This window comes from Vreelandella lionensis (assembly GCF_044543515.1).
Lineage (GTDB): Bacteria > Pseudomonadota > Gammaproteobacteria > Pseudomonadales > Halomonadaceae > Vreelandella > Vreelandella lionensis.
In genome coordinates, this window is sequence record NZ_JBITWC010000016.1 from 1 (window position 1) to 98,396 (window position 98,396).

General features: G+C 57.6%; 85 protein-coding genes and 7 tRNA genes. 46 read left to right on the top strand and 46 right to left on the bottom strand.

The features are described 5' to 3' along the window. Window positions 1-192: 192 nt before the first annotated feature. The 3 genes from ACIGG6_RS11090 to uraH are packed head-to-tail and all read right to left on the bottom strand — an operon-like array spanning window position 193 to window position 2,498. Window positions 193-909, bottom strand: a complete 717-nt coding sequence (locus ACIGG6_RS11090; protein WP_399844481.1) for a GntR family transcriptional regulator — start codon at window positions 907-909, stop codon at window positions 193-195. Window positions 910-933: 24 nt separating this feature from the next. Further along, window positions 934-2,133, bottom strand: coding sequence for a urate hydroxylase PuuD (locus ACIGG6_RS11095; RefSeq protein WP_399844483.1), 1,200 nt, complete (start codon window positions 2,131-2,133; stop codon window positions 934-936). Between the two features lie 11 nt (window positions 2,134-2,144). After that, window positions 2,145-2,498 carry a hydroxyisourate hydrolase gene (uraH, locus tag ACIGG6_RS11100; RefSeq protein WP_253506731.1) on the bottom strand — a complete coding sequence of 118 codons (354 nt, stop codon included), beginning with the start codon at window positions 2,496-2,498 and terminating at the stop codon, window positions 2,145-2,147. Between the two features lie 115 nt (window positions 2,499-2,613). On the opposite strand from uraH, the gene uraD reads away from it, so the two are divergent. Beyond that, complete coding sequence (gene uraD / locus ACIGG6_RS11105; protein WP_253506728.1) at window positions 2,614-3,153, top strand: 2-oxo-4-hydroxy-4-carboxy-5-ureidoimidazoline decarboxylase; 540 nt, start codon at window positions 2,614-2,616, stop codon at window positions 3,151-3,153. Between the two features lie 147 nt (window positions 3,154-3,300). Then, window positions 3,301-4,671: a uracil-xanthine permease family protein gene (locus tag ACIGG6_RS11110; protein ID WP_399844485.1), complete on the top strand. Its 1,371-nt coding sequence runs from the start codon at window positions 3,301-3,303 to the stop codon at window positions 4,669-4,671. A gap of 79 nt (window positions 4,672-4,750) precedes the next feature. On the opposite strand, the gene ACIGG6_RS11115 is transcribed toward ACIGG6_RS11110, so the two are convergent. From ACIGG6_RS11115 to ACIGG6_RS11125, 3 genes are all read right to left on the bottom strand, one after another. After that, window positions 4,751-5,107, bottom strand: coding sequence for a phasin family protein (locus ACIGG6_RS11115; protein ID WP_399844486.1), 357 nt, complete (start codon window positions 5,105-5,107; stop codon window positions 4,751-4,753). A 175-nt stretch (window positions 5,108-5,282) separates the two neighbouring features. Beyond that, window positions 5,283-5,972 carry a glutathione binding-like protein gene (locus ACIGG6_RS11120; protein ID WP_253506707.1) on the bottom strand — a complete coding sequence of 230 codons (690 nt, stop codon included), beginning with the start codon at window positions 5,970-5,972 and terminating at the stop codon, window positions 5,283-5,285. A gap of 79 nt (window positions 5,973-6,051) precedes the next feature. After that, entirely contained in the window at window positions 6,052-6,744 is a 693-nt protein-coding gene (locus ACIGG6_RS11125; RefSeq protein WP_399844488.1) for a glutathione S-transferase N-terminal domain-containing protein, read from the bottom strand. A gap of 363 nt (window positions 6,745-7,107) precedes the next feature. On the opposite strand from ACIGG6_RS11125, the gene ACIGG6_RS11130 reads away from it, so the two are divergent. The 5 genes from ACIGG6_RS11130 (at window position 7,108) to ACIGG6_RS11150 (ending at window position 13,346) form a co-directional block, all read left to right on the top strand. Continuing rightward, on the top strand, window positions 7,108-8,799 hold the full coding sequence (locus ACIGG6_RS11130; RefSeq protein WP_399844489.1) for an L-lactate permease: 1,692 nt from the start codon (window positions 7,108-7,110) through the stop codon (window positions 8,797-8,799). Between the two features lie 199 nt (window positions 8,800-8,998). Next, entirely contained in the window at window positions 8,999-10,498 is a 1,500-nt protein-coding gene (glcD, locus tag ACIGG6_RS11135) for a glycolate oxidase subunit GlcD (protein ID WP_399844491.1), read from the top strand. Between the two features lie 17 nt (window positions 10,499-10,515). Then, the gene (gene glcE / locus ACIGG6_RS11140) at window positions 10,516-11,616 is read left to right on the top strand and encodes a glycolate oxidase subunit GlcE (protein WP_253506588.1); all 1,101 of its coding nucleotides are present in this window, start codon (window positions 10,516-10,518) and stop codon (window positions 11,614-11,616) included. Between the two features lie 14 nt (window positions 11,617-11,630). Beyond that, window positions 11,631-12,863: a glycolate oxidase subunit GlcF gene (gene glcF / locus ACIGG6_RS11145; protein ID WP_399844492.1), complete on the top strand. Its 1,233-nt coding sequence runs from the start codon at window positions 11,631-11,633 to the stop codon at window positions 12,861-12,863. Between the two features lie 81 nt (window positions 12,864-12,944). Next, window positions 12,945-13,346, top strand: coding sequence for a GlcG/HbpS family heme-binding protein (locus ACIGG6_RS11150; RefSeq protein WP_044628702.1), 402 nt, complete (start codon window positions 12,945-12,947; stop codon window positions 13,344-13,346). A gap of 181 nt (window positions 13,347-13,527) precedes the next feature. Here the strand turns inward: ACIGG6_RS11150 and ACIGG6_RS11155 are convergent. From ACIGG6_RS11155 to ACIGG6_RS11180, 6 genes are all read right to left on the bottom strand, one after another. Next, window positions 13,528-13,604: transfer RNA gene (locus ACIGG6_RS11155), tRNA-Asp, on the bottom strand. 70 nt (window positions 13,605-13,674) lie between these two features. Continuing rightward, window positions 13,675-13,750: transfer RNA gene (locus tag ACIGG6_RS11160), tRNA-Val, on the bottom strand. Window positions 13,751-13,801: 51 nt separating this feature from the next. Continuing rightward, window positions 13,802-13,878: transfer RNA gene (locus ACIGG6_RS11165), tRNA-Asp, on the bottom strand. Between the two features lie 37 nt (window positions 13,879-13,915). Beyond that, window positions 13,916-13,992, bottom strand: a tRNA-Asp gene (locus ACIGG6_RS11170). A 46-nt stretch (window positions 13,993-14,038) separates the two neighbouring features. Beyond that, a tRNA-Val gene (locus tag ACIGG6_RS11175) sits at window positions 14,039-14,114 on the bottom strand. 70 nt (window positions 14,115-14,184) lie between these two features. Next, window positions 14,185-14,940, bottom strand: a complete 756-nt coding sequence (locus tag ACIGG6_RS11180; RefSeq protein WP_399844494.1) for an alpha/beta fold hydrolase — start codon at window positions 14,938-14,940, stop codon at window positions 14,185-14,187. A 164-nt stretch (window positions 14,941-15,104) separates the two neighbouring features. Between ACIGG6_RS11180 and ccoN the strand changes: the two genes are divergently transcribed. The 11 genes from ccoN (at window position 15,105) to fnr (ending at window position 26,270) form a co-directional block, all read left to right on the top strand. Further along, window positions 15,105-16,529, top strand: a complete 1,425-nt coding sequence (ccoN, locus tag ACIGG6_RS11185) for a cytochrome-c oxidase, cbb3-type subunit I (RefSeq protein WP_253505058.1) — start codon at window positions 15,105-15,107, stop codon at window positions 16,527-16,529. A 19-nt stretch (window positions 16,530-16,548) separates the two neighbouring features. Next, window positions 16,549-17,157: a cytochrome-c oxidase, cbb3-type subunit II gene (gene ccoO / locus ACIGG6_RS11190; protein WP_399844496.1), complete on the top strand. Its 609-nt coding sequence runs from the start codon at window positions 16,549-16,551 to the stop codon at window positions 17,155-17,157. 3 nt (window positions 17,158-17,160) lie between these two features. Next, window positions 17,161-17,382 (top strand): cbb3-type cytochrome oxidase subunit 3, encoded by a 222-nt coding sequence (locus tag ACIGG6_RS11195; protein ID WP_253505064.1) that lies wholly within the window; start codon window positions 17,161-17,163, stop codon window positions 17,380-17,382. Beyond that, the gene (gene ccoP, locus ACIGG6_RS11200; protein WP_399844498.1) at window positions 17,379-18,308 is read left to right on the top strand and encodes a cytochrome-c oxidase, cbb3-type subunit III; all 930 of its coding nucleotides are present in this window, start codon (window positions 17,379-17,381) and stop codon (window positions 18,306-18,308) included. Before ACIGG6_RS11195 ends, ccoP begins: the two co-directional genes overlap by 4 nt. 225 nt (window positions 18,309-18,533) lie before the next feature. After that, complete coding sequence (ccoG, locus tag ACIGG6_RS11205) at window positions 18,534-19,970, top strand: cytochrome c oxidase accessory protein CcoG (protein WP_399844500.1); 1,437 nt, start codon at window positions 18,534-18,536, stop codon at window positions 19,968-19,970. A 7-nt stretch (window positions 19,971-19,977) separates the two neighbouring features. Beyond that, window positions 19,978-20,502, top strand: a complete 525-nt coding sequence (locus ACIGG6_RS11210; protein WP_399844501.1) for a FixH family protein — start codon at window positions 19,978-19,980, stop codon at window positions 20,500-20,502. Further along, a complete protein-coding gene (locus ACIGG6_RS11215) occupies window positions 20,499-22,949 on the top strand; it encodes a heavy metal translocating P-type ATPase (protein ID WP_399844503.1) in 2,451 nt (816 codons plus the stop codon). Before ACIGG6_RS11210 ends, ACIGG6_RS11215 begins: the two co-directional genes overlap by 4 nt. Further along, window positions 22,946-23,164, top strand: a complete 219-nt coding sequence (gene ccoS, locus ACIGG6_RS11220) for a cbb3-type cytochrome oxidase assembly protein CcoS (protein ID WP_172514835.1) — start codon at window positions 22,946-22,948, stop codon at window positions 23,162-23,164. The genes ACIGG6_RS11215 and ccoS overlap by 4 nt, the downstream gene beginning before the upstream one ends. Further along, window positions 23,161-23,856: a sulfite exporter TauE/SafE family protein gene (locus tag ACIGG6_RS11225; RefSeq protein ID WP_399844505.1), complete on the top strand. Its 696-nt coding sequence runs from the start codon at window positions 23,161-23,163 to the stop codon at window positions 23,854-23,856. The genes ccoS and ACIGG6_RS11225 overlap by 4 nt, the downstream gene beginning before the upstream one ends. A 176-nt stretch (window positions 23,857-24,032) precedes the next feature. Beyond that, window positions 24,033-25,460, top strand: a complete 1,428-nt coding sequence (hemN, locus tag ACIGG6_RS11230) for an oxygen-independent coproporphyrinogen III oxidase (protein WP_253505081.1) — start codon at window positions 24,033-24,035, stop codon at window positions 25,458-25,460. A gap of 57 nt (window positions 25,461-25,517) precedes the next feature. Then, on the top strand, window positions 25,518-26,270 hold the full coding sequence (gene fnr / locus ACIGG6_RS11235) for a fumarate/nitrate reduction transcriptional regulator Fnr (protein ID WP_399844507.1): 753 nt from the start codon (window positions 25,518-25,520) through the stop codon (window positions 26,268-26,270). Here fnr and ttcA read toward each other — a convergent pair. The 3 genes from ttcA to ACIGG6_RS11250 all read right to left on the bottom strand — a co-directional run bounded on the left by ttcA (window position 26,257) and on the right by ACIGG6_RS11250 (window position 29,717). Continuing rightward, a complete protein-coding gene (gene ttcA / locus ACIGG6_RS11240; protein WP_399844508.1) occupies window positions 26,257-27,168 on the bottom strand; it encodes a tRNA 2-thiocytidine(32) synthetase TtcA in 912 nt (303 codons plus the stop codon). The genes fnr and ttcA overlap by 14 nt on opposite strands. A 75-nt stretch (window positions 27,169-27,243) precedes the next feature. Beyond that, entirely contained in the window at window positions 27,244-27,894 is a 651-nt protein-coding gene (locus ACIGG6_RS11245; RefSeq protein WP_253505099.1) for a 3'-5' exonuclease family protein, read from the bottom strand. A 5-nt stretch (window positions 27,895-27,899) separates the two neighbouring features. Then, window positions 27,900-29,717, bottom strand: a complete 1,818-nt coding sequence (locus ACIGG6_RS11250; protein WP_399844510.1) for a putative nucleotidyltransferase substrate binding domain-containing protein — start codon at window positions 29,715-29,717, stop codon at window positions 27,900-27,902. A 606-nt stretch (window positions 29,718-30,323) separates the two neighbouring features. On the opposite strand from ACIGG6_RS11250, the gene ACIGG6_RS11255 reads away from it, so the two are divergent. The 4 genes from ACIGG6_RS11255 to ACIGG6_RS11270 all read left to right on the top strand — a co-directional run bounded on the left by ACIGG6_RS11255 (window position 30,324) and on the right by ACIGG6_RS11270 (window position 37,063). Beyond that, window positions 30,324-30,584, top strand: coding sequence for a DUF4212 domain-containing protein (locus tag ACIGG6_RS11255; protein ID WP_054641318.1), 261 nt, complete (start codon window positions 30,324-30,326; stop codon window positions 30,582-30,584). A gap of 6 nt (window positions 30,585-30,590) precedes the next feature. Then, window positions 30,591-32,372, top strand: coding sequence for a sodium:solute symporter family protein (locus ACIGG6_RS11260; protein WP_399844511.1), 1,782 nt, complete (start codon window positions 30,591-30,593; stop codon window positions 32,370-32,372). 104 nt (window positions 32,373-32,476) lie between these two features. After that, window positions 32,477-33,007, top strand: coding sequence for a hypothetical protein (locus ACIGG6_RS11265; RefSeq protein WP_399844512.1), 531 nt, complete (start codon window positions 32,477-32,479; stop codon window positions 33,005-33,007). A 114-nt stretch (window positions 33,008-33,121) separates the two neighbouring features. After that, complete coding sequence (locus ACIGG6_RS11270) at window positions 33,122-37,063, top strand: NahK/ErcS family hybrid sensor histidine kinase/response regulator (RefSeq protein WP_399844514.1); 3,942 nt, start codon at window positions 33,122-33,124, stop codon at window positions 37,061-37,063. 72 nt (window positions 37,064-37,135) lie between these two features. On the opposite strand, the gene ACIGG6_RS11275 is transcribed toward ACIGG6_RS11270, so the two are convergent. From ACIGG6_RS11275 to ACIGG6_RS11285, 3 genes are all read right to left on the bottom strand, one after another. Next, entirely contained in the window at window positions 37,136-37,798 is a 663-nt protein-coding gene (locus tag ACIGG6_RS11275; protein WP_016916171.1) for a LuxR C-terminal-related transcriptional regulator, read from the bottom strand. Between the two features lie 273 nt (window positions 37,799-38,071). Then, window positions 38,072-40,021 (bottom strand): acetate--CoA ligase, encoded by a 1,950-nt coding sequence (gene acs / locus ACIGG6_RS11280; protein ID WP_399844515.1) that lies wholly within the window; start codon window positions 40,019-40,021, stop codon window positions 38,072-38,074. Between the two features lie 169 nt (window positions 40,022-40,190). Next, window positions 40,191-40,697, bottom strand: a complete 507-nt coding sequence (locus ACIGG6_RS11285) for a SprT family zinc-dependent metalloprotease (protein WP_399844516.1) — start codon at window positions 40,695-40,697, stop codon at window positions 40,191-40,193. A gap of 129 nt (window positions 40,698-40,826) precedes the next feature. Here ACIGG6_RS11285 and ACIGG6_RS11290 point away from each other — a divergent pair, with 129 nt between their 5' ends. After that, entirely contained in the window at window positions 40,827-41,507 is a 681-nt protein-coding gene (locus ACIGG6_RS11290) for a YecA family protein (protein ID WP_399844517.1), read from the top strand. Between the two features lie 5 nt (window positions 41,508-41,512). On the opposite strand, the gene ACIGG6_RS11295 is transcribed toward ACIGG6_RS11290, so the two are convergent. The 7 genes from ACIGG6_RS11295 to ampD form a co-directional block, all read right to left on the bottom strand. Next, entirely contained in the window at window positions 41,513-42,634 is a 1,122-nt protein-coding gene (locus ACIGG6_RS11295; RefSeq protein WP_399844518.1) for a phosphatidylserine/phosphatidylglycerophosphate/cardiolipin synthase family protein, read from the bottom strand. Window positions 42,635-42,671: 37 nt separating this feature from the next. Continuing rightward, the gene (locus ACIGG6_RS11300) at window positions 42,672-43,382 is read right to left on the bottom strand and encodes a class I SAM-dependent methyltransferase (RefSeq protein WP_399844519.1); all 711 of its coding nucleotides are present in this window, start codon (window positions 43,380-43,382) and stop codon (window positions 42,672-42,674) included. Beyond that, window positions 43,379-44,080 carry a tRNA (adenosine(37)-N6)-threonylcarbamoyltransferase complex dimerization subunit type 1 TsaB gene (gene tsaB, locus ACIGG6_RS11305; protein WP_399844520.1) on the bottom strand — a complete coding sequence of 234 codons (702 nt, stop codon included), beginning with the start codon at window positions 44,078-44,080 and terminating at the stop codon, window positions 43,379-43,381. The genes ACIGG6_RS11300 and tsaB overlap by 4 nt, the downstream gene beginning before the upstream one ends. Window positions 44,081-44,192: 112 nt before the next feature. Then, window positions 44,193-44,846, bottom strand: a complete 654-nt coding sequence (gene adk / locus ACIGG6_RS11310; protein ID WP_253503514.1) for an adenylate kinase — start codon at window positions 44,844-44,846, stop codon at window positions 44,193-44,195. Window positions 44,847-45,111: 265 nt separating this feature from the next. Continuing rightward, window positions 45,112-47,121 carry a pyruvate dehydrogenase complex dihydrolipoyllysine-residue acetyltransferase gene (aceF, locus tag ACIGG6_RS11315; protein ID WP_399844523.1) on the bottom strand — a complete coding sequence of 670 codons (2,010 nt, stop codon included), beginning with the start codon at window positions 47,119-47,121 and terminating at the stop codon, window positions 45,112-45,114. A 58-nt stretch (window positions 47,122-47,179) separates the two neighbouring features. After that, a complete protein-coding gene (aceE, locus tag ACIGG6_RS11320; protein WP_399844524.1) occupies window positions 47,180-49,852 on the bottom strand; it encodes a pyruvate dehydrogenase (acetyl-transferring), homodimeric type in 2,673 nt (890 codons plus the stop codon). A gap of 365 nt (window positions 49,853-50,217) precedes the next feature. After that, a complete protein-coding gene (ampD, locus tag ACIGG6_RS11325; RefSeq protein WP_253503508.1) occupies window positions 50,218-50,832 on the bottom strand; it encodes a 1,6-anhydro-N-acetylmuramyl-L-alanine amidase AmpD in 615 nt (204 codons plus the stop codon). A gap of 81 nt (window positions 50,833-50,913) precedes the next feature. On the opposite strand from ampD, the gene nadC reads away from it, so the two are divergent. Continuing rightward, window positions 50,914-51,768, top strand: a complete 855-nt coding sequence (gene nadC / locus ACIGG6_RS11330) for a carboxylating nicotinate-nucleotide diphosphorylase (protein ID WP_253503505.1) — start codon at window positions 50,914-50,916, stop codon at window positions 51,766-51,768. 3 nt (window positions 51,769-51,771) lie between these two features. Here nadC and ACIGG6_RS11335 read toward each other — a convergent pair whose 3' ends face one another. Further along, complete coding sequence (locus ACIGG6_RS11335; RefSeq protein WP_253503500.1) at window positions 51,772-52,302, bottom strand: GNAT family N-acetyltransferase; 531 nt, start codon at window positions 52,300-52,302, stop codon at window positions 51,772-51,774. Between the two features lie 146 nt (window positions 52,303-52,448). On the opposite strand from ACIGG6_RS11335, the gene tsaA reads away from it, so the two are divergent. Continuing rightward, the gene (gene tsaA / locus ACIGG6_RS11340) at window positions 52,449-53,201 is read left to right on the top strand and encodes a tRNA (N6-threonylcarbamoyladenosine(37)-N6)-methyltransferase TrmO (protein WP_253503497.1); all 753 of its coding nucleotides are present in this window, start codon (window positions 52,449-52,451) and stop codon (window positions 53,199-53,201) included. Here tsaA and purC read toward each other — a convergent pair. The 3 genes from purC to dapA form a co-directional block, all read right to left on the bottom strand. After that, on the bottom strand, window positions 53,198-53,914 hold the full coding sequence (gene purC, locus ACIGG6_RS11345) for a phosphoribosylaminoimidazolesuccinocarboxamide synthase (RefSeq protein ID WP_044628734.1): 717 nt from the start codon (window positions 53,912-53,914) through the stop codon (window positions 53,198-53,200). The two genes, tsaA and purC, sit on opposite strands and share 4 nt — an antisense overlap. Window positions 53,915-53,946: 32 nt before the next feature. Further along, window positions 53,947-54,927, bottom strand: coding sequence for an outer membrane protein assembly factor BamC (locus ACIGG6_RS11350; protein ID WP_253503495.1), 981 nt, complete (start codon window positions 54,925-54,927; stop codon window positions 53,947-53,949). Window positions 54,928-55,008: 81 nt separating this feature from the next. After that, entirely contained in the window at window positions 55,009-55,893 is an 885-nt protein-coding gene (dapA, locus tag ACIGG6_RS11355) for a 4-hydroxy-tetrahydrodipicolinate synthase (RefSeq protein WP_044628736.1), read from the bottom strand. 259 nt (window positions 55,894-56,152) lie between these two features. On the opposite strand from dapA, the gene ACIGG6_RS11360 reads away from it, so the two are divergent. Then, on the top strand, window positions 56,153-56,626 hold the full coding sequence (locus tag ACIGG6_RS11360; RefSeq protein WP_253503493.1) for a peroxiredoxin: 474 nt from the start codon (window positions 56,153-56,155) through the stop codon (window positions 56,624-56,626). 47 nt (window positions 56,627-56,673) lie between these two features. Here the strand turns inward: ACIGG6_RS11360 and ACIGG6_RS11365 are convergent, their stop codons facing one another. Then, a complete protein-coding gene (locus ACIGG6_RS11365) occupies window positions 56,674-57,771 on the bottom strand; it encodes an AI-2E family transporter (protein ID WP_253503491.1) in 1,098 nt (365 codons plus the stop codon). Continuing rightward, on the bottom strand, window positions 57,768-58,046 hold the full coding sequence (locus ACIGG6_RS11370) for a sulfurtransferase TusA family protein (RefSeq protein WP_083024308.1): 279 nt from the start codon (window positions 58,044-58,046) through the stop codon (window positions 57,768-57,770). Before ACIGG6_RS11370 ends, ACIGG6_RS11365 begins: the two co-directional genes overlap by 4 nt. Before the next feature lie 186 nt (window positions 58,047-58,232). Between ACIGG6_RS11370 and ACIGG6_RS11375 the strand changes: the two genes are divergently transcribed. Further along, window positions 58,233-59,693 carry a M48 family metalloprotease gene (locus ACIGG6_RS11375; protein WP_399844527.1) on the top strand — a complete coding sequence of 487 codons (1,461 nt, stop codon included), beginning with the start codon at window positions 58,233-58,235 and terminating at the stop codon, window positions 59,691-59,693. Window positions 59,694-59,771: 78 nt separating this feature from the next. Here ACIGG6_RS11375 and nadA read toward each other — a convergent pair whose 3' ends face one another. The 8 genes from nadA to purL all read right to left on the bottom strand — a co-directional run bounded on the left by nadA (window position 59,772) and on the right by purL (window position 70,055). Then, the gene (gene nadA / locus ACIGG6_RS11380) at window positions 59,772-60,800 is read right to left on the bottom strand and encodes a quinolinate synthase NadA (protein ID WP_399844529.1); all 1,029 of its coding nucleotides are present in this window, start codon (window positions 60,798-60,800) and stop codon (window positions 59,772-59,774) included. A 394-nt stretch (window positions 60,801-61,194) separates the two neighbouring features. Beyond that, window positions 61,195-61,270: transfer RNA gene (locus ACIGG6_RS11385), tRNA-Lys, on the bottom strand. Window positions 61,271-61,387: 117 nt separating this feature from the next. Then, window positions 61,388-61,463, bottom strand: a tRNA-Lys gene (locus ACIGG6_RS11390). A 137-nt stretch (window positions 61,464-61,600) separates the two neighbouring features. Continuing rightward, on the bottom strand, window positions 61,601-62,476 hold the full coding sequence (gene rluB / locus ACIGG6_RS11395) for a 23S rRNA pseudouridine(2605) synthase RluB (RefSeq protein ID WP_062361996.1): 876 nt from the start codon (window positions 62,474-62,476) through the stop codon (window positions 61,601-61,603). After that, complete coding sequence (scpB, locus tag ACIGG6_RS11400) at window positions 62,469-63,263, bottom strand: SMC-Scp complex subunit ScpB (RefSeq protein ID WP_399844531.1); 795 nt, start codon at window positions 63,261-63,263, stop codon at window positions 62,469-62,471. Before scpB ends, rluB begins: the two co-directional genes overlap by 8 nt. After that, window positions 63,260-64,225 carry a segregation and condensation protein A gene (locus ACIGG6_RS11405; protein WP_399844533.1) on the bottom strand — a complete coding sequence of 322 codons (966 nt, stop codon included), beginning with the start codon at window positions 64,223-64,225 and terminating at the stop codon, window positions 63,260-63,262. The genes scpB and ACIGG6_RS11405 overlap by 4 nt, the downstream gene beginning before the upstream one ends. Window positions 64,226-64,290: 65 nt before the next feature. Next, window positions 64,291-66,099, bottom strand: a complete 1,809-nt coding sequence (locus ACIGG6_RS11410) for a DEAD/DEAH box helicase (protein WP_399844534.1) — start codon at window positions 66,097-66,099, stop codon at window positions 64,291-64,293. Between the two features lie 29 nt (window positions 66,100-66,128). Further along, window positions 66,129-70,055, bottom strand: coding sequence for a phosphoribosylformylglycinamidine synthase (gene purL, locus ACIGG6_RS11415; RefSeq protein WP_399844535.1), 3,927 nt, complete (start codon window positions 70,053-70,055; stop codon window positions 66,129-66,131). A 165-nt stretch (window positions 70,056-70,220) separates the two neighbouring features. On the opposite strand from purL, the gene mltF reads away from it, so the two are divergent. Then, window positions 70,221-71,687 carry a membrane-bound lytic murein transglycosylase MltF gene (gene mltF, locus ACIGG6_RS11420; protein ID WP_399844537.1) on the top strand — a complete coding sequence of 489 codons (1,467 nt, stop codon included), beginning with the start codon at window positions 70,221-70,223 and terminating at the stop codon, window positions 71,685-71,687. Between the two features lie 7 nt (window positions 71,688-71,694). Here mltF and tadA read toward each other — a convergent pair whose 3' ends face one another. Next, on the bottom strand, window positions 71,695-72,147 hold the full coding sequence (gene tadA, locus ACIGG6_RS11425; protein ID WP_399844560.1) for a tRNA adenosine(34) deaminase TadA: 453 nt from the start codon (window positions 72,145-72,147) through the stop codon (window positions 71,695-71,697). 111 nt (window positions 72,148-72,258) lie between these two features. Here tadA and ACIGG6_RS11430 point away from each other — a divergent pair, with 111 nt between their 5' ends. Beyond that, entirely contained in the window at window positions 72,259-73,080 is an 822-nt protein-coding gene (locus ACIGG6_RS11430) for an acyl-CoA thioesterase (protein ID WP_399844539.1), read from the top strand. Between the two features lie 227 nt (window positions 73,081-73,307). Here the strand turns inward: ACIGG6_RS11430 and ACIGG6_RS11435 are convergent, their stop codons facing one another. Both ACIGG6_RS11435 and rpmE read right to left on the bottom strand, forming a co-directional pair. Next, entirely contained in the window at window positions 73,308-74,579 is a 1,272-nt protein-coding gene (locus ACIGG6_RS11435; protein ID WP_399844541.1) for a malic enzyme-like NAD(P)-binding protein, read from the bottom strand. A gap of 491 nt (window positions 74,580-75,070) precedes the next feature. After that, on the bottom strand, window positions 75,071-75,286 hold the full coding sequence (gene rpmE, locus ACIGG6_RS11440) for a 50S ribosomal protein L31 (RefSeq protein WP_044630499.1): 216 nt from the start codon (window positions 75,284-75,286) through the stop codon (window positions 75,071-75,073). A gap of 19 nt (window positions 75,287-75,305) precedes the next feature. On the opposite strand from rpmE, the gene ACIGG6_RS11445 reads away from it, so the two are divergent. The 13 genes from ACIGG6_RS11445 (at window position 75,306) to tatC (ending at window position 87,904) form a co-directional block, all read left to right on the top strand. Further along, window positions 75,306-77,687 (top strand): primosomal protein N', encoded by a 2,382-nt coding sequence (locus tag ACIGG6_RS11445; RefSeq protein WP_399844543.1) that lies wholly within the window; start codon window positions 75,306-75,308, stop codon window positions 77,685-77,687. A gap of 144 nt (window positions 77,688-77,831) precedes the next feature. Further along, window positions 77,832-79,517, top strand: a complete 1,686-nt coding sequence (argS, locus tag ACIGG6_RS11450; RefSeq protein WP_399844544.1) for an arginine--tRNA ligase — start codon at window positions 77,832-77,834, stop codon at window positions 79,515-79,517. 3 nt (window positions 79,518-79,520) lie between these two features. After that, window positions 79,521-80,291, top strand: coding sequence for an SPOR domain-containing protein (locus ACIGG6_RS11455; protein WP_399844546.1), 771 nt, complete (start codon window positions 79,521-79,523; stop codon window positions 80,289-80,291). Between the two features lie 168 nt (window positions 80,292-80,459). After that, complete coding sequence (gene hslV / locus ACIGG6_RS11460) at window positions 80,460-80,993, top strand: ATP-dependent protease subunit HslV (protein ID WP_044630495.1); 534 nt, start codon at window positions 80,460-80,462, stop codon at window positions 80,991-80,993. A 10-nt stretch (window positions 80,994-81,003) separates the two neighbouring features. Beyond that, window positions 81,004-82,326: an ATP-dependent protease ATPase subunit HslU gene (hslU, locus tag ACIGG6_RS11465; protein ID WP_188638974.1), complete on the top strand. Its 1,323-nt coding sequence runs from the start codon at window positions 81,004-81,006 to the stop codon at window positions 82,324-82,326. An 87-nt stretch (window positions 82,327-82,413) separates the two neighbouring features. Beyond that, window positions 82,414-82,797 carry a gamma-butyrobetaine hydroxylase-like domain-containing protein gene (locus ACIGG6_RS11470; protein WP_253502031.1) on the top strand — a complete coding sequence of 128 codons (384 nt, stop codon included), beginning with the start codon at window positions 82,414-82,416 and terminating at the stop codon, window positions 82,795-82,797. Window positions 82,798-82,918: 121 nt separating this feature from the next. Further along, a complete protein-coding gene (gene ubiE / locus ACIGG6_RS11475; protein WP_399844549.1) occupies window positions 82,919-83,674 on the top strand; it encodes a bifunctional demethylmenaquinone methyltransferase/2-methoxy-6-polyprenyl-1,4-benzoquinol methylase UbiE in 756 nt (251 codons plus the stop codon). Between the two features lie 43 nt (window positions 83,675-83,717). After that, entirely contained in the window at window positions 83,718-84,380 is a 663-nt protein-coding gene (locus tag ACIGG6_RS11480) for a ubiquinone biosynthesis accessory factor UbiJ (RefSeq protein WP_253502037.1), read from the top strand. Then, window positions 84,377-85,999 carry a ubiquinone biosynthesis regulatory protein kinase UbiB gene (ubiB, locus tag ACIGG6_RS11485; RefSeq protein WP_399844551.1) on the top strand — a complete coding sequence of 541 codons (1,623 nt, stop codon included), beginning with the start codon at window positions 84,377-84,379 and terminating at the stop codon, window positions 85,997-85,999. Before ACIGG6_RS11480 ends, ubiB begins: the two co-directional genes overlap by 4 nt. Window positions 86,000-86,051: 52 nt before the next feature. After that, window positions 86,052-86,399 (top strand): phosphoribosyl-ATP diphosphatase, encoded by a 348-nt coding sequence (locus tag ACIGG6_RS11490; protein ID WP_253502043.1) that lies wholly within the window; start codon window positions 86,052-86,054, stop codon window positions 86,397-86,399. Window positions 86,400-86,429: 30 nt separating this feature from the next. Next, window positions 86,430-86,702 carry a Sec-independent protein translocase subunit TatA gene (gene tatA / locus ACIGG6_RS11495; RefSeq protein ID WP_044630489.1) on the top strand — a complete coding sequence of 91 codons (273 nt, stop codon included), beginning with the start codon at window positions 86,430-86,432 and terminating at the stop codon, window positions 86,700-86,702. A 3-nt stretch (window positions 86,703-86,705) separates the two neighbouring features. Continuing rightward, on the top strand, window positions 86,706-87,125 hold the full coding sequence (gene tatB, locus ACIGG6_RS11500; protein ID WP_235253442.1) for a Sec-independent protein translocase protein TatB: 420 nt from the start codon (window positions 86,706-86,708) through the stop codon (window positions 87,123-87,125). Further along, window positions 87,122-87,904, top strand: coding sequence for a twin-arginine translocase subunit TatC (gene tatC, locus ACIGG6_RS11505; protein ID WP_399844553.1), 783 nt, complete (start codon window positions 87,122-87,124; stop codon window positions 87,902-87,904). Before tatB ends, tatC begins: the two co-directional genes overlap by 4 nt. 78 nt (window positions 87,905-87,982) lie before the next feature. Here tatC and elbB read toward each other — a convergent pair whose 3' ends face one another. Next, on the bottom strand, window positions 87,983-88,642 hold the full coding sequence (elbB, locus tag ACIGG6_RS11510; protein WP_399844554.1) for an isoprenoid biosynthesis glyoxalase ElbB: 660 nt from the start codon (window positions 88,640-88,642) through the stop codon (window positions 87,983-87,985). A 160-nt stretch (window positions 88,643-88,802) separates the two neighbouring features. Between elbB and hemB the strand changes: the two genes are divergently transcribed. Both hemB and ppk1 read left to right on the top strand, forming a co-directional pair. Continuing rightward, entirely contained in the window at window positions 88,803-89,810 is a 1,008-nt protein-coding gene (gene hemB / locus ACIGG6_RS11515; RefSeq protein WP_399844562.1) for a porphobilinogen synthase, read from the top strand. Window positions 89,811-89,934: 124 nt separating this feature from the next. Further along, window positions 89,935-92,136 (top strand): polyphosphate kinase 1, encoded by a 2,202-nt coding sequence (gene ppk1 / locus ACIGG6_RS11520; RefSeq protein WP_074211509.1) that lies wholly within the window; start codon window positions 89,935-89,937, stop codon window positions 92,134-92,136. A 59-nt stretch (window positions 92,137-92,195) separates the two neighbouring features. Here ppk1 and metE read toward each other — a convergent pair whose 3' ends face one another. After that, window positions 92,196-94,493, bottom strand: a complete 2,298-nt coding sequence (gene metE, locus ACIGG6_RS11525) for a 5-methyltetrahydropteroyltriglutamate--homocysteine S-methyltransferase (protein ID WP_399844556.1) — start codon at window positions 94,491-94,493, stop codon at window positions 92,196-92,198. 99 nt (window positions 94,494-94,592) lie between these two features. On the opposite strand from metE, the gene ACIGG6_RS11530 reads away from it, so the two are divergent. Then, complete coding sequence (locus ACIGG6_RS11530) at window positions 94,593-95,531, top strand: LysR family transcriptional regulator (protein WP_054641532.1); 939 nt, start codon at window positions 94,593-94,595, stop codon at window positions 95,529-95,531. Here ACIGG6_RS11530 and ACIGG6_RS11535 read toward each other — a convergent pair. Together ACIGG6_RS11535 and ACIGG6_RS11540 are read right to left on the bottom strand one after the other, a co-directional pair. After that, window positions 95,494-97,116, bottom strand: a complete 1,623-nt coding sequence (locus tag ACIGG6_RS11535) for an ATP-binding protein (RefSeq protein ID WP_399844558.1) — start codon at window positions 97,114-97,116, stop codon at window positions 95,494-95,496. The two genes, ACIGG6_RS11530 and ACIGG6_RS11535, sit on opposite strands and share 38 nt — an antisense overlap. 17 nt (window positions 97,117-97,133) lie before the next feature. Beyond that, window positions 97,134-97,892, bottom strand: coding sequence for a winged helix-turn-helix domain-containing protein (locus tag ACIGG6_RS11540; protein WP_044630480.1), 759 nt, complete (start codon window positions 97,890-97,892; stop codon window positions 97,134-97,136). Between the two features lie 229 nt (window positions 97,893-98,121). On the opposite strand from ACIGG6_RS11540, the gene ACIGG6_RS11545 reads away from it, so the two are divergent. Beyond that, a complete protein-coding gene (locus ACIGG6_RS11545) occupies window positions 98,122-98,262 on the top strand; it encodes a hypothetical protein (protein ID WP_162835828.1) in 141 nt (46 codons plus the stop codon). Window positions 98,263-98,396: the final 134 nt, after the last annotated feature.

Below are 98,396 nucleotides of genomic sequence, written 5' to 3' on the forward strand. Positions count from 1 at the left end.
AGCCGTGCGATGAGGGTGGTGAGTCAGGCCGCGAGTGTACGCCTGCTCTAAACGCAACGAACCCACCAAAATAGGTGGGTTCGTCAGCAGTCTGAAGCGCCACCGGATGAGCTCCGGTGGCGCTTTTACGTTAGTGGAACGCCTCCAAAAAAACTGCCTAACCGCCATTACAGTTGAGCAGATGCGTCGTCGCTAAACACCAAAAATCTGCTGCAGATCCGGTACGTTCTCTTCCTCTTCAACCATGGAGAGCGAGGCTTCGATGGCTTTGAGGTGGCGGCTCATAAAGGCTTTGGCGCGTTCGCCGTTGCCGGTTTCAAGATAGCCAATCAGGTCGTCGTGGTCGTGGGATTCGCAGCCTAGGTGGCCGCGATGGCCGTAAACGGCGAGGATCAGCGATGAGCGGGAGCAGAGGCGTTCAACGAATTCCGCCAGGGTGGCGTTGCCGGAAAGCTGCGCGAGACGCACGTGAAAATCCGCCGAAAGACGAATCGCCACGCTCTGCTGGCCGCGGCGTAGAGCTTGGCGTTCCTCACGTGCCATGTCGCGAAGCTCCGCTGCCGCCGCGGCGTTCATTCGTCTGGCCACATCGGGCATTAGCCCGCACTCGATCAGCTGGCGGGCATCGAACACGTCTTTTGCTTCATCGGCAGTGGGACGCGTTACGCTGGCCCCACGACGCGGGGTCAAGGTAACGAGCTGCTCCAGCGCCAGCCGCTGGAGGATTTTACGAATCCCCGTGCGGCTAATACCGAATACGTCCGCTAGCGCATCTTCGCGCAGCCGAGCGCCGGGCTTAAGGCGCTGCTCCACAATGGCATCGCTCACTGACCGGTAAATCGCTTCGTGGCGCTCATCGCCCTCTTTGTCAGAAGGCCTCCGTTTTAACGCCGCCTGCGCATCACTCATAGTGTCTCCTGTCTGCGACTCTGATTACTCCTCCCAGGCCGCAATGATATCGCGCTCTTCGTCACTCATGTTGGTGATATTACCAAGCGGCATGTAGCGACTGCCAACAACCTGTTGGATTTGCGCCTTGTGACCAAGAATATCGTCCCAGCTATCAAAGGCATAGCCTGCAGGCGGCGCGGAGAAACCGGCATGTTCAGGGTTGCGGGCATGGCACTGGGTACAGTGTTGTTCAATGAGCCCAGATATCTGCGCTTGCGTGGGCGCTCCGCCAGTGCCTTCTACGGCGGCACGTGGGCTGGGCGCTGCCACCCAGAACGCGAGCAAAATTAGCCCAACGCCTACTGCAGGGTAGGCAGGCTGAATTTTGCCGGCATGCATCAGCACAAAGAACTGACGAATCAGCGCTCCGGCAAAGATAAACAGCACCATTACCACCCAAGAGAGCTCGTGGGCGTAGATAAAAGAGTAGTGATTACTCACCATCAGCAGAACCACTGGCAGCGTGAAGTAGGTGTTGTGCACCGAACGCTGCTTGCCGCGCTTGCCGTCTAGCGGGTTGGGGGTCTCCCCCGCTTTCATGGCTTTTACCATGCGGCGCTGGCCGGGAATAATCCAGAAGAAGACGTTGGCCGACATCGCCGTGGCCATTACCGCGCCGGTGAGCAGAAATGCCGCCCGCCCGGTAAACATCTGAGTACTTAGGTAGGCCACCACCACCATCATCACCGCTACGGCAATACTCAGCAGTCCATCGCGTTCCATGTTGGGGCTGATGCGCTTACATAACTCGTTGTACACCACCCAACCGCCTAGCAGGAACCCAAGCGCCAGCAGGTTCGCCTGCCAACCGGTGAGGTTAGCCGCCCAGGCCCAGTTGCTGTCCGGGTTAACTAAGTAGAAACCGGGGTTCACCATGTAGAGAATGACGAACAGCGCAAAACCCGATAGCCACGTCGTATAGGCTTTCCAGAACGACCAGTGCAGGTCGTTGGGCAGCTTGGACGGGGCAGTGGCATATTTCTGGTTATGATAGAAACCGCCACCATGCACAGCCCACATCTCGCCAAAAACACCCTTCTCACGATCTTCAGCGGCTTTGGGAGTGCGCAGGCCGTTATCCAGCATCACGAAGTAGATCGACTCGCCGATCCAGGCAATCGCTGCGATCACGTGTAACCAGCGCAGCAGTAGATTCACAAACTCGATGATATACGCTTGCATGCCTAGTCCTCTTAGCTACCACGGTAAGTGGAGTAGCCGTAGGGCGAAAGCAGCAACGGTACATGATAGTGCTGGCTAGCATCGGCCACGCCGAAGCGCAGCGGAATAACGTCTAAAAAGCGCGGTTCAGCGGCTTCCACCCCTTGAGCGCGCAGATAGTCTCCAGCGTGGAACACAAGCTCATACTCGCCTGGCGTTAGCGCATCGCCTTCTAGAATAGGGGTATCGCAGCGGCCATCGCTATTAGTAACGGCATTGCCTAAATGCTCGCGGCTGCCGTCCGCTAGCCGAAAAACCTCAATAGTAATGCCTTGGCCGGGCTGCCCTTTGGCGGTATCCAGCACGTGTGTGGTTAAGCGTCCCATAGCCACTCCTCAATCATTGGATTTGTTGACGTTATTTAACCTATTGGTCAAAGAGTACCGTTGATGCTATTTATTGTATACAGTAATTCCATTTATGCACTACAGGAGAGCATCAGTGCCTCAACCAACCTCATTACAACTATCACCCGCCCCGAGCCAATGCAGCCTTGAAGCCTTTGTGCAACATTATGGCGATGTTTATGAGCACTCGCCCTGGGTGGCCGAGGCTACTTGGCAACACGGCTTAAGCGAATCTCATGACGCACCAGATGCGCTGGCAGAGCTTATGGGATTAATGCTTCAGCAGGCCACCCCTGAGCAGCAAATTGACGTGATTCAGGCCCACCCAGATCTCGCGGGCAAAGCCGCCTTGGCCGGTGAGCTCACCCAAGACTCAACCAATGAGCAGGCAGGCGCTGGGCTGGATCAGTGCTCACCTGAAGAGTTTGCCCGCTTTGAACAACTAAATGCGGCATATAAAGAAAAATTTGGCTTCCCTTTTGTGATCGCGGTGAAAGGGTTGGACCGCTACGACATACTCGCGGCGTTTGAAGAACGCCTGGAGAACGGATTAGCCCAGGAGCGCGAAACTGCTATTAAGCAAATTATTCGCATTGCTCGCTTCCGTCTGAGAGCACGCGCTGGCGAGGCGTAGCGCTGTGATCGGGCGGCATACTGCAGCATTAAATGTGTCTGGTTGACCCTAAGGGTAATTGCATTTATATCTTGTATACGATTTTATTCATTTATGGATGCAACAGCATAATGCTACTCATGTTTAATAACGCAATAAAGGCTCACTATGTCTCCTCCGCCCGATCCAAAAACAAATCCTACGCGCACCATTAACCAAAACCCTGACGCCATGCCGCCGTTACCCAAAGCGATACCGCTTGGGTTGCAGCACATCATGGCCATGTTTGCCGGTAACGTAACGCCCCCTATCATTATTGCCGGTGTGATTGGTGCTTCTCCCTCTGAGCAAATTTTCCTCATCCAGGTAGCGCTGTTTGTGGCGGGGATGTCTACCCTGGTACAAACCATTGGTATTGGCCCTATTGGCGCACGCTTGCCGATTGTGCAAGGCACGAGCTTTGGTTTTCTCCCCGTTGCTTTACCCCTTGCTAAAGCGTTTGGCCTTCCTGCTGTGCTAGGTGCTTCGTTTGTCGCGGGGCTGCTACAAATTCTACTTGGCACTTTTTTGAAAAATATTCGCCACTGGTTCTCCCCCGTTGTGACCGGTATTGTCGTACTGCTGATCGGTATTACGCTGATGCCGGTGGGGCTGAACTACGCTGCTGGTGGGGTAGGTGCTGATGACTTTGCTTCTCCATCCAATCTGCTGCTGGCGTTGTTTGTGCTAAGCGTCACCATTGCGGTGCATCAATACGGCAAGGGGTTTATTAAAGCGTCCTCTATTCTCTTTGGGCTGGTGGCAGGTTACTTGGTCGCCATTGCATTGGGTAAGGTAGATTTTACCTCGCTCACTAGCGCAGCCTGGTTTGCCCTGCCTAAACCCTTTGAGTATGGCATGACCTTCTCAGGCACCGCGATTCTAGGCATGACCCTGATTATGTTCGTTGTGGGCTTAGAAACAATCGGCAATATCTCTGCCATTACCACCGGCGGTGCGGGCCGCCCAGCGAAAGATAGCGAGCTTTCCGGCGGTGTCATGGCGGATGGCGTGGCAACCTCGTTCGCCGCTATTTTTAATACGCTGCCCAATACTGCTTACGCGCAAAATGTGGGGTTAATCACCCTGACGGGGGTAGTGAGCCGCCACGTAGTCACCATCGGTGGTTTACTGCTGATTGCGATGGGTCTTTTCCCTAAGCTCGGTGGCTTAGTTGCTGCTATGCCACACGCCGTACTAGGCGGTGCGGGTGTGGTGATGTTCGGCATGATTGCATCGGCAGGTTTAAAAATTATCAAGGAGTGCGAACTGGATCAGCGCAATATGCTGATTATTGCGGTGTCACTCAGCCTGGGCATTGGCTTACCGGCGGTGGAAGCCATTTCGGAAACGATGCCTGGGCAGTTAGGGCTGCTGTTGAAGTCGGGCTTGGTGCCTGCCGCACTGGCGGCGCTGCTGTTAGACGCTATCTTGCCGGGCAAGCCCGACCGCAAAGAGAAGCTAGCGAAGGCACAAGCAGCCAGTCAAACACAGCCATAACCTTTAACGAAGCGTGTTTGCTAGCAACAAAAATGCCGCGCTCATCAATGGCGCGGCATTTTCGTTCAAGCTTAGCGGTTTAGTGCTTGGCTGTGTCTGCTGCTTTCTTGGTAACTTCTTCGGCTTTCTTTTGGCTCTCTTGCATAAAGCTTTGGCTGATAGAGGTGACTTTTTCAGAGTCCCCTTTCATACGCTCCATCAGGTCAGTGGCCGCTTTCTGCTGACTCTCCATCGCCTTCTTGAAGCTATCTGCATCTTTCACATCTAGCCAAGTACGCGCTTGGGAAATGGTCATATCAGAGTAAGCGCGAGCCGCATCAATTTGGGCGCTGACCAGTTGCTCATAGTAATCCAACGCTGCGAGCGTATAAGAGCGCATCGGTGATACAAAAACGGAGTCAAACTGCTGGTTGGTTTTCTCTGTAGCCTTGTTCATTACGCAATCTCCTTGGGTTAGCTAGCGAATCGGCATACCCAGCAGGTGGCCGATGGTTGGCAATGACTGTATTACACCCAAGCTAGCAGCGCTTTTTGTGCAGCGCAACATGATTTTTCATCATGCTACATGTTCAGCTTATCTAACGCTCACCGAACATAACGCAACGGCTTTTTTAACGGTTACCGAACAGGTGCTTACGGGCTTCATCATCCATAACAACGCCTGCTTGCGGGTTAATATCCTCGACTAATGCGTACGCTTTTCGTACAGCAGGACGTTGCGATACCTCTTCAAACCAGCGTTCAAGATCGGGGAACTCTTCCAAGGTTTGACGCTGCTTCTCCCAGGGCACAATCCATGGGTAGATCGCCATATCCGCAATGGAGTAGCGGTCGCCGCCAACATAATGCTGCTGAGAGAGCCGCTGATCCAGCACGCTGTAGAGCCGGTTGGTCTCGCGTACATAGCGCTCTATGGCGTACTCAATTTTCTGCGGTGCGTAGTGGCAAAAGTGATGGTTCTGGCCCGCCATAGGGCCAAGCCCACCCACCTGCCAGTGCAGCCACTGCAGTACCACGTAGCGCTCGCGCCCTTCTGTTGGCAGAAACTGGCCGGTTTTATCGGCGAGATATTCCAAAATGGCGCCTGATTCAAACAGCGACATGGGTTGGCCGCCATCTTTAGGGGCGTGGTCCACAATGGCGGGAATGCGGTTATTGGGCGCAATCGTCAGAAACTCAGGGTCAAACTGCTCACCCCGGCCAATATTGATGGGCTTAATACGATAAGCCAACTTTGCTTCTTCAAGCATGATGGAGATTTTGTGGCCGTTCGGGGTTGTCCAGTAATACAGGTCAATCATCGCCATCTCCTTTCACACAAACGGCCTAGGCCGTTTGTGTTGCCTGTGGGTAGTAGGCGGCTTGTGACCGCCTTAACTATTATAGATCACGAACAGTGATGGCTTTGCCTGCCACTGAATCGTGCACTGCTAGCATACGCTTAAACCACGCAGCGACGGGGTCGTTTTCGTCTACTAGTGTCTCAGTCGAGACGGTGTAGGCCCACATCATGCTGCCAAACAGCAGGTAATCCGCACCGCTGGCTGCATCGCCATCTAAAAACAGACTCTCTTTTAGTTGAGCGCTCACCGGCACCAGCGCCTGCTTCAACATCTGCCGCCCCTGTTCAGGGTTGTTGACGGCTTCCATGGTCGCACCAAAGCGTGCTTCACGGGTTTTGCGGAAGTAATCACGATCATCTGGATGGATGGCAGCTAACAGATCTAACGCGACGATCTTAAACAGCGCGGGGGTAATGCTGCGTTCTACTAACTGCTTAAACAGCATTAAGCGCTGAAGGCTCATCCCTTCGCCCACCACCGGGGCCTCCGGGTAAGCTCGGTCTAGGTAGCACATGATGTCAAAGCTATCGGTGACCACGTTGTCGCCATCGGTCAGCACAGGCACTTTGTCGTAATCGGCAAACGCGAGAACGTCTTTCTCCTGGAAGCGCCAAGCCACGGTGGTGTACTCCAGCCCTTTATGGGCCAGCGCCATACGTACCCGCCAGCAATAAGGCGAAAAGCGTAGGCGCTCATCACGGCCGCACAGGTCATAAAGTGTTATTGCCATATTGTTAGTTCTCCTTTTTTACAGGGGTCAATCCGCTACCTACAGTGAGTCTAAGTGATTAGCGACGCAAGCGACGTTCGTAACCCACCGCGCGAAGGCCTGCTGCACTGTCTATTAGTCTAATGACTGTTGCTGTATTAACACTCTGATGCAATGTTTAAAATACCTTAAAAACAACACGTTAGATTAAAACGACCGCTTAAATCATGCTCAGAACGGCCCACATCAACTGGTAAGACCAATTTTCCAATGTAGTCATTCTGCCCGCCTAACCGTATCTTTCACGCTGACCCAACTATCATTGAAATGACAAGTTGGCTACTGCGGAGCATACCAAATCAATAACAAGGGGCCGTTCCTCCCATGAATGAAACTATACTCGCTCTACTGGCATTTCTGCCGCTATTGCTGGCTGGGATTTTGCTCATAGGCTTTAAAATTCCTGCCAAAATAGCGATGCCAATTGTCTTCCTTACGGCAGCCATTATTGGTCTGACCGCATGGGATATGTCGTTTAGCCGCGTAGCGGCATCCACTGTACAGGGCCTCATCCAAACCGCTGGCCTGCTGTGGATTATCTTCGGCGCTATCTTGCTGCTCAACACGCTAAAGCACTCGGGCGGTATTACTGCCATTCGTAACGGCTTTTCGGGCATTAGCCCAGACCGTCGCGTACAGGCGCTGATTGTTGCTTGGCTGTTTGGCTGCTTCATCGAAGGCGCGTCCGGTTTCGGTACGCCCGCTGCCGTGGCAGCGCCGCTGATGGTAGCGCTGGGCTTCCCGGCTCTGGCAGCGGTGGTCGTGGGTATGATGATCCAATCCACGCCAGTGTCGTTTGGCGCCGTGGGTACGCCCATTGTGGTGGGTGTGGGTAGCGGCTTGAACCGTGCCGACATTACCGCGCAGCTAGAAGCGAACGGCTCTACCTGGGAAGTGTTTTTCCAGCAGGTGACCAGCTCTGTCGCGATCACACACGGTATCGTCGGCATTTTAATGCCACTGATTCTGGTACTGGTGATGGTGCGCTTCTTCGGTGCCAACCGCTCTTGGAAAGAAGGGTTGTCTATTACGCCTTTCGCGATCTTTACCGGTATTTCCTTCGTGGTGCCTTACATGCTGGTGGGCGTGCTGCTTGGGCCGGAATTCCCCTCCATGATTGGCGCGATGGTGGGCTTAGCGATTGTGGTGCCTGCTGCACGTAAAGGCTTCCTGCTGCCCAAAGATACCTGGGACTTCCCAGAATCGACCGCTTGGCCGGATGAGTGGATCGGCAACTTGCAAATCAAGCTTGACGATGTGGCCGGTAAAGCACCGATGTCGACCTTTAAAGGTTGGGTGCCTTACGTACTGCTCGCTCTGTTCCTGGTAGCCTCACGCACCATCGAGCCGCTCAAAGCTGCGTTAACCTCCATCAACCTGAACTGGGCTGATATCTTCGGCGAAGCAGGCGTTAGCGGTGGCATCCAGCCGCTCTACCTGCCCGGCGGTATCATCCTAGCGGTCGTGCTGGTGACTTACTTCCTGCACCGCATGAACCCACGCCAGCTGAGTGCTGCGGTATCAGAATCGACCAAAACCATTTTTGGTGCGGGCTTCGTCCTGATCTTCACCGTGCCAATGGTACGGATCTTGATTAACTCTGGCGTTAACGGTGCCGATTTAGTCTCGATGCCTGTCATGATGGCGCAAGCGGTGGCTAACGGTGTGGGCGGTATCTACCCGTTCTTTGCCCCGGCAGTGGGGGCCATGGGCGCCTTTATTGCAGGCTCCAACACTGTGTCTAACCTGATGCTAGCGGAGTTCCAGTTCAGCGTGGCCGAAACGCTTGGGCTCTCCACGGCGATGATGGTCGCACTGCAAGCCGTGGGTGCTGCCGCAGGTAACATGATCGCAATTCACAACGTCGTGGCGGCGTCTGCTACCGTCGGCCTACTCGGCCGCGAGGGCACCACCATTCGTAAAACGATCATCCCGACCATCTACTACCTGGTCTTCACCGGCATTATCGCGCTGATCGCGTTTTATGTTTTAGGTGTGACTGACCCGTTGATGTAAGGAGTAGCTTTACCCCACGATAGGAACGGCTGGGTAGCCTTAGGGCTACCCAGCACTATATTAAAAAGACGAATCTCGCCCTCACCGACCACTCTCGACACTTTATGAAAAATACTTCCAAAAGCACCCACATATTATGGAAATATTTTCCATCAAGTGATTAGATAGCTGTCTATCCTCCTCACCCATAGGAGTTACCATGAATATCCTATTCGACGAGCGCCTTGATGGTGAGCTTGTCCACCGTGATAAAGCCGAGGTACTCAGCGACCTGCAAGGCGCCGTGCCCTCATTAACGCTGCTGCATCGGGAAGAAGATTTACGCCCTTTCGAGTGCGATGGCTTAGCCGCTTACCGCGTGCTGCCGATGTTGGTGGCCTTGCCGGAAACGCTGGAACAGGTCGAAGGCCTGTTAAAGCGTTGCCATGCACTGGGCGTACCCGTGGTGACCCGGGGAGCAGGCACCGGCCTTTCCGGCGGCGCACTGCCCCTTGAGCAGGGCGTGCTGCTGGTCATGTCGCGGTTCAACCAAATTATTACCGTTGACCCCGACGCGCGCATTGCCCGCGTTCAGCCTGGGGTGCGCAACCTTGCCATTTCCGAGGCGGCCGCCCATTACGGGCTGTACTACGCCCCGGACCCCTCTTCGCAAATCGCCTGCTCAATTGGCGGCAACGTCGCCGAAAATGCGGGCGGCGTGCACTGCCTGAAATACGGTCTCACCGTGCATAACGTTATGCGGGTGGATGTGCTGACCATTGAAGGCGAGCACATGACGCTAGGTTCTGAAGCCCTAGATGCGCCCGGCTTTGATCTCTTGGCCCTGATGAACGGTTCAGAAGGCATGCTCGGGGTGGTCACGGAAATCACCGTGAAGCTGCTGCCCAAGCCAGAAACCGCCAAAGTGCTGATGGCCAGCTTCGATGATATCGAAAAAGCGGGCCGCGCGGTGGGCGACATCATTGCCGCAGGCATTATCCCCGGTGGCCTGGAAATGATGGATAAGCTCGCCATCAAAGCCGCCGAAGATTTCATCAAGGCAGGCTACCCCGTGGAGGCCGAAGCCATTCTGCTCTGTGAGCTGGATGGTGTGGAAGCCGACGTGGACGACGACTGCGAGACCGTGCGCCGCGTACTGGAAAAGGCCGGAGCCACTAACATTCAACAGGCGCGGGATGAAGCCGAGCGCGCCAAGTTCTGGGCCGGGCGCAAGAATGCCTTCCCTGCCGTAGGCCGCATGTCACCCGACTACTACTGCATGGATGGCACCATTCCCCGCCGCGAGCTGCCGCGCGTTTTGAAAGGCATTGCCGCGCTATCCGAAGAGAGCGGTTTGGCGGTAGCCAACGTGTTTCATGCGGGCGACGGCAATATGCACCCGCTGATCCTGTTCGATGCCAACAAAGAGGGCCAGCTTGCCCTGGCGGAAGACGTAGGCGGCAAGATCCTGGAGCTGTGCGTGGCCGCCGGTGGCTCGATTACCGGCGAGCATGGCGTTGGGCGCGAAAAAATCAACCAGATGTGCAGCCAGTTCCAGCCCGATGAGCTGACGGTCTTCCACGCGCTAAAAGCGGCGTTCGACCCCAAACGGCTGCTCAACCCAGGGAAAAATATTCCCACCCTGGCGCGCTGTGCCGAATTTGGCGCGATGCATGTGCATAACAACGAGTTACCGCATCCAGAACTGCCACGCTTCTGATGCTATAAGGATCGACCATGACCGAACTAGCGATACACGCTGCCGACCGAGATATCGCCGACGAGCTGAGCGAACAGGTTCGTAGCGCCTACCACGACCGCACCCCGCTACGCATTGTAGCGGGCAACACCCGGGCCTTTTATGGCCGCCCGGTGGAAGGCACGGAACTCAATGTCGCAGCGCATAGCGGCATCGTCTCTTACGACCCTATCGAACTCGTCGTCACGGTGCGGGCTGGCACCCGCTTGAGCGCGCTGAACGCGGCGCTGGCAGAAAAACATCAGATGCTGCCTTTCGAGCCGCCCATTTTTGGCGACGCCAGCACCATTGGCGGCGCGGTGGCCACCGGCATGTCCGGCCCTCGCCGCCCTTGGGCAGGTGCCGCACGGGATTTTGTCCTGGGCACTCGGGTGATTACCCAAGAAGGCAAACTGCTGCGCTTTGGCGGCGAAGTGATGAAAAACGTCGCAGGCTATGACCTTTCCCGCATGATGGCCGGCGCTCAGGGCACGCTAGGCGTGCTGGCCGATATCTCGTTTAAGGTGCTGCCTATTCCCACCGCCAGCCACAGTCTGCGCCTTGAAATGGGCTTGCAAGATGCCTTAGCGAAGCTCTCTGAGCTTGGCCGCCAGCCGCTGCCTATTACCGCTGCGGCATGGCACGCAGGTGAGCTTTTCCTTCGCCTAGAAGGCGGTGAAAGCTCCGTCAAGGCCACGAAAGAGCGCCTGGGCGGTGAAGCGCTGTCTGCGGATTTCTGGCAGCAGCTTCGTGACCAGCAGCATGGCTTTTTCAGCCTCAACGAAGGGCAAGCACTGTGGCGCCTCTCGCTACCGCCCCATACCCCAGCGCTAGAGCTCGCCGTTGATGAAAGCGATATCTTCTATGATTGGGGCGGCAGCCAGCGCTGGGTGAAAACCGCACTACCCGCAGACACGCTGCGCGATGAATGCCAGAAGGCCGGTGGCCACGCTACCTGCTACACCCCGCATGCCCAAGGGGGCGCGGAGTCACCGTTTACTCCGCTGAATGCTGTGGTCGAGAAGTACCATCGCAACCTGAAGGCCGAGCTGGATGCCCACGGCATTTTCAACCCTGGTCGTCTTTATGCGGCATTTTAATCAGGAGAGCTGACATGCAGACGCACTTTACCGATGCCGACCGCCAAAAACCGCATATTCAGGAAGCCGAGCGCATTCTGCGTACCTGTGTGCACTGCGGCTTTTGTAACGCCACCTGCCCCACTTACCAGTTGCTGGGCGATGAGCGAGACGGGCCACGCGGGCGCATCTACTTGATGAAAGAGCTGCTGGAGAGCCGCGATGACGATGACCAAGTCACCGAAGAGACTCGCCTGCACCTAGACCGCTGCCTAACCTGCCGCAACTGTGAAACCACCTGCCCCTCCGGCGTGGAGTATCACAAGCTGCTGGATATTGGCCGTGCGGAAATCGACCGTCGTGTGCCGCGTTCAGCGGCAGAACGCGCTCAGCGCTATGCGCTGCGCAAAATGCTGGTCGACCCGAAACGCTTCAAAGCGCTGCTGACTCTGGGGCAAACCTTCAAGCCTCTAGTGCCCGGCAAACTGCGTAGCAAAATGCCGCCCGCACCGGTCGATGCAGGCCAGCGACCCGACAGCCAGCGCCATGCCCGCAAGGTATTGATTCTAGAAGGCTGCGTGCAGCCGGGCCTGTCGCCCAACACCAACGCAGCCACGGCGCGCCTGCTCGACCGTTTGGGCATTAGCGTCACACCGATTAGTGAAGCTGGCTGCTGTGGTGCTATCGACTTCCACCTCAATGCCCAAGAGGCGGGCCGCGAGCGGATGCGCGCCAACATCGATGCCTGGTGGCCGCAAATCGAGCAGGGCGCGGAAGCCATCGTACAAACCGCTAGCGGCTGCGGCGCGTTCGTCAAAGAGTATGCCGACATGCTCAAGGACGACCCCGCCTACGCTGAAAAGGCCAAAAAAGTCAGCGCACTGGCGAAGGATATCGTCGAAATACTGCGCGACGAGCCGCTGGAAGCGCTGCAGCTTAAAGAGCATCAGCGCTTAGCGTTCCACTGCCCCTGCACGCTGCAGCACGCTCAGAAACTCAACGGCGCAGTGGAAGGCGTGCTTAGCAAACTCGGCTTTGCACTAACGCCCGTGAAAGATGCCCACCTGTGCTGCGGCTCGGCAGGCACCTACTCGGTCACACAGCCAGAACTCGCCACTCAGCTGCGTGATAACAAGCTGAATGCGCTGGAAGCAGGCAACCCTGAGGTGATTGTAACCGCCAACATCGGCTGTCAGACCCATCTCGCCAGCGCCAACCGCACGCCGGTACGCCACTGGGTAGAAGTCGTGGACGCTGCCCTGGTATAACCCTTTACACTCGCTGCGCTTTCACAACGTATTAACGGTTGGGCGCAGCGCTTTAATCCCTATGATAAGAAGGATCCTTTGATGCAAACCAAAGCTGTTTTAGGCCAAGCCGACGTTATCCAAGTCCTCGATGCCGCACAGAAAGAAGCTGACAACAACAGCTGGCCGGTCACCATTGCCGTCACCGACGATGGCGGCCACCTGCTGGCACTGCGCCGTTTAGACGGTGCTGCCCCGTTCAGCGCCGATGTCGCTACCCAAAAAGCGCGTAGCGCGGCTCTGGGACGTAAAGAGACCCAAGTGTTTGAAGAGATGATTAACGGTGGCCGCACGGCGTTTGTCTCTGCACCGCTGCAGGGTCTGCTATCTGGCGGCGTGCCGATCATCGTGGATGGTCAAGTCGTCGGCGCTGTTGGCATCTCTGGCGTTAAGCCAGATCAAGATGTGCAAATTGCCAAAGCAGGCGTCAGCGCAATCGCCTAACGCTTACCTAGTCAGTAACAAAAGCAAGTAACAGAAGTAAGTAACAGCAGCGTGCAGCACATTGACTGCACGCTGCTTGTCAGCGTTTTATGTACACGCAATAAAAAAGCCCGAATCATAGATTCGGGCTTTTTTTGGAATTTGTTCGGCTTTATCAATATGATTGCCGATGGGTGCTTAATGGCGGACCGGACGAGACTCGAACTCGCGACCTCCGGCGTGACAGGCCGGCATTCTAACCGACTGAACTACCGGTCCACTATAAAACACACTAACCATTTAAATAGACTGTTTAAGCGGTTCAGAGGCGCAAAAACGCTGACTTAAATGGTGGGTGGTACTGGGTTCGAACCAGTGACCCCCAGCTTGTAAGGCTGGTGCTCTCCCAACTGAGCTAACCACCCGGGATATTGAAAGCTCATCGCTTATCAATAAAACTACTTATAAAGTTATCGTGGCGGACCGGACGAGACTCGAACTCGCGACCTCCGGCGTGACAGGCCGGCATTCTAACCGACTGAACTACCGGTCCGAATAGCGATAACTTAGTATGCAGTTAAACATGATGATGGCGGACCGGACGAGACTCGAACTCGCGACCTCCGGCGTGACAGGCCGGCATTCTAACCAACTGAACTACCGGTCCGCATATTCATCAATTACTGCATCACGTTTCCAAGGCACCAAATAAATGGTGGGTGGTACTGGGTTCGAACCAGTGACCCCCAGCTTGTAAGGCTGGTGCTCTCCCAACTGAGCTAACCACCCGCTGGTCACGTGGCGCTGCATTCTACAGAAGCCTCTTGGAATGTCAACACGTTGTGTTTAAATTTTTGATTTAAACCAGCGTACTGCACGTTCTCGCGGCAACCGCTAACTGAGCGCGGACGAAGGATGCCGCAACTATGGCTGCTTCGTCAATCAAAACTTGCTGATTTACTCCAGAACTTCGTCGTGGCTTAAAATCATGGTCGCCATCGGTTAGCCAATGAATGTGTAGGGAGTAAGGTAAAGCGTAGTGGGCCACCTCATCACGAGAGCCAAACGGATCACGCTCACCTTGCAGAATCAGCATAGGCATAGAGATGTCAGGAAAATGATCGGTGCGAAGGGAGTCGGGCTTTTTGGGTGGGTGAAACGGATAGCCTGCCGCAATGACACCTGCACAGTGATGCTGGCTGGCAAAGAGCGATGCCACACGCCCGCCCATGGATTTACCCCCAACCCACAAAGGCGAACCACTGCATGACGCCAGCAGGTCATACCAAGCGGCAAAGTGTTCCAGCGTTTTCTTGACGGGAGGCGGAGGCCGGCGCTTTGCTTCCTCGCTCATCTGCTGCATATAGGGGAAATCGATCGCCCACACTTGTAGCCTCTCGCTGGCCAGCATCGCGGCAAATTGCCGCATAAACTCGGATAGGTGGCCTGCCCCGGCGCCATGGGCTAGCAGAATTCGCCCCAGCTCGGGGATGCCGGAGACGCTCACCGGGCCAACCCCCTCCACGAGAAACCGCTGAACAGCGGGGCTGGCGGGGCGTTCACGCAACGCCTCTGGGGTGATGAACTCAAACCCAAGATCAGCGTAATAGGACACTCAACCCTCCTAATAATTCAGCGTTACATCCATTGGCGTGTTCAGCTTAGGGCGCGGCTGCGATAGAATCTAGGCCGGATCTTGACCTGCATCATCAAGCGGGTGGCCGCACCCGTGCAAAATGCCACGGGTTACCCCCTAACCGCGTTCGATGGGAACATGAAATGAGCACAGCATTGGAACACCCGACCTACAATTACAAGGTGGTTCGGCAGTTCGCGATTATGACCGTTGTGTGGGGCATCGTAGGTATGACGCTTGGCGTTATCCTTGCCTCCCAACTGGTCTGGCCGCAGCTGAACCTCGGCCTACCTTGGACTAGCTTCGGGCGCCTGCGTCCGTTACATACTAACGCCGTTATCTTCGCCTTCGGTGGCTCAGCGCTTTTTGCGACGTCCTACTACGTCGTACAGCGGACCTGTCAGACACGGCTGTTCTCTGACAAGCTCGCAGCGTTCACCTTTTGGGGGTGGCAAGCGGTCATCCTGTCTGCAGTAGTAACGTTGCCGCTGGGCTACACCACTACTAAAGAGTACGCAGAGCTTGAGTGGCCGATCAATATACTGCTGGCGGTAGTATGGATCAGCTATGCGATCGTTTTCTTAATGACGATTAAGAAACGCACCACGTCGCACATTTATGTGGCGAACTGGTTTTTTGCTGCGTTTATTCTGACCGTTGGCGTTCTGCACATTGTTAATAACGCCGCAATTCCCGTCACGCCTATGTACTCCACCTCGATTTACGCAGGTGCTGTCGACGCCATGGTGCAGTGGTGGTATGGCCATAATGCGGTCGGCTTCTTCTTGACCGCAGGTTTCTTGGGCATGATGTACTACTTCGTACCGAAGCAGGCAGAGCGTCCGATCTACTCCTACCGTCTGTCTATCGTCCACTTCTGGGCGTTGATCATGATCTACATGTGGGCAGGTCCTCACCACCTGCACTACACCGCGTTGCCGAACTGGGCTCAGTCACTGGGTATGATTATGTCGATCATTCTGCTGGCACCTTCCTGGGGTGGCATGATCAACGGCATGATGACCCTGTCAGGCGCTTGGCATAAGCTGCGCACCGACCCAACACTGCGCTTCCTGGTAGTGGCTCTGTCGTTCTACGGCATGTCGACCTTTGAAGGCCCGATGATGGCGATCAAGACCGTCAACGCGCTGTCGCACTACACCGACTGGACCATTGGGCACGTACACGCTGGCGCACTTGGCTGGGTAGCCATGATCACCATCGGCTCTATGTACCACCTGATCCCGCGTGTTTTTGGCCGTACCGAAATGTACTCCGTTAACCTGATTGCTGTTCACTTCTGGCTGGCAACAATCGGCACCGTACTGTACATCGCTGCGATGTGGGTCAACGGCATCATGCAAGGCCTGATGTGGCGTGCAATCAACGCTGACGGCACGCTGATGTACACCTTCGTGGAGTCTGTTGAAGCCAGCGGCCCCGGCTACATTGTCCGCATGATTGGCGGCCTTTTCTGGGTAACCGGCATGCTGATTATGGCGTTCAACGTGTACATGACCGTGAAGCGTCGCGAAGCCATCGGCCTCACTGCGCCGCAAGCCGCTTAAACCGGGGAAGCTAAGACCAATGAAACACGAGATTGTTGAAAAGAACGTTGGCCTACTCGCCGTGTTGATCCTGGTTGTGATCAGCTTCGGTGGCTTGGCCGAAGTGGTACCGCTGTTCTTTCAAAAGCAGACTACCGAGCCAGTTGAGGGGCTACGCCCCTTAACCGCCCTGGAGCTTGAAGGGCGTGACATTTACCGTCGTGAAGGCTGTGTAGGCTGCCACTCCCAGATGGTGCGCCCCTTCCGCGCAGAAACCGAGCGCTACGGCCACTACAACGTAGCGGGCGAGCAGGTGTATGAGCACAACTTCTTGTGGGGCTCCAAGCGTACCGGGCCTGACTTGGCGCGTGTTGGTGGTCGTTACAGCGACGACTGGCACCGTGCACACCTGTACAATCCGCGCGACGTAGTGCCAGAGTCGATCATGCCAGCCTACCCCTGGCTGTTTGAGAACACCCTCGACGGCGAAGCAACACCGGATAAAATGCGTACCCTGCGTCAGCTAGGCGTGCCCTATACCGATGAAGATATCGCCACTGCTACCGCTGATGTACGCGGCACCCAGGAAATCACCGCCCTGGTGGCCTACTTGCAGCAGCTAGGAACCGTGCTCGAGGGCACACGTTAAGTTATGGATACGGGAACTTTCCGCGGCCTGATCACGCTGATTTTGATCTTCGCTTTTATAGGCATCTTTTTTTGGGCCTACTCCAAGCGTCGCAAACCAGACTTTGACGAAGCGGCTAACCTGCCCTTCGCCGATGAAGAAGATAAGCAACCGACCCGTGACAAGCATGCTTCGACAGAACACGAAGCGGATTCCCGCCACGACAGGGGAGATAAGAATAGATGAATAATTTATGGGGTGACTCCCTATCCAGCTTCTGGAGCGCCTGGATTATTGTCGTCACGCTGGGCACGATCGCTCTGAGCGTTTGGATTTTGCTAGCCAACCGCCGGACCGACAAAACCCCAGATGCTGATGGCAATATCGAAACCACTGGCCACGCGGCTGACGGCATTGAAGAGTATGACAACCCGCTTCCGCAGTGGTGGTTTAAGCTCTTTATCCTGACCGTCGTATTTGCCCTTGGCTATCTGGTGCTCTACCCAGGCCTGGGTAACTACGCAGGCATACTGGGCTGGTCCCAGGAGAGCCAGTGGGAAGAGGAAGTGGCCGACGCCGAAGATCGCTTTACGCCGATTTTTGCTCAGTATCAGGAAGTACCGATTCCTGACTTGGCGCAGGACCCGGAAGCCATGCAAGTGGCTGAACGTATCTTCCTGAACAACTGTGCCGTGTGTCATGGTTCTAATGCCCAGGGTGGTTACGGCTTCCCGAACCTGACCGACGACGACTGGCTCTACGGCGGTGAACCGGAAAACATTCTGACCACTCTGAACAACGGTCGTAACGGTTTGATGCCGTCTTGGCAGCAGCTCGGTGATAACAACATCGAGGATCTGACCCAGTATGTCCTGTCGCTGTCCGGTGAAGAGCATGATGCAGAGCGTGCCGCCAGCGGTGAAAGCACCTTCCTGGCAGCGTGTGCGGCGTGTCACACCCCCAGCGGAACAGGCAATATCGCACTTGGTGCGCCTAACCTGACCGACGACGTGTGGCTCTACCTAGCACCCGGACAGGGCGTTGACGACTCCATCCGCCAAACGCTGCGTAACGGTCGTAATGGCCACATGCCTGCCCAGGCAGCCTACATTGGTGAAGAGCGTGTTCACCTCGTAGCGGCCTACGTTTACAGCCTACGTTTCAACGACTAATCCCGTTGGTAGGCGTGTAACACCAAGGTGTATGAAGGGGTGCGGTTACATACCGCACCCTTTCTACATCTAGTAGCCGCTCAGCCATCCGCCTATCCGTTACACTATTGTTTAGCAATTTGTGTTTAGCGACTCGGCATATAGCGACGAGATCTAGGTCGCAGGGTTAACGTTACGCTAGCCATGCTGCCGCCCACTCCTGCCTATTGAGCTGCGATCACCGCCATGGAAAAAATACCTAGCCACGATATTACGCCGCCAACCGTTGGGCATCACACGCCTGGTGAAACAACTACTCAAGAGATGTATGCCAAACGGCGACACATCTATGTACGAGAAATCAAAGGGCTGTTTCAAAAAGTACGGCGCAGCGCTAACTGGGCGCTGATGATGGGGTTCTTTCTGCTGCCCTGGTTAAACTGGGGCGACCGCCCTGCGGTGTGGTTTGACTTACCGGGCCGAGAATTTCATATCTTTGCCGCCACGTTTTACCCTCAAGAGTTTGTTCTTCTGTCGTGGCTGCTGATTATTTGCGCCTTTGGGCTATTTTTTATTACCGTTTTTGCGGGGCGGGTATGGTGCGGCTACACCTGTCCGCAAAGTGTTTGGACATTTCTCTTTATCTGGCTTGAGCACCGGATCGAAGGCTCGCGCAACCAGCGCATAAAGCTAGACAACCAACCGATGAATGCCAATAAAGCCTGGCGTAAGGGCGCGAAGCATACCGCTTGGCTGCTGATCGCTCTGGCAACCGGTGTGACGTTTGTAGGCTACTTTACGCCGATTCGTGAACTTGTCATGGAGCTTCCCACTCTAGAAGCCCACGGCTGGTCCTATTTTTGGATTGGGTTCTTTTTAGTCTTTACCTACCTCAACGCAGGCTGGCTGCGTGAGCAGGTATGTATTTATATGTGCCCCTACGCCCGCTTCCAGTCGGTCATGTTTGATCGCGATACACTGATCGTCTCTTACGACGAAGCGCGAGGCGAGCCACGTGGTAGACGTAAGAAATCACTTAGCCATACGCAAGCGCGAGAAGCGGGTTTGGGAGACTGTATCGACTGCGAACTCTGTGTGCAGGTCTGCCCCACCGGCATTGATATACGCGACGGCCTGCAATACGAGTGCATCACATGCGCCGCTTGCATCGATGCCTGTGACAGCGTGATGGATAAAATGGGCTACCCCAGAGGACTTATTCGCTACACCACTGAAAACGCGCTGGAAGGCAAGAAAAGTCATATTCTTCGCCCGCGCTTGATTGGCTATTTCGTTGCTTTGATGGTGATGATGGCGACTTTTGCCTGGGCAGTTAATGACCGTACCCCGATGAGCTTTGACGCTGAGCGCGAGCGTACTCAGCTCTACCAAATGACCCGTGACGGGCAGATCAGCAACGTCTACAGCCTGACTGTGCGCAACCTGGACTCCCAAGATCACACCTATGATATTAGCGCGGCAGGCTTACCTAATCTGCAGTTGGATAACACCTCGCTGCGTGTACCTGCGGGTGAATCACGCATTCAGGTGATTACCGTACTGGCCGACCCAGCGTCGTTAAGCGAGCCCAGCCACGCGATTACGTTTACGCTGCAGGCGCAGCAAGATGAGCAAATTCGCCAGACCCGCGAAGCGCGGTTCTTGAGCGACATTAGGAGATAAATGCGTCATGTCAGACACCCCGATTCCGCCCTGGTACAAACAGTTTTGGCCGTGGTTTTTACTAGGGCTGCTGTTTTCGTCCATCCTATTTAGTACTGGCTTCGCCATCATGTCGATCAAGAGCTACGACGGCATGGTGGTCCAGGAGGATTACTACGAGCACGGTAAAGCTATTAACATGGTGCTGGCGAAGCAGGAGCGCGCGCGCGAACTCAATTTGAGCGCCGACCTGCGCATCGACCCACTGACTAGCGATATTGTGATCGACCTTGCTGGCGATGCTCGTCCGGATAAACTCTATTTGGACCTCATCTTCCCCACCGAAGATGACCGTGATCAATCCTTCGTACTAGAACACGTGCGCGAAGGCCGCTATATCACTCAGGGGCCGGATAATTTGCGCTACCGCTGGTACCTACAGATTCAGCCCGTACAAGGCGATGACGCCGAGTGGCGCCTGATCGGCGAAGCCCGCTTCCCCAATGAAGCGAGCGTTGCCCTTCTGCCCGGAGGGCGGTCAGAGAGCGAATGAGCACTAAAGCGCTAAGCTGCTACCACTGCGGAAGCCCGGTGCCCGACGGGGCACCGTGGCGTATCGTCATTGATGACACGTCCCACTCTTTATGCTGCCCCGGCTGCGAAGCCGTGGCCCACGCCATTGTCGACGGCGGATTAGAGAGCTACTACCGCTACCGTACTGAACTGCCCGAGCGCCCCGATGAGCGTCAAGCTGCAAAAGCGGATACTTGGTCGGTATTTGACGACCCTGGCCTACAGTCGCAGTTTGTTCATCCGGATGGCGATGAGGGCCACGTTAGGGCAACGCTTGCCGTAGAAGGGATTACCTGTGCCGCCTGCGCCTGGCTTATCGAGCACCGATTGAACGCGCTTGAAGGCGTTGTCTCCAGCGCGGTGAATCTGACCCATCACCGCCTGCGGGTTTCCTGGGACCCAAACGTAGTAAAGCTATCGCAGCTATTCGCTGAACTTGCCGCGATTGGTTACGATGCTCAGCCCTATGAACCCGACCAAGCCCAGACGCGGCTGCAGCATGAAGAGCGCATGAATGTGCGCCGCTTAATAGTGGCGGCGGTCGGGATGATGCAGGTGATGATGTTCTCCATCCCCATTTATGTGTCGGGGCCTGGGGAACTCAGTGAAGACTTCTTTGCGCTGTTTCACTGGCTCTCGTTCGCTCTGGCAACGCCGGTGGTGTTCTTTTCAGCGCAGCCATTCTTCCGTAACGCCCTGCGCGACCTAAAAACGGGCGTGCTAGGCATGGATGTTCCCGTCTCACTGGCGATTGGTGGGGCTTATCTCGCCAGTAGCTACGCGGTGCTGTTTAACGTGGGAGAGGTCTATTTTGACTCCGTCGCCATGTTCACCTTCTTCCTACTGTTTGGCCGCTACGTGGAAGGGCGCGCTAGGCGACGCAGCGGCCATAGCGGCAATGCGCTTAGTGGCGTGCTACCGGTGTCTGCTACACGGCTGGAAGCTGACGGCAGCGAACGCATTCTGCCCGCTAGCGAGCTTGCCCCAGGCGACCGCGTACTTATCAAGCCCGGCCATGGCGTCCCCGCCGACGGCATTATCGAAGATGGCGAGTCTAGCCTGGACGAGTCGATGCTGACCGGCGAGTACCTGCCCGTCACCCGCCGAGTGGGCGAACAGGTGGTAGGTGGCAGCCAAAACATGGAAAACTCACTCACGGTGCGGGTTACTCATGCAGGCAACAATGCACGCGTGGCGGGCATTGTGGATTTAACCGACCGCGCCTTTGCCAGCCGCCCACGTTTGGCGCAAATGGCGGCGCGCATGGCCCACCTGTTTGTACTGCGCCTGCTGGTGGTCACCGCTTGCGTGACCGTGGCGTGGTGGTTTATCGACCCTTCCCGCATGCTTTGGGTGCTGCTCTCCGTTCTAGTGGTGACCTGCCCCTGTGCGCTAGCACTCGCCACCCCAACGGCACTGACAGCAGGGCATGGGCAACTGCGCCAGCGTGGCGTGCTGATCACCCGCGCCGATGCCATCGAATCGCTTTCTAACGTCACGCGGGTGATTTTTGACAAAACCGGCACGCTCACCCGTGGCGAGATGCAGCTCACCCAAACCTGCCCGTTAAACGAGCAAAGTAGCGAACAGCTACGGGCCATTGCCGCCGCGCTGGAAGCCCACTCCGAGCATCCCATTGCCCGCGCGTTTCGCCCGTTCCGCGATGCCACACTGCAGGCGCGTCAGGTGAAAAGCGTCACCGGCAGCGGGCTAGAAGGCGTGCTTAACGGCGCAACGTGGCGCTTGGGCAAGCCCAATTTTGCAACGACCGAGCCACTCACGCCGCCCAGCGCCGGGCAGTGGCTGCTGCTGAGTGAAGATAGCGCCCCGCGGGCCTGGTTTAAGCTCCACGACGGTATCCGTGAAGATGCTGCGCAAACCGTAGCCGCCCTGCAGGCCAGAGGGCTTAACGTTGAGTTACTGTCAGGCGATACGCAGGAAGCCGTAGAGAGCTTAGCCGAGCAGCTCAACATCACCACCTGGCACGCGGGCAAATCACCAGAGGGTAAGCTGGAGCGGCTGCGTGAGCTGCAGGCGCAGGGCGAACGTGTGGTCATGATTGGCGACGGCATTAACGATGTACCGGTGCTCGCCGGTGCCGATGTGGCCATTGCCATGAATGGCGCCACCGACTTGGCACGCACTCGGGCCGATGCGGTCTTGCTCAGCCCACGCTTAATGCGTATTTTCGAGGCCATCGAGATTGCCAGCGCCACTCGGCGCATCATGCGCCAAAATATGATTTGGTCGGTTTGCTATAACTTCTCTGCGCTTCCCCTGGCCGCTATGGGGCTGGTACCGCCCTGGCTGGCCGCCATTGGTATGTCGTTAAGCTCATTGGTCGTCGTGGGTAATGCGCTACGCCTCACGCGCTGGCGCATCTCACCTGCACCCCAGGTAGCCCCAGCCACACCGGTGACCGTATGACGATTCTCTATCTACTGATTCCGCTGTCGCTGATCCTGTTGGGGCTGGCAGTGTGGGCGTTCTTCTGGGCCGTAAAGAATGACCAGTTCGACGACTTAGAAGGCCCCGCTCACCGCATCCTGTTCGATGATGATGAGAACGACTTCACCCCCGAGCAGCGCGCCGAACGCAAAAAAGCCGCTAAGCCACCCCGTGATCGCGAGCCACCGCCATGAACCCTACCGGACTTGACCTGCCGCCGTTGATGGCGGCGTTTGTGTTTGGCCTGATGGGCGGTGCTCACTGCATTGGCATGTGCGGCGGCATCATGAGCGCCCTGACCTTCGCCGTGCCGCCCAGCATGCGCCACCCAGCTCGCATGGGGGGATTACTGCTCAGCTATAACACGGGCCGTATCCTGAGCTATATGACGGCAGGGGCCTTGGTGGCCGCGCTCGGCACCTTGGTATCGCTGTCACCTCAGGCGCGTATCGCGCTGCAGGTCATCGCGGCGGTGATGCTAATCTTGATGGCGCTATACATCGCCAACTGGTGGAAAGGGTTGTTAAAAGTCGAGGCCGTGGGGCGTCGACTATGGCGCGTCATCGAACCTGTTGGGCGGCGCTTGATGCCCGTGGTTCACCTGCCACAAGCCTTTGCGCTCGGTGCCCTGTGGGGCTGGCTGCCTTGTGGGCTGGTGTACTCGATGCTCGCCTGGAGCTTGGCCATTGCCGACCCGCTACAAGGGGCGCTATTGATGGGGGCCTTCGGCCTGGGAACGCTGCCTGCCCTGTTAGCCACGGGTCTGGCCGCCCGCCAGCTCAGCCAGTTAATTCGTCACCCGGCGACCCGTAGCCTTGCCGCGCTGACGATTATCGGTTTTGCCCTGTGGCAGCTTTGGGCGCTGACGCCCCATGCCGGGCATTAAGAGCTTACCCATCAAACTCCTCTAGACAATACTCAATACAAACATCCTATCGCTTGATATAGCTCAACGCTTTCCCTTCTACGCTGACGTAGCATTCCAACACGCGTTCGAGCTGCGAAGCTCGTCGCTTATGTTGGTCGGTTCTTGCTTTGCCCTGCTACTTAGGAGCGCTCCTTATGCCCGTTCATGCCACTGCTGCTCTCGCTCACCCTATTTCTGCAGCGGTTGAGGCCACCGCCTGGGATGACGCCCTGATACGCCGCTACGACACCAGCGGCCCTCGCTACACCTCATACCCTACAGCACTCTCGTTTCACGACCAGTTCACCGCTGACGATATGACCCAGGCGCTTGAGCGCAGCAATGCCAGCCAAAAGCCGCTCTCGCTTTATGTTCATGTGCCCTTTTGTCGCAAAATCTGTTTTTACTGCGCGTGCAATAAAATCGCCACGAAAAATACAGCCCTCGCCGAGCCCTACTTGTCTCGGCTGGATCGAGAAATGGTGCTGACCTCCCGGCATCTTGATACAAAGCGGCCAGTGCAGCAGCTGCATTGGGGCGGCGGCACGCCGACTTTCTTAACCCTGGCGCAGATGAGCGATTTAATAGACCGCCTGGATGCACGGTTTGGCTTATCGAGCGCACCGGACCGCGACTACGCTATTGAAATTGACCCACGCGAAGCGGATGTCTTTACCCTGCGCCACCTGCAGTCGCTGGGCTTTAATCGCTTAAGCCTGGGCGTTCAGGATCTCAACCCACAGGTGCAGGCAGCGATTAATCGCGTGCAGCCACGGGTGCTCACTGAAACCTTGATGGATGAGGCGCACCGGCTTGGTTTTCGCTCGCTCAACCTCGATTTAATTTATGGCCTGCCCTTTCAAACCGAGCAAAGCTTCGCTGATACCCTAAGCCAAGTGATTGAGCTGAGCCCGGCACGGCTGTCGGTCTTTAACTATGCCCATATGCCGACCCGCTTTGCGCCCCAGCGGCGTATTAATGAAGCCGACCTGCCCAGCGCGGATGAAAAACTGGCTATTTTGCGTACCACTATTGAGATGCTGACCCAAGCAGGCTATGTACATATTGGTATGGATCACTTTGCTCGCCCAGAGGACAGCTTGGCTCAGGCACAGCGCCACGGTACGCTGCAGCGCAACTTCCAGGGCTACTCAAGCCATTCCCAGTGCGACTTGATTGGTTTGGGGGTGTCGGCTATTTCTCGGGTAGACGACGTTTACGCACAAAACCCCACTCAGCTGTCCCACTATGAAGCTGCCTTAGATGAAGGTAGGCTAGCGACCGTAAAAGGGTTACGCTTAAATAAGGATGACCTAATGCGCAGAGAGGTGATTGAGCGCTTAATGTGCGATATGGCCATTGACCTTGAAGCAATAGGCAAGCGTTGGCAGATAAATGCCGCTGACTACTTTTCAACCGCTCTTGAACGGTTGAAAACCGCCGAGCAGGATGGCCTGCTAGTGCGCCAAGGCCTCTATTTACAAGCTACGCCCACCGGACGGCTGTTGATTCGGCACTTAGCCATGGCCTTCGATAATCACCTGCAACACCAGGGCAACCAACGCTACTCGAAGATTTTATAAGCGTATTGAGACACCTACCCCCTGCGCCTATGATGGCTAATAAAAAGGGAGCACCACATGTCATATCCTGCCAGCCAACGACGTTCACTGCTGCAAGAGGCGCGCTGCCAAACCTGTAGCCTAAGCTCGCTGTGCCTACCGCTTGCCCTAGAACTTGAGGATATGAGCCAGTTCGATGCGATTATCCGCCGCCGCTCGCCGTTGAAAAAAGGCGAGCCGCTGTTTCGCCAAGGAGATCCTTTCACCAGCGTTTACGCGGTGCGCTCTGGCAGCTTGAAGCAGGTGACTAGCGAAGGGAATGGCAACGACCAGCTCACCAATTTCTTTCTACCCAGCGAGCTGGTGGGTCTGGATGGGATTGACGAAGAGCACTACCCCGGCACCGTGATTGCCCTGGAAACCACCACGGTATGCGAAATTCCGTTTGACCGTTTGGACTCGCTCTCCGAGGAGCTGCCCGAACTGCGCGGCCAGCTTTACCGCAGCATGAGCAAGGAGCTACGAGACGACCGGCGGATGATGCGTTTACTGTCACGCAAAACTGCCGATCAGCGGCTGGCCAGCTTTTTGATTACACTTTCTGACCGTTTTCGGCGCCGGGGCTACTCCCCCTTTAGCTTCCGGCTTTCCATGTCACGGGCAGATATGGGCAACTATCTAGGCCTCGCGGTGGAGACGGTTAGCCGTATTCTTAGCCGCTTTCAGCAGCAAAACGTAGTGGCCGTCTCCGGGCGCGAGGTCAATATTTTGGATATGCAGCGCCTCATCACCCTGGCTGAAGAGGAAGCCCAGGCGGTTAACTCACGTTAAACGCCTGAATGCGCCCTTCCATCAATGCGGCCTGCTTCGCTTCCAGACCGGCAAAATCAAACAGCTCACGGTCGGCAAGCTGCGAAGGGGCAACATTGGTCACCGCTTTGAACATACTCTCCAACCGGCCGGGGTGTTTTTTATCCCACTCCGCCAGCATCTCTTTGACAACCTGGCGCTGCATATTGGGCTGAGAGCCGCACAGGTTGCAGGGAATGATCGGAAACTCCATCAGCCTCGAAAACTCCGCAATATCCGCCTCTTTGCAGTAGGCCAGCGGGCGAATCACAATGTTTTTACCATCATCCGAGAGCAGCTTCGGTGGCATGGCTTTTAAGGTGCCGCTAAAGAACATATTGAGAAACAGCGTCTCCAGGATATCTTCCCGGTGGTGGCCCAAAGCAATTTTGTTGGCCCCAATCTCATCGGCAAAGCCATACAATGAACCACGCCGCAGCCTTGAGCAAAGCGCGCAGGTGGTTTTACCTTCCGGGGTTTTCTCCTTCACCACCGAGTAGGTATCACGCTCCAGAATGTGATACTCCACGCCTTGCTTATCCAGGTACTGGGGCAGCACGTGTTCTGGGAAACCTGGCTGCTTCTGATCCATATTGACCGCTACCAGGGAAAAATTAACCGGTGCGTTGCGCTGTAGGTTGCGCAGAATCTCCAGCATCGTATAGCTATCTTTACCACCAGAGAGACACACCATGACTCGGTCACCTTCTTCGATCATGTTGTAATCGATGATGGCGTTCCCCACTTCGCGCCGCAGGCGTTTCTGCAACTTGTTGAATTCACGCTTCTGCTTGGCATCCTGCAGCTCATGCTGCTGGACAAGGGGCTCGTCAGACGCGCTGTCTGACGAAGTGGGGTCAAAGTAGTCAGGTTGTAACATGATCGTCGCACTGCCGATGGGTGAAGGAGCAGCGCATATTCTAACAACACTACGAAGCTCTACCCAATACAAACCCTAGGCAGTTAACGCTATCTCGCGCTGAAGACGCAGATACAGCAACGCGCTGGCGGTGGCTTCACTGACCACGCTGGGCCAGGTTAACGGGGGTAGTTTCCATCGGGTAAGCGCATCACCAAGGCGGCTGCTGGCTTCGATATGAGGATGCAGCCGCCGTAGCTGACGCCCGTGCAGCTTGGCAATATCCACCTGCGCGTTAGGCAGCCCGAATCCCAGCACGTTTCGAAACAGCCCATTAAGCGGCTCAATGGTGTTCTCTAATTGCCACCCGACTAGCGGCCGATTGCCAATAAACTCCGCCAGCTCACTCAGACACTCAGCATCGGGAGAACGGGGCGAGTGCGTGGTATGCAACTGATGATGGCGTCGCAGAGTAGCAGGCGCCAGCGCCGGTGATGCGGCTAAGGTGGCCACCCACGTACGGCTGGTGTGCACTTGGCGCGGGCTTAGCACCACCGCCGCCACACTCATTACAGCGGGCTGAACGGCGCTTACCTGGCACGCCATGGCCACGGCCTCTTCCCCCATATAAGGCTGAAACAGCCAGGCATAGGGCGAGTCCGCCCAGCGACGGCGGTCGCTCTCACGCTGAAGCAGAGTGCGCAGTGAACCGCTGAACAGGGTCATATGTCGATCTAACAAGCGCATTCCGCTCACGAATACTCCAAATGGTAACGATGGGAAAGACGCTGCTTAAAGTCTTTCACGATGTGTAGGGCTTCACGCAACAAGTCCCGTTCTAGCGAAGAGAGCTCCTGAACGACCACTCGATTGGTGCGTTTAGGGTTGGCGTTATCCAACTCCTGAAGCTGCTGACGAAGGCGTAGCTCGGTAAACAGCGCCAGCGCCTCGCCTAGATCATCGGCAAAGCGGCGGTCAAGCCGCCCATCGGCGGCCAAGGCATCTAAGCGGTCCAAGGTAGAGGTCGCATTAATGCGCCGCTCAAGGGCCATCGTACGCACACCGTGGACTATCGGAAAAATACCGCCTTTTTTGATATCAATACCGTGCTGGGGCTTTTTCAGCGAGCCAAATAGCGTCAGCGGCGTCGAGAAGCGCAGTGCCGCCCGGGCAAAGTAAGAGAGCAGCAGTTCATCGTGGGAGCAGCGTTCAAACAGCGCTTCACGCACCTGATCCAGTAGCGCCGGATTACCCGCCACGCCGTGGGAGTCCAATAGAATCGCTAGTTTCATCAGGCTATCGCCATCTCGGGCATTGATCCACTTAGTGATATTGTTTTTCCACTGGGAAACCGTACCCACCCACTCTGGGTTAGACACCATGATATTGCCGGGGCAAGGTGGATAGCCTAGCTGGATTAGCGTTTCCGTTAGAGTGTTCATCTCCTCAGCCACTGTGGGCCACTGGCAATCATCAGCTAAGATCAACCCATTATCTTGATCGGTTTTGAGGATCTGCTCGCCGCGTCCTTCGCTGCCCATCACCATTAAGCAGCTTTGGGTGTGGTACTGCTCAGGCACTGTGAAGCTCCACGCTTTGCTCATAATGCGCCCGTTCAGCGCCGCCAACAGATCCATGGCAAAACGCAGCTTTACGCCCTGCGCCATCAGCGCATTCACTAATTCCGGCGTACGCTGGCTGGCCGCCGCCAGCGCTTCCAGACTGTTGGCCTGCTCCACCTGCAGGCTGACCACGTAGCTACGGCTAGAGAAGAAGCTCAACACGTCCATTAGCTCAACGACGCCTTTAACACTCTCCTCTTCCATTACCACCACCCGCGCCACTTTATGGCGAGTCATTAAAATCAGCGCTTCAAACAGGTACTGCTCGGGAGCTACCGTGACCAAGGAGACGTTGGCCAGCGCTTCAACCGGTGTTGCCTGGGTGCAGTTACCCAATACCAGCCCATTGAGCAGATCAGTTTTGGTAACCATGCCCAGGGCGCCTGCAGTAGCGACCAGTAGACTGTCGGCATGACTGTCATTTAGCTGTCGAACAGCGTCATGAATACTCTTTGAGGCATCAATGAGCAGCGGCTCGCGCATACACTCATTCACTTTGGCCAGCATAAAGCCCGCCATGGTGACGCCGCCTTCGGCGCGTTTTTCGGTGAGCAGGCGCGCTTTGTGTGAGAGCGACTGCTTAAAGAACTGCTCAAACGGTGGATAGTGACGGCACAGTTGAGTAAACAGCGCTTTAGGCATCACATAGCACAGGCACTCTTGTTCAGCTTGGAAGCGGTAGCGGCTTTTGCCGTTGAGGATACTGATGGCGCCAAACAAATCGCCTGCGGTGTAGTGGCCAATGCGCGCACTAGCAGCAGGCAGAGTGGGATCAAGTTCGGCGACCTCGCCTTTATGAATCAAGAAAACGGATTCGCCCGCCTGGCCCATCTCCAGAATAATTTCATCGCGGTCAAAGTAGGCAAGATCCATCCCGCGACGAACATGATCGCGCCCCGCCTCATCCATCAGCGTAAACGGTAGCTGGGACAGATCCACTTCCACCATGGGTGACCTCGCTCAAGCGCAATGATTAGGAAGGACAACGAACGGTTTGATTACTTTTCAACCAATACATTCATTATACTTTTTGCTATAGCGCTAACGTCTTAACGACGTTCGTTCAGCGACTAAAGTAGCGACTTTTTAAACACAATTAAACCAACTAAACGCCTCTTATTAAGGTAGCAAACATTACTTTTAACCGAGCCATAGACCATTGTCCTATCACTTCTCAGGTGGCGTTTAAATATCGATGAAAAATCAATAAAAATAATGCTTTATATTCAAGATAGCCAATTTCACTGCCTTGCAAAGAGCACCTGATACCAAAGTCTGGGATTTATTTTTTGCAATTATTGCCCAGTATTATCAACGAGTCATACAGGGTAATCGCACGACACCTATCTAACGCACTTCAAGCCGCTGACGATAACTTGCCGATCACCCAATAACGACACAAGACGGCTTAACAATAAGAAGGTGACGTGCCTGGCAACACTGTCTTACCGCCCAACACCCAGCGCGGTTTTCTATGCGGGGTTGCCCTGATGAACCAAACGCTATCTTGAGTTCACTTTCCAACCCTAAAAATCACAACTGGAGAGCAACACAATGGCAGACGATAAATCCAATGCTGCTGAATACTGGAAGGCCAACGTCCGGCTAATCTTCGGATGCCTCGTGGTTTGGGCATTTGTCTCCTATGGATGCGCCATCCTGTTCCGTCCGCTACTCGCGGGCATTCCCGTTGGCGGAACGGACCTGGGCTTCTGGTTTGCTCAGCAAGGCTCCATTCTTACCTTCATCGTGCTGATCTTCTTCTACGCCTGGAGAATGAACGCGCTCGACAAAAAATACGGCCTGGGGGAGTAAGCCAGCATGAGCCAGTTTGCAATTAACTTACTGTTTGTTGGCGCCTCGTTTGCGCTCTATATCGGGATTGCGATATGGGCGCGAGCGGGCTCCACCAAAGACTTCTATGTCGCCGGTGGCGGCGTACACCCGATCACCAACGGCATGGCCACAGCGGCCGACTGGATGTCGGCGGCATCATTTATCTCTATGGCGGGCTTGCTCGCTTCTGGCGGCTACGCTAACTCCACCTTCCTGATGGGCTGGACCGGGGGCTACGTTATCCTGGCGATGCTGCTTGCCCCTTACCTGCGTAAGTTCGGCAAGTTCACCGTTCCAGATTTCATCGGCGACCGCTTCTACAGTAACACCGCGCGTTTAGTGGCGATTGTGTGTTTGATCGTAGCCTCGGTGACCTACGTTATCGGCCAGATGACCGGTGCAGGCGTTGCGTTCTCCCGCTTCCTAGAAGTGAGCAACACCTGGGGTATCTGGATCGCCGCGTTTATCGTCTTCCTTTACGCTGTTTTCGGCGGTATGAAAGGCATCACGTATACGCAGGTTGCTCAGTACGTGGTACTGATCATCGCCTACACTATCCCGGCGGTGTTTATTGCCATGCAGCTTACCGGCAACCCGATCCCGATGTTCGGCATGTTCAGCACGCACACTGAATCTGGCGTGCCGCTGCTGCAAAAACTGGATGACGTGGTATCTGCACTTGGCTTCCGCGACTACACCGCAGACGTGGATAACAAGCTGAACATGGTGCTGTTCACCCTGTCGCTGATGGTCGGTACTGCTGGCCTGCCCCACGTTATCATCCGCTTCTTCACTGTACCGAAGGTGGCTGATGCGCGCTGGTCAGCAGGCTGGGCACTGGTGTTCATCGCATTGCTCTACCTGACTGCCCCGGCGGTTGGCTCCATGGCACGCTTGAACCTGATGACCACTGTTTATCCGGAAATGGCTGGCCAAACGGAGAACTACGAAGAAGCTGCGCGTAACCCGATCCTCTATGAAGATCGTCCTGAGTGGTTCAGCACCTGGGAAGAGACAGGCCTGATCACCCACAACGACCTGAACGAAGATGGCCGCATCCAGTTCTACAACGGCACGGCTGACTTTGCAGATCGCGGTTGGGAAGGCAACGAGCTAGAAGTTAACAACGACATCCTGGTACTGGCAAACCCTGAAATTGCCAATCTCCCAGGCTGGGTAGTGGGCTTGATCGCAGCGGGCGGTATCGCAGCGGCTCTCTCTACCGCAGCGGGTCTGCTGCTGGCGATCTCTTCCGCCGTCAGTCATGACTTGATCAAGACCATGATCAACCCGAAAATTTCTGAAAAAGGCGAAATGCTGGCAGCACGTATCTCCATGGCCGGTGCGATCCTGCTAGCAACTTACTTGGGCCTTAACCCGCCTGGGTTTGCCGCTCAAACGGTAGCACTTGCCTTCGGTATTGCCGGTGCCTCGCTGTTCCCTGTGCTGATGATGGGTATCTTCTCTAAGCGCATGAACAACAAAGGCGCAATTGCCGGTATGCTGGCAGGTCTGATCTGCACCCTGCTCTACATCTTCACCTACCTGGGCTGGTTCTTTGTTCCGGGCACCAACATGCTGGCCAACACGCCGGATAACTGGATACTGGGCATTTCACCGCTCTCGTTTGGTGCTGTAGGCGCGCTGATCAACTTCGCTGTGGCCTTCGTTGTCTCTAACGCCACCGATGCGCCGCCGCAAGAAATTCAGGACCTGGTGGAAAGCGTACGCTATCCGAAAGGTGCTGGTGCAGCGGTTGATCACTAAGTCATAATCGTTCCACCCTATTGCGCCGTCGGCCAATAGCGAACGGAACCATCTTCCATCGGGCTTCCTTAGGGAAGCCCGATGGCTTTTCAGAAGGAAATAGTATGATTTGGCACTTAGTGGCCGCCGTGTTTGCAGGCCTTGCCGCGGCAGGTATCGGCCTATTGCTTCGAACAATCAGCCGTAAGCGGCTACCCAAATGGATCGTGCCGGTGTTTGGTGGGCTGGGCATGCTGGGTTATCAGGTTCAATTTGAGTATGGCTGGTTCGAGCATAAGCAGCTGCAGCTGCCGGAAACGGCCCAAGTGATTTCCAGCGACACGTCCAGCAACATGTGGCGACCCTGGACGCTTATTTTCCCGATCACCACCACTTTCAGTGTGGTGGATAGCGAGAATGTACGTGCCCAAACCGTCGATGGCGATCTGGTGGCCGAGTTTATTCTTTACCAGTTTGAGCGCCGCCATACGGACCTGATCACCACGCAGCCCTACATCCTCAACTGCTCAAGCCGAGAGCTGATTCCGCTAAACCCAGAGACCGGAGACGCGGATCTCAATGAGCTACGCACACTCCGCGACACCTCACCGCTGCTGACCACCGTTTGCCAACTGGCCAACGAACGGCAGACGTAGCGCCTCCCCTTCGCCTAGAATGGAGCCCTTTGCTGGGCGAAGGTCGGTTTAGACGTACCGCTCAGAAGCGCTATTTAAAGGTACTGTTAAAAGTACGATTGGTGAGGAGACACTATGTTTCATGGCGGGCTGCTGGTCGCGGTGTCACTGCTCTATATCGCAGTGCTGTTTGGTATTGCCTGGTTTGGCGACCGGCGTGCACGCACTCACGGCGCCAGTCGCCGTCGCCCAATAATTTACAGCTTGGCGCTCGCCATCTACTGCACGTCGTGGACCTTCTACGGCGCGGTGGGTCAAGCGGCCACCGCGGGCTGGTCGTTTGCCAGCATCTTCGTGGGGCCTATTCTGACGTTTTTGCTCTTCTGGCCTGTGCTGGCGAAGATGATCCGCGTTGCCAAGCACCAAAACGTCACCTCCATTGCCGACTTTATCGCCTCCCGCTACGGCAAAACCCAATCGCTGGCCGCCTTTGCTAGTTTGGTCGCCCTTGTCGGCACCCTGCCCTACATCGCGCTACAGCTAAAAGCAGTCTCCACCACGTTCAGCGTGCTCACCGACGCTTCTGATGTTACCCATACGCCACTGTTTGGCGATACGGCCTTTTATGTGGCAGTAGTGATGGCCATTTTTGCGATTCTATTCGGCACCCGGCATACCGATGCTACTGAACATCATGAAGGTTTAATCCACGCCGTCGCGTTTGAGTCATTGGTCAAGCTGCTGGCCTTTGTCGTACTCGGCGCTTTCGTTACCTGGGGCATGTTCGATGGCCTGGGTGAGCTGATGGGGCACGCAGAGAGTCAGCTTGAACTTCAGCGCCAGCTCGCCAATCAGGATTTTGGCCAGAGCTTCTGGGCGCAGACCCTGCTCGCCATGCTGGCGATCCTGTGTCTACCCCGCCAGTTTCATGTGGCGGTGGTCGAGAACATTCACCCTGACGACGCCACTAAAGCACGCTGGCTGTTTCCGCTTTACTTGCTGGCGATTGCCTTTTTCGTAGTCCCCCTGGCCGCCGCTGGTCTGCTGCTGTTTTCAGAAAGCGGTGTGGAGCCCGACACCTATGTGCTCGCCCTTTCCATGGCCTCCGGCCAGCAGTGGCTAACGCTGCTTACCTTTATCGGCGGCTTTTCTGCTGCCACAGGTATGGTAATTGTGGCGGCGGTGGCAGTCTCCATCATGATCTCGAACGAAATTGTGATCCCGGCGCTTTTCAGGCTGCGCTGGTTTGACACCAAAGCCCGTGACTATGGCCGCTTGGTGCTGCGCGCTCGCCGCCTCACTATTGTTGCCGTGCTGGCCATGGCGTACGGCTTTTATCAGCTGATTGGCGAATTCACCTCGCTGGCCTCCATCGGCATGCTCTCGTTTGCCGCAGCGGCCCAGTTTGCCCCGGCGCTGATTGGCGGGCTGTACTGGAAGCGCGGCAACCGCTTAGGCGTCATTGTGGGCATGAACGTGGGCTTTGCTATTTGGGCGTATAGCCTGCTCATGCCCGCCATGATTAACGCTGGTGTGCTGCCTCAAGCGTGGCTTGCCGGTGGCCCGCTGGGGCTTAACTGGCTGTCGCCCACGGCGCTGTTTGGCCTGAACATGGGCGATGCCTTTACCCATGGCGTGATGCTTTCGCTAGGGGTCAATCTGTTCTGCTATATCTTTGTCTCACAGATTACCTCCCAGCGGGTGGTCGAACGCATTCAGGCGTCGCTGTTTGTGGATAGCGTCGAAACCCGCCAAACCTCCGTTAATCGCCCCTGGACAGGGGCCACAACGGTGGGCGATTTGAAAGTGCTGTGTGAGCGCTTCTTAGGCGCGGGCCAAGTCGACCGTGCCTTCGATGATTACGCACGCCGAGCGGGTAAGCCGCTGGATGACGGCACCCGCGCCTCCATCGACGTGATCCAATTTACCGAGCGGTTTCTCGCTTCTGTCCTGGGGGCATCGTCGGCGCGGATCGTGGTGAACTCTGCACTTCAAGGGCGAGGCATCGGTATTTCCGATGTGATCTCTATCGTGGATGAGGCCTCCCAGGTGCTGGAGTTCAACCGTGCCCTGCTGCAGGCCACCATCGAGAACATCAACCAAGGCATCAGCGTGGTCGATCAGAACCTACGCCTAGTGGTGTGGAACCAGCGCTATTTAGAGCTGTTCCGCTTTCCTGATCACATTATTCGCGTTGGCGCACCGATGGATCGCATCTTCCGCTACAACGCCCACAACGGCGAGTACGGCCCTGGCGACCCGGAAGAGCACGTGCAGCTACTGCTGGATAACATTCGCGATGGCCAGCCCCACCGCTACGTGCGCTACCGCCAGGACGGCAGCGTGCTGGAAGTACAGGGCAACCCGATGCCCGGCGGCGGCTTTGTATATACCTATCAGGATATTACCCAGCAAAAGCGTATCGAAGAGGCGCTGATCCGCTCGGAAAACAATATCCGCATCTATACCGATAACGTCCCGGCGCTCATTGCCTACTTCGATAAAGAGAGCCGCTATCTGTTTACCAACCGCGCCTACGAGCAGGCGTTCAACATCGACCGCAACGCGGTGATTGGGCGGCGCTACGAAGACGTGCTGCCGGTGAAACAGGCCGAAGAGCGGGTGCCCTGGGTACAGCGCACCCTGGCCGGTGAGCGGGTCAGTTTTGAAGTCTCCATGCGGGTCAACGACGCCATGCGCTATATGCTGGTGACCTATACGCCTCACTTTGGCGACAGCCAATCGATTTTGGGTTTCTTCGCTCTGTATCAAGACATTACCGAGCGCCGCCAAGCGGAAATCGCCCTGAAAGAAACCAACGAGACCCTGGAAGAGCGGGTGCGCGAACGTACCCAGGCGCTCTCAGAAGCCAACGCCGCACTGCGCCAGGAGAACCGTGTGCGCGCCGAAGCGGAGCAGGCACTGCGCCAAGCTAAACAGCTCGCGGAAGACGCCAACGCCTCGAAAACCCGCTTCCTGGCCGCCGCCAGCCACGACCTACTGCAACCTCTAAATGCCGCGCGCCTGTTTACCTCGGCGCTGATGCAGAACGTCACCGCCAGCGACACCCAGCGCACCATTGGCCATATCGACAACTCGCTGCAAGCGGCCGAAGAGCTACTAGGCACGCTGCTGGATATTTCAAAACTGGATGCGGGTGCGCTGACGCCACGGCGCAGCCATTTCGCCTTAGCCGATATTTTCCGCCCGCTACGCGCTGAGTTTGAGGTGATGGCCGATGATCGCGGCTTGGATCTTGACGTTGTGCCCACTCAGCAGTGGGTGGACTCCGACCCCCAGATGCTGCGCCGGATCGTGCAGAACTTTCTCTCCAACGCGATTCGCTACACCCAAGAAGGCCGCGTGCTATTGGGCTGCCGCCGCCAGAGTGGGCGGCTACTGATTGAGGTGTGGGACAGCGGCCCGGGGATTCCTGAATCCAAGTTAACGGAAATCTTCCAGGAGTTCCGCCGTCTGGATCAAGTCTCCCGCCATAAAGAGAGCGAAAAAGGCCTTGGGCTGGGGCTCTCCATTGCCGATCGTATGAGCCGCGTTCTGGATCACCCCATCAAAGTGCGCTCGTGGGAAGGGGTAGGCACGGTGTTCTCGGTCAGCGTCCCCATCGTTGCGGCCCGAGAAATAACCGTCGCCGATCAGGAGCCCAGCGGCCGTCGTAGCGGTAATAAGCTGGCGGGCACACGGATTGTGTGTATCGACAACGAAACGCTGATTCTAGAAGGCATGACCGCGATGCTCAGCGGCTGGGGCTGCGAAGTGTTTACCGCCACTAGTATCGGTGGGGCAAAGTCGATTCTACGCAATATGGACGGTGATCCTGACGCCATCCTGGCGGATTATCACCTGGATAACGAGGTCACCGGCCTGATGGCGCTAGAAGCACTTAGTGAGCGCTTTGCAGGGGCCGTTCCCGGCATTGTCATCACCGCCGACCGTACCGAAGCCGTCGCAGAAGAGATCAAGCGGGCAGGCTACCAGCTACTGCTCAAGCCGGTGAAACCAGCCGCCCTACGCGCACTGCTCACTCGTACTCTCCAGGCCAGCCGCGCCAAACCCTAATAGTGAACCCAAAAACAGCAGCGCCGCGCTTAGAAAAATCTAAGCGCGGCGCTGTTCACCTGCCGTTAGCCGTTACGACTCGACTTTCGGCGGCTCTACTTCCAGTTTCTGCGCGGCAATAACCGCCTGAGTGCGCGAGTGCACGCCCAGCTTACGCAGAATGGCCGTCACATGGGCTTTAATAGTCGCTTCTGACACATTCAGCTCGTAGGCAATTTGCTTATTCAGCAGGCCTTCGGTCAGCATGTTCAGCACGCGAAACTGCTGGGGTGTTAGCGAGGCAATCGCCTCAGCAAAGCGCGACTCCTCTTCACTGGTCTCTTCCAGTACGTTGGCTAGTGCTTCCGGTAACCACACCTCACCCTGCAGAATCTCGCCGACCGCTTCCGCGATCAGTTGCAGCGATGATGATTTAGGAATAAAACCAGAGGCACCGTAGTCGATAGCACGACGCACCACGTAGGGCTCATCGCTGCCGGACACGACGGCTACCGGAATATCCGGCATCTGCCCGCGCAGTTGGATGAGACCCGAAAAGCCGTGGGCACCAGGCATATGAAGATCCAGCAGAATTAAATCCGCATCGGGGTGTCGATTAACGACCTCAGTGGTGGCTTCCATGGTGTCGGCTTCGACAATCTCAGCCTGGGGGGCCAACTGGCGCAACGCCTGGGTGAGCGCTGCACGAAACAGCGGATGGTCGTCAGCGACGATAAACTTATGGGCTACTGCCATGGATATTCCTCCGGTTCCTCGAGCAGCGGGGTTGCCTGCCGCCGCGACGCTAGGCTCATACGGTTGAAGCATGGTACCCCATGGGCTTCATCATGCCCAAGCATCACATGCACAATTTGTTATTGAGACGTCATCCGAACAGAAACAGCAGTGCCGGCCCTATGGCCGGCACTGCATCGGATAAGCGCAGTTTGCCTGATCGTAATGAGCAAACGCTTGACGTCCGTCATTGAAAATCGCCCCCACTGCTGAATGTCAGCGGGGGCGATCAGATTACTGATTTGCCCGATGCTCAATCAAGTCATCGACGACCGATGGATCTGCCAGCGTGCTGGTATCACCCAGACCATCGCACTCGTTGGCGGCAATTTTGCGCAGAATGCGGCGCATAATTTTACCTGAACGCGTTTTCGGCAGCCCCGGTGCCCACTGGATAACATCCGGCGAGGCAATCGGCCCGATATCTTTACGCACCCACTGAGTCAGCTCTTTCTTTAGCTCGTCTGTGGGGTCGATACCGTCGTTCAGGGTAACGTAGATGTAGATACCCTGACCTTTGATATCGTGGGGGAAGCCCACCACCGCCGCTTCGGCCACAGCAGAGTGCGCTACTAGCGACGACTCGATCTCAGCAGTACCCATACGGTGGCCAGAGACGTTCAGCACGTCATCCACACGGCCGGTAATCCAGTAGTACCCATCCTCATCACGACGGCAGCCGTCACCCGTGAAGTACATGCCGTCGTAGGTGGAGAAGTACGTCTGAACAAAGCGCTCGTGGTCGCCCCAGATAGAGCGTGCTTGCCCCGGCCAGGAGTCTAGAATCACCAGGTTGCCTTCGGTAGCACCTTCCAGCGTGTTGCCCTCGTTATCGACCAGGGCAGGTTTAACGCCGAAGAAAGGCGTCGTTGCTGAGCCCGGTTTCAGGTCGGTGGCCCCCGGCAGCGGCGCAATCATGATGCCGCCGGTTTCTGTCTGCCACCAAGTATCCACAATCGGGCACTTCTCGTTGCCGATCACGCGGTAGAACCACTCCCACGCTTCGGGGTTAATCGGCTCCCCCACCGACCCCAGTAAGCGCAGCGAGTCACGCTTGCTGGAATCCATCACGTTGTCGCCATGAGCCATCAGCGCACGCACGGCTGTGGGCGCGGTGTAGAGGATATTGACCTGATGCTTATCGACGATTTCACCCATGCGGCCGTGGGTCGGATAGCTCGGCACGCCTTCAAACATCAGCGTAGTGGCACCGTTCGCCAGCGGGCCGTAGACGATATAGCTATGCCCGGTCACCCAGCCCACGTCGGCCGTACACCAGTAGATTTCGCCCTCTTGATAGTCGAACACGTACTGATGCGTCATGGCGGCGTAAGTCAGGTAACCGCCGGTAGTGTGCTTCAAGCCTTTCGGCGCGCCGGTGGAGCCTGAGGTGTAGAGAATGAACAGCGGATCTTCCGCATTCATCGCCTCAGCTGGGCACTCGCTGGACTGTTTGTCGACCAGCTCGTCAAACCAGATATCGCGGCCTTCCTGCCAGTCGATCTCACCGCCGGTGCGCTTCACGACCAGCACGTTTTTGCACACGTCGGTGCCATCGCGCTTGAGCGCGGAGTCGACGTTCTCTTTCAGCGGCACATGCTTGCCACCGCGAACCGACTCATCGGCAGTGATCACCAGTTTAGAATCTGCGCCGATGACCCGCTGGGCCACCGCGTCTGGCGAGAAGCCGCCAAATACCACCGAGTGCACCGCACCGATACGGGCGCAGGCCAACATGGCCATGGCCGCTTCGGGAATCATCGGCATATACAGCGTTACTGTATCGCCTTTCTGAACACCCAGCGATTTCAAGCCGTTTGCTAGCTGATTGGTGCGCTCGTAAAGTTCGCGATAACTAATATGTTTGGATTCGTTGGGGTTATCGCCTTCCCAAATAATCGCCGTTTGGTCGCCGCGCTTCTCTAGGTGGCGATCTAAGCAGTTCGCCGCGACGTTAAGTTCGCCGTCTTCAAACCAGCGAATATCGACGTTATCTCGGGCGAACGAGGTGTTTTTGATTTTGCTGGGGGTTTTAATCCAGTCGAGGCGTTTTGCTTGCTCGCCCCAGAAACCTTCTGGGTCGTCCATGGACTGCTGATACATTGCCGCATATTTATCTTTATCGGCCCATGCCTTGGCAGCGATGCTATCGCGCACTGGATAGACGTTTTTATGCTCGCTCATGAAATTGCCTCTGTCCGTGAAGTTGCACTCTCTAGAAAATGGTGTCGGCCTTATTATTGACTACACCGACGCGCGTAATATTTACCTAGCATAAACCTGTCCTGAACGGCTTCCCTTTAGACATTGGTATTAGCGTTTTTTATTTTAAAAACAATGATTTAAAATAGCATCACAGGTTTTTAAATGCGCTGTAGACCAAGGTCTGATCACAATGGCGGCAACGATAACGACGCCCCTTTACCACTAAGGCATGACGTCTGGCGGTAAAATGATGGATCTGGCAGCCACACTCATACCGATAAGGACGCGGTTGGGAACGCTGAATATCAAAGCGGTGAGTCACCCGTGGCACCAAGCCAAACAGATTTCGCATCACCGACTGCCACTCGCGGCCGTGGGGCTTTAAGCGCGTGCCGTTGGCCAGATGAAAGACCAGCCAGTGGGCCATCTCGTGGGGAATCACTTCATCGAAGAAGGCCTGTCGATTGTCTTTCAACAGCACTGGGTTAAAGCGTAGTCCACCCCGCCCAAGATGCGCCTGCCCTGCTGAAGCACCTTTCAAATCAAACCATACCTTTGGGGCAGGCAGCGCTGGGTAGACTTCTCGGCAGCGTGCCAGGGCCTGCGCCACGCGCTCTTGAGCTGCCTGAAGCAACGCGTCATGAGAACGCGACATGAGCTCATCGCGCGGCCAAGGGGGCAGTGGTGACGTCTTCATTAGTGATAAACTAGCCATTAGTGACGTTGCTCGATTGTGACGGATCGACAGCGGTTTTCAAAGATGACGTTGACCACGAGGCTCCCCATGGCAGAGCGCAATACCGTGACCGAAGCAAACTCGCCCGACAATGCCCCGCCTCAGCCGCTGCTTGATGATGAACAGCTCGACAGGCTGGATGATTTTCTCGATTCAGAGCAAGTGGGCGAAGATGCCCTCGATCTGATTTCAGCCCACGGCTTTCTCGTCGCCTTGGCGGTTGCCCCTAGCGAGCAGCCCACCGTGCAGTGGCTAGAGGAGCTATTCCAAGGCGAACCCAACTACCGCGACGCCGCCGAGCGCGAAGAGATCATCCAGCTGCTGACGCTACTGCGCGACAACGCCATGGCGGTACTGGAGCAAGGAGGCCTACCGGAGCTACCCTTCGAGCTAACGCTGGATGGCCTGCCCGCCGAAGAGACGCCGATTGGCGACTGGTGTGCAGGCTTTATGGAAGCGGTGTTCAGCGACGAAAGCGCCTGGTTCCAGGATGACGAAGAGGCCGCCGCAACGCTGCTGCTGCCGTTTATGTCGCTGTCGGGGCTGTTTGACGACGAACCCGATATGGCCGAGATGGCCAAAGATCAGGCCAGCCAAGAGTCCTTCGTTGTTCAACTGCCCGAGCTGGTGCTTGATCTTTACCTACACTACCGCGTACCGCCGGAAACCCCCAAGCCGAAACCGCGTAAAAAAACGCCCGCCAAGGCTAAAGGCAAAAAGCGCAAATAACCGCGCTATTTTAGGCGCATCACAAGGCCATCCACGACGCCATACACCCACTCCTTGGCCCGTTGCCCCCAGGGGCGCGCGGCCCAGGCAGCGGCATCCACCTCTTGGCTGGCGGCAAAGTTACGTTCAAAAAGCGTCTGCACTTCGCAGGCAAACGCCGAGTCCTCTATCTCCTGATTGGCCTCTAGGTTCCAGTGCAGGTTCCAGTGGTCAAAGTTACAGGAGCCGAGGCTAACCCACTCATCGGCCAGGACGAACTTGGCGTGTATAAAAGTCGGCTGGAACTCGAAAATGCGAACGCCTGCTTTCAGCAGCCCTTGATAAAAACGCTGGCCGGCATAGCGTACGCCGGGGTGGTCGTGCTTGGCACCGGGCAGTAGCAAACGAACGTCGACGCCTCGCCGGGCGGCTCGAATCAGGCGACGACGCAGCGCAAATGTCGGCACAAAATAGGGCGTGCACAGCCACAGCCGCTGTTGGGCGCTACTCACTCGGGCATACAGCGAGTGGCGAATCGCTTGATAGCGATAGCCCCTGGCTGACATCACGCGCCCGCGAACGCCATCCCCATGAGCGGTAGCGCTGCGTTGCGGCGGTAAAGGAATAGGCGTTTGGCTGCCGGAAGCCTGCCGGGAAAGCCGGGACCGCCACAGACGACGAAACAGCACCTCCCAGTCCGCGACAGCCGGGCCGTCGATGCGTAGCGCAATCTCGTACCACGCTTGCAGAAACTCATCCACCGCGCCGAAACCGCCAGTAAAGGCGATCTCGCCATCCACCACCACGATCTTACGGTGGTCACGGCTAAGATTGCGTGCTAGAGAGTGAAAGCCAATCGGGTTGAACAGCTGCAACGCCACACCCGCTGCCTGCAAACGTTCACGGTCGCTTCGCTCCAACCCCATGGCGCCATAGCCGTCTAGTAATAGATAGGTTTTCACCCCTCGCCGCGTTGCGGCTTCTAACGCGTCAATGACTTGGTTTGCGAGCTCGCCGGACTCCATCAAATAGAGCTCCACCAGCACGTAGTGCTGCGCCTGACTCACCGCCTCAAACATCGCCGGTAAAAAGCGCGATGCTTCCGGCAGCAGAATCACACGATTTCCTTCTCGCCACTCGTGCTGCATAGAGACTCCTTCTCTTGCTACGCTGCTTCATCCACGCTCAGCGGCTGAGTGAACGATGAACGTACAGATCGTAGCGGCTCGTTTTGCCTTCCAGCGTGTGCTGCGGCGCAGGCCCAGCAATGGGCGGCGCCTTACGCGGGCGTTTCACCAGCACCCGGTGGGTTGCCACCTCGAGCGCAGCCTCCAACAAGCGTGGGGCATCGTCGTCATCCCCGGCCAGCTCACGAAACACGCGCATCTCTTTTTTCACCAGCGCGGACTTTTCGCGATGGGGGAACATGGGGTCCAGATGAATCACCTGAGGCGCAAACTCAGCATCGGCGACGAGAGCTGCCAACTGCTCCGCGGCGTCGCCATGGCGAAGCGCCATTCGCCCGGCAATCAATGCCGTTTCATCTGCGCTAGCGGCACGTTCAAGGCCATCTTGCAGCAGCGCCGCAATGGCTTCGACCCGCTCAATCATTAGCACCGGCGCGCCTAGGCTTGCCAACACAAAGGCGTCACGGCCCAGGCCTGCCGTGGCATCAACGACACTCGGTGTTATGCCTTTAGTTAGCCCACAAGCTTTAGCCACCAACTGCCCACGGCCGCCGCCGAACTGACGACGGTGCGCGGCCTTGCCCGAGACAAAATCAACGCTGAGCGGCTTGCCGTACTGGCGCTCATCCCCCGCTAGGGCGAGCTGACCATTCACATAGCCCAGCGTTAAGCCCGGCGGCAGAGTCACCTGTGGCACCGGCTGGCTCATGCCGGTTTTTTCCAGGCAACGTTATTGCGCAGATAAACCGGCTGCGCCTCATGGGCCGCCTGGCCTAAGCCTGCGTCCAGATCGCGAGCGGCCAGCCAAGCCATCTCCTCTGCTCGTGGCTCTAAATCCGTGAGGTGTTGCGACATGCAGGCCTGCACCCCTACCTCAAACTCATCCCACAGGCTAAAGCCCGAGCCAACGCCCACCCAGTCGGTTTCATCGGCTGGCAGTCGAAACGCACCGGGAGCAATGACGACTTCGTCGTTTTGTAAGCTTACGGCGTCGTTTAGGCAGTGCCAGGTAGCTGCATACACTTCGCCCATGCGGGCATCCAGAGCGGTGACTACATAGCGGAAGTGGTAGCGGCGATGTGCCTGTAGCGCTAGCGCCTCAAGGGTAGAGACACCCAGCAGCGGGCAGTCCAAGCCAAACGCCAACCCCTGGGCAGCTCCGGCGGCAATGCGCAGGCCGGTAAACGAGCCTGGCCCGCGCCCAAAGGCAATGGCGTTCAGCGCTTGAGGCGCAATGCCCGCATCAGCGAGCAGCTCATCCACCATCGGCATTAAGCGCTTGGTGTGCGCTCGCGGGGTCATCTCATAACGCGCTAGACATTCACGCTGGCCGCCCGCTTGGCGGAGCAGCGCCGCTGAACAGGCGCTGGAGGAGACATCCAGTGCCAGAAGGTATAACGACGACATAGCGGTGTTGCACTCCGTAAAAATAGGCCCTTAGTATACCGCCACACGCCTGTAACGACGATGGCCCGCAGGAAGCCTGCGGGCCATCGTGATGCGTGACACTATGGCGTGCTTAGCTCAGCGCTTCTTTCACTTGGCGAGTAATATCCGCCACACTGCCCACGCCCTCTACGCGATGGTACTGAGGCGCGGCGGCAGGATCTTCTTTAGCCCACTGCTGGTAGTAATCCACCAGCGGTGCAGTTTGATCGTGATACACCGACAGACGGTTGCGCACCGTGGACTCTTGGTCGTCTTCACGCTGGATCAGCGTTTCACCGGTCACATCGTCGATGCCCGGCTCTTTGGGCGGATTGTGCTCAACGTGGTACACGCGACCTGAGGCCGGGTGAACACGGCGACCTGCTAAACGGCTGACGATCTCTTCGTCCGGCACGGCAATTTCCAGCACGTGGTCGAGTTTCACACCGCCCTCTTTCATGGCATCTGCCTGAGGAATGGTGCGCGGGAAGCCGTCAAACAGGAAGCCATTCTCACAGTCGGGCTGGCTAATGCGCTCTTTGACCAAGTCGATGATGATGTCATCCGACACCAGACCACCGCTGTTCATGATCTCTTTGACCTTCAGGCCCAGCTCAGTGCCGTCCTTGATAGCGGCGCGCAGCATATCCCCGGTGGAAATTTGGGGAATCTTAAACTGCTCACAAATAAACTGAGCCTGAGTCCCCTTCCCCGCGCCGGGGGCACCCAACAGGATTAAACGCATGGCACTGCTCCTTGAATGATCGTCTTGAATGGTAGTGATAGATGAAATCAATGAACCGACAATAACCGTGCCGTTCAGGCGACACAACTCCCCAAAAGCCTGAGAGCACGATTATTTTGTGTTTTTTTGAGCAAAAACAGCAAAGTGGCCAGCGTTAGTACTTTGGTCACCCTGTTTGCGCCAAACCACCGTTTACGCGACTAAGCCGTTATAAACACAAGCGGCGCCCGAAAGGGCGCCGCTTGTGGCTTGCTCTTATGTCCGCTTACAACAGTAAGCGACGGATATCGGTGAGCACGTCCGCCAGGAAGGCGGTGAAACGCGCCGCATCCGCACCGTTGATCGCACGGTGATCGTAGGAGAGCGACAGCGGCATCATCAAACGCGGCTGGAAGGCACTGCCATCCCATACCGGCTTCATCTGCGCTTTCGACACGCCCAAGATCGCGACTTCAGGGGCATTGACGATCGGCGTAAAGGCCGTGCCACCAATCGAGCCCAAGCTCGAAATGGTGAAGCAGCCACCGGTCATCTCTTCCCGCTTCAGCTTCTTGGTTTGTGCTTTTTTGCCTAGCTCCGCCATCTCCTTGGCAATCTCAATCAAGGATTTCTTATCGGCGTCGCGCAGCACGGGTACCATCAGACCATCCGGCGTATCCACCGCGATACCGATATGGACGTAGTTTTTCCACACTAGCGTATCGCCGTCGCCTTTCAAGCTGACGTTGAACTGCGGGAACTTGCGCAGCGCAAAGGCACAGGCCTTGACCAGGAAGGGCAGTGGCGTGAGCTTGGCTCCCTGGGCTTCGGCTTCCGCCTTCATGGCTTTACGGAAGTTCTCAAGCTCGGTGATGTCCGCTTCGTCGAACTGGGTCACGTGAGGCACGTTGAGCCAGCTGCGATGCAGGTTCGTTGCGCCCATCTTGAGCAGGCGACCCATCGGCTTCTCTTCCACTTCACCAAACTGGCTGAAGTCGACTTCCGGCACGGCGGGGATACCTGCACCACCGCTGGCAGCAGGAGCGGCTGCCTGGGCTTTGCCCTGATTGGCAATCGCCTGCTTGACGTAGGCCTGCACGTCCTCTTTCAGCACGCGCTCTTTCGGGCCGCTGGGCTTCACGAGGCCAAGGTCGACGCCTAGCTCACGGGCCAGCATGCGTACTGCGGGTCCTGCGTGAACCAGCTTGCCGTCACGCGGCTTATGCGCGGCCATTTGCGCTTCGGGGCTGGGAGAACCCGCCGGAGAAGCCTGCTTGGCGCTGGGAGCGCTAGCGCTTTGCTGCTTGCCGCTGTCCGCTTTTTCAGGCGCCGCTTTTTTCGGTGCCGCTTTCTTGGCACCCGCGACTTCCATATAACCGATCACGTCGCCTTCAGAAACGGTGTCACCCTCTTTGACGGTGAGCTCCAGAATCTTACCCTTGAAGGGGCTCGGCACGTCCATGGAGGCTTTGTCAGACTCCAGGGTGATCAGCGGGTCTTCGACGTCAACTTCATCACCGGCAGCAACGCCAATTTCGATAATCGGCACGTCAGAAGAGCCTGACAGATCCGGCACGCGAATTTCTTTACGCTCTGGCTCACCGCTGCCGCTCTCTTCTTCGGCCGCGTCTTCTTCCGCGGGCTCGCTGTCAGCAGCAGGCTCGTCGGCCTGGGCAGGCGCCTCCTCTTCAGCGGCATCGTCACCTTCGCCCGCGATTTCCATCTGGCCGATGACGTCGCCTTCAGAGACGGTGTCGCCTTCTTTAACGGTCAGCGCCACGATCTTGCCGCTGTGCGGGCTGGGCACGTCCATGGAGGCTTTGTCAGACTCCAGGGTGATTAGCGTATCTTCAGCGTTAACGTCATCGCCTGCGCCGACGGCGACGTCGATGATCTCAACGTTATCAGAGCCACCGAGATCGGGAACTTTGATATCCACGGTTTGCTTGCCACCGCTGGCTTTCTTCGGCGCGGGGGCCGCTTCTGGCTGCTTGGCAGGCGCTTCGGGCTGGCTGTCTTCAGCGGCGGCTTCCGGCTCGGCATCGCTGTCACCGCCACCTTCCACTTCCAGCTCGACGATATCGTCGCCTTCGGAGACTTTATCGCCCTCTTTCACCAACACTTTGATCACCTTGCCGCCTTTCGGGGCCGGTACATCCATGCTGGCTTTGTCGGATTCCAGAGTGATCAGGGTGTCTTCCGCTTCAATGACGTCGCCTTCTGACACCGCAATCTCGATGATTTCGACATCGGTATCGCCACCGATATCGGGAACTTTGATGATTTCGCTACTCAAGGTCGCGCTCCTTCCAAATCGGATCGAGCCGGCGGGCAGTGGCCCGCCGGGCAGCGGTTTAGCTGGTCAGCGGGTTCGGCTTGTTGGCGTCGATGCCATACTTTTTCAGCGCGTCGCCGACCTGCTTGCGATCAATCTCACCACGGTCGGCCAGGGCACGCAGCGCGGCGACGGTGACGAAGTAGCGGTCTACTTCGAAGAAGTAGCGCAGCTTCTCGCGGGTGTCGGAACGGCCAAAGCCGTCGGTCCCCAGCACGGTGTAGTCGCTCGGCACCCAGGCACGCACTTGGTCCGCGTACAGCTTCATGTAGTCGGTTGAGGCAATCACCGGGCCGTCACGGCCTTCCAGGCACTGGGTCACGTGGGGCTTGTTAGCCTCGGCATCCGGGTTCAGGAACGCTTCACGCTCCAGCAGCAGCGCTTCACGACGCAGCTCGTTGAAGCTGGTCACGCTCCAGATGTCCGCCCCGATGCCCCAGTCGTTGGCCAGCAGCTCAGCGGCAGCTTCCACTTCACGCAGAATGGTGCCGGAGCCCATCAGCTGAACGCGACCTTTGTCACCCTGGGTCTCTTTGAGCAGGTACATACCTTTAACGATATCGTCGGCCGGTACGTTCTCAAGCTCGGGGTGCTCGTAGTTCTCGTTCATCACGGTCAGGTAGTAGAAGCAGTTCTCTTGATCCGTGAACATGCGCTTCAGACCATCCTGCACGATAACCGCCACTTCGTGCGCATAGGTGGGGTCGTAGCTGCGGCAGTTGGGGATGGTGGACGCCTGAATCAGGCTGTGGCCATCCTGGTGCTGCAGCCCCTCACCGTTGAGCGTGGTACGCCCGGCGGTGCCGCCAACCATAAAGCCACGCGCCTGCAGGTCGCCTGCGGCCCAGGCCAAGTCGCCGATACGCTGGAAGCCGAACATCGAGTAGTAGATGTAGAACGGCAGCAGGGTGACGTTGTTGTTGCTGTAGGAGGTCGCGGCGGCGATCCACGCCGACATCGCGCCTGCCTCTGTAATGCCTTCCTCGAGTACCTGACCTTTCTGGTCCTCGCGGTAGTACATGATCTGGCCTTTATCGACCGGCTCGTACTTCTGACCTTCGGCGGTGTAAATACCCAGCTGGCGGAACATGCCTTCCATACCGAAGGTACGGGCCTCGTCGGGCACAATCGGCACGACCTGCTTGCCCAGCTGCTTGTCTTTTACCAAGCCGTTCAGAATCCGCACGAACGCCATGGTGGTCGAGACTTCGCGCCCTTTGGAGCCGCCCATTTGCGAGGCAAAGGTTTTGTCTTCCAGGCTTGGGATGTTCAGCGGCTCAAACGTGCTGCGGCGGCTCGGCAGGTAGCCGTTGAGGCGCTCGCGCTGCAGGTGCATGTACTTGAGCTCGGGAGAGTCCTCTTCCGGCTTGTAGTACGGCACGTCTTTAAGCTGCTCGTCGGTGAGCGGAATGCCGAAGCGGTCGCGGAATTTCTTCAGCGCTTCGTACTCCATGCTCTTGACCTGGTGGGCTTCGTTGGCGGCTTCGCCATCGCCGCTGCCCATGCCGTACCCTTTGACGGTGTGCGCCAGGATAACCGTGGGCTTGCCGTTGGTGGTGTTCACCGCTTCGTGATACGCCGCGTAGACCTTGAACGGGTCATGGCCGCCCCGGTTGAGCTTCCAGATATCCTCGTCGGAGAGGTCTTTGACCATCGCTTCGGTTTCTGGGTACTTACCAAAGAAGTGCTCACGGGTGTAAGCACCGCCGTTCGCCTTGTAGTTCTGGTACTCGCCGTCGACCGCCTCGTCCATGCGCTTCTGAAGGATGCCTTTCTTGTCCTTCTCGAACAGCGGATCCCAGTGACGACCCCATACCACCTTGATCACGTTCCAACCGGCACCGCGGAAGACGCCTTCGAACTCGTCCATAACGCGGGAGTTGCCGCGTACCGGGCCGTCCAGGCGCTGCAGGTTACAGTTGATGACGAAGATGAGGTTATCGAGGTTCTCACGGCCCGCCAGGGAGATCGCGCCCAGGGATTCCGGCTCGTCACACTCGCCGTCGCCCATGAAGCACCAAATTTTGCGGTCGTGCATATCTTTCAGCTCACGGTGATGCAGGTACTTCATCACGTGGGCTTGATAGATGGCCTGAATCGGGCCAAGACCCATGGAGACCGTGGGGAACTGCCAGTAGTCCGGCATCAGCCACGGGTGCGGGTAGGAAGAGAGGCCATCGCCGTCGACTTCGCGGCGGAACTTGTCCATCTGCTCTTCAGACAGACGGCCTTCCAGGTAAGAGCGCGCGTAGATACCCGGCGCGACGTGGCCCTGGATGTAAATCAGGTCGCCTTCAAAGTCGTCTTTGGGGGCGCGGAAGAAGTGGTTAAAGCCCACGTCGTACAGCGTGGCGGACGACATGAAGCTTGCAATGTGGCCCCCCAGGCCCGGGTTGGCCCGGTTGTTACGAATCACCTGGGCAATCGCGTTGTAGCGAATCAGGGAGCGAATGCGACGCTCCATGAACAAGTCGCCCGGCATGGGCGCTTCGCGATGAACCGGGATCGTATTACGGTGGGGGGTTGTCACCGAGAAGGGCACCTTCATCCCGTCCCGGCGCAGGCGATCCGCCAGGCGGGTCATCAGGTAGCGGGCACGATCTTCGCCCTCACGATCCAGTACCGATTCCAGGGATTCCAGCCACTCCGTGGTTTCGACCGGATCGAGATCTTCTCTTGTCTCCAGACTCATAGAGGTCTCTCCGAATGACGATAAATGACAATGAGCCCCGCCAACCCTTCGGGCCTGGGGCGGCTGCGGTGTTTAGCCACCACAGGCCATACAGTGGCACGACGCGTTTGCACCGTGCGGGGGTTTTCGTTCTACATTCAACAAGCTACGCTCGTCTTGATGTAGTAAAGCTACACACATAGGGTGAAAGTTAGCCTTTTGTATATGCGAAGATACCGCAAAGTCGCCACGCTGCCAATTCCAGTGAGCCGTAAAAGACTATCCAAAACAAACTATTGCACTGCAACATAAGCGCTTTATAAGACCTTTGTCGCTGCGACTAACGCCTTCTGAATGTAGTTAAACTACCGTTTTATTGTCTGCCATCAGAACCACTTAAAGGGCGTTTTTAACCAACACTTTTTATCCATTAAACGCCGTGCCAACTGCTGGCGAAAGTAAGCCCAATCAAAGGCGGGCCCTGGGTCGGTTTTACGTAGCGGGGCCACTTTGGCATGGCTGGTGATTCGCTGGGTCGTTAATGCAGGATAGCGTGCCATCAGCCAGCAGGTGGCTTCGACCAGGGTAGCGTACTGCGCTTTGGTAAAGGGAGTGCAATCATCGCCCTCAAGTTCGATGCCCACAGAAAAATCATTGAGCTTTGATCGCCATGCGCTCAGCGCGGAGTCCCACCAGTAGGAGCGACCAGCATGCCAGGCTCGCTGATCGCTATCGACAAACTGAATGCACTCGCCGTCCCGGCGAATCAGCAGATGCGCCGAGACCCGCAAATGGTCAATCTCAGCAAAAAAAGGGTGCTCGTTTGGGTCCAAGCGATTGGTAAACAGCGCTTCTATAGCATCGCCCGAGAACTGCCCAGGCGGCAGGCTAATGGCGTGCAAGAGCAGCAGCGATACCTCGCAGTGAGGGCGTGCATCTTGGTTAGGCGATGGCACCTGGCGTGCCTTGGACCACTGCCCTGTCATGCCTTCTTTGTTCATGACCGCACACGCTCCTCTACGTTAGCGTTCTGTTTCACTATAATGCCTGTCATCGAAGACGACGCCCAGAGACTCACCGCTATGGACTATCAAACTGCTCTTGCTGAAGAGATTCGCGCCTGTGCCGCTCGCCTGCTGACTGAAGACGTTGGCGCGGGCGATATCACGGCTCAGCTGATCCCCGAGAACCAGTGGGCGACCGCCAAGGTGATTACCCGTGAACCCGCCGTGCTCTGTGGTGTTGCCTGGGCCGACGAGATTTTTCGCCGCCTGGATGGCCGCGTAACGCTACGTTGGCAAGCAGCGGATGGCGACCGATTGGACGCAGACCAGTGCTTCCTTGAACTGGAAGGCCCGGCCCGCAGTTTACTAACCGGCGAGCGTGCCGCCCTCAACATGCTGCAAACACTGTCGGCTACGGCCACCGCCACGCGCCGCTACGTGGACCTCATTGAGGGCACCGGAGTGCGACTGCTCGACACCCGTAAAACGCTTCCCGGCATGCGATTGGCGCAAAAATACGCCGTTACCTGCGGCGGCGGGCACAACCATCGCATTGGCTTGTGGGATGCGTTTTTGATCAAAGAGAACCACATTGCCGCCTGCGGCGGTATCCAGGCGGCGATTGCCCAAGCCCGCAAACTGGCCAGCGACCTACCGGTGGAAGTGGAAGTCGAAACCTTCGAGGAGCTAGATCAAGCCCTAGCCGCCGGTGCCGACATCGTTATGCTGGACAACTTCGCCATTGAAGACCTCCACGTGGCGGTGGAAATCAACGGTGGGCGCGCCACGCTGGAAGCCTCCGGCAACGTGGATGACTCTACGCTGAGAGCGATTGCGGACACTGGCGTCGACTGCATTTCCAGCGGCGCGCTGACGAAAGATGTTAAATCCATTGACCTGTCGATGCGGATCACTCAAACCTTTAACGTTTAGTCGTTAGGTTTCTACGGCGCTGAGCTGTTTCACCAGCCGGTAGCGGCGCAGCATTTCACCACTGCGTTCCACCCACTGCTCGCCGAGGTTATCGAACCCTCGGCGCTGCAGGCGCTCATAAAGCACCAAGCTTGCTTCAATCTCCACCTGAGACACGCCATGTTCCAGCAGAATACGCTCGGCATGGATCAGTAGCGTGGTGCCTATGCCGCGTCCCGCTAATGACGGCCACACGTAGAGGGTCTCAATACGTCCAGCGCTGATATTAAGCTCTAAAAAACCGACGCAGCGGCCATCACAAGCGGCTACCAGCGTAGTGTATAGCGCTTGGCGCGCCGCCCAGGCGCTCGCCTCGCGGGGTAGCGCATTGGCCCAGGCGCGGCGCTCATCCAACCCGTAATGGGTGGCCGCCCCCTGCATGACGGCATGGTAAAATACTTCCGCCTGATCAGCGGCATCCTTGGCTAACGCCGCGCGATAGGTAACGCGGGCGGTGGGCGCAGGGGATGGTGCGCGTTCGTTCGTTTTCAACATGCTTCGCCTCAATGCGATTTAGCGGCTGGCAACGGACAACTCACTGTCTGCCGCCAGTTGGCTATTTTATACTCATCGCTACGTTACTAAATACCCACGACTTCGTTGACCACGTTGGCACCGACCAACCTTCAAAAGGCAGTGCTATGCACGATCGTTCAGATAGCGCGTCATTTGCGCTGACGCCCATTGGTCATATCATCAGCGACTACCCTGATAAATTCGGCGTCCCCCGCCAGCCTGGGTTAGCGCCAGCGGCCAATGCACGTTTAGTGCTCACAGCGCCGTTTGATGATCCTCTCACCGTACGGGGCTTGGAAGACTTTAGCCACCTATGGATATCATTTATCTTTCATCAAAGCCCAACCCGGTGGACGCCCTTAGTGCGCCCGCCGCGCCTGGGTGGCAACCGTAAAGTCGGCGTCTTTGCCAGCCGCAGCACCCATCGCCCTAACCGATTGGGGCTTTCGCTGATTGAGCTATCGCACATTGATACTCAGCAAGGGGTGAGTTTGCACTTGGCAGGCTGTGACTTGGTCAGCGGCACGCCAGTGGTCGATATTAAACCCTACCTGCCCTGGGCCGAAGCAAAGCCCGACGCACGGGCCGGGTTTGCCCCCAGCGCGCCATCACTGCTGCCCGTGAGCTTTAGCCAGGCCGCCCAGGCCAGCCTTGCCGCCCGCGCCGACGGAGCGTCGCTCTACGCGCTAATTGAGCAGGTGTTAGGCCAAGATCCTCGCCCGGCTTACCAGCGTGAGGAGCAGAGTGGGCGCATTTACGGGGTGCGACTGCGGGATGTAGACGTGAAATTCCAAGCGGTAAAAGAAACACCCCTTGAAAACGACGCCACCACCCTGAAGGTGGTGGCGATCGATACGCTGACTAACGAAACACGTTAGGCGGGAAAGGTAATCCCTAGACGACGGCCGACTTCTTCGTAGGCTTCAATGACGCCACCCAACCCCTGACGGAAGCGGTCCTTATCAAGCTTCTCGCGGGTGTTGGCATCCCATAAACGGCAGCCGTCCGGGGAGAACTCATCACCCAGTACCACCTCGCCTTTGAACACACCGAACTCCAGCTTGTAATCCACCAGCAGCATATCGCCTTCGGCAAACAGCTGCTTGAGGATGTGATTCACCTTAAAAGTTAACGTCTTCATTTTGGCGAGCTGCTCGGGGGTTGCCCAGCCAAAGGTTTCCGCCAGCGACTCATTGATCATTGGGTCGCCCTTCTCGTCGTTCTTTAAGAACAGCTCAAAGGTCGGCGGGTTAAGGGCAATCCCCTCTTCCACGCCCAGTCGCTTCACCAAACCACCCGCGGCAATGTTGCGCACCACGCACTCGACCGGAATCATCTGCATTTTTTTGACCAGACTTTCGTTGTCGGAAAGCTGCTTCTCAAAATGCGTCGGGATACCGCCCTCTTCTAAACGCTCCATGATGAAAGCGTTAAAAATGTTGTTCACCATCCCCTTACGGGCCAGCGCCTCTTTCTTTTTACCATCGAAAGCGCTGGTGTCATCACGAAATTGCAGTACCAGCAGGTCAGGATCGTCAGTGGTGTAGACGGATTTTGCCTTGCCGGCATAGAGTTCTTGGCGCTTTTCCATGGAGGCTCCGTGAGAAAGTGAGAGTCAAAGGGTTAACGTAAGTAGCCGGAGACGCGCTCAAGCAACTCGCGCTGATCATCAGCGCTAAAACTACGCTCGCTGGCGTTGATGGCACGCAGCACAGTTTGATCACCGTTGGGCTCAAGCGCTAGGCGAATCTGCTGTGACATACGGCGGACATCGGGACTGAACACAATTTGCAACGGGTTACGCCCACGCTCTGTTTCCGTCATGTATTCCACCAAGAACTCATAGTCATCGGCGGAGGTCGCGAGCAGATTACGCTGCCCCTCTTGGGTGAAATCAAGAGAGAGGTAGTGGTTCAGCTCCGCCCAAACGCGGTCGATGGGTTGCGGAATCAGCACTTCCCACTCATCGCCCTGTTGACGCAGTTGCAGCGTTTGCTCGCTAGCCAAGCGCTGAGCGGTCCAGGAAGAGGAGCTAGCCGTTGCGCTACGCGCGCCCAGGTACTGCTCTAGTGCCGTTAAGCAGCTCTCAGCACTTTGCCCACTCTGGTCACAGCGCACTTCGCTGCTACCGGCGCGTAGGGCACTCTGCAGGCGCAGCGTCGCTTGCGGGGTCACGATCACGCCTTGGTTGGCGCTGCTCTCTTGAACAGGAAGCTGGCGGCTGCGTACAAACGCTTCCAGCTGTGGCCAAACGGTACCGGGATCGGCGGCAACTACTAACCAACTTTGATCGCCCACCTGACGGCGCTCAACGTACTCAGGCTCTAATCCACCACCAATGGCCAACGACTGCGGCGGTTCAATCTCTGCCGGTTCGTCAAGCTGTGAGCCCTGCAACGCTACCTGGGGAACGGGCATGGCATCGCGGTAAAGTTGGGTGTTGCGGGTTTCAGGCAGCACGAGGGGCGGCGCAGGAGCCGCTTCGGTGTAGTCCAAGTTGCGGTCGTGGTAGTAACCATCGCGCGCGCAACCTGCCAGTGTGACAGCAGCTGCGAGTGCCAGCGGTATCCATTTAAGCGCACGTTGTTCAAGCACAGAGCTCATCAAGCCACCTTAACAGTCAACAGATCAGTTACCCGGAAGGCCATGCCATCACCGGGTAGCAAAAGGGTTTCGAGCGCCGGGTTACTCCTCTACGACGCCCGCCAGCTGCAGTGCTTCGCTTACCGTGCCGTGGTACTTCTCCGACAGCCACGTCAGCGGCAGACGAATACCTGCTTCCATGTAACCCATGCGGTGCAGCGCCCACTTTACGGGAATAGGATTAGATTCAATGCCTAGGTTAGTGTGCAGCGGCATCAAGCGCGTATTAATTTGGTGAGCCTTGTCGGCATCGCCAGCCACAGCAGCCGCGCACAAGTCATGCATGGCTTTGGGGGCAACGTTCGCGGTCACGGAGATATCGCCATGTCCACCCATCAGCATGAAATCGCAGGCCGTTGCGTCATCACCCGAGTAGAGCATGAAATCGCTGCCTTTCAGGCGTGAGATTAGATCCTCAGCGCGCTCAAGGTTCCCGGTGGCATCTTTCAGGCCGATAATGTTGTTCACTTCCGCTAAGCGCACCACCGTCTCGTTGTAGAGATCGGAGCAAGTGCGGCCAGGAACGTTGTACATAATGACCGGAAGTTTGCTGCCTTCAGCGACCGCTTTAAAGTGCTGGTACAGACCTTCCTGGGTAGGCTTATTGTAGTAGGGGCAGACGGATAGGCAGTAGTCCGCGCCCACTTCACTGGCGTAGCGCGCCAGCTCAACGGCTTCCGAGGTAGCGTTCGCCCCGGTACCGGCAATGACAGGAATGCGACCATTGACTTCTTCAACCACGCTGCGGATCACATCAAAGTGCTCAGCAAAGGACATGGTCGTGGGTTCACCCGTGGTGCCCGCAGCGACGATGGCATCAGTGCCATTATCGAGGTGGAAGTTCACCAGACGACGAAGCGCCTCCCAGTCGATGTCGCCATTGACTTTCATCGGCGTCGCCAGGGCGACAATGCTGCCTGTGATCATCCGTATTTTCCTCACCTGCAAAAAGTTGAAATCAAGCTGCCACGCAGGATGCAATGACGTACATTGAGTTAAGACGCGGCGCAGATACCTTGAAGGAGCGCGATCACCCCTGCCCACAAACAGCAAATGGTACTCAGGCGATTCGAACCTGTACAGCGTAAAGCGCTGCGAGTTTGCTTAACGTAGAGAATCCGCTTTGACAGGGGCGCTGTGCTTACGTGTAATTTGTCATGAAAGTCACCCCTATTTAGGAGCTATTATGCCTCTCGAACTCGGCCAGCCTATCCCTGATTTTTCCGCTACGGCTACAGGGGATACCACCATCACGCTGTCTGAACTGCGCGGTCAGCAGGTGGTGATCTACTTCTACCCTAAGGCCAGCACCCCAGGCTGCACCACTGAGGGCGGCGACTTCCGTGATCGCAAAGCCGCCTTCGATGCCGCCAATACCGTGGTCATCGGTGTCTCCCGGGACGGTCTGCGCGCCCAGGAAAACTTCAAAGCCAAGCAGGATTTCAATTTTGAACTGATTTCCGACAAAGACGAAACCGTTTGTCAGCTGTTTGATGTGATCAAACTCAAGAAAATGTACGGCAAAGAGCACCTGGGCATCGAGCGTAGCACCTTCTTGATCGACCAGGATGGCAAGCTTGCCCAAGAGTGGCGCGGCGTTAAAGTTCCTGGCCACGTAGATGAGGTACTAAGCGCGGCGCAGGCACTTAATAGCCAGTAATAATGCACCGCTGGCTGTGCCCATATCGGGCACAGCCATGCTCACGGCTAATCCTGCTTCAGCGGTGGCACCTGCGATGTTTGTCGGCCTTCAAGCCCTCTTGGCCATGCATACACCAGCGCTTTCAGCAGCGTGGCAAGCGGGATGGCAAAAAACACCCCCCAGAATCCCCAAATACCGCCAAAGAACAGCACCGCCACGATAATCGAGACCGGATGGATGTTATTGGTTTCTGAGAACAGCACGGGGGCAAGTACGTTGCCATCCAGTGCCTGCAGCACGCCGTAGGCCACTAAAACGTAGACAAACTGCTCGCTAATACCGAAATGGAAGCCCGCTACCGCCGCCACGGGGATGGTTGCCACCGCCGCGCCAATGTAGGGCACCAATACGGAAAAACCGACCAGCACGGCCAGTAGCGCCGTATAGGGCAAGCCAAAAAAGGCAAAGGTGATATACGCCACCGTGCCGACGATGACGATCTCAATGGACTTACCGCGGATATAGTTGGCGATTTGGCGATCCATTTCATGCCAGATGCGCGTCAGCAGCGTACGCTTCTGCGGCAGCAGCGAAAGTGTAAAGCCCACCAGCGCCTCACGGTCTTTCAGCATAAAAAAGACCAGAATCGGCACCAGCACCAGATAGATGATCAACGACATGATGTTGCCAAGCGAGGTCAATGAGAGCGTCAAAGCGCGCTGACCAAGCTGGCTAATTTCCCGCCCGGCGACGCCAATCCAGCTCTGCATCTGATCAGGCGTCACGATATTAGGGAAGCGCTCCTGCAACTGATCTAGCCAGCCCTGGCCGCTGGCAAACATGCGCGGCGTCTCTTGCACTAGCCCTACCATCTGATTCCAGATCAGCGGCATCAAGATAAACGCTAGCGTGAGCAGCACACTGACAAATGCCAAAAACACCATAATGACAGCCAGCAAATGCGGCACTCGACGTCGCGTGAGCGCGCTAACCACGCCTTGCAGTAAAAACGCCAGCACCAACGCGGTAAAGAACGGTGCCAACATGCGGCCAAACCAAATAATGGCGGCAAACCCTGCCACCAGCACCACCAGAAGAATTAACGCCTCTTCGTCTGAAAAGTAGCGCTCTACCCAACTTTTCAGAATACTGCGCATGGTCATGAGTGGGTGTTCCCTGCTTTACGTATCCAAAAAAAATACACGTCGCCGCGCTGTACCCGCGCCTCCATCACGTGGTCGCTTAGTTCGGTAAATGCCGCCATATCCCGCCACGAGCCAGCATCGGTCGCACTTACTTCCAGCAGTTGACCTGGCGCAAGGCCTGCCAGTGCCTGCTTCGCCTTTAGCAGCGGTAGCGGGCAGTGCAATCCGGTGGCGTCCAACACCCTATCGGGCTGAACCCCTTCCGCTAACCCAGACGCTGTTTGCTCAGACATACCCTCTCCCCCAAAATGCGGCTTTACGTGGTGCTAAATCGTTCGATGGCTACATAACAACAGCATTGTTGCATAAACTGTTTTTTTGCGTTGCCCGCCGTGACGTTGATTTAACGGCACTTCCCTGCCTGAATCAATGTCACACCGTTGTTCGCTGCACCTATTACCTGAACGAATGGGGATGCCATGCTGCACTTTAGACCCGTTTACCCTCGCTGGGCCTGTGCGATAGCGCTGTCGTTAAGCGCTTTGTGCGTTAGCCTGCCCAGCCACAGCTATGACGACTATCAACTGCCCAGTCTAGGGGGCGCATCGGCATCGGTAAGCAATGAGGAGTTTCGCCTTGGCCGCGCTTGGCTGCGCCAGTTTCGCGCTCAGGCCCCCCAGTGGCAGGACCCCATCGTTAGCGACTACCTGGAGAGCCTGGTGGCCCGCCTTGCGCCTTACAGCCAGCTCGGCAGCCTGCAAACCACCACGGTGATGGTGGATAACCGTTCGCTCAATGCGTTTGCGGTCCCTGGTGGCGTAGTGGGCATTAACTCAGGGCTATTTGCCTTTGCCGAAGATGAAGGCGCTTTTGTATCGGTGATTGCCCACGAGCTAGGCCACCTTTCCCAGCGACACTACGCCCGAGGCAGCGCCCGCGCCGAGCAGACCCAGCTGCCCGCCATGGCAGCCATGCTGGCCGGTATGCTGATTGCTGCCAGCGGCGGCGGCGATGCGGGCATTGCCACCGCCATGGGTTCTCAGGCGGCGCTTATTCAGGACCAGCTCGCCTACTCCAGGCGTTTTGAGCAAGAGGCAGACCGTATTGGCCTACAGGCCATGGCAGAAGCAGGCTACGACCCAGACGCCATGGTACGCATGTTCGATACCATGCAGCGCCTTTCGCGGCTTCAAGGCGGCACGCCGCCTGAATTTCTATTGACTCACCCTGTGTCAGATAGCCGCCTGAGCGACGCCCAAGCGCGGGTTTCTCAGCTTAGCGTGGCCAGCCGCTACACCAGCGATACACTCTACGACATGATGCGCGCTCGCGCCCTGCTGAGCATTTATCGCAATACGCCCCAGCAAGCGGCTTCGCGGCTGGCGCAGGAAGATGCCGAGGAGCCTGCGCTGCGTTATATCAACGCACTCATCGATGCGCACAATGGCCAAACCGACCGCGCACTGCAAACCCTCGACCAGCTTGCCAACGAGCTTCCTGATTACGGCATGCTGCCCGCCTCCGCGGCGAACGTAGCCCTGGAAGCCCAACGCTATGATGAGGCTATTGCCCGCAGCCAGCGTTTACTGCGGCTGATGCCTAACTATCTGCCTGCTCAGCTGACCCTGGCGGAGGCGCAGCTACAGCGCGATCCAGCAGCGGCTTACGACCTGCTTCGTGATATCACCACGCAGCACCCGGAAAGCCCACAGGGCTTCAACCTGCTGGCAGAGGCCGCCGGGCGCAGCGGGTTTAACAGCTGGGGTCACCTGGCCCGCGCCGAGCACCTGCAGCTTACCGGGCGCGTTGACCGAGGCATTCGTCAACTGAGTATCGCCAAGGATGCCGCCCAGCAGGAGAACGACCAGCAGGCATTGGCGCGCATCGAGCAGCGTCGGGAAGCGTTTATGGAGTACCGCGAGGCGCTGGAAAAATTTTAGCCGTTTAGAAACACAACGCCCGAATGCAGCGGCATCCGGGCGTTATCTAGGGCCTGGCGTTCAGCCTTAGCGTTTGGCTTAAGCGTTAAAGTTCAGCATACGCTCCAGGGGTTTTAGCGCCTGCTGACGCAAGGCATCATCAACAAAGATCTCGCCGCTGCCTTCACGCAGCGCGCCAGCCAGATTATCCAGCGCGTTCATCGCCATCCAGGGGCAGTGAGCACAGCTGCGGCACGTCGCACCGTTGCCTGCCGTGGGCGCTTCAAAGAGCGTTTTCTCAGGCACCGCCTGCTGCATCTTGAAGAAAATGCCCCGGTCAGTGGCCACAATCAGCTTTTCATTGGGCAGCGTTTGCGCTGCTTTGATGAGCTGGGAGGTAGAGCCAGCCACATCGGCCAGCTGCACAACAGCCTCCGGCGACTCCGGGTGGACAAGCACGGCGGCATCCGGATACAGACGCTTCAAGTCTTGAATGCCTTTCGCCTTGAACTCCTCGTGCACGATGCAGGCACCGTCCCACATCAGCATATCCGCGCCGGTTTTTTTCTGGATATAGCCACCCAGATGCTTATCCGGTGCCCAGAGGATTTTTTCGCCCTTCGCCTGCAGATGCTCAATGACCTCTACGGCAATCGAGGAGGTCACCACCCAGTCAGCGCGCGCTTTTACCGCCGCCGAGGTGTTGGCGTACACCACCACCGTACGGTCGGGGTGGGCATTGCAGAACGCGCTGAACTCGTCAATCGGGCAGCCCACATCCAAAGAGCAGGTCGCTTCGAGCGTAGGCATCAACACACGCTTTTCTGGGGAAAGGATCTTGGCCGTTTCGCCCATAAAGCGCACGCCTGCCACCACGAGTGTGGTGGCATCATGACGGGCACCGAAGCGGGCCATTTCCAGGGAGTCAGCCACACAGCCGCCAGTCTCTTCAGCAAGCTGCTGAATGGCATCGTCGGTGTAGTAATGCGCTACCAAAACGGCGTTATTCGCCTTGAGCAACTGCTTGATTTCAGCCACTCGCGCTTCGTCTTCCGCAGGGATACGGGTAGGACAGTACGGGCTTGGTAGCGGAGCGTCTAGCTCAGCTTGAGAGGTCATAATAGTCATCGTGTCTACCACTGTGACGAACAGGGAATCCCCCTGTTAAACACCAGTCACGGCGTATGCGCTCCGCATGCGCCGCACTCGGGGGCAACGGCCGCTGCGTCTCTCGCGGTGGCACGTCACCAGCCTGGCTCGCTTAGAACCAGGGCTGCCGTGACATCTTCGGCAGCCAAACGATCTATCGATTATGCGTTAACCAATACGTTTTTCACTATGCTTCTAACTATCTATGCTTCTCAACACGCTTCTCACCACTGGACCACCGTGGCAATCACGTTATTGTCATCATATTGTGGTGGACAATCGTTGCCCGCTGCAAGTAGAAAGTCACGCTGCAGCGCGGCAAAACGTGCATAGCAAAACGCCCCTGGCAGCAAGCTACCAAGGGCGTTAAATTTGGTGGGTCGTGTAGGATTCGAACCTACGACCAATTGATTAAAAGTCAACTGCTCTACCAACTGAGCTAACGACCCAAATTTTGCTGTGCTAGTCAAAAACGACTAGCAAATACTACACTAACTCACATCAAAACACATATTGAAAACAAAGCATTGGTCGAACTACTACCTGATGCGTTTGCTTATTTCGGATGGTGGGTCGTGTAGGATTCGAACCTACGACCAATTGATTAAAAGTCAACTGCTCTACCAACTGAGCTAACGACCCGTCCGAACGGATGCATATAGTACGGATACGGCTTGTGAATAGCAAGCCCTTTTTTATCTTTCGTCTATATCTACTGCTCTGCACGGTGCCAAAAAGCCTTACCCCGTGCAGAGCGCACTGCTTGAACCGCGCCTAGCTTAACCGCGCTTGGGTTTCGGCTTGCGCATCGCCTGCACCGGACGACGCTTATGCTTGTCGCGGCTCCAGCGATTCTTCTCGTCTGGCGTCAGCTCAGGCACTTTGCGGGTTTCCAGGTTGGCCAGCGTCGCTAAGTCATCCACCTCATCCTGAGAGAGTTCGACCCACTCACCGGCTTTCGCCCGCTTGTCGAGGAAGATATTGCCATAGCGAACGCGCTTCAGGCGGCTAACGGTAAGCCCCTGGGACTCCCACAGGCGGCGCACTTCACGGTTGCGGCCCTCCAGAATCACCACGTGGAACCAAGTGTTAATGCCTTCGCCACCAAACTCCTGCACGTCGGTGAAGCGCGCCGGGCCATCTTCTAGCATCACACCGTCGACCATAGCAACGATATGCTCGCGCTTGACGTCGCCCATGACCCGCACCGCGTACTCACGCTCTACTTGGGTAGAGGGGTGCATCAAGCGATTGGCCAGTTCACCGTCGGTGGTGAACAGCAGCAAGCCGCTGGTGTTGATGTCCAGGCGGCCAATGGCAATCCAGCGCTCGCCTTTCAGGCGCGGCAGGCGCTCAAAGACCGTGCGACGGCCTTCCGGGTCTTTACGGGTGCACAGCTCGCCTTCCGGCTTGTTGTACATAATGACCCGGCGCGGCACTTCCTCTTCCGGACGCAGCGTCACCGGGCGGTCATCAAAGCTGACCTTATCCCGCGCTTCCACTCGGTCGCCCAGTTTGGCCACTTGGCTATTCACCTTCACCCGGCCATCGGAAATGGCGGTTTCCATTTCACGGCGGGAGCCAAGGCCCGCGCGGGCCAGCACTTTTTGCAGTTTTTCGCTGGTAGGCGGCGTGGTGTTGTTACTTTCACTCATGGTCGTCTGACCTCACATCGTTGGTCTGCGTGTCAGCGTCCTCATGTTGACGCTGCGCACGTGCCGCCAGCCGTGCCTCTAAATCGGCAAAGCTGAGCGGCTGGGTTAACGCCGTCTCGGCGTGGTGGTCGGCACTCTCTGCCGACGTATTCTCATCTTTCTGGGGTGGCGCATCCTGCACGCTTTCCGGCGTTTCGTCCAGTGCTGGCGGCGGGTTTTGTTCGGTTGATGCCTTCTCTAGAGAAAGCGCTTCGGGGTCGTCGCCGTTGACCAGGGTATGCATAGGCGGCAGCGCATCCAGGGTTTTTAGGCCGAAGTCATCGAGAAAGCTGCGCGTGGTGGCATACACCGCCGGGCGACCCGGCACGTCCCGGTGGCCCACCACGCGTATCCAGCCGCGCTCCATCAGCGTGCGAATGATCGAACTGCTGACGCTCACACCGCGCACATCTTCGATATCACCCCGAGTCACCGGTTGGCGGTAGGCAATTAGCGCCAGCGTTTCCAAGAGTGCTCGAGAGTAGCGCTGGGGGCGCTCGTCCCACAGCCGCGAGACCCAGTGGGCCAAGCGTGGGCGAATGCGTAGCTGAAAACCCGAGGCGGTCTCGACCAGTTCGAGCGCGCCATGTCCGTGGCGCAGCGCTAGCCTTGACAGCGCCTCCCTCAGCGCTTTGCGGGAAGGGCGCTCATCGGCCAAAAATAGCGTTTCCAGGCGCTCAACCGGCAACGGTTCACCCGCCGCCAACAGCGCCGCTTCAATAATGTCGTCTAACGTGGTGTCTCTCACCGCGACTCCTCGTCAGGTTCAAACGCAGACTCTTCAAATGCCGAGGCGGCATCGCCTTGTTCCTCTTCCAAACGCTCGAATGCGTCCTCTTCCCCATCGGCCAGCGCCGCTTGGCGGGCACGCACGTGAATGGGCGACAGCGGTGCATTTTGGACAATCTCAATCATGGCTTCTTTGGCCAGCTCTAAAATAGCCATAAAGGTCACGACTACACCGGCCTTACCCTCTTCCAGGGTAAACAGCGCTTCAAACGGCGTATAACGGCCGCCCTCGCCATCCTGACTGAGCTGCTCCATGATTTTCAGCATTCGCTCGCGGGTGGAGAGCACTTCACGGCTGATCTGGTGGGCCTGGGCCAGCTCAGCGCGCTTGAGAATATCGGACAGCGCTCCCAGCAGCTCATCAAGCTCTACATCGGGATGGATCACCCGCGTTTCCAACGGCGGTAAGCCCGCCTGTACGCTGAACCAGTCCCGGCCGACGCGGGGCAGCGTATCCAGCGCCTCGGCGGCCTCTTTTAGGCGCTCGTACTCCTGCAGGCGGCGAATCAGCTCGGCACGGGGGTCCTCCTCCTCCTCGCCCTCCGCTTTCGGCGAGCGCGGCAGCAGCGTCCGGGATTTAATCTCCGCCAGCATGGCAGCCATCAACAGGTACTCACCCGCCAGCTCGATCTCCATGGCTTTCATCAGTTCCACGTACTCAATGTACTGGTGGGTGATGGTGGCCACGTTGATGGTCAGAATATCCAGGTTCTGGCGCCGAATTAAATACAGCAGCAGATCCAGCGGCCCTTCGAAGGCTTCCAGAAAGACCCGCAGTGCCTCGGGGGGAATATAGAGGTCTTCCGGCAGTTGCATGATGGGCTCATCAAACAGACGCCCAAGCGCCTCCACCACCGGCTCGGCAGTAGATTCCGCCACGTCTTGGTCTTGGTCTGGCGCTGCGCTTGGCGTCTCGCTCACGCGGGTCGAATCCTTCGTTGATGAGTGGAAAACAGCAGTGTAACAGCGTGCTTTCAGCGCGGCATCTAGCCAGCATCGGCGGCTTTACGATAGCGCCCTTGATAATCAAACAGCTTATCGCGGATTTGAAAGTGTCGGCCTACCTTTCGCCCCACCACAAAATCCGGGTGGCGCAATCGGCGCTGCTCGTTGACGACCTCATCAGGCGTCGTCGGTTGCCATTGACCGCCTGGCGCGCGTAGGTGGGCACGTAAAAAAACGACATAAAAGGCGCGGCGCTGGGCCGGGGTTTCTAAGGCAAACCATTCGCTCAGACTTTCACCATCTTCATCGTGGTAGGTGGCTTTTAGGCGCGGCAGGCCACGACCATTGGTGGTCGCCTCTAACTGCATGCCGCTGACGCGCAGCACTTTGGCATCTTTTAGCTTCAGCGCATCCTTGAGCTTGTCGTCGGCGTCCACCAGCAGCTTCTCGCAGCCATGACAGCGGCGGGCGGCCATATCGTTCTCAGCGCCGCACTCGTCGCATACTTTGAAGCGAAAGCGAAACTCGCACTGGCGGCGGCGCCCTGCGTCATCCTCAATCAGCCCCTGGCAGCGGCGGCCGAAGTGTTCAATCACCAGCTCGCCATCGCGCTTGCCCCAAAACAGGTTCGCGTGACCGCAGTCCGGGCAGGGCACCTGCACCGGTTCGCTATCGCTATCCGGCTTGGGTTCGCCTACTTCCGGGGCGTAGAGATCCCAGGGGTTGCCCGCATAGTCGAGAATCAAGCACTCCTCTTTACCCGGCGAGAGGCGCAGCCCGCGCCCCACGATCTGCTGATACAGGCTGACCGACTCGGTGGGCCGCAGAATCGCGATCAGATCGACGTGGGGGGCATCGAAGCCGGTAGTCAACACCGCCACGTTGACCAAATACTTTAACTGGCGCGCTTTAAACGCATCGATCAGCGCGGTGCGCTCGGCCGAGGCCGTCGCACCGGTAATCAGCGCAGCCTGCTCGGCGGGCAGATAGCCCATGATCTCTTCGGCGTGGGCCACCGTCGCGGCGAAAATCATCACCCCCTGGCGGTCGGCGGCGTACTCCACCACTTGGGCAATGATGCCCGGTGTCGCGCGGCAGCCCGCCACCACGCGGTTGAGTTCCTCCTCACGAAACAGCCCGCTGGACGAGGGCGCAAGCGCCGAGAAGTCGTACCCTTCAATGGCCATATCCAGCCGCTTGGGTGCGGCCAAAAAGCCCTGCTTGACCATCAGGCGCAGCGGCTGTTCAAACACACAGTCGGCAAAAAAGCTCTCTTCTGAACCGCGCACCATCCCGTGGTGGTGGCGGTGGTAGATAAAACCCTGCCCCAAACGAAACGGGGTGGCGGTTAGGCCGAGGATTTTTAGCTGCGGGTTCTGGCTCCGCAGGTGCTCGATCACCTGCCGATAGCTGGAGTCCTCCTCCAGCGATACCCGATGGCACTCGTCGATTACCAGCAGAGTAAAGCTGGCGTCGTTGAACTGCTCCAGGTTGCGCACCACCGACTGCACCGAGCCAAACACCACTTGACGGCTAGCCTCTTTACGCTTTAACCCAGCGCTGAAGATATCCGCCTCCAAGCCGTACGCTTGGTACTTGGCGTGGTTCTGCTCCACCAGCTCGCGCACGTGGGCCAACACCAGCACCCGCCCACGGGCGAGTCTCGCCAGTTCAGCGATCACCAGCGACTTGCCGCTGCCCGTCGGCAGCACCACCACGGCGGGGGCGCTGGTGGCGCGAAAGTGGCTGACTACCCGCTTGACCGCCTCGGTTTGGTAGGGGCGCAGCGAAGGCGCTGCCGCGTTAGCCAAGAAAGGCGGCCCGGAGGCCGCCTTTTCAGGATGTGTCATCCATCACCTTTCGGGTTGATCACATGATGTTAGCCCAGCCATACCCGCGCATTGCGGAACAGGCGCAGCCACGCACCATCGTCGGTCCACTCTGCCGGACGCCAGGAGTTGGTGACCGCACGGGTCACCCGCTCAGGGTGTGGCATCATGATCGTCACGCGGCCATCCGGCGTAGTCAGGCCGGTAATGCCCGACGGCGAGCCATTGGGGTTGGCCGGGTAGCGCGTGGTGACCTGACCGTAGTTGTCGATGTAGCGCAGGGCAATTTGGCTGCTCGACTGCATGCTGCGCAGGTGCGCCGTGTCGCGGAACTCGGCGCGGCCCTCCCCGTGAGCAACGGCGATAGGCAGCTTAGAGCCTTCCATGCCCGCCAGCAGAATAGAGGGGCTCTTCTCTACCCGTGCCATCGCAACGCGGGCCTCAAACTGCTCGGACTCGTTACGCACAAAGGCAGGCCAATTTTCTGCACCGGGGATCAGCGTTTTGAGCTGCGAGAGCATCTGGCAGCCGTTACACACGCCCAGCGAGAAGCTGTCGTCGCGGTTGAAGAAGGCTTCAAACTGCTCGCGGGCGCGCTCATTGAATAGCACTGACTTGGCCCAGCCGCCGCCTGCACCCAGCACGTCGCCATAGGAGAAGCCGCCACAGGCCACTAAGCCTTTGAACTCCTCCAGCGAGACACGGCCTTCGAGGATGTCGCTCATATGCACATCCACCGCGTCGAAGCCTGCTTTGTGGAAGGCCCAGGCCATCTCTACCTGACCGTTAACACCCTGTTCACGCAGCACGGCCACCGCTGGCTTGGTGGTGTTGATAAAGGGCGCGCTGATATCGTCGTTGATATCGAAAGTCGGTGCGGCGCTAAGGCCCGGATCGCGAACGTCGAGCAAGTTGTCGAACTCGTTCTTCGCGCATTCCGGGTTATCCCGCAGCGCCTGCATGCGGTAGCTGGTCTCGGACCAGGTGCGCTGGGTTAGCTGACGGGTGGTTTCCAGCAGCGGCTCTTCAAACAGCGTCACTCGCACTTGGTCGTCGTAGCGCGGGCGAGCAATCACGCCGCAGGTTTCGATACCGGCCATGGCGAACTGGGTCAGCACCTCTTCGGTGTGCTCACGGCTTACCTGGATCACCGCCCCCAGCTCTTCAGAGAACAGCGCGTTGAAGGCTTCTACCGGCTCATCGATCAGCCAGTCGAGCTTGATTTCGAGACCGGCGTGCGCGGCAAAAGCCATCTCCAGCAGCGTCACCAACAGGCCACCGTCGCTGCGGTCGTGGTAAGCCAGCAGCTTACCGTCGCGGTTCAGACCTTGGATCACTTCGAAAAACGCTTTCAGATCTTCCGGGTCGTCCACATCGGGGCACTCATCGCCCACTTGGCCATAGACCTGCGCCAGCGCCGAGCCGCCAAGGCGATTCTGGCCGTTCCCCAGGTCGATCAAAATCAGATCAGACTCATCCTGCTCCAGGTTGATCTGCGGCGTCAGCGTCGCCAGCGCGTCGGTCACCGGTGCAAAGCCTGTCACCACCAGCGACAGCGGCGAGGTAATGCTCTTCTCTTCGGCGTCAGCGCCCTCTTGCCACGCGGTGCGCATGGACATGGAGTCCTTGCCCACCGGCACGGCAATCCCCAGCGCCGGGCACAGCTCCATGCCCACGGCATGCACGGCGTCGTACAGCGCTTGGTTTTCACCGGGGTGATCAGCAGCGCTCATCCAGTTGGCGGAGAGTTTGATATCCGACAGCTTGGCAATCGGCGCAGCAGCGAGGTTGGTAATGGCTTCTGCCACCGCTAAGCGCGCGCTGGCGGCAGGATTAATCAGCGCCACCGGCGGGCGCTCGCCCATGGCCATGGCTTCACCGGCGTGAGTGTCGAAGCTTGCGGTGGTGACCGCTAGGTCGGCCACCGGCACTTGCCAGGGGCCTACCATCTGATCACGGGCGACTTGGCCTGTGATCGAACGGTCGCCGATGGTGATCAAAAAGCTTTTCGATGCCACCGTGGGCAGGCGCAGCACCCGGTCCATCGCTTCGCGCAGGTCCAGGTTATCCAGCATCACGCCAGAGAGTTCGGGCGTTTGGCGCTCAAACGAACGGGTCATCTTCGGCGGCTTGCCAAACAGCACGCTCATGGGCAGATCGACCGGTTTGGTCTCGAAGTGGCCGTCGCGCACTTCCAGGTGGTGCTCCGCCTGGGCTTCGCCCACTACCGCGTAAGGGCAGCGCTCGCGCTTGCACAGCGCGTCAAAGGTATCCAAGTCTTCAGGTGCCACTGCCAGTACGTAGCGCTCCTGGGCTTCGTTACACCAGATTTCCAGCGGGCTCATGCCCGGCTCGGCGTTGGGCACCGCGCGCAGGTCAAACAGACCGCCACGGTTGCCGTCTTTGACCAACTCCGGCAAGGCGTTAGACAGCCCGCCCGCACCGACATCGTGGATAAAGCGAATCGGGTTGTTGTCGCCCAGCGCCCAGCAGCGGTCGATGACTTCTTGGGCACGACGCTCGATTTCCGGGTTTTCCCGCTGCACAGAGGCGAAATCCAAATCCGCGCTGGACTCACCGGACGCCATACTGGACGCCGCACCGCCGCCCAGGCCAATCAGCATCGCTGGGCCGCCCATGACGATCAGCTTACCGCCAACGGGGATCTCGCCTTTTTGCACGTGCTGAGCACGAATGTTGCCGTAGCCACCGGCAATCATGATCGGCTTGTGGTAGCCGCGACGCTCGATGCCTTCGGCACTGAGAGCATCCTGCTCGTAGGTACGGAAGTAGCCGGTCAGGTTGGGGCGGCCAAACTCGTTATTGAACGCGGCACCGCCAATCGGGCCGTCCAGCATGATATTGAGCGCGGACTGCATGCGCTCGGGCTTGCCATAGTCGAAGGCTTCCCAGGGCTGAACAAATTCAGGAATGCGCAGGTTAGAGACGGTAAAGCCGGACAAACCTGCTTTCGGCTTGCCGCCGATGCCGGTCGCGCCTTCGTCCCGAATCTCACCGCCAGAGCCGGTGGCCGCACCGGGGAACGGTGCAATCGCCGTGGGGTGGTTGTGGGTCTCCACCTTCATCAGAATGTGGATCGGCTCTTGGTGGGCATCGTAGCGGGCACGCTCGCCCTCGGCACCGGTGAGCGGCGTGGGGAAGAAGCGCCCGCCGTGGCTGCCTTTGATCACCGCCGCGTTATCGCTGTACGCAGAGAGCACGTTATCCGGTGACGTGGCGAAGGTGTTCTTGATCATCTTAAACAGCGAGTGGCTCTGGGCTTCGCCATCGATGACCCAATCTGCATTGAAGATTTTGTGGCGACAGTGCTCAGAGTTCGCCTGGGCGAACATCATCAGCTCCACATCGCTGGGGTTGCGGCCTAGCTCGATAAAGGCGGCTACCAGGTAGTCGATCTCATCGTCTGCCAGCGCAAGGCCCAGCTCACGGTTCGCCGTCATCAGCGCGTCGCGGCCGCCTTCCAGAATGTCGACGCTGCCAAGGGGGGCAGGCGAGTGATGGGCGAATAGCTTGCTCGCCTCGGCTACGTCGGCCAGCACGTTTTCGGTCATGCGGTCATGCAGCAGCGCGCTAATCGCTTCCAACTGCTCAGTACTGGGGGCGCCGCGCAGCTCTACTCGGTAATCAATACCGCGTTCAATGCGGCTGATCTGGCTAAGCCCGCAGTTGCGGGCAATGTCGGTTGCTTTAGAGGACCACGGTGACTGGGTGCCTAAACGCGGGACGACTAAAAAGCGCTGAGCGTTGTCGGGAATCTCTTGGCTGTCTCGGCTGCCGTACTCCAGCAGTTTCGCCAACCGCTCCTGGGCGGAATGATCGAGCTCTTCGTGGTGGTCAATGAAGTGGACGTAATGGGCAGACAGCGCCTCCACCTCCGGAACACGGTCACGCAACACCGTTAACAGCCGTTCATGGCGGAAGGCAGAAAGGGCGGGTGCGCCTCGCAGTTCGAGCATATCTGGGAGCCTCTAAAGCAGGGAGAGTTCGAGCAGGAAATCACCGGGCCGCAAAGCGGCAATCCCGCTATGATACTGGAAAGCGACGGCCACACGAAATCAACAAGGTGACAGCGTTCATCAGGCTGGGTATCGTGGCAGACTGTTCCATGTTGACAAGACATCATGCCGACATTGATTTACCAACATTTTATCGCCTATTACCGGGCGTATTTCGCGATGATCGCGACACTTTTGCTTATTTTGGTACCGCGCAGCTCGTCGGTACCAAGCGGTGAACATTTAGCGCAAATTAATGCAAAAGAGTTCATCACTATTCACACTCGCAACACACCTACCACCTATTACGAAGGCCGCCAGGGGCCGACTGGCTTTGAGTATGAGTTGATGCACCGCTTCGCGGACTACCTGGGGGTCAGCCTCAACCTGAACGCGAGCCACCATCCGGAGAGCGTACTACCCGCCGTGCGCGAGCAGGGCGACTTAGGTGCCGCTGCCCTCCCCCTGCTGGCAGATTCACCAGGCATTCACTACACCCGCTCCATCATTCAGATGCAGCCGCTGGTGGTGTATCGCCGCGGGCTCAACGGCATTGATGAACCGGCAGATCTCGTCGACCTGGAACTTGGCACGCTAAGCGAAGCGGGCACCAGTCAGGCACTGCTATCACTGCAGCGTGACTACCCCAGCCTTACTTGGAAAGAGTCTCACGAGCTTGAAGTGGCCGAACTGCTGGCACGGGTAGAGAACGGCACCTTAGATGCGGCGATTATTTTTGATCATCAGTTTCGTTTGAACCGGCTGTTTTTCCCTAACGTCGAACGCGGCTTCTTTTTAGGCGAGCCGCTCTCTCTGGCCTGGGCGGTGCCCAGCGGCCGCGGACTTGGATTATTAGAAGCCGCCAATCAGTTTCTTCAAGAGCTGCAAGAGAACGGCACCCTGGAGCAGTTGGTAAGCCGCTACTTTGGCCACGATGACTATCTTGAGTACGTGGGCACTCGGACGTTTCTCGCCCACCTTGACGAACGCCTGCCCAACTACACTGAGCTATTTAAGCAGGCCGCTCGCGACACCAGTTTTGACTGGAAGCTGCTGGCCGCCGTTGGGTACCAGGAGTCGCACTGGGACCCCACCGCTGTATCCCCCACAGGGGTTCGCGGCTTAATGATGCTGACCAACCCCACGGCCAGCGAAATGGGCGTAGCCGACCGCACCGATGCTGCACAGAGTATTGATGGCGGCGCGCGCTACCTGCGCAGTATTAAAGACCGGCTTCCAGACAGCATTACCGGGGATGACCGGCTCTATATGGCCATGGCAGCCTACAACGTAGGCCTTGGCCACCTTTACGATGCGCGTAAAATTGCCGAGCTGCGCGGCGGCGATCCGGATCGCTGGCAGGACGTTCGTGCGGCGCTCCCGCTCTTACAGGAGCGAGAGTGGCATAGCCAAACCCGCCACGGCTATGCCCGTGGCGGCGAGCCGGTCATCTATGTGCGCAACATCCGCCGCTACTACGAGATGATTGAGTATGTGGAGCGCAGCCGACAACAGTTTTTCCAGCTAGAGCAAACGCCAGCCAGTGAAGAACCATTATTGCTGTTCGATATTATTCCGCCGGTTGAGCAGTAATCGCGCGCTAACGTTTTTCAGCGAAAAACTGCTTGAGCAGCCTTTTGGCCGGTACTGCTAGTACGCCGCCCGTAATCTCTACCTGATGATTAAACCAGGGCTGAGCAAGCAGATTGGCCTTTGACTCCACCATGCCCGTGCGTGGCTCGGGCGCGCCGTATACCAAACGGGCAATGCGCGCATGCACCATGGTGCCTGCGCACATCATGCAGGGCTCTAGCGTAACGAACAGCGTACAGCCCTCTAAACGGTAGTTGCCCAGCCGCTGCCCCGCCTCGCGTAGCGCACGCACCTCGGCGTGGCCGCTGGGGTCGCAGCTTGCCAGCGGTGCATTGTGGCCAGCACCAATAATCTCCCCCTGGGTATCCACTACCACCGCGCCCACCGGCACTTCCCCGGCGGCAAACGCCAGGTGCGCTTGGTCCATGGCGCGGTGCATGTAAAATTCATCGCTGCGTATCAAGGCAAACTCCGCTAAGGTAGCAAAACGATCGTTTTAATAGCGTGATGGCCGCACTGGGTATACTTGCAATCATCGGCGGGAAAACAGACAGCACCAAGGATACAGAGAATGAACGATGCGCTGAAGACACTGGTTAGCTTATTAGAGCTTGAAACCCTTGAAGAGACGCTATTTCGCGGCCAGAGCCAAGATTTGGGCTTTCCCCAACTGTATGGCGGCCAAGTGTTGGGCCAGGCACTGGCCGCAGCGGCGCGCACGGTGCCGGATGAACGCCGCCCGCACTCCCAGCACGGCTATTTTTTGCGCCCAGGCGACCCGCACCGCCCGGTGGTGTATCAGGTCGATACCATTCGCGACGGCGGCAGCTTTACCACCCGGCGGGTGACGGCTATTCAGAAAGGGCGACCGATTTTCTTCTGCAGCGCCTCCTTCCAGAGCGCTGAAGAGAGCATCAATCATCAGCGAGCCATGCCACAAGTGCCCACACCGGAAGCACTCATCGAGAGCGGCGATGCCAAGCACGCGCGCTTCCCTGGCCACCCTATCGAGTTTTTGCACTTAAAGGATAATCCGGACAGCGCGTCACCCGCTGGCCAGTGCCTGTGGTTCCGTTTTGCCGGTGGGCCGCTGCCGGACGACCCGGCGCTGCATCGTCATCTGCTCTCTTATGCGTCAGATTTCAACCTGCTGACCACCGGTCTGATTCCTCATGGTATCAAGTACACCGACCCGAAACTGCGCATTGCCAGTCTCGACCATGCGATTTGGCTGCACGAAGATACGCGGCTAGATGAGTGGCTGCTTTACGCCATCGACTCCCCATGGACAGGCGGCGCACGGGGCTTGGCGAGGGGCCATATTTATCGCCGTGATGGGCGTTTAGTCGCCTCGACGGCGCAGGAGGGGTTGGTGCGCTATCCGCAGTCTTGAACCTCTGCTCTAAACACCTCTAAAAACAGCAACGCCCGCAGTGTGCTGGCGTTGTAAAATACCGGTCAGCACAACCCTAGACGGGGGCGCTGTAAACCCGTCCTTGGGCGCTACTTTCGCCATCTGACCGCCATGGATGGTGGAAATGCCGAAATTGCAGGGAGCATTTTTCGGCCATGGCGAAAGACCCCCGTTACGGGCTGTCCTGACCTAAGTGGCCTTGTTAATTACCCACCATACACGTCATTAATGGTTTTCAGCGGGTAGTGAGCCGGGTACGGCTTGCGGGCCACACCGGAGTCGACCGCTGCTTGGGCCACTGCTGAGGAGACGCGCTCCAGCAGGCGGATATCCACCGGCGTGGGGATGATGTAATCACGCCCGAAGCTCATCTCGGTACGCTCGTAGGCGTTCAGCACTTCCTGCGGCACCGGCTCGCGGGCCAGGTCTTTCAGTGCATGCACTGCCGCCAGCTTCATGGCTTCGTTAATGCGCGTTGCGCGCACATCCAACGCACCGCGGAAGATGAACGGGAAGCCCAGCACGTTGTTCACCTGGTTCGGGAAGTCCGAACGGCCGGTGGCCATGATCACATCCGGGCGCGCTTCGCGGGCTACGTCCGGGTGAATTTCCGGGTCGGGGTTGGTGCAGGCGAAAATCACCGGGTCAGCGGCCATTTTCTTCACCTGCTCCGCAGAGAGCAGGCCCGGGCCAGAAAGGCCGATAAACACGTCTGCCCCGTCGATGGCATCGTCCAGCGTGCGCATGTCGGTATCGCGGGCAAACTCCGCCTTGTACTCGTTGATACCGTCACGGTCAGTGTGAATCACGCCGCGACGATCCAGCATGACCAAGTTCTCTTTCTTGGCACCGCAGGAGATCAGCAGGCGCATGCAGGCAATCGCCGCCGCGCCTGCGCCCATGCAGACGATTTTCACGTCCTCAATCCGCTTGCCCGCGATATCCAGCGCGTTGAGCATGCCCGCAGCGGTCACAATCGCCGTGCCGTGCTGGTCATCGTGGAATACTGGGATGTTGCAGCGTTCAACTAACGCCTTTTCGATCTCAAAGCACTCAGGCGCTTTGATATCTTCCAGGTTAATACCACCCCAGGTGTCGGCAATGCGGGCAACGGTGTCGATAAACGCTTGCGGGCTTTCGGCGTCTACTTCGATATCAACGGAGTTAATGCCCGCAAAGCACTTGAACAGCACACCTTTACCTTCCATCACCGGCTTACTAGCCAGCGGGCCAAGGTTGCCTAGGCCAAGAATCGCACTGCCGTCCGAAATAACCGCGACCAGATTACCTTTGCCGGTATAACGGTACGCATTTTCCGCTTCGCGAGCGATTTCGCGAACCGGCTCAGCAACGCCTGGGCTATACGCTAGCGCCAAATCCCGAGCTGTCGCGGTGGGCTTGGTCAACTCCACGGAAAGCTTACCGGGGATCGGCTTAGCGTGATAATCCAAAGCTGCCTGCTTATTTGCATCCGTCATAGTGAAGGTCTCATCAGCCTAAAGTAGAAAAGTTGTATCAGAATATAGAAAAAACCTAGGCGCCTCAAGCACGTAGTAAACTTACCTACGAAACGACCGTTTTAGCCACATTCCCTTCCATTTCGGAACTTTTCCACGTTATTTGCTGCAACTTATACTTCACGCCATCAGCTATAAAGGTTTCCTTATTGATGCAGCGCAGTATTTTTGGAAATAAATTCCAACAAAAATAACAGGCAGTTATCCACACCCATCTGGCACAAACGCCCTGTGGAAAAGATAATAAGAGGAGAAGAGAAGGGACCGCATTCGGAGGGCAACACGTCAATCAACGTGCCGTAAAGCAAGTGGCAACACATTCAGGCAGTAGGAACGCTAATAAAAGAGCGCTAATAAAAAGGGTAGCCCCTTAGGGACAAAAAGCCCACGCCGTGGCGTGGGCTTTTGCACAGAGCACAATGCATGCCTGCGATAGGCTTAATCCGTTAGGATTAGCCGCGCTTGATAGCAGCGCCGAAACGCTTGTTGAAGCGCTCTACGCGGCCACCAGTGGTCGCTTGCTTCTGCTTACCGGTGTAGAACGGGTGGCAGTTGGAGCATACGTCCAGAGAGAAGTCCTGACCAGAGGTAGAACCGACCTGGAAGCTTGCACCGCAAGAACAGTTGGCGGTGACCGTGTTGTAATTCGGGTGGATACCTTGTTTCATCTTGAGCCTCATAAGCTATATGCCGCCACCTGATCCGTTGCCAGGCACCGCATACGGGTTTGAAAAAACTGCTAACCGGTTAACCGCTCCATCCGATAGATTCAGAGCGGCCGCGCATTCTAGCAAACTAATCGCCGGAGGCCAATTGTCCGATTCTGTTTCTGCCCAGCCATCGTCACCTGGGCTGCCTAAGGGCGCTTTTCAGGTGCTCAAGGTCGCGTTACCGTCGCCGCTAAGACGCCTGTTTGACTACTTACCCGCACCGAGGACTCCCGCCTGTGGCTGGCAGCCTGGGCTGCGGGTAAGGGTACCGTTTGGCCGCCGCGATGTCGTCGGAGTGGTGGTGTCTTTGGCTTCCGGCAGCGAATTACCGAGTTCGCAGCTGCGGGCCATCGGTGAAGCGCTGGATGAGGCCCCATTACCCAGCGACTGGCAGTGGCTGTGCCAGTTTGCAGCGCGTTACTACCAGCACAGCCTGGGCGATACCATGCAGCACGCTATGCCCGCCAGGCTACGCCAGGGCCACCCTATGGCAGGGCGCACCCAAACCCTGTGGCTTCCGCTACCCAACGATGAAACAGCGCTGGCACGCGCGCCTAAACAGGCGGAGCTTTACGCTCTGCTGCGCCAGCACCCCCATGGGCTGCCGGGCCGCGCCGTTAGCGCCCACGGCTTCACCCGGGAGCAGCTATTAGCGCTGCAAAAGAAGGGCTTTATCCAGCCCCAAGAGATCACTCTGACCGCCGCTCAACCCACCGGAGGAAGCTTACTCGCCTCTCCGTCGCTGCCGCTCAACCGTGAACAGGCCACTGCGCTATCCGTGCTGCATGAAAAGCTCGACGGCTACCACCCCTGTTTATTGGAAGGCGTGACCGGTAGCGGCAAAACCGAGATTTACCTACAGCTCATCGAAGCGCTCGCTGCCAAAGGAAAGCAGTCCCTAGTGCTCGTGCCCGAAATTGGCCTTACACCGCAAACACTAGCGCGGTTCAAAAGCCGTTTTCGCGTGCCGGTGGTGGCGCTGCACTCCGGGCTTACCGACCCAGAGCGCTTGGATGTATGGGAAGCCGCCGCCAACGGCCGTGCGCTGGTGATCATCGGCACCCGCTCGGCCATTTTCACCCCGCTGGCGAACCCCGGCGCAATCATCGTTGACGAAGAGCACGATGGCTCCTATAAACAGCACGACGGGCTGCGCTACCACGCACGGGACCTTGCTGTTGCCAGGGCGCACTACCACGGCATTCCCCTATTACTGGGCAGCGCGACGCCCTCGTTTGAAAGCCTGCAGCAGGCGCTTACGGGCGCTTATCGACACCTGCGGCTAACTCAGCGGCCCAGCCGTCACCCGCCCGCTAAGTTAGAGCTAATCGACCTGCGCCACCAGCGCCGCCAAGGGGGGCTGCTGCCCAACGCGATCAAAGCGATTAAGAGCACGCTCGCGGCGGGCAAGCAGGCGCTAATTTTTATCAACCGGCGCGGCTTTGCGCCGAGCCTAGCCTGCCATAGCTGCGGCTGGATGGCCGAATGCGGCCAGTGCGATGCGCGTATGACGCTGCACCGGCAGCCACCGCTGCTGGCCTGCCACCACTGCGACAGCCGCCGCGCCCTGCCGGATGCCTGCCCAGACTGCGGCAGCGGCGACTTGCGTGCGCTGGGTAGCGGCACGGAGCGCACCGAGGAGACGCTACAAGGGCTGTTCCCTGACACCACCGTTCACCGCATTGACCGCGACAGCACGCGCAAAAAAGAGAGCTTCGAGCAGGTGCTCAAAGAGATTCAGCGCGGCGAGCCCTGCCTGCTGGTGGGCACTCAAATGCTCGCCAAGGGCCACCATTTACCGCATGTCACCTTGGTGGTGGTGGTCAACGCCGATGGCGGCCTCTACGCGGCGGATTTTCGCGCCCTAGAGCACAGCGCACAGCTATTGGAGCAAGTGGCGGGGCGCGCAGGCCGCGCCGCTCACCCTGGCCGCGTGCTGGTGCAAACTCTCCACCCGGATGACCCACACCTAGGCCAGTTGGCCGAACATGGCTACGGCGCACTGGCCCGCAACCTGCTGGAAGAGCGCCGCATCGCCAAGCTGCCGCCGTTTTGCTTTATGGCGCTGCTACGCGTAGAAAGCCCACAGGAGCAGGCGGCGCTTGCGCTGGCTCAGCACGCCGCTCAGGCGCTGCGCCAGTGGCTGAAGAACGCTAATGTGCCAGTCCGCTGCCTGGGGCCCGTACCCGCCCCCATGGAGCGTCGCCAAAACCGCTACCACATCCACGTCATGATCACCGCTGACAAACGTAGCCACCGACACGCCGCCGCTAACTGGCTGGTGCAGTGGCTAGAAGCCAACCGAGAGGCGCGCAAAGTGCGTTGGTCGATTGATATCGACCCGCAAACCCTGGCCTAGCCGTAAGGGCTTGTATCCAACGCAGGTCCTATCCTAAGGGAATACGGCTTTGAAACTGCGCGCCAATTGCCGATAATGGCCGCTTTGCCGCTGTGTTACCTGAGCGCATGCACACGCCGCCACCGACGACATCCGGATATTTAAATGAAAGATACGATTATTTCTCTGCTCGAAGGCGCGGTTGACGCGCTTAAGCACCAAGGCGTGCTGCCCGACGATTTAAAACCCGCCATTAAGGTGGACCCCACGAAAGACAAAGCCCACGGTGACTACGCCACCAACCTCGCACTGATGTTGGCCAAGCCTTCCGGCATGAAGCCCCGCGAGCTGGCCGACACCCTCGTCGCCGCGCTGCCCGCCAGCGACGCTATTCAAAAAACCGAGATTGCGGGCCCTGGGTTTATCAACTTCTTTGCCGCCGCTGACGCCGCCGCGCAAATCGTCGCCCAAGTGCTGGATAGCGGCGATGCTTTTGGCCGCAGCCTGATCGGCAAAGGCGAGAAAGTGCAGGTGGAGTTTGTCTCCGCCAACCCTACCGGCCCGCTCCACGTAGGCCACGGCCGCGGTGCGGCGATTGGCGACAGCCTTTGCCGCCTGCTGGAAGCCACCGGCTACGACGTGACCCGCGAGTTCTACTACAACGACGCGGGTGCTCAGATTAAGAACCTAGCGCTTTCCGTTCAGGCTCGTGCCAAAGGCCTCGGCCCCGACGATGCTAGCTGGCCGGAAGATGGCTACCGCGGCGAGTACATCGTGGATGTCGCCAACGACTATATGGCGGGCAAAACGGTCACCGCCGATGACCGTGAAGTGACCGCTAAAGCGGATGCGGATGATTTAGACGCCATTCAAGCCTTTGCCGTTGCCTGGCTGCGCCGCGAGCAGGATTTAGACCTCAAAGCCTTTGGCGTTGAGTTTGACGTCTACTTCCTGGAGTCCTCGCTTTACGAAAAAGGCAATGTCGACGCCACCGTCGAGAAGCTGGTCGCCAACGGCCACACCTATGAAGAAGATGGCGCGATGTGGCTGCGCACCACCGACTTTGGCGATGACAAAGACCGCGTGATGCGCAAGCGCGAAGGGGGTTACACCTACTTCCTGCCCGACGTTGCCTACCACCTGAACAAATGGCAGCGCGGTTTTAAAACCGTGATCAATGAACAGGGAGCTGACCACCACTCCACTGTCACGCGCGTACGCGCAGGCCTGCAGGCGCTGGAAGTGGGTATCCCACAGGGCTGGCCCGACTACGTGCTGCACCAAATGGTCATGGTGACCCGCTCAGGCGTTGAGGTAAAACTGTCCAAACGCGCAGGCAGCTACGTCACCATCCGCGATTTGATTGATGAAGTAGGCCGCGATGCAACGCGCTTCTTCCTGGCCGCTCGCCGCGCCGATTCCCAACTGACCTTTGATATCGATCTAGCGCGCTCACAGTCAAACGACAACCCGGTGTATTACGTGCAGTACGCCCATGCGCGGGTATGCAGCATGCTGCGCAAAACCGAAGATGCCGGCCAACCGTTTGACCATAGCGTCGCCATGGCCAATTTAGCGCTACTGGATAGCGACCAGGAAAAAGCCGTTCTGAACCGCTTGGCTCGCTACCCAGAAGTGGTTGAGCACGCCGCGAAAAACCGCGAGCCTCAGCAAGTTGCCCAGTACCTGCTGGATTTAGCCGGTGACTTCCACACCTGCTATAACGCGGTCAAAGTGATGGTCGACGACGACACGCTGCGCAACACTCGCCTAGCCCTGGGCCTGGCAACCCGCCAAGTGCTGCGCAATGGTCTGGACCTTATGGGTGTTAGCGCACCCGAGGAGATGTAGTTCATGGCCAGCCCGCGCACTAAGCCCACCCGCCGTGGAGCCACGTCGCAGCGTAAGTCCGCCCGCCGCTCTGGGGGCGGGTTACGCATTCCCGGCTGGCTGTGGGGGATTGTCGGGGTGGCCGCTGGTTTTTTCCTCGCCCAGCACCAGCACGGCACCGCTCCCTGGCAAGATCAGCAGGAGGCTCCTCAGGCGACGGTACTGCCAAAACCCGCGGGTAGCGATGAGCGCAGCGCGGCGCGGCAAACCGAAACGCCCGCCGAGCTCTCTATGCCTACGTTCGAGTTCTACACGCTGCTGCCTGAAACCGAAGTCATCGCCCCCGGCGGAGCGATTCCCTCGACCATCACGCCCCCGACCGTAGCGGCCAGTGATGCAGACGCAAGCGATACGGCAACCGACACGTCAACCGATAGCACAGAAACCGCCACCAGCACGCCTGATGACGACCCCATTGCTCAGGTAATTGCCGCTAACACGCGCCCCAACGAGCAGGCCGCTGCCGCTCAGCAGGCACCCGCGGCCAGCAATAGCACGCCAAGCCGCTATATGCTGCAAGCCGCTTCGTTTCGTGAGATTGGCGATGCCGAACAGCTGCGCAGCCGTCTGCGTAACCTAAGCCTGCTGGCACAGATCAGCGAAGTGCAGGCCAACGGCGATACCTGGCACCGGGTTCAGGTCGGCCCTTACGACGACACCCGCGAGCTCAACCGCGCTCAGGACTTAATGAGCACCCAAGGCATTGAGCCGCTGCTGATACAGCTACAGAACTAACTAACAGCGTGCTGGGCTGCGCCAGGCACGCTTTATCTGATGGCTTTCGCTTGCGGGCGGTTGATTTTTTATCAGCCGCCCGCATTTTGTTGGGAATCGCTTTTTTTACGGCCGCCTAGGGTGGCCGATCAGTCATCGGGAGCGCGTCTCCCCCAAGGAGTTATCTCCATGACCACAATTGTTTCCGTTCGCCGCGGTAACCAAGTAGCCCTCGCAGGCGACGGCCAAGTCTCGCTTGGCAACACCGTGATGAAAGGCAATGCCAGCAAAGTACGCCGCCTTTACCGTGGCAAAGTGTTGGCCGGTTTCGCCGGTGGCACCGCCGATGCGTTTACCCTATTTGAGCGTTTTGAAGCGCAGCTTGAAAAGTATCAGGGCCATTTGACCAAGGCAGCGGTTGAGCTGGCCAAAGATTGGCGCACCGACCGCGCGCTGCGCCGTTTAGAAGCCTTGTTGGCCGTGGCCGACCACAGCGCCTCGCTGATTATTACCGGTAACGGCGATGTGGTTGAGCCGGAGCGCGGCATTATTGCGATTGGCTCAGGCGGCAATTTTGCCCAGGCCAGCGCCCGCGCGCTGCTCGAAAATACTGAGCTGTCCGCTCGCGAGATTACCGAAAAATCCCTCGCCATCGCTGGTGACATCTGCGTATTCACCAATCACCACGTGACGCTCGAAGAGCTGAACATCAACGAACGTTGAGGCCACTTTAATGACCCAGATGACACCCCGCGAAATCGTCCATGCGCTGGATCAGTACATTATCGGCCAGCAAGATGCCAAGCGCGCCGTGGCTATTGCCCTGCGTAACCGCTGGCGTCGTATGCAGCTCGACGACGAGCTGCGCCCGGAAGTTACGCCGAAAAACATTCTGATGATTGGCCCCACCGGCGTGGGTAAAACCGAAATTGCCCGCCGGTTGGCGAAGCTGGCCCGTGCGCCGTTTATCAAGGTAGAAGCCACCAAGTTCACCGAAGTGGGCTACGTGGGTCGCGACGTCGAGTCGATTATCCGCGACCTAATGGAAGCGGCGATTAAAATGGTCCGCGAGCACGCCAAAGAAGAAGTTGGCCACCGCGCCGAAGACGCCGCTGAAGACCGTGTACTCGACGCCCTGCTGCCGCCGCCCCGAGGCCAGGAAGATAAGCCCCGCGAAGATAGCGGCACCCGTCAGACCTTCCGCAAAAAGCTGCGTGAAGGCCAGTTGGACGATAAAGAGATCGATATTGAGATCTCCTCTCACGGCCAAGGCATCGACATCATGACCCCGCCAGGCATGGAAGAGATGACCAGCCAACTGCAGAGCCTGTTCTCCAACATGGGCCAGCAGAAGCGTGAGCAGCGCCGCGTGACCGTGAAAGAAGCGCTGGTGCTGCTACGTGATGAAGAGGCCGGCAAACTGGTCAACGAAGAAGAGATCAAAGCCCGCGCCGTGGAAGCCGTCGAGCAGCATGGCATCGTGTTCCTGGACGAGATCGACAAAGTCGCCAAAGGCAGCGGCCAGTCCAGCGGTGGCGAAGTGTCTCGGGAAGGCGTGCAGCGCGACTTGCTGCCGCTAATCGAAGGCTCGACGGTGTCGACCAAGTACGGCATGGTCAAAACCGACCACATTCTGTTTATCGCCTCCGGTGCTTTCCATCTGTCGCGGCCTTCTGACCTGATTCCGGAACTGCAGGGCCGTCTGCCGATTCGCGTTGAGCTGGATGCGCTAACGCCGGGCGACTTCAAGCGGATTCTCACCGAGCCTTCTGCCTCACTGACCAAGCAGTACCAAGCGCTGCTGGCAACTGAAGGGCTGGACCTTGAGTTCACCCCGGACGGTATTGAGCGCATTGCCGAAATCTCCTGGCAAGTGAACGAAGGCACCGAGAATATCGGTGCTCGCCGCCTGCACACTGTGCTAGAGCGCCTATTGGAAGAGGCATCGTTCAAGGGTGGTGATATGGATAGCCCCTTGGTCATCGACGCTGACTACGTCAACGCTCAGCTAGGCGAACTGGCGGTCGACGAAGACCTGTCGCGCTATATTCTGTAAGCGCTACTATCGGTATAGCCACCGGCAGCTTGTCCGCTTTGCGGGCAGGCTGCTTTTGCTACTTATCGTCACGAGGTTCCCGTATTCATGAACGCCCCGACACCCACACGGGTTCACTACCATAAGCAGGCTCGCGAACTGGAGCTTGGCTATGCCAGCGGTGACACCTATCGGCTGCCCGTTGAATTTCTGAGGGTTTACTCCCCTTCTGCCGAAGTGCGCGGCCACGGCGGCGACACGGCCGTTCTGCAAGTCGGTAAAAAGGAAGTCGGCCTGCAAAATATTACCCAGGCCGGTAACTACGCGCTCAAACTGCACTTTGATGACGGTCACGACAGCGGCTTGTTCAGTTGGAACTACCTGTTTGACCTTGCCACACATCAAGATGCCTATTGGCAGAATTATCTCAAACGCTTGGAAGAGGCAGGGGCCTCCCGCGAGCCTGCGGGCATTCAATTCAAGCAGCTGTGACGCGGTGCCCCAGGTGAAGCGCAGACAAGCCGGGGTCGGGAAGGCTACAATGTTGCCAACTACTTATTGCGATGACCTAACGGTCGACAACTACCGCCTCGAACTCGGGAGCTAAAGCCCCATGAGCCCCACCGAAAAGCGCACTACCCATTTCGGCTACCAAGAAGTACCGGTCGACGAGAAAGCCTCTCGCGTGGCCGATGTATTCCACTCAGTGGCCGCCCGCTATGACGTGATGAACGACCTGATGTCCATGGGCATTCACCGGGTCTGGAAACGACTCACCATTGAGCGTGCAGGCGTTCGCCCAGGGCACCATGTGCTTGACATCGCTGGCGGCACGGGCGATCTCACCCTAAAGTTCTCCCGCTTGGTTGGCCCGCGTGGCAAAGTCGTTTTGGCCGATATCAATGCCTCCATGTTACGCGTTGGCCGCGACAAGCTGATGGATAACGGCGTGGGCGGCAACGTGGAGTACGTGCAGGCCAACGCCGAGTGCCTGCCCTTCCCGGATAACAGCTTCGACTGTATTACCATTGCCTTTGGCCTGCGTAACGTCACCGATAAGGATGCCGCGCTGCGTTCTATGGCACGGGTACTCAAGCCAGGCGGCCGCCTATTGGTGCTGGAGTTCTCCAAGCCCAACAACCCGCTACTCTCCAAGGCCTACGATGAGTACTCTTTCCGCCTACTGCCCAAAATGGGCGAGCTGGTGGCGGGTGACGGCGAAAGCTATCGCTACTTGGCCGAATCGATTCGCATGCATCCGGATCAAGACACTCTGAAAGCCATGATGGAAGCAGCCGGGCTTGAACGGGTCGAGTACACCAACCTGACCGGCGGTATTGTCGCCCTCCACCGCGGCATCAAGTTATGACACAGCAGCATCAAGCGATCATCCTCTGGCACCAGAGGTCAGCATGCTAGTCACCCCGACCCTGCTGCTGGCCGGATGTGAACGCACGTTAAATGCTCTACTTGCCCGCGACCCAGCCGCACCTACGCGGCTGGCAGCGCTAGCGGGCAGTCGACTGTTGGTTCGGCTTGAGAAACCTCATTTAGCGCTTCTTCTGTGCTACCACGCGACAGGCGTTGATCTGCAACATGGCGATGAGGTGGAAGAGACCGACGTCGATGCCGTGGTGGAACTGACGCCTGAAACGCTCTCCGAATGGCTGAGCGGCGCTTCCATCGAGCGGTTGATGTTCGACGGCAAACTGGCCGTCCGCGGGCGCATCCATCTATTGGAAGCGACCCGCGATCTGCTGTTCGATCTAGATATTGACTGGGAGAGCGAACTGGCGCGCTGGCTAGGCGACATGCCTGCTCACTCGCTGGCGGAAGGTATTCGACGTGCGGCCCGCTGGGGGCTGCGTGCCAAGGACGAGCTGCTGCAGGACGTATCGGAGTACGTGTTTGAGGAAGCGCGCCTGCTGCCCGGCCGCCAACAGCGCGACGTGCTCCGCGACCACCTGACTGAGCTTGAGATCGCCACCGACCGCCTGGAAGCGCGACTTAACCGTCTCCATAAGCGACTCACGCAGCCAGCGGAACCATCAACGCCTAAGGAGCAGCGCGGATGAGCCTGCGGCTGTTTAAAATTGTCTGGGTCGTCACGCGGCACCGTTTAGACACTTTGATCCCCGCTGAACGCCTACCGCTATGGATGCGCTTGCTGCTGAAGCTGTCGCCGCTGCAGCTAGTGCCCGTGGGCCAGCGTAGCCGTGGCGAGCGTTTGCGTTTGGCGCTAGAGGCGCTGGGGCCGATTTTTATTAAATTTGGTCAAATGCTCTCTACCCGCCGCGACCTGCTGCCCGAAGATATCGCCGATGAGCTGAAGCGCCTGCAAGATCAGGTGCCGCCCTTCCCTGGTGAGCTGGCTGCGGCGCGGGTGGAGAGCGAGCTAGAGATGACACTGGCAGAAGCCTTTGCCGCCTTTGATCGCGTGCCATTGGCATCGGCATCGATTGCCCAAGTCCACGCCGCTACACTTCACAGCGGCGAAGACGTGGTGGTCAAGATCATCCGCCCCGGCATTGACCGCATCATGCGTCAAGACATGGGCTTGATGTATCAGGTCGCCAAACTGCTTTCCAAAGTGCCGGAAGCTAGGCGCTTACGCCCTGTCGAAGTAATCCGCGATTACGAGGCGACACTGTTCGACGAGTTGGACCTCTACAAGGAGGCCGCTAATACCTCGCAGCTCAAGCGTAATTTCAAAGACTCACCGCTGCTGTTTGTGCCGACTATTTACTGGCCCTACACTCGACGCCACGTCATGGTGCAGGAGCGCATTCGCGGCGTGCCGGTCGCCGATCTGGACACCCTGATCGCACGGGGAACAAATCTGAAGAAGCTCGCCGAGCGCGGGGTGGAAATTTTCTTCACCCAGGTGTTCCGCGATAACTTCTTCCATGCGGATATGCACCCCGGCAACATCTTTGTGAACTGCGATGACCCGGAAGACCCGCAATATATTGCGATCGACTGCGGCATCGTCGGCAGCCTCACCCGGGAAGATCAGGACTACCTTGCCCGTAACCTGCTGGCATTTTTCCATCAGGATTACTACGAGGTCGCCGCACTGCACATCGAGTCGGGGTGGGTAGGTGAAAACACTCGCGCCAACGAATTTGCCGCCGCTATCCGCACAGTTTGCGAGCCCATTTTAGAGAAGCCGCTCAAGGACATCTCTTTTGGGCAGGTGCTGCTCGGGCTTTTCCAGACCGCCCGGCGTTTTAATATGGAAGTGCAGCCCCAACTGGTGCTGCTGCAAAAGACGCTGCTCAATATTGAAGGCCTGGGCCGCCAGCTCTATCCAGAGCTGGATTTATGGAGCACCGCCAAGCCCTACCTAGAAAAGTGGATGAAAGAGCGGGCAGGCATTGGCGGGTTGTGGGAGTCCCTCAAGCGCCAAGCGCCGGAGCTTTCTCATCAACTGCCCGAACTACCGGTGCTTGCTCATCAGGCGCTTAGCCGCATGGAGCATGAGCACCGTCAGCGCCATCAGCAAGTGACGGCGATCAGCCAGATGCGCCGCCAAATGAGTCAGCAAGGTAAGCGCCAGCATCGGCTGCGCATTGGCTTGGCCCTAGTCGCTATTGCGCTGGCTTGGCAGCCACTCAGTAGTTGGGCTGCCACTCAGGATTGGCCGATACTCGCGGCTGCGGGTGCCGGCTTAATACTGCTGATCTGGCACTGATACGATGCAATCACTTGACGAAACGACGCCGCCGATTGATAAAGAGAACACCATGACCGACGCTAACCATGTTCCTGTGCTTGACGCCCTTGCTGAGGTTTTAAAGCAGCGCCGCCACGCTAATCCAGAAGATTCTTATGTTGCCTCCTTGCATCATAAGGGTTTGAACAAGATACTCGAAAAAGTCGGCGAAGAAGCCACCGAAACGCTGCTGGCAGCCAAAGACGCCGAGCACGGCAGCGAACAGGACCGTGAAGCGTTGATCGCCGAAACGGCCGACCTGTGGTTTCATAGCCTTGTCATGCTGTCGCATCTGGATCTTGACCATCAGCGAGTACTTGATGAACTCGCCCGGCGGTTCGGTATTTCTGGTCACGACGAAAAAGCGTCCCGATCATAACGTTAACCCTGCTCCAATGAGGAAATGCATATGTTAGGTGGTATCAGTATTTGGCAGTTGCTGATTGTTCTGGGCATTATCATCCTGATTTTCGGCACTAAAAAACTGCGTAACGTGGGCACCGACCTTGGCGGTGCAGTGAAGGGCTTTAAGAAAGCCATGCACGAAGAGGAAAAAGAGGGCGATAAGAAAGACGCCGACCAGCCTCAAGCGAAAGTGAGCCACGAAGAAGCGGGCAACACCTACGACGTGCAAGCCGAGGAAAAACGCGCTGCCGCTGACCGCAACGAAGAGCGCAAATAAGCCATGCTGGATATCGGCTTTCTTGAACTCATGCTCATTGGTATCGTGGCGCTACTGGTGCTCGGCCCTGAGCGGCTGCCCAAAGCAGCTCGCACGACAGGGTTATGGATCGGCAAGATCAAGCGTACGGTATCCGGCATGCAGCGTGAGATCAGCGCCCAACTGGAAGCGGAAGAGCTGCGGCAAAAGCTGAACGAGCAGCAGAAGAAGCTCGACGATAGCTTGAAGAAAGCCAAGCAGGACGTGGAGAGCATTGCCGAGTCTCCCTCGCCCAGCAGCAACGCGACCGCCAATCAGCAAGCGACCGAGCAGCGAGTAGCAAGCGCCAGTGCCCGGCTAGACGACGCGCTGCAAACGGTGCGTGAAGATACCCCAGCCCCCACTGACAAGGCCGATCATCAAAAGGATAGCAACCACCAATGAGTATGTCTGGCGATTCCCCGGAGCCGCATAACGACCAAAGCCAAGCGCCTCTCATTGAGCATCTCATCGAACTGCGTTCGCGCTTGATGAAGGCGATTGTAGTGATATTGGTGGTTTTTCTGGGGCTTTACGCGTTTGCTAACGACATCTACAGCTTTGTGGCAGAGCCGCTGATGGCGCTGCTCCCAGAAGGCTCACAGATGATTGCCACCGAGGTGGCTTCTCCCTTCTTAGCGCCGTTCAAGCTCACCCTGGTGGTGGCAGTTTTCATTGCCATTCCGTTCGTGCTGCATCAGGCCTGGGCCTTTGTCGCACCGGGGCTTTACGACAACGAAAAAATGTTGGCCATACCGATTTTGGTATCCAGCGTGGCGTTGTTTTATGGCGGTGCGGCCTTTGCTTACTACGTGGTGTTTCCGCTGCTGTTTGAGTTTTTCACCCAAACCGGCCCGGAAAACGTTGCGGTAATGACCGACATCAACCAGTACCTCAACTTTGTACTGAAGCTGTTCTTTGCGTTTGGGGTGGCCTTTGAGATTCCCATTGCCACCTTCCTGCTGATTTTATCTGGTGCCACGACAGTCGAAAGCCTCTCCCAAAAGCGGCCCTATATCATCCTAGGCTGCTTTGTGGTGGGTATGCTGTTGACTCCCCCGGATGTTATCTCCCAAAGCCTGCTGGCAATCCCCATGTATCTTTTATATGAGATTGGTTTGCTATTTGGCCGCTTGGTACGCAAGCGCCGTGCAGCGGCAGACGCCGAAGATCAGGAGTCGTAAACTCTCTGCGTGCCCGGTACTAAAAAGCCTCTGTCATCCCAGAATGACAGAGGCTTTTCCCCTACTAAGCGCTGACACTTAGCCCATCATTTCATCGATGCGGTCTACCAGCTTAAAAATACCGGTAGCGGCTTCACTGATACGCGTAGCGAGCATATATGCTGGCGTTGTCACTACACGATGCTCATGATCCACCACAATCTCTTCTACGCCACAGCTGCGATGCAGGCCACCCATCGCGCTAATGGCCCCGGCGACGCCCGGATCATGCCCAATGGTGACCGCAATGCCATCGCCCAACAGGCGGGGTACCATCACCGGAGCAATGCACATTAAACCGATGGGCTTGGCATCCTCTTTAAACCCGGCTAACGCCTCTTTGACGCTCTCCAATACCTGCATGCTGTCACTCTGCATGGCAAAATCAGAGAGATTTTTGGCCACGCCAAAGCCACCCGGCACGATCACTGCATCGAACTCATCAGAATCGAGTTCGGTAATCGGGCTAATATCACCACGGGCCAAACGGGCAGACTCCTGCAGCACATTACGGGTTTCGCCCTCTACCGGCGTTTGGTCTAGGTGATTAATCACATGGTGCTGCGCCACGTCCGGGGCAAAGCAGCGATAACCGATCCCCAATTGATCAAGGCGCAACAGCGTCAGCGTGGTCTCGTAGATTTCTGAGCCATCAAACACGCCACAACCCGCCAATACGATTGCTACCTGCTTCGTCATACCTATCTCCTTGTCCAAGCCATCTCTGTGGCTGAATGGCTCACTTTAGTCAGTCTCTATTGCCGCCACAAGGCGGCTTTCGCTGTATGGCATGCCTGATATACTCACACCAAGCCCTGATACACGGGGCGCCCACGATGCGATTGCCTGGAGAGAGCCGTTGAATACCTCAAGCCCACGCCACTTCCCCGCTACCCGAATGCGCCGTATGCGTCGGGATGACTTCTCGCGCCGCTTGATGCAAGAGTCGACGCTAACGCCCAACGACCTTATCCTGCCGGTATTTGTTCTGGAAGGTGAAAATCAGCGTGAAGCGGTGGCCTCCATGCCCGGCGTCGAGCGCCTCTCGATTGATCTGCTGATTGAGCAGGCCCGCGAAGCCTATGCGCTGGGTATTCCCGCACTGGCCCTGTTCCCGGTGATTGGCCCTGAGCAGAAAAGCGAACTGGCCGAAGAGGCCTATAACGCCAGCGGACTAGTGCAGCGCACCGTTCGTGCACTCAAAGAAGCACTGCCGGAGCTGGGAATCATTACCGATGTGGCGCTGGACCCTTACACCAGTCACGGCCAGGACGGTATTCTGGATGAGCACGGCTACGTTCAAAACGACCGCACCGTCGACACGTTACTCAAACAAGCGCTCTCCCACGCGGAAGCAGGCGCCGATGTAGTGGCCCCTTCCGATATGATGGATGGCCGCATTGGTGCCATTCGCCAAGTGCTGGAGCAGGAGCATCTGCATAACGTGCGCATTATGGCCTACAGCGCCAAGTATGCTTCCCACTATTACGGCCCCTTCCGCGATGCGGTCGGCTCAGCCGCCAATCTGGGCAAAGCGGACAAGCGTACCTATCAGATGGACCCCGCCAACAGCGATGAAGCGCTGCACGAAGTGGCCATGGACATTGCCGAAGGTGCCGACATGGTCATGGTCAAACCGGGCATGCCCTACCTGGACGTGGTACGCCGAGTGAAAAGCGAGCTCCAAGTGCCTACCTTTGCCTACCAGGTCAGCGGTGAGTACGCCATGCACCGTGCAGCGTTCGATAACGGCTGGCTAGAAGCGGAGCCAGTGATTCTGGAGTCGCTGATGTGCTTTAAGCGCGCTGGGGCCGACGGCATCTTGACCTACTTTGCCCTAGAGGCCGCTCGCCTGCTGCAGCGTTAACCGTCATTTATGCCATTAAGATGACAAATCGGTGACACCTATTTGTCATCTTCCCCCTGCATACTCACCCTAATAAACGTTAAAACGCTATGATGAGTACGAACCACTACCGCGGGGGGCAACCATGGACGACAACGCTATAGATTCCACGCCAGCATTACCAGTACCGCCCAATGAGCAAATGAGCGGCGAAGCCGATATTGCACCGCTGCGTATTAACCGCACACCCACCGGGGTTCAAGCAAAAGAGTCACATACTGAAGCTGACCTTGACGATCCGCAGCTCTACTTTAACCGCGAGCTTTCTCACCTACAGTTTAATATTCGTGTGTTAGAGCAGGCGTTAGACGATGCGCACCCACTGCTCAACCGGCTAATGTTCCTGCTGATTTTCTCCTCCAACATGGATGAGTTTTTCGAGATTCGTGTGGCGGGATTAAAACATCAAATGGCCTTGGGCGATGACACCACCGCTGCTGATGGCCGCCTGCCCAAAGCCGTGCTGGCTGAGATTTCCGAGATTGCTCACCAACAGATTGCCCGTCAGTACGAGATCCTCAACGACACGCTACTGCCTGCACTAGAAGCCCAGGGGCTGCGTTTCCGCCGCCGCGACCAGTGGACCGACGCTCAAAAAGCTTGGGTGCGGGACTTTTTCGATAACGAAATCATGCCGGTGATTAGCCCCATTGGCCTGGACCCATCACACCCGTTCCCACGGCTGGTGAATAAGAGCCTCAACTTTATTGTCGAACTTGAAGGCAAAGATGCCTTTGGCCGAGCGGGCGGCATGGCGATTCTGCCCGCCCCACGCTCGCTGCCGCGCCTAATGGCGCTGCCCAAGGAGCTTTGCGCCGATGGCTTCTCTGAGTACGTATTCTTATCGTCAATGATTCACGCCCATGCCGAAGAGCTCTTTCCTGGCATGCGCGTGCGGGGCTGCTACCAGTTCCGCCTGACCCGCAACGCGGACATGACCGTTGATCCTGAAGAGGTATCCGATCTTGCCTCGGCCCTGCGTGGGGAGCTGCTGGCCCGGCGCTACGGCAGCGGCGTGCGTTTGGAAGTCGCCGACAACTGCCCGGACGATTTGACCAACTTCCTACTGCGCCAGTTTGACTTGGAGAGCGGTGATCTTTATCGCGTTCAGGGGCCCGTAAACCTGACCCGCATGATGGCAGTGCTGGGCGATGTGGACCGTCCCGAGCTGCTCTACCGCCCGTTTGCCCCCAGCGTGCCCAAAGCGCTGAAAGGCGGCAGCTTATTTAGCGCCATCGCCAAAAGCGATATATTGCTGCACCACCCCTTCCAGTCTTTCTCTCCCATTGAGGATTTGCTGCGGGAAGCCGCCCGGGACCCGGATGTGCTGGCCATCAAGCAAACGCTTTACCGCACCGGCTCAGACTCCCCCATCGTCAGCGCGCTGGTCGACGCTGCTAGTCAGGGTAAAGAGGTGACGGTGGTGATTGAGCTGCGGGCACGCTTTGACGAGGCGGATAACCTGCAACTGGCCTCGCGCTTGCAGGAGGCAGGGGCTATCGTGATTTACGGCATTATGGCGTACAAGACCCACGCCAAGATGCTGCACATCGTGCGCCGTGAAAAAGGTGAGCTGCGCCACTATGCGCACCTGGGCACCGGCAACTACCACTCAAAAACCGCCAAGCTCTATACCGACTACAGCCTGCTTACCGCCAACGAGGCGCTTTGTGCCGACGTGCATAAAGTCTTTCAGCAGCTCTCGGGCATGGGCAGGGCACGCAAGATTGATACGCTGCTGCATGCGCCTTTTACGCTGCACGAGCGCTTAGTCGAGATGATTGATCGGGAAGCCCAGGTGGCACGTAAAGGGAAACGCGGCCATATCATCATCAAGTGCAACTCGCTGACCGAACCCAAGTTGATCAAAGCGCTATATCGCGCCTCTCAAGCGGGCGTGGAGTGCGATCTGATCATTCGCGGCATGTGCTGCCTGAAGCCGGGCATCCCCGGCGTATCCGACAACATTCGCGTACGCTCGATCATTGGCCGCTTCCTCGAGCACACCCGGGTGTTCCACTTCCATAACGACGGCAAGCCAGAAATCTGGTGCTCCAGCGCGGATTTCATGTCGCGCAATATGTTCCACAGGGTAGAGACCTGCTTCCCGCTGCTGGATAAGAAACTCGCCACCCGCGTTCGCAAAGACCTGGAAACCTACCTCGTAGATAACTGCCAAAGTTGGCTGTTACAGAGCGACGGCAGCTACCAGCTACAGGACCCCGGCAGCGGCGACGCGATCAGCGCTCAGGAAACCCTGCTGTACGCCTACGCCTCTAAGAGCTAATGCAAAAACCCCGCTGCACTTAGCAGCGGGGTAAATAGCAGCCGAGCAACCCACTTGGCTTAAGCGTAGCGCTGACGCAGCTGCTCAGCGGCCTCCACCATATTGGCCAGGGCAGGCTCTACCTCGGCCCATCCACGGGTTTTCAATCCGCAGTCCGGGTTGACCCATAGACGTTCGGCCGGGATTTTCTCCAGCGCTTTCTCCATCAGTGCCACCATCCACTCCACCTCGGGAATATTTGGCGTGTGGATATCGTAGACGCCCGGCCCAATTTCATTGGGGTAGGCAAAGTCCTGAAACGCATCCAGCAGCTGCATATCTGAGCGCGACGTCTCGATGGTGATCACATCGGCATCCAGCGCTGCAATGGCACCAATAATGTCATTGAACTCCGAATAGCACATATGGGTATGAATCTGAGTGCTGTCGGCCACGCCTGCGGCACTCAGTTGGAAGCTCTCAACAGCCCAGTCCAAGTACGCTTGCCACTCGCTTTGGCGCAGCGGAAGTCCTTCACGCAGCGCTGGCTCGTCAATTTGAATCACATGAATGCCAGCTTTTTCCAGGTCACACACTTCGTCGCGCAGTGCCAAGGCGATCTGACGGCAGGTAGTGGCGCGGGGCTGGTCATCACGCACAAACGACCACTGCAGAATCGTCACCGGCCCGGTCAACATGCCTTTCATCGGCTTTTGCGTTAGCGTCTGGGCATACTCGCTCCAGCGTACGGTCATCGGAGCAGGGCGTGTCACGTCACCAAAGATAATAGGCGGCTTCACACAGCGGGAGCCGTAGCTCTGCACCCAGCCAAAGCGGGTAAACGCAAAACCGTCGAGCTGCTCACCAAAGTACTCCACCATATCGTTACGTTCGGCTTCGCCGTGCACCGGCACGTCTAAGCCCAGCGCTTCCTGACGCTCCACGGCGTAAGCAATCTCTTCGCGCATCCGCGCTTCATAGTCCGCTTGGCTTAGTTCACCGGCTTTAAATGCCCGGCGTGCAGAGCGAATGGCATCCGTCTGCGGGAACGACCCAATCGTCGTCGTCGGGAAAAGCGGCAGCGCAAGCAGTCGACGCTGGGCTTGCGTACGCTGTGCATAGGGCGATTGACGCTGGCTATCCTGAGACGTGATAGCGGCTAGCCGCTCGCTCACCGCGGGCTGGTGAATACGCGTCGACTCCCGGCGCGCATCCAAGGCGCGGGTTGCCTCGCTCAGGCGCTGCTCATCTTCCGGCGTAGCACGGTTATCAATCAGTCGCGCCAGCGTGACCACTTCATCCAGCTTCTGACGAGCAAACGCCAGCCAGTTCACCAGCTCAGCGTCTAGCTCGGTCTCTTGACGCAGGTCGACCGGCACGTGAAGCAGCGAGCAGCTAGGCGCGAGCCACAGCCGCTGGCCCAACCGCACTTTCAGCGGCAGCAGGCGCTCACGCAGTGCTGCCAAATCGGCCCGCCAGATATTCCGACCATCCACTAAACCTACCGAGAGCACCTGATGCGGGCTTAACCGGTCAATCACGCTCTCCACCTGCTCAGGAGCACGCACGGCATCAATATGCAGGCCCTCTACCGGTAGCCGCGTGGTGAGCGAAAGATTATCGCCCAGCGCGCCGAAGTAAGTGGCCACCAGCAGCTTCAGCGGGGCCGACTGCAGGCGATGGTAAGCGCGCTCGTAGGCCTGCTGCCAAGCCAGCGGTAAATCCTGTACCAGCGCAGGCTCGTCTAGCTGCACCCACTCAATACCCTGAGTCGCTAGGCGGGAAAGCGTCTCGCTGTAAACATCCAGTACGCTATCAAGAAGCTCAAGACGGTCAAACTCACTGCCCTTGGTTTTGCCTAGCCATAGCCATGTCAGCGGCCCGGTCAGCGTTACTTTAGGCGTAAAGCCCGCCTGCAGGGCTTCGTCTACCTCGTCAAATAGCCGCGTGGAGGCTAAGGTAAACGTCTGCCCTTGATGAAGCTCCGGCACTAGGTAGTGGTAGTTGGTATCGAAATATTTAGTCATCTCGCAGGCCGCCGCCGGGGTACCGCTCGGCGCGCGGCCACGGGCCATACGAAAGGCGGTATCCAGGTCGACGCGGCCTGCGCTGACCTCGTCTTGGGCGTGAAAGCGGTCAGGTACCGCCCCCAGCATCACAGAAACGTTCAGCACTTGGTCATAAAATGCGAAATCACCCACGCTGACCATGTCCAGCCCCGCGGCTTGCTGAGTTTGCCAGTGGGTAAGACGCAGCGCTTGGCCTGCGGCTTCCAGTTCGTCACGGCTAACGTCGCCCTTCCAGTAAGCTTCCGTGACTTTTTTCAGCTCGCGCTGTGCGCCGATGCGGGGATAGCCGAGAATATGAGAAACTGTCATGATGAATCCTTCCAACGTGAATGATTTCACACAGTTTGAGCGCCGCACCAAAGTGAATCAAACTAAAGATTTTAATACAAAACATGAAAAATACTCACAATGATTGAATTACGCCATCTGCGCACCCTGCTGGCCCTGCGCGAAACTGGCTCGCTGGTAGAAGCCGCCGAGCGAGTGCACTTAACGCAGTCGGCCCTTTCGCACCAATTGAAAGATCTAGAAAGTCGCGTGGATAGCGCGCTGTTTGTGCGTAAAACACGGCCGGTAGAGTTTACCCGGGCAGGGCTGCGGCTGTTGGCGCTGGCTGATGAGATTCTGCCGGAGGTCCGCAAAGCTGAGCGGGACCTGGCCCGATTAGCGGGCACCGAGCAGGGGCGGCTACACATGGCCATCGAGTGCCATAGCTGTTTTCAGTGGCTCATGCCCACGGTGGATTACTTCCGCGACCACTGGCCGGAAGTGGAGATCGATATTCCCAGTGGGCACCACTTCGACCCGCTGCCTGCGCTTGCCCGCGAGCAGTTGGACTTGGTGATCACCGCCGACCCACAACCCTTGGATGGTGTTCACTATGTGCCGCTGTTTCGCTATGAGGGGCTGCTAGCGGTTGCCCGGCAACACAGCTTTGCGGGCCAACCCTATATTGAGCCTAGCGCGCTGGCCGAGGAGACACTGATCACCTACCCAGTGGAGCAGTCGCGCCTGGATGTCTTCACCCAATTTTTGGCCCCAGCCAACGTGCGCCCTAAAGAGATTCGCACCGCAGAGCTGACGATTATGATGATGCAGCTGGTGGCCAGTGGCCGCGGCGTGTGTGCGCTGCCCAACTGGGCGCTCACGGAGTATTTAGAGCGCGACTACGTCAGCGCGGTGAAGCTAGGCGAGCACGGCATCTGGAGCACGCTCTACGCCGCTATTCGTGAGGAGTCGGCGGAAGCGCCGTGGATGCAAGACTTTTTGCGCACCGCCAAGGAGACCTCCTTTGCGGTGCTATCAGGGATTAAACCGGCGAATCGCGACGAGGAATCAGCAGCGTAAAGCGTGCGCCGCCCAGCGCAGGGCTGCTGTCCACGGTGACACTACCACCGTGGCCTGCCATAATTTTTTGCACAATCGAGAGGCCAAGGCCGTAGCCACCAGAACTGCGGGCGCGGCTATCGTCCAGGCGCGCAAAGGGTTTAAAGATATCGGCTCGGGCATCGAAGGGAATGCCCGGGCCGTCATCTTCTACATCAATACGCACTAGGCGCGGCTCATCCCACAGGCGAATCACCACTTGAGATTTGCCGTAGCGGCAAGCATTGCCCACTAGGTTTTGTAGTGCCCGCTGCAGGTAGCGCGGCTCTGCCAACAGCTCAATGTCAGGCCCCGGCACCAGGGTTAAGGTCTGCCCGCTGTGCAGCGGTGCTAGCGTATCAATCACCCGCTCCGCCATAGATCGGCACTCCACCAATGCCATTTCTAACTCTGCGCCATTAACCGTTTCCCCGCCTAAGCGCGCATAAGTCAGAATTTCATCTACTAACTCGTCCAGTTCAGCAATATCTGCATCAATACCCTGAAGCTGACGCTGAATGGCGGGTTGATCGGTCATGTCCTCGACCATTTGCACCGCAAAGCGAATACGGGCCACCGGGGTGCGCAGCTCATGGGAGACAGCACGAATCATCTCCTGTTGCCCACGCAGTAGGCTTTGCACTTGGTTCGCCATACCGTTAAAAGCCATCCCCAAGCGCCCAAGGAAGTCGCCGCTTTCAACTTTAACGCGAGTTTCCAGCCGGCCGCTGGCAATGCGGGTTGCCGCTAGCTCAAGCCGCGCCATACGGGACTCGATGCTGCGCATAATCAGATAAATAATCAGGCTTAACACCGCCATTAGTGCCACTAACAGCGGTAAATGTAGATTGAGCGGCAGCGTATCACCGCGGGAGATCGGCCCTGCCTGAAGCCACTGGTCGGCCTCTCCCGAGGCATTAGGCAATTGATAAAGTAGCGTAATCGATAGCTTGTCTGTCACTAGCCGGGTTATCACACCCCCGAGCGTTAGCTGAAACTGCTGTTCGGTGGTCAAGTCGTCGGGAAGTGCGTTGAGCAGGCTCAACGGCCAACTGCCGGGGCGTAACTCGGCCAGCGCCGCCAGCCGCTCTTCCTCTGGCATGTCGGCCAGCCACTCACCCAACAACACCATGCTGCCCTGCCACTGGCGCTCGCTCCAAGCGTCAAACGTGGCTTCCAGCATCCATAGCTCTCCGCTGGTGTTAGCCGTGGGCAACCGCTGGCGCAGTTGCCAAGGCTCTTCTGCCACTAACACCGTGCCCCGCTCAATTCGCGACCGCTCGAAATAGCCTAACTGGGCGTCGTTCATGTCGCGCAGCACCAGCTGCATGCCTAGCTGCTCGGAAAAATCGCCTAACAGCGTTTCACGCTCATCTATGGGCACGCTGGCAAGCTGCTGTGTCATTAATGACATAGGCAGCGCGGCGAGCTGTTCGCGATAATCTTCCCGGCGCACCTGCTCTATAAAAGAACGCCCCCCTAGCGCAATAAAAAACACCACGCACAGCGCTAGGCCCAGCAGTAGGTAGAAGCGTAAAAACGAGCCGTGGCTAAGCACTCGCCGCATTAGGCGACCTCTCTTGTTTAACTGTCTTTAACAAACAGATAGCCTTTACTGCGCACGGTTTTAATACGGTGCGGCTGGTTAGGGTCGTCGCCAATTTTTGGGCGAATACGCGATACGCGCACATCAATAGAGCGGTCTTGGCCGTCGTATTTAATGCCTCGCAAGTCGCTGAAAATCTCTTCGCGGGTCAGCACACGGCCAGCATTACGCGCTAGCAGCCACAGCAGGTCGAATTCTGCGCTGGTCAGGTCGATACGCTCACCGGAGAGCCAGGCTTCCCGCGTGGCGTTATCAATCTCCAGGTTCTCAAACTTAAGGCGCATTTCACCATCGGGGGCTGGCGCATCCGCGCGACGCAGAAGCGCACGCATACGGGCTAGCAGCACGCGGGGCTGCACCGGTTTGGGCACATAGTCATCCGCGCCCATTTCTAGCCCGAGCACTTGATCAAGGTCATCGGTGCGGGCAGTCAGCATCATGATGGGGCCAGCAAAGTTGGGCCGCACGCGGCGGCAAATGGCCAAACCATCTTCACCGGGTAGCATCAGATCCAAAATCACCAGGTCCGGCTGCAGCGTTAAAATACGATCTACGCCTTTGGCACCATCCGCTTCTAGCGTCACTTGAAAGCCGTTTGCTTCCAGATAATCGCGGGTGAGCTCGGCCAAGCGCTGATCATCTTCAATAATCAGCACATGATCCTGGTCAGGGTAGTCGGGAGTTACCGATTCCTGCGCCCCAAGTGCTTGAAATTGCTGTTCCAAATGATCTACCATCCTTTTTCTTCACTCCGCTTAGGCAGTTTGTATTATCACCCGCTCACCCTGTGCAAAAGCAGGTTGTGGATAGCTTCCAGGATACCTTAAAACCTTGCAAACGCCTGCCCCTTGATTAACGTTGCGTATGCATCCTAGTTAGAGGGCGTCTTGAGCAACTTGATTCTTCCACCACCAAGCGCTAATGTGAGGTGGCGAACTGTCGACAATCTGACAGGAGGAGATCGCCATGGGAGATGGCAAAGCCAAAAGTGTCATTAAGCGTGTCTATGTACCAACGCAAGTGCGCGACCTGCCCAACGGAGAGAAGTTAAAAATTCCCGGGCACTATAAAGCGCCGCCCAGCGAAAGCAACGATTCGCTCGATTAACGATGCGCAGATAAAGAAAAAGGCAGGCCTGTCGCGGCCTAATGCCAGTCAGTTAAGAGTTTCACCAATGAGCTGACAATGCGATATTCCGGTATCAGTGATTCTCTGATACCGGATTTTTATGCATTTTAGTC

Bases quoted from the DNA above. Each gene is read 5' to 3' on its own strand.
- ACIGG6_RS11090 (WP_399844481.1), bottom strand. From the start codon at position 909: ATGAGTGATGCGCAGGCGGCGTTAAAACGGAGGCCTTCTGACAAAGAG.
- ACIGG6_RS11095 (WP_399844483.1), bottom strand. From the start codon at position 2,133: ATGCAAGCGTATATCATCGAGTTTGTGAATCTACTGCTGCGCTGGTTA.
- uraH (WP_253506731.1), bottom strand. From the start codon at position 2,498: ATGGGACGCTTAACCACACACGTGCTGGATACCGCCAAAGGGCAGCCC.
- ACIGG6_RS11110 (WP_399844485.1), top strand. From the start codon at position 3,301: ATGTCTCCTCCGCCCGATCCAAAAACAAATCCTACGCGCACCATTAAC.
- ACIGG6_RS11115 (WP_399844486.1), bottom strand. From the start codon at position 5,107: ATGAACAAGGCTACAGAGAAAACCAACCAGCAGTTTGACTCCGTTTTT.
- ACIGG6_RS11120 (WP_253506707.1), bottom strand. From the start codon at position 5,972: ATGATTGACCTGTATTACTGGACAACCCCGAACGGCCACAAAATCTCC.
- ACIGG6_RS11125 (WP_399844488.1), bottom strand. From the start codon at position 6,744: ATGGCAATAACACTTTATGACCTGTGCGGCCGTGATGAGCGCCTACGC.
- ACIGG6_RS11130 (WP_399844489.1), top strand. From the start codon at position 7,108: ATGAATGAAACTATACTCGCTCTACTGGCATTTCTGCCGCTATTGCTG.
- glcD (WP_399844491.1), top strand. From the start codon at position 8,999: ATGAATATCCTATTCGACGAGCGCCTTGATGGTGAGCTTGTCCACCGT.
- glcE (WP_253506588.1), top strand. From the start codon at position 10,516: ATGACCGAACTAGCGATACACGCTGCCGACCGAGATATCGCCGACGAG.
- glcF (WP_399844492.1), top strand. From the start codon at position 11,631: ATGCAGACGCACTTTACCGATGCCGACCGCCAAAAACCGCATATTCAG.
- ACIGG6_RS11150 (WP_044628702.1), top strand. From the start codon at position 12,945: ATGCAAACCAAAGCTGTTTTAGGCCAAGCCGACGTTATCCAAGTCCTC.
- ccoN (WP_253505058.1), top strand. From the start codon at position 15,105: ATGAGCACAGCATTGGAACACCCGACCTACAATTACAAGGTGGTTCGG.
- ccoO (WP_399844496.1), top strand. From the start codon at position 16,549: ATGAAACACGAGATTGTTGAAAAGAACGTTGGCCTACTCGCCGTGTTG.
- ACIGG6_RS11195 (WP_253505064.1), top strand. From the start codon at position 17,161: ATGGATACGGGAACTTTCCGCGGCCTGATCACGCTGATTTTGATCTTC.
- ccoP (WP_399844498.1), top strand. From the start codon at position 17,379: ATGAATAATTTATGGGGTGACTCCCTATCCAGCTTCTGGAGCGCCTGG.
- ccoG (WP_399844500.1), top strand. From the start codon at position 18,534: ATGGAAAAAATACCTAGCCACGATATTACGCCGCCAACCGTTGGGCAT.
- ACIGG6_RS11210 (WP_399844501.1), top strand. From the start codon at position 19,978: ATGTCAGACACCCCGATTCCGCCCTGGTACAAACAGTTTTGGCCGTGG.
- ACIGG6_RS11215 (WP_399844503.1), top strand. From the start codon at position 20,499: ATGAGCACTAAAGCGCTAAGCTGCTACCACTGCGGAAGCCCGGTGCCC.
- ccoS (WP_172514835.1), top strand. From the start codon at position 22,946: ATGACGATTCTCTATCTACTGATTCCGCTGTCGCTGATCCTGTTGGGG.
- ACIGG6_RS11225 (WP_399844505.1), top strand. From the start codon at position 23,161: ATGAACCCTACCGGACTTGACCTGCCGCCGTTGATGGCGGCGTTTGTG.
- hemN (WP_253505081.1), top strand. From the start codon at position 24,033: ATGCCCGTTCATGCCACTGCTGCTCTCGCTCACCCTATTTCTGCAGCG.
- fnr (WP_399844507.1), top strand. From the start codon at position 25,518: ATGTCATATCCTGCCAGCCAACGACGTTCACTGCTGCAAGAGGCGCGC.
- ttcA (WP_399844508.1), bottom strand. From the start codon at position 27,168: ATGTTACAACCTGACTACTTTGACCCCACTTCGTCAGACAGCGCGTCT.
- ACIGG6_RS11245 (WP_253505099.1), bottom strand. From the start codon at position 27,894: ATGCGCTTGTTAGATCGACATATGACCCTGTTCAGCGGTTCACTGCGC.
- ACIGG6_RS11250 (WP_399844510.1), bottom strand. From the start codon at position 29,717: ATGGTGGAAGTGGATCTGTCCCAGCTACCGTTTACGCTGATGGATGAG.
- ACIGG6_RS11255 (WP_054641318.1), top strand. From the start codon at position 30,324: ATGGCAGACGATAAATCCAATGCTGCTGAATACTGGAAGGCCAACGTC.
- ACIGG6_RS11260 (WP_399844511.1), top strand. From the start codon at position 30,591: ATGAGCCAGTTTGCAATTAACTTACTGTTTGTTGGCGCCTCGTTTGCG.
- ACIGG6_RS11265 (WP_399844512.1), top strand. From the start codon at position 32,477: ATGATTTGGCACTTAGTGGCCGCCGTGTTTGCAGGCCTTGCCGCGGCA.
- ACIGG6_RS11270 (WP_399844514.1), top strand. From the start codon at position 33,122: ATGTTTCATGGCGGGCTGCTGGTCGCGGTGTCACTGCTCTATATCGCA.
- ACIGG6_RS11275 (WP_016916171.1), bottom strand. From the start codon at position 37,798: ATGGCAGTAGCCCATAAGTTTATCGTCGCTGACGACCATCCGCTGTTT.
- acs (WP_399844515.1), bottom strand. From the start codon at position 40,021: ATGAGCGAGCATAAAAACGTCTATCCAGTGCGCGATAGCATCGCTGCC.
- ACIGG6_RS11285 (WP_399844516.1), bottom strand. From the start codon at position 40,697: ATGTCGCGTTCTCATGACGCGTTGCTTCAGGCAGCTCAAGAGCGCGTG.
- ACIGG6_RS11290 (WP_399844517.1), top strand. From the start codon at position 40,827: ATGGCAGAGCGCAATACCGTGACCGAAGCAAACTCGCCCGACAATGCC.
- ACIGG6_RS11295 (WP_399844518.1), bottom strand. From the start codon at position 42,634: ATGCAGCACGAGTGGCGAGAAGGAAATCGTGTGATTCTGCTGCCGGAA.
- ACIGG6_RS11300 (WP_399844519.1), bottom strand. From the start codon at position 43,382: ATGAGCCAGCCGGTGCCACAGGTGACTCTGCCGCCGGGCTTAACGCTG.
- tsaB (WP_399844520.1), bottom strand. From the start codon at position 44,080: ATGTCGTCGTTATACCTTCTGGCACTGGATGTCTCCTCCAGCGCCTGT.
- adk (WP_253503514.1), bottom strand. From the start codon at position 44,846: ATGCGTTTAATCCTGTTGGGTGCCCCCGGCGCGGGGAAGGGGACTCAG.
- aceE (WP_399844524.1), bottom strand. From the start codon at position 49,852: ATGAGTCTGGAGACAAGAGAAGATCTCGATCCGGTCGAAACCACGGAG.
- ampD (WP_253503508.1), bottom strand. From the start codon at position 50,832: ATGAACAAAGAAGGCATGACAGGGCAGTGGTCCAAGGCACGCCAGGTG.
- nadC (WP_253503505.1), top strand. From the start codon at position 50,914: ATGGACTATCAAACTGCTCTTGCTGAAGAGATTCGCGCCTGTGCCGCT.
- ACIGG6_RS11335 (WP_253503500.1), bottom strand. From the start codon at position 52,302: ATGTTGAAAACGAACGAACGCGCACCATCCCCTGCGCCCACCGCCCGC.
- tsaA (WP_253503497.1), top strand. From the start codon at position 52,449: ATGCACGATCGTTCAGATAGCGCGTCATTTGCGCTGACGCCCATTGGT.
- purC (WP_044628734.1), bottom strand. From the start codon at position 53,914: ATGGAAAAGCGCCAAGAACTCTATGCCGGCAAGGCAAAATCCGTCTAC.
- ACIGG6_RS11350 (WP_253503495.1), bottom strand. From the start codon at position 54,927: ATGAGCTCTGTGCTTGAACAACGTGCGCTTAAATGGATACCGCTGGCA.
- dapA (WP_044628736.1), bottom strand. From the start codon at position 55,893: ATGATCACAGGCAGCATTGTCGCCCTGGCGACGCCGATGAAAGTCAAT.
- ACIGG6_RS11360 (WP_253503493.1), top strand. From the start codon at position 56,153: ATGCCTCTCGAACTCGGCCAGCCTATCCCTGATTTTTCCGCTACGGCT.
- ACIGG6_RS11365 (WP_253503491.1), bottom strand. From the start codon at position 57,771: ATGACCATGCGCAGTATTCTGAAAAGTTGGGTAGAGCGCTACTTTTCA.
- ACIGG6_RS11370 (WP_083024308.1), bottom strand. From the start codon at position 58,046: ATGTCTGAGCAAACAGCGTCTGGGTTAGCGGAAGGGGTTCAGCCCGAT.
- ACIGG6_RS11375 (WP_399844527.1), top strand. From the start codon at position 58,233: ATGCTGCACTTTAGACCCGTTTACCCTCGCTGGGCCTGTGCGATAGCG.
- nadA (WP_399844529.1), bottom strand. From the start codon at position 60,800: ATGACTATTATGACCTCTCAAGCTGAGCTAGACGCTCCGCTACCAAGC.
- rluB (WP_062361996.1), bottom strand. From the start codon at position 62,476: ATGAGTGAAAGTAACAACACCACGCCGCCTACCAGCGAAAAACTGCAA.
- ACIGG6_RS11410 (WP_399844534.1), bottom strand. From the start codon at position 66,099: ATGACACATCCTGAAAAGGCGGCCTCCGGGCCGCCTTTCTTGGCTAAC.
- purL (WP_399844535.1), bottom strand. From the start codon at position 70,055: ATGCTCGAACTGCGAGGCGCACCCGCCCTTTCTGCCTTCCGCCATGAA.
- mltF (WP_399844537.1), top strand. From the start codon at position 70,221: ATGCCGACATTGATTTACCAACATTTTATCGCCTATTACCGGGCGTAT.
- ACIGG6_RS11430 (WP_399844539.1), top strand. From the start codon at position 72,259: ATGAACGATGCGCTGAAGACACTGGTTAGCTTATTAGAGCTTGAAACC.
- ACIGG6_RS11435 (WP_399844541.1), bottom strand. From the start codon at position 74,579: ATGACGGATGCAAATAAGCAGGCAGCTTTGGATTATCACGCTAAGCCG.
- rpmE (WP_044630499.1), bottom strand. From the start codon at position 75,286: ATGAAACAAGGTATCCACCCGAATTACAACACGGTCACCGCCAACTGT.
- ACIGG6_RS11445 (WP_399844543.1), top strand. From the start codon at position 75,306: ATGCCGCCACCTGATCCGTTGCCAGGCACCGCATACGGGTTTGAAAAA.
- argS (WP_399844544.1), top strand. From the start codon at position 77,832: ATGAAAGATACGATTATTTCTCTGCTCGAAGGCGCGGTTGACGCGCTT.
- ACIGG6_RS11455 (WP_399844546.1), top strand. From the start codon at position 79,521: ATGGCCAGCCCGCGCACTAAGCCCACCCGCCGTGGAGCCACGTCGCAG.
- hslV (WP_044630495.1), top strand. From the start codon at position 80,460: ATGACCACAATTGTTTCCGTTCGCCGCGGTAACCAAGTAGCCCTCGCA.
- hslU (WP_188638974.1), top strand. From the start codon at position 81,004: ATGACCCAGATGACACCCCGCGAAATCGTCCATGCGCTGGATCAGTAC.
- ACIGG6_RS11470 (WP_253502031.1), top strand. From the start codon at position 82,414: ATGAACGCCCCGACACCCACACGGGTTCACTACCATAAGCAGGCTCGC.
- ubiE (WP_399844549.1), top strand. From the start codon at position 82,919: ATGAGCCCCACCGAAAAGCGCACTACCCATTTCGGCTACCAAGAAGTA.
- ACIGG6_RS11480 (WP_253502037.1), top strand. From the start codon at position 83,718: ATGCTAGTCACCCCGACCCTGCTGCTGGCCGGATGTGAACGCACGTTA.
- ubiB (WP_399844551.1), top strand. From the start codon at position 84,377: ATGAGCCTGCGGCTGTTTAAAATTGTCTGGGTCGTCACGCGGCACCGT.
- ACIGG6_RS11490 (WP_253502043.1), top strand. From the start codon at position 86,052: ATGACCGACGCTAACCATGTTCCTGTGCTTGACGCCCTTGCTGAGGTT.
- tatA (WP_044630489.1), top strand. From the start codon at position 86,430: ATGTTAGGTGGTATCAGTATTTGGCAGTTGCTGATTGTTCTGGGCATT.
- tatB (WP_235253442.1), top strand. From the start codon at position 86,706: ATGCTGGATATCGGCTTTCTTGAACTCATGCTCATTGGTATCGTGGCG.
- tatC (WP_399844553.1), top strand. From the start codon at position 87,122: ATGAGTATGTCTGGCGATTCCCCGGAGCCGCATAACGACCAAAGCCAA.
- elbB (WP_399844554.1), bottom strand. From the start codon at position 88,642: ATGACGAAGCAGGTAGCAATCGTATTGGCGGGTTGTGGCGTGTTTGAT.
- ppk1 (WP_074211509.1), top strand. From the start codon at position 89,935: ATGGACGACAACGCTATAGATTCCACGCCAGCATTACCAGTACCGCCC.
- metE (WP_399844556.1), bottom strand. From the start codon at position 94,493: ATGACAGTTTCTCATATTCTCGGCTATCCCCGCATCGGCGCACAGCGC.
- ACIGG6_RS11530 (WP_054641532.1), top strand. From the start codon at position 94,593: ATGATTGAATTACGCCATCTGCGCACCCTGCTGGCCCTGCGCGAAACT.
- ACIGG6_RS11535 (WP_399844558.1), bottom strand. From the start codon at position 97,116: ATGCGGCGAGTGCTTAGCCACGGCTCGTTTTTACGCTTCTACCTACTG.
- ACIGG6_RS11540 (WP_044630480.1), bottom strand. From the start codon at position 97,892: ATGGTAGATCATTTGGAACAGCAATTTCAAGCACTTGGGGCGCAGGAA.
- ACIGG6_RS11545 (WP_162835828.1), top strand. From the start codon at position 98,122: ATGGGAGATGGCAAAGCCAAAAGTGTCATTAAGCGTGTCTATGTACCA.